A 115343-nucleotide genomic window follows, 5' to 3' on the forward strand; every position below is an offset into this window, starting at 1 on the left:
CAGCGTTCAATCTGAGCCATGATCAAACTCTTCAATTAAAAGTTCGATTTGCTTCAACAAGTGAAGCGGTGCTCAAAAATTAACTTTCGTAGTACTCTTATAGTTGAACAAGTCAACTAAATGAATTACTGCTTGGTCACTCTTTAAGACTTGATATTTTTTGCCACCGAGGTGGCTGATATCGTCTTGTGAGTGCCCACACAGATTGTCTGATAAATTGTTAAAGAGCAGTGAGTTACTCGCTTTCGCTTGCTAACTCGAGGTGGCGTATATTACGCTTTCCTCATTCAGTGTCAACCGTTTATTTCATCCGGTCATCACTGTTTTTAATCTTTCCGACCCGGTCACTTCGTGATGTTGTTCACGTTGCTCCCTGTCGATGGAGCGGCATTATAGGGAGTTCTCAGCAGGCCGCAAGGGCTAATTTCACTTTTCTTACCAAGCGTTCATAAATTCATCAAATGAATTAATAACGAACAAGTAATGCATAAAAAACGGGCTCCGGATGACGCCGGAGCCCGTTTTAGCTTCCTGATGACCTCATTACTGCCTTGCGATGATGTGGTCATTTTCCACATCGACAGTAATCGGCTTACCTGGAATCAGCTTACCTGACAAGATTTGCTGCGCCAGCGGGTTCTCAATCTCCTGCTGGATGGCACGTTTCAACGGACGCGCACCATAAACCGGGTCAAATCCGGTATTCCCCAGCAATTCCAGAGCCGCATCGGTCAGGGTGGCTGTGTAGCCATGTTCTTCCAGACGTTTGTACAAACGTTCCAGCTGGATCTTGGCGATATTTTTAATATGCGCATGACCCAATGGATGGAACACGACCACTTCATCTATACGGTTGATGAATTCCGGACGGAAGCTGTGTGTGACCACTTCCATTACCGATTCTTTCATCTGCGCATAGCTGGCCTCACCAAAGTGCTGCTGGATAATGTCAGAGCCCAGGTTAGAGGTCATGATGACAACCGTGTTACGGAAGTCGACCGTTCTGCCCTGCCCGTCAGTTAAGCGGCCGTCATCCAACACCTGCAATAAGATGTTGAAGACATCCGGATGCGCTTTCTCAACTTCATCTAACAAGATGACAGAGTAAGGACGACGGCGGACAGCTTCTGTCAGATAACCGCCTTCCTCATAACCGACATAACCCGGAGGCGCGCCGACCAGACGCGAAACGGAGTGTTTCTCCATAAACTCGGACATATCGATGCGGACCATTGCGTCATCACTGTTAAACAGGAATGTCGCCAGCGCCTTACACAGCTCTGTTTTACCCACACCGGTCGGACCGAGGAACAGGAATGACCCGATCGGACGGTTTGGATCTGACAACCCTGCGCGACTACGACGGATCGCATTTGATACCGCTTCCACCGCTTCATTCTGGCCTATCACACGGTTATGCAGCTCTTCTTCCATACGCAACAGTTTTTCACGCTCGCTTTCCAGCATCCGGGCAACCGGAATACCGGTCCAGCGCGCCAGCACGTCGGCAATTTCCACATCTGTGACGCGGTTGCGTAACAGCTTCATGGTTTTGCCTTCAGCCTGCGTCGCCGCTGCCAATTGTTTTTCCAGTTCAGGGATTTTCCCGTACTGTAATTCTGACATGCGCCCCAGATCGCCCACACGGCGCGCCTGTTCAAGCGTGATCTTAGCCTGTTCCAGTTCAGCTTTAATATTCTGCGTGCCGGTGAGGGACGCTTTCTCGGCTTTCCACTCTTCTTCCAGCTCAGAATATTCACGCTCTTTCTGGCTCAGCTCAGTTTCCAGCATCTCCAGACGTTTCACACTGGCATCATCAGACTCTTTCTTCAGGGCCTGCTGTTCCAGTTTCAGCTGAATAATACGGCGTTCGAGACGATCCAGAGATTCTGGTTTGGAATCCATCTGCATACGAATGCTCGATGCCGCTTCATCTATAAGGTCGATCGCTTTATCCGGTAACTGACGATCGGAAATATAGCGATGCGACAATGTGGCCGCCGCAACGATTGCCGGGTCAGTAATCTGCACATGGTGATGCAGTTCATAGCGTTCTTTCAGACCACGCAAAATAGCGATGGTGTCTTCAACAGAAGGCTCAGCGACAAACACTTTCTGGAAACGACGTTCTAACGCCGCATCCTTTTCAATAAACTGACGATATTCATTTAATGTCGTCGCGCCCACGCAGTGAAGCTCACCCCGCGCCAGCGCAGGTTTCAGCATGTTTCCTGCGTCCATGGCACCATCGGCTTTACCGGCACCCACCATGGTGTGCAATTCATCGATAAACAGAATGACGCTGCCTTCCTGTTTAGACAAATCACTGAGAACGCCTTTCAGTCGCTCTTCAAATTCCCCACGGTATTTAGCACCGGCCACCAGTGCGCCCATATCTAAAGAAAGCACGCGTTTATTTTTCAGACCTTCCGGTACTTCACCATTAATGATGCGCTGTGCCAGACCTTCTGCAATCGCAGTTTTACCGACGCCTGGTTCACCGATCAGCACCGGGTTATTTTTGGTACGACGTTGCAGAACCTGAATGGTCCGTCGAATTTCTTCATCACGACCGATGACCGGATCCAGTTTGCCCTGCTCGGCACGTTCGGTCAGATCGATAGTGAATTTTTTCAATGCCTGACGCTGGTCTTCGGCATTCTGGTCATCCACTTTCTCACCTCCACGCATTTGATCGATAGCCGCTGTGATTTTCTCGGCCGTTGCACCGCAGGCTTTTAACACATCAGTTAAAGAACCACGGTCTTTCATCACGGCCAGAACAAACAGTTCGGAAGAAATAAAAGTATCAGCACGTTGCTGTGCCAATTTGTCACAAAGATTTAAAACACGTACCAGTTCATGGGATGGTTGAACATCACCGCCGGTACCTTCAACTTGCGGCAAACGCCCCAAAGCCTGATCAACGTCCGTGCGCAGTTTCTGGGTATCAACCCCAGCAGCGGTTAATAACGGGCGCACGGTGCCGCCTTCCTGAGTGAGTAATGCACTCATCAGGTGAACAGGTTCGATAAATTGATTGTCGCGCCCGAGCGCGAGTGACTGGGCATCCGCGAGGGCAAGCTGGAATTTGCTGGTAAGACGATCCAGACGCATAACACCTCCAATACTGAACAAAATTGCTACTGGAGATTAGATGAGGTCAACCCTCACGTTTTCAAGGTTATCTTGGCAGTATATTCGGAGGACTGCTGCTATGCGTAATGGATCGTCTTGATTCGATAGGTTATATCAGCCAAATTAAACTTGCCAGCCGTCCGGTAATTCCGTCGCGCCGGTAAGAGTAAAATTGGGTGCGGTCGGTCACAGTGCAATACTCGCCGCCATAAATAGCGGTGAGACCGGCGGACTGTAAACGCAATCTGGCTAACAGGTAAATGTCCGCCATAAATTTGGTGCCCGCAGGGGTAAAAGCAACGGATGCATTACTGTTCTCAGCCATAAAAGCGTCACGCACTTCTCCGCCGACTTCAAAATGCGCAGGGCCGATTGCCGGTCCCATCCACGCCATGATGTCTGCGGGAGCAGCCTCAAAACAGGCAACCGTATTTTCCAATATTCCCGCACACAAGCCACGCCAGCCCGCATGGGCCGCCGCCACTTCATCGCCGTTTTTACTGCAGAACAACACCGGTAAGCAATCTGCCGTCATTGCCGCACAGACAACGCCGCGCTCGCGGGTATACGCCGCATCGGCAATCAGTAATGAGACAGGGGGCGTTTCGGTCGTTAAACGAATAACATCGGTGCCATGAACTTGCTCCAGCCAGTGTGGCGCAGCAGGCAGACCGCCAAGTTCGATTAAACGCTGGCGGTTCGCAGCGACATCTTCAGGAGAATCCCCGACATGGCTGCCGAGGTTGAGCGACCCGTAAGGAGGCAAACTGACGCCTCCTTCACGGGTTGTTGCACATGACCGCACCGATGCCGGTTGCGGCCACTGAGGCTGGATAAGGGCGCTCATTACCAGTTCATCTGATCCTTGAACTCTTCAGTATCTGCTTTGAGCGCATTAATCAGGTCAACCATATCCTGAGGAATTGGCGCATGCCATTCCATCTGAATCCCGGTGACCGGATGGTAAAGACGCAGCATAGTCGCATGAAGAGCCTGACGATCGAATCCGCGCAACATGTTAATGAACGATTCGGACGCGCCTTTTGGCAGACGCGGACGGCCGCCATACAGCTGATCGCCTAACAGCGGATGGTTAATGTGCGCCATATGCACACGGATCTGGTGCGTACGACCGGATTCCAGACGCAGACGCAGACGGGTATGGGCACGGAAATGCTCCATAATGCGATAGTGCGTGGTCGCCGGTTTACCCGTCGGGTGAACCGCCATGTGCGTACGCTTGGTGGAATGGCGCGCAATCGGCTCATTCACTGTGCCGCCTGCCGTCATTGTACCAATTGCCACCGCTTCATATTCGCGGGTAATTTCGCGGGCCTGAAGTGCGGTCACCAGATGGGTTTGAGCGGGCACCGACTTGGCGACCACCATCAGACCGGTGGTGTCTTTATCCAGACGGTGCACGATGCCGCAACGCGGAACATCAATGATTGCCGGATAATAATGCAGCAACGCATTCAGTACCGTACCGTCGGGATTCCCTGCGCCCGGATGAACAACCAGATCGCGGGGTTTATTGATGACCAAAATATCAGTATCTTCATACACGATATCTAAAGCGATATCTTGTGGCAGCCAACGCGCTTCTTCTTCAATTTGCGCATCGATTGCGATAGCCTCGCCACCCAACACTTTTTCTTTTGGTTTGGTCACTTTTTTGCCATTGACCGTCACCCTGTCTTCAAGGATCCAATCTTTTATGCGAGATCTTGAATAATCAGGGAACAATTCGGCCAAAGCCTGATCTAACCGTTGACCGAGTTGAGATTCGGCCACCGTTGCGGTGAGTTGTACTTGTTGTGCCATATGCAGCTTCTTGGTTAACGTTGGGTTTTCACGGCGATGCCGTTTAAAATAATGTGCTATTGTAGCTGGTCTTTGTCGGGAGCTTAACGGACAGTCTCCCAGAATAACACCTGAGGATAATCAAAACGTCATGACGCGTGTGAAATATCTGGTGGCAGCAGCCACGTTGAGCCTGGCGCTGGTCGGTTGCTCCAGTTCCAAAGAAACGGTTCCCGATAACCCGCCTAACGTCCTTTATGCCACTGCCCAGCAAAAGCTGCAGGACGGTAACTTTAAAGGCGCTATTGCGCAATTAGAAGCGCTGGATAACCGCTATCCGTTTGGGCCTTACTCGCAGCAAGTTCAGTTAGATCTGATTTATGCCTATTACAAGTCTGCTGACTTGCCTATGGCTCAGGCTTCTATTGATCGCTTTATGCGTCTGAACCCAACCCATCCGAATATCGACTACGTCATGTATATGCGTGGTTTAACCGATATGGCGTTGGACGACAGCGCATTGCAAGGATTCTTCGGTGTTGATCGTTCTGACCGTGATCCACAGCATGCCCGTGCGGCATTCCGTGATTTCAGCCAGCTGATCCACACGTATCCAAACAGCCAGTACGCCACTGATGCGACTAAACGTTTGGTATTCCTGAAAGATCGTTTAGCGAAATACGAGCTGTCAGTGGTGCAATACTACACTAAACGCGGTGCTTACGTCGCTGTCGTTAACCGTGTTGAGCAAATGCTGAAAGATTATCCGGATACGAAGGCCACGCATGACGCGCTGCCGTTGATGGAAAATGCCTACCGCGAACTGCAGCTGAATACTCAGGCTGATAAAGTCGCAAAAATTATTGCTGCCAACAGCGCTGCGTAATTTTACATGTCCGTACACAAACGGTAGCTCAGGCTGCCGTTTTTTTTGGGCTTTTGCTGGGGGAAAACGCAGAAACAGAGGAATGAATCACGTACTGATCCCATCAATCATGCCTGCTCGCAGCGTAACTCTCAAGGCCTTTCCGGCCAGAAATTACCCTGAGTCACAGAAACTTCAACGTTGACAAAAAGTGACAAAAAACCACGCGCTTCAGCACGCTTTTCATAAAAAAGGCTGGTATGTTGGATTCATCGGAGACGGAAAGAAGAGAGGTAAGTTATATGACAGTCAACATTACCAGTAAACAAATGGACATCACTGCTGCTATTCGTGAACACATCGAAGGCCGTCTGAAAAAACTGGATAAATGGCAAACTCAGCTCATTAACCCACACATCATCCTGTCGAAAGAACCTCAGGGTTTTGTTGCCGATGCGACCATCAGTACCCCGAACGGAAAATTGGTTGCCAGTGCCACACACGATGACATGTACGCTGCGATTAACGAAATGACCACCAAGCTTGAGCGTCAGCTCAACAAAGCGCAGCACAAGGGTGAAGCGCGCCGTGCAGAATCCGGCGTTAAAGAACTCAATCTGGAACCGGTGCAGGAAGAGGAATAACCGGGTTATCCGATATGCCATTAACGACGCGCTCTGAGGGGCGCGTTTTTTGTGCCTGAAGGAAATGTTATTGACACAGGGAAAACCCAGCGGTTACTTTAAGACTCAACGTAAACATATGGAAACCACGCACACATGAACACCCGTCTGTTTTTCTTCGCATTCTTTTTTACCTTCCCCTGATTGGGAGGCGTTTCGTCGCGAAAGAATGAATGCGAAGACGAACAACAAAGCCTCCTGAAAAGGGGGCTTTTTTTATGCCTGCGTTTTACACATTTTGCTGAAAGAAAGAACATCTAAAAGGGTAATAACATGACCGAGAACTCCTTACTGGCACTGCGCGAACGCATCAGCGCGTTAGACCTGAAACTACTGGCCCTGCTGGCAGAACGACGCACAATGGCGATTGAAGTCGCGCAATCCAAGATGCACTCTCACCGCCCTATCCGCGACAAAGAACGCGAAGCAGAACTGATTAATACGCTGATTCAGGAAGGGAAAAAGCAGGGGCTGGACGGCCATTACATTACCCGCGTGTATCAGCTGATCATTGAGGATTCTGTCCTCACGCAACAGGCGCTTTTGCAACAACATCTGAATAACACCCCTTCAGACTCCGCCCGCATCGCGTTCCTCGGCCCGAAAGGTTCCTATTCACATCTCGCCGCCCGTCAGTTTGCCGCCCGCCATTTCGACCAGTTCATTGAATGTGGCTGCCAGAAATTCCAGGATATCTTCTCGCAGGTAGAAACGGGTCAGGCCGACTATGCCGTGTTGCCGATTGAAAACACCAGTTCCGGCTCAATCAATGATGTTTATGACCTGCTGCAACACACCAGCCTGTCGATTGTTGGCGAGCTGACGAACCCTATCAACCATTGCGTGCTGGTGGCGACGGACACTGATTTGTCGCAGATCCAGACGGTCTACAGCCATCCGCAACCTTTCCAGCAATGCAGCCAGTTCATTAACCGTTTCCCGCACTGGAAAATTGAGTATTGCGAAAGCACGGCCGCAGCGATGGAAAAAGTGGCTGCTGCGAATTCTCCCCATGTCGCGGCGCTGGGCAGCGAAGCCGGTGGCGCGTTGTATAAACTGCAGGTGCTTGAACATAATCTGGCAAACCAGCAGGAAAACATCACCCGCTTCATTATTCTGGCGCGCAAAGCGATTGAAGTGACCGATCAGGTGCCGGCCAAAACCACGCTGATCATGGCCACCGGCCAGCAGGCGGGTGCGCTGGTGAATGCACTTCTGGTGCTGCGCGATCAGGGCATCATCATGACTAAGCTGGAATCACGTCCGATTAACGGCAACCCGTGGGAAGAGATGTTTTATATCGATGTGCAGGCCAATCTGCGGTCAGAAGAGATGAAAAAGGCGCTGAAGGATCTGGCTCCTATTACCCGCTCGCTGAAAGTTCTCGGCTGTTATCCAGGCGAAAACGTCGTTTCCGTAGACCTGTAATTTCAGGCAAAAAAAGGGCGCTGCACACAATGGCAGCGCCCTTTTTCATTACCGGACAACTTACTTACGGTTGTCGTTAGCTTGTCTCAGTAACGCACCGCTTTCTTTCAGGAAACGCGGCGCATAATCGCCGAACCAGTGCTCAACCTGCCTGAACTTATCGATAAACGCCTGTTTATCACCGGTTTCCAGCAGAGCAAGGGCATCGCCGAAACGCTGATAGTAACGTTTGATCAGTGCCAGATTACTTTCTGACGACATAATAATGTCCGCGTAAAGCTGCGGATCCTGTGCAAACAGGCGCCCGACCATCGCCAGTTCGAGGCGATAAATCGGTGAAGAGAGCGCCAGCAACTGCTCGATTTCCACGTTTTCTTCCGACAAATGCATGCCATACGCAAAGGTCGCGAAATGGCGTAATGCCTGAATGAACGCCATATTCTGATCGTGCTCGACGGCGCTGATTTTATGCAACCGTGCGCCCCAGACCTGCAACTGCTCCAGCAACCACTGATAAGCCTGTGGTTCCCGGCCATCGCAGTACACCACGACCTGTTTTGCCAGACTGCTGACATCCGGCCCAAACATCGGATGCAAACCCAGCACCGGCCCTTCATGCACTGCCAGCATCGCCTGTAACGGACGGTTTTTCACCGACGCCAGATCCACCAGAATACAGTCATCAGGCAGTTTCGGCAGGCGGGCAATCACGTCTTCTGTCAGGTGGATAGGCACACTGACGATCACCATACCGGCATCCGTCAGCAATGTTTCTGCCTGCGGCCAGTCTTCCTGCTCCAGCACTTTCACCTGATAACCGGAAAGCTCCAGCAAACGGGTGAACAAACGCCCCATCTGACCGTTCCCGCCAATAATCACTACCGGACGCAGTGCCGGATGCAGCGTTTTGAAGCCTTTATCGTTTTCGCTTGAGTAAGACTCACGCATCACGCGGCGCAAAACATCTTCAATCAGATCCGGCGGAACACCGAGGTTCTGCGCTTCCTGACGGCGTGAAGCCAGCATGGCGGCTTCCCGTTCAGGCACATAAATCGGCAAACCATAACGGCTTTTGACTTCCCCGACTTCTGCAACCAGCGCCAGACGCCGTGATAAGAGATCCAACAACGCTTTATCGACGTCGTCGATCTGATCGCGCAATGCGTTAAGTTCTGCCACCATAAAAACTTACTCTCCTGCGATTCGTGCCGCCAGCGCATCGCCCAGTTCCTGATGCATCTTACGCAACAGGTCTTCAGTCGTTTCCCAGTTAATGCAGGCATCCGTAACAGACACACCGTATTTCATGTCTGAACGCGGTTGTTCAGAAGACTGGCTGCCTTCGTTCAGATGACTTTCCAGCATCAGCCCGGTGATAGAGCGGTTACCGGCTTTAATCTGATCGATGACGGACTGAGCCACAACAGGCTGGCGACGATAGTCTTTGTTTGAGTTACCGTGACTGCAATCTATCATCAAGGAAGGACGGAGTCCCGCGCCGGTCATCTGTTTTTCACAGGCCTGAACATCCTGCTCGCTGTAGTTTGGCGTTTTGCCGCCGCGCAAAATCACATGCCCGTCCGGGTTGCCCTGAGTCTGTAACAGACACACCTGACCGGCCTGATTGATCCCAACAAAACGGTGCGCCATCTCCGCCGCACGCATGGCGTTGATTGCCGTGCCCAGGCTGCCGTCAGTGCCGTTCTTAAAGCCCACCGGCATGGAAAGGCCAGACGCCATTTCGCGGTGAGTCTGAGATTCAGTAGTACGCGCACCGATTGCTGACCAGCTGAACAGATCGCCTAAGTATTGCGGGCTGTTAGGATCCAGTGCTTCTGTCGCCAGCGGTAAGCCCATACCGACCAGTTGCAGCAGCAAATCACGAGCAATGTGCAGCCCCGCTTCCACATCAAACGTGCCGTCCATGTGCGGATCGTTAATTAACCCTTTCCAGCCCACAGTCGTCCGCGGTTTTTCAAAGTAAACCCGCATCACGATGTACAAACGATCGCTCAGTTCGGCGGCCAGCGTTTTCAGGTGACGCGCGTAATCCAGCGCCGCATCAACGTCATGAATGGAACAAGGACCACACACCACCAGAAGACGAGGATCGCGACCATGTACGATATCGGCGATGGTTTTACGTGCGTCGGAAATGCTGTTTTCGTCGCTGACACTTAAAGGAAAACGGTTTTTCAGCTCTTCAGGAGTAATCAGGATTTGTTCAGCAGTGATATGAACATTATTCAGGGCGTCTTTTTGCATGGTCGTGTTCCGCTATAAGGAAAATGGGCTGCCACGGAGGCATCTGCGGACAACATTAACACAGCACGTAAACTTAGCAAGCCTTAGTTGTAAACTTAACATTACCAATTTAACCTTTAAACCCAATAACTGGAAAATTAACTTTACACTAAGACACTTTAAGTCAAAAGGTATGTACCGTAAATATTACATACGGTTTATCAGCATCGAAAAGGGAGTTTCAGGACAGGGCGGAGGGGCACAACGTCAGAAATGCCCTCAGCAACAGGACGCTGCTGAGGAAACGAAATTAAAGGTTACGATCGAGGGTAATAAACACCTGTCCTGACGCTGTCACTTCATCGACACCACATTCGAAATGACTTTCCTGACGCGTCACGCTCAGGCGGTTGCCGGGAATACGGGCCACATCGTAAACATCCAGATCACCGTCGATATCCAGCAGCCAGCGGCCATTGCCCGGATGCGTGCTGCCCAGATCGACAATCCATGAATGATTGCCTTTCACGACATACGCAGGCAGGGTCAGCGAGTCATCCAGCAGTGAAGAGTCGACCGCCCAGACGCCTTCTTCTTCCAGTGCTCCGCCGCGCAATCTCAATTTTTTAAGCTGGCGGACATCTCCTGGCACGGCGGACGCAGAAGGGTTCGCATCCTGCATTGAGCCTTTGCCTGTTGCCAGCCAGCGCAAGGAAACGCCGGTATCCAGCGCACAGGCCACCACTACGTCACCGGGAAAATAATTTCTTCTTACCCAGGTACTTATCGTGCCAGATGACAACCCGTACAGATCCCCCAGTTCTTTCTGCATGCTAAAGCCGTAAGCCTGAAGCATACGCGTCAGGACGGCTTTTCCACCTTCAAGTTCATCTAATTGCATCTGGCGAAAACCCCTGGATCTGTAAATATCATCTTGACAACTTGCAAATGCAAGTTTAGATTGATTATGTAATGTACCGTCAGATGACCATGATACCAAATTTACGGTGCCGTGGAGAAATAAGGAGACGCGATGTTTTTAGGAACAGAGCAACAGCGCCAGACGGGGCTGCGTCAGATAGCCCATCTGAAAGAAATCTATTTCACTGAGCATAAAAATCCGGCTGAGCTTATTTTCGATCAGGCCACTGAAAAATGGAAATTCACGTTATGTTTTCATGCTGGCCTTAAACGCCGTCATACCCTGTTGCCTTATTCCCGGTTAACACCTGAGGAGCAATTAAAAATTGTTCAGGCACTTTTATCCCTGCGCCATTTCACGGCGTTTTTTAAAGGAAAATTTTACTGATGGCAGACTGGATAGATGAATCACAGGAATATCAGTTAAAGATACTTGAGGCGCAGATTTTACGGGCAACCCGCGCACAGCCTGTTGCCTCCGCCTTTTACTGTACGGATTGCGATGCCGCGATCCCTGAGCAACGCCGGAAAATCATTCCCGGCGTACAACGGTGTATTGAATGTCAGGAAATAGATGAGATAAAAAGAAAGAATTATCGCCCGGTATAACACTTTCTCATTTTAATCAATAAAGTCGCCTTTTTACTGGAAATAACGTTATTTCCGGAAGGTATTCTCTTTGTCGGAAATAACCTTAATGCCAGATAATAACAGAGGCAGGATTGCCCCTTCGCCGCCCCCGCCTTTTAACCGTACAGGCCGGAAACCTTTTGATGGCGTCTGGTGGTGGAACGCCCCCCTTCCGGCGCTCAGTTCCCCGCTGGACAAGCCGCTGACCCGCGATATCTGCCAGCGTCAGCAAACCGCCCTTTCTCAGCTGGCGACACTGCCCCGCTGTCTGCGTACTCCTTTGCATCAGCGCTATACCTGGCTGCTGGACACGCAGGGTGTCCGCGCGGCGGTGCATTTTCTGATGACGGTTTTTACACAGCGTTTATGGCCACGTATTCAGCAGGTGAATGCGCGTCACAGAGTCAATCGTCAGATCTCGCAAAAGCTACTCACCGAAGAAGACCTGTTTAACCGCCTGCCCGACCTTAATGACGATGCCCTGAAACGTCTGGCAAACAGGCTGGCGGTAAACATGCTGGATGCTTACGAATATCACTGCGAACGTTGGCTGGAAAACCGCCCTGACCAATCCGATATTTTGCTGCAGGACGCGACACAACATGAGATTTACGGGCATGTTGCGACGATGGCCCGCGCCTGCGGCATCCAGCCTCTCTTCTGGCGCGCCTGGCAAAAAGGCCGGATGTGTGCAGAGTCTGCGGTCGCAGCGGTGTCACGTCTGGTCAGCGGTGACTGGTGGGAGAAACAACTGCGTACAAAACAGCGGCTCTGGCGGGAAGCGCTGATGATCGCCTGCGGCTATGTGAGCCGCGCAACGTCGCCGTATGCCAGCAAAAATGCCATTCGCGATGTGGTATCGCGCCGCTTATCCGCCATCAATTACCTGAAGCAATGCCAGCTGGAAAATGTTGAATCCGGGGAAACGCTGAGTTTGCTGGACACCGTATTGGCCAGCGTCTCCAACCCCAAACTTCGCCGCATGGAACTGATGACGCTGATTGCCGGGGTGGAAGATGTGGCGGATCAGCAGCGGGACTGCGGGCTGTTTATCACCCTGACCACCCCCTCAAAATATCACCCGCTGAAAATGAACTGCGGGGGTTCAGCGCCCCTGTTTAACCGGAAATGGGATCAGCACGCCTTTACGCCCAAGGATGCACAACGTTATCTGGTGGCCGTCTGGGCCAAAATCCGCACCACCTTTAAAGACCGCAACCTGAAAGTGTATGGCGTACGTGTCGTCGAACCGCATCACGACGGCACGCCGCACTGGCATATGATGTTGTTCACACCGCCCGAGCAGCAACAAAAAGTGGCAGAAGTCATGCGCCGTTACGCGCTGGAAGACGATCCGGATGAACCCGGCGCGGCGGAGTCACGTTTCAATTGCAAGCCGCTGAACCGGGGCGGCGCGGCGGGATATATCGCCAAATACGTGGCCAAGAATATTGATGGTTACGCGCTCGATGGCGAAACCGATTTTGACTCCGGACGCCTGCTGACCGATGTAGCCACCGCCGTCACCGCCTGGGCATCGACATGGCGCATCCCGCAGTTTCACGCCATTGGCATTCCTTCCGTCGGCGCATGGCGCGAATGCCGCCGCATCAGGCACCAGAGTCTGAGCAGCCGGTTTGACAGCCGGGTGGAAGACGTCCGCGCGGCCGCCGATCAGGGTGATTTTGCGGGTTATATTCAGGCGCAGGGCGGGATCCATATTCCCCGAAAGGAACAAACCGTTCGCGTCGCCCGCCAGCTCAGCGAAGAAAAAAATGCCTATGACGAGCGGCGTCACAAAGTTGTCGGCATTTACGCCCCGCATCTGGGAGCCTCACTCATTTTCCTCACCCATACCGAACAATGGCGGATTATCCGTCATCGCCCCGCTTTGGCGAAAAACCCGCAGATCCGCTCGCCTTGGAGTTCTGTCAATAACTGTGGATCGCCGCCGATATCGGAAAAAGAGATAAACCCTACAAAATCAAAGAGAATGAAAATTAACGTATTAATTCAATGAATTATCTTATTTAAAAAGCGTTATGTGTTGACGTATTAGCTCAATTAAAGAATACTGTATATAAACACAGTATCTGGCGAGGGGAGAAAATGGAAAACCTGACTAAACAACAGCTAACGTTGTCCAGGATACAACTGATCGCAGACATTTCACAGACAGCGCAATGCAATCCCAAAGAGTTTCTGGTGATGATGTCCCTGATCTCAGAACTGGCCGGCCAGGCGCTGACCGATGAATCACAGGACGCATTGTATGGCAACGGGAGTACTGACGATCCCCATTGATCACCCGATCCTGCGGCGGTAATACTCAACACAACTGGCGCTTGCCCGACCGGTTTCCTCCGGACTAAGCGCCCCGCCAATTCCCCTTACTGCTTGTTGTGCCAGTCGTTTCACATCCCTCTCAGATTGCCGCTTCGCGTCCCCTTCCGCAGACTGATCTCACCTCCTGACGATCTCATCCACATGCGGAGAAAACCCATGAAAGTCTATGTAGAACAGGGTGATACCCTTGATTCATTGTGCTGGCGTTATTACAACCGCACAGCCGTTGTTGTCGAAAAGGTCTATGCCGCCAATAAAGGCATTGCTGATTTAGGACCACTGTTACCGCACGGTACGGCGGTCGAGATGCCTGACATTGCAGAACAACCGGTTCAGGAAACCCTCAAATTATGGGACTGAATACCGAACGCATCAGCTCAGCTTGCGCTTATTTCATTGCCACGTCGCTGACCTGGCTGGCAGGCCTGACCTCGCAGGATGTGGCCTTTCTGGTCGGTTCCGCCGTCGGGATCGGCACCTTCCTGATCAACTGGTATTACCGGCGCAAAAGCTATCAGTTGCTGTCCCGCAGCGGCCTGAGCAAAGAGACCTATGAAAACCTCAACTCTTAAACGTTGCAGCGCCGCCGTGGTTCTCGGGCTGATGGCCGCCCTGCCCGGCTATCTCTCCCTGCAGGTCTCTGAAGAGGGGTTAAAACTGATCACCGATTTTGAAGGCTGTCAGCTGCAACCCTATCAGTGCAGCGCCGGAGTATGGACCAGCGGCATTGGTCATACCGCAGGAGTGAAACCCGCGCAGGCCCTTACCGAACATCAGGCGGCGGAAAACCTGCTGCTGGATATTCAGCGAACAGAACGCCGCATCAAAAAATGTATGCCGGTCAACATGCCGCAACCGGTTTTCGATGCCGTGGTGTCCTTCGCCTTTAACGTCGGCACCGGTGCTGCCTGTCAGTCCACCCTGGCGTTTTTCATTAACCGGCAGCAATGGCGCAACGCCTGCGAGCAACTGTCGCGCTGGGTTTTCGTCAACGGCGAACGCAACCGCGGGCTGGAACGCAGACGAAACGCCGAACGCAGCGTCTGCCTGAAAGGAGCCTGAATGCGCCTGTTACCGGCAGCGATGACGGCAATGGCCCTGCTGATTGCCGTCCTGTTGCTCTCCAACCGCTCGTTACAGTACGACCTCAACAGCGCCCGTCAGCAACAAGACGCCCTGCACAACCAGCTGCAACAACGGCAGCGGCTGATCGCCGAACTGAATCAGCAAATGCGCCTGCGTGAAGAGGCTGAACGGGCATTGCGCGAAGATCTGAACAGTGCCCGCCAGGTGATGCAATCGCGGGAACAGCAAAGAGAGAGGAGCCTTCACCATGATCCGCAAACCCGTCTGTGGGCTGACAGCCAGCTGCCTGCTGATATTAGCAGGCTGCACGAGCGACCGGCCTTCGGCTCCGCCAGCGATTATTTACGTTGGTTGTCCGGCAGTCAGCTCCTGCCCGGTACCGGCCAGTCATCCGGCCACTAACGAAGCGTTGAGTGCCGACATTCTGCAACTGGAGTCGGCGCTGCTGAACTGCGGTTTACAGATTGAAACCATCAAAAAGTGTCAGGAGGCACAACATGCAAAAACCGATGCAATTGCAACAACGGCTGATTGAACAGGTGCCGCTGCTGGCGGCCTCACCCGGGCAACTGGTGATCGCCACAGGCGCGGGACAGGTGGTGGCGACATCCGCCGCTTCGCTTTCTTTTGAATATCGCTACCCGCTGACCCTGACCGTCAGCGGCGACACGACAGTCAGCGAAGCTCTGGTCGATCAGATGGTGGTCGTCATCCTCGACTGGCTGCAGGTCAATCAGCCGGAAATCCTGGGAAATGCCAGCCACCGTCTGAGTGATTTCACCTTCACCCAGCAGGAGAAAAACCTGGTGCTGACCCTGCAGCTTACCGAGCGCGTTCAGGTGTCTGATCAGGAAAACATACGCACCATCACCCATCTGCCTGAACCGCCCTTACCCGCCAATGTGGCGCTTCCCCGTGAGGTCTACCTCAATGGGGTATTGATCAGCAGCTGGACGGTATAACCCGCTGACGTTTGTTGTGCCATCCGCTGGCGAACGGCCACCGGTTGTCGCCTAACCCTGTGAAACGGCATCCTTTATCCCATGAATACGACACTTCAACTTAACGACATGATGCGGCTGGTCAACAACCTGGTGCGCATCGGCAAAGTCTCAGAACTGGATCTGGCCAATGCGCGCTGTCGCGTCAGTAGCGGCGACAATGTGACCGCGTGGCTGCCGTGGATAACCCACCGTGCTGGCCGTACGCGAAGCTGGTGGGCCCCGTCTGTCGGTGAACAGGTTTTGCTGCTCTCGATGGGCGGCGAACTGAATACGGCATTCGTTTTACCGGCCGTATTTTCCGATACCTCACCTGCGCCTTCTGCTTCGGCGGATGCCATTCATCTGGCCTTCCCGGACGGCGCCATTTTTGAATACGAACCGAAGACCAGCGCGCTGAACGTCACCGGCATTAAAACCGCGGTGATCAACGCCTCACAAAAAGTGGACGTGACGGCGCCTGAAGTCCGCTGCACGGCCAGCACCCGCATCACGCTGGATACGCCGGAAGTGGTGTGTACCAGCAAGCTCACCACCGGTTCCCTTGAAGTCAAACAGGGCGGCACGCTCACCGGGAATATCACCCACAGCGGCGGCAGCCTGATCTCTAACGGCATCATTGTGCATCTCCATCGTCACAGCGGTGTGCAATCTGGTAACGGTCAGACCGGAGGCCCGCAATGAGCAATGCAAAGTACGCAGGCATGGACAGAAACAGCGGGATGGCCATCGAAGATCTCGACCATATCCGCCAGTCCGTCAGCGACATTCTGAACACGCCGGTCGGCTCCAGAGTGATGCGCCGCGATTACGGTTCATTACTGTCTGAGCTGATCGACCAGCCGCAGAACGGAGCGCTGCGGCTGCAGATGATGGCTGTCTGCTACACCGCCCTGTTGCAGTGGGAGCCACGCGTCTCACTGACCGCAATCACTTTCAGCACGGATTACACCGGCAAGATGGTGGTTGAACTGACCGGAAACCGTAGCGATACGGCGACGGATTTTTCCCTGAATATTCCTGTGAGCTGACACTATGGCAACGATCGATTTGAGCCAGTTACCGGCCCCCGATGTGGTCGAAGAACTGGATTATGAAAGTCTGTTTGAAGAACGTAAGACGACGCTGATTTCCCTCTATCCCGCCGACCAGCGGGAAGCCATCAGCCGCACACTGACGTTTGAATCCGAACCCCTGGTCAAACTGTTACAGGAGAATGCCTACCGCGAACTGATCCTGCGCCAGCGGGTGAACGAAGCGGCGCGCGCGGTGATGGTTGCCTATGCCACGGGCAGCGATCTGGATCAGCTGGCGGCGAATTTCAATGTTGAGCGTCTGGTATTGCATGCGGCGGACAGCACCACCATCCCGCCAATGGCGGCCGTTCTGGAGTCTGATACGGATCTGCGCATGCGTATTCCGCAGGCGTTCGAAGGCTTGAGCGTCGCGGGTCCGACCGGCGCGTATGAATATCATGCGCGTTCAGCTGACGGGCGGCTCGCCGATGTCTCGGTGACCAGCCCTTCACCGGCGAATGTTCTGGTGACGTTGCTTTCTCACGATAACGACGGGATTGCCAGCGCCGACCTTATCGCCAACATTCTGGCCGCGCTGAATGACGAAGAAGTCCGCCCTGTGGCTGACCGCGTGGTCGTGCAATCCGCCAGCATTGTCCCCTACGAAATCGACGCGGCCCTGTTCCTTTACCCGGGACCGGAGTCCGAGCCTATCCAGCAGGCGGCAGAAGCGCAGCTGCAAACCTACATTTCCGATCAGCATCGTCTGGGGCGCGACATTCGTCTCTCCGCGATTTACGCCGCGTTACATGTCGAAGGCGTTCAGCGTGTGGAACTGACGAAGCCCGCCGCCGATCTGGTGTTAGATAAAACGCAGGCATCGCTGTGCACGCGTTATTCCATCGTCATCGGAGGTTCTGATGAGTGACCGGCTGCTGCCTTCAGGCTCGACAGATCTGGAAGTCGCTGCCGCGCAAGCCTGTGCGTTACTTGAGCGCGTCCCGGTTCCGCTGCGCACGTTATGGAATCCCCTTACCTGCCCGGCCGTTTTTCTGCCCTATCTGGCCTGGGCATTTTCGGTCGACAGCTGGGACAGCGAATGGCCCGTTGCGACGAAAAGAAACGTGATTCAAACCGCCTGGTTCATCCATCAGCATAAAGGCACCATCAGCGCGATCCGTCGTGTGGTTGAGCCGCTGGGTTACGTCATCAACGTGAACGAGTGGTGGGAAACCGGCGATGTGCCCGGCACGTTCCGTCTGGACATCGGCGTGCTGGAGACGGGAATTGACGAGGCGATGTACAACGAAATGGAGCGTTTAATCAACGATGCCAAACCCGCCAGCCGGCACCTGACCGGGCTGACGATTACCCAGACTATTCCCGGAAGAGTCTTCCTTGGTGCAGCGGCTTATGACGCCGACACCCTCACTATTTATCCTGGCTGATAAGGAACACCATGAGCACATTCAAATCTGTCGTCACTGACCTGGGACAGGCGCGCATCGCCGCCGCCATCCAGAGCGGTCAGGACATTAACATCACTCAGATGGCCGTCGGTGATGGCGGTGGCAGCGCCACAGTCCCGGTTTCCACCCAGACCAAACTGGTGAAAGAAACCTACCGCATCAAACTGAACTCCCTGAAAACGGACAGCAAACACGCGAACTGGATCATCGCCGAGGCGATCATTCCTGCCAGCGTCGGCGGTTTCTGGATGCGTGAAATGGGGCTTTACGCCGCCGACGGCACGCTGATTGCCGTCAGCAATATGGCCGATACTTATAAACCGACGCTCGAGGAAGGCTCCGGCCGCACCCAGACATTGCGGATGGTGATCGTCGTCACCAACACCGATGCCGTCAGCCTGACCATTGATGATTCCCTGATTGTCGCCACCGAAGAGTACGTCAACGACCTGCTGGCCGATCACGAAGCCTCACGCCGTCACCCGGACGGTACGCTAACCGCCAAAGGTTTTGTGCAACTGAGCAACGCCGTTGACAGCACCAGTGAAGTTCTGGCGGCGACGCCGAAAGCGGTGAAGGTAGCAAATGATTTGGCAAAATCAGCCAATGATAATGCCAACGGACGCCTGCCTTCTGCCGGCACAGCCGTTGCGGCAACCCGGCTGGCGACAGCACGCAAAATTGCGGGTGTGCCGTTTGATGGAACGGCGGATATCAGCATCCCTCCTGCAAATATTGGCGCACTACCAGTAGGCGGTACGGCTGTTGCAGCGTTGAAATTAGCAACTCCGAGGAAAATATCTGGAGTACTTTTCGACGGTACAACAGATATAAACCTCACTCCGGGAAACATTGGGGCTATTCCTCTTGCAGGAAGCAACGATATTAAAGGTGTATTGAGGAACTCGGCGGAATTTCAATCCACTTACGCCAATAGTTATCGAATTGTTCAGGGAAATTATGGATCATTTTGGCGGCAGGATGGCTCTTCGCTGTATCTCATGTTGACTAATGCCGGAAATCAGTATGGAAGTTACAATGATCTGCGCCCAATTCGGATCAATGTTGCTACCGGAGATGTGAGTTTTGGTACAGGTATTTCCGTATATTCTGATGGTGTTTTTAGTTGCGCCGGAACTATCACTCCGGGAAACTATTCGAATTTTGATAACCGTTATTATACCAAGACACAATCAGATTCCGCATACATGGCAAAAAACAACGCTTATTCCAAAGTCGAAACGGACAGTCGATATATATATGACGTCCAAAGAGGTAGTCAGGCCCTTGAAAATGGTGCTCATATTACACAAGTTGTTTGGGAGGCCCCGGCCGGTTGTTTTATGACTGGCTTGAATATTCGTGCAGATTTGGGTGATTGCCGTGCAATGGGTAAGTATTATCGAGCCCTGATGGTAAGAACTGCGAGTGGCCAATGGCGTCAGGTGGGGAACTAAAAAATGATCATATTCAAAAACATCAAAATAACAAAACAAGCTTTTGAAGAAGGATTAACATTACCAATTATATATTTTGAAGATCAAGAGGGGAACGACTGGTACGAATTGAGAGATCGTGAATGGAAAGGTAAAAACCATTTCATAACAGTAGGTAAAGATAAAATCGTGAGGACATGGGCTAAAGACCCTAATTTCCTCACCCTTTCAGAGGGTGTTACAATTATAGAAATAAATAAGGAAATAATCCCAAAAGATATAATAAATCATCAATATATGTTTGTTAATGGTGAATTCTCAAGTCTTGAACCTTCTGTAAATGAATTAGCAGAAAAAGAAAGAAATTTACTATTAGCATCTTCATTGACAATTCTTGCCCCTCTTCAAGATGCATGGGATCTAGGAGTTTCTACAGAAGAAGAAAAGACTCAACTCAAAGCCTGGAAGACTTACCGTGTCGCCTTAAACCGGTTAGATTTGTCCACGGCGCCTGACATTACCTGGCCCGACATTCCGGCCTGATCAAAAGCTCCTTCGGGAGCTTTTTTATTATTCTCTTTCCCCCCGCTGTTGTGCCAACGCCCCCACGCCCCTGATCGAATGCGCTTACTGCTGTGAACCGGCATCCTTGCTTCACCACCCACAACAGAGAGAGTCACCCTGATGGCTGATTATCATCACGGCGTACGTGTCGTTGAAATCAACGATGGCACCCGCGTTATTTCTACCGTTTCCACCGCTATTGTCGGCATGGTTTGTACTGCAGAAGATGCAGATGCGGCCACGTTCCCCCTTAATACACCGGTTCTGATCACCGATGTTCTCGCGGCCAGCGGCAAAGCGGGCACCAGCGGGACTTTACGTGCCGCGCTGCTGGCTATTGCTGATCAGTGCAAACCCGTCACCGTCGTGGTACGTGTTGCCACCGGCGAAGATGAAGATGCGACTACCAGCAATATTATTGGCGGTTCGGATGCCAATGGCCGCTACACCGGCATGAAAGCGCTGCTGTCTGCACAGGCGGAGCTGGGGGTTAAGCCACGCATTCTGGGCGTTCCGGGGCTGGATAATCTGGCAGTCGCCACCGCGCTGGCTGGCGTTTGTCAGCAGTTGCGCGCTTTCGGTTATGTCGGCGTGTATGGCGCAAAAACCATTTCCGATGCGATCGCCTACCGTGAAAACTTCAGCCAGCGCGAACTGATGCTGATCTGGCCGGACTTTGTGAACTGGAATACCGCCACCAGCCAGTCTGATATCGCTTATGCCACCGCCCGTGCGCTGGGCCTGCGCGCCAAAATCGACCAGGAAACCGGCTGGCATAAAACACTGTCAAACGTCGGCGTTAACGGCGTCACCGGCCTTTCTGCCAGCGTTTTCTGGGATCTGCAGGCCACCGGCACCGATGCCGATTTGCTGAATGAAGCCTGCGTGACCACGCTGGTGCGCAAAGACGGTTTCCGTTTCTGGGGTAACCGTACCTGCAGCGATGACACGTTATTCCTGTTTGAGAACTACACCCGTACTGCGCAGGTTCTGGCTGACACCATGGCCGAAGCCCACATGTGGGCCGTCGATAAACCAATGACGCCGTCCCTGGTGCGCGACATGATCGACGGCATCAAAGCCAAAATGCGTGAAATGAAATCAGCGGGTTACATCATTGATGGCGACTGCTGGTACGACGAAAACGCTAACACGGCGGAAACCCTGAAAGCCGGTAAGTTGTATATCGATTATGACTATACCCCGGTTCCTCCACTGGAAGATCTGACCCTGCGCCAGCGTATCACCGACTCCTATCTGGTGAACTTTGCCGCGTCCATTAACAGCTAAGGAGACGAGAACTCATGGCACTTCCTAAGAAATTAAAATATCTGAACCTGTTCAATGACGGGAACAGCTACCTCGGTCTGGTCTCTTCCCTGACTCTGCCAAAACTGACCCGCAAGCTGGAAAACTATCGCGGCGGTGGCATGAGCGGTTCCGTCGCCGTGGATTTCGGTCTGGATGACGACGCGCTGACCCTTGAATGGTCCATCGGCGGCCTGGATGAGCTGGTGTTGCAGCAATGGGGCAGCACATCGGATATTCCGCTGCGCTTTGCCGGTTCCCTGCAACGTGACGACACCGGTGATGTCTCTGCGGTAGAAGTCATGATGCGCGGCCGTCATAAAGAGTTTGATTTCGGTGAGTACAAACAGGGCGAAGACACAGAAACCAAAATCACCACCCAATGTACCTATTTCAAACTCACCATCGATGGCAAAGAGCTGATTGAGATCGACACCGTCAATATGGTCGAAGTGGTCAACGGCGTTGACCGTCTGGCTGAGCATCGTACTGCGCTCGGCCTGTAATTCCCTTCCCTGAGCCGGCAGTGTTTCTGCCGGCTTCATTTCAGATTTAAGCAGGAAAACACATGAGCCAGACTGAAAACAACAACACCGTGATCCTGGATGTGCCGTTAAAACGCGGCGATACGAGCATCGCGGAAATCCTGGTCACCAAACCGACCGCAGGCAGCCTGCGGGGTATCGGTCTTGCCGCGCTGGCAAACGCCGATGTCGATGCACTGATCACCATTTTGCCTCGTATCACCACGCCGAACCTGACCAAAGAAGAGTGCTCACGTCTGGAACTGCCTGACCTGATTGCGCTGGCAGGCAAGGTGATCGGTTTTTTATCGCCGAAACCGGAGGCGTAAACATTGCGCCCCGCCTCACTGTCGATGATCTGATGGCAGATATCGCGGTGATCTTTCACTGGCCGCCGTCCGAGATGGACGGCATGTCACTTACCGATCTGTTGAACTGGCGTCATAAGGCACTGCAACGCAGCGGAGTAAAAACAGATGAGTAATCTCGAACAGTTACCCACCACGCTTGAGAAAATGAACCAACAGCTGGGGCCGCTGCGTAAGGCGACGGCCAATATCTGGCAACAATTTACGACAGTACCCAAAAAGAATGTTTTCACCGGGATGTCGGAAGACATGACTGACGCCTCGTCACGGCTGCGCGGGTCTCTTTTTACCCCGGCTGAAAAACAGGCTTATGACGAGATGACAGAAACAATCAGGACGTCCTATTCGGAAAGCATTCAGCCATCGCGCCCGCAGGTTCTGGAACAAAAAGGACGGGAAGCAGGACAACGATACCAGCAGCGTAGAGAGAAAATTGACCGGCTGAAAAATACCAGCTCTTCACTTGTCGCCTTCGCACAACCGAAATTAGAGCTGGCGAAAAACTTCCTCAAACCGGCGTCTGATCTCGAAGCCGGGCTTTCTGAAGTTCAGGCGACGCTCAGGCTGAAAAATGATGATCCACAGCTGGCCGCATTGCGCCAGCAAAGCCTATCGATGGCCGCGTCAGGCCATTCTCCCGCCGACGTTGTCGCCAGACAGCAGGCATTGGCCAATACAGGAATGGATGCCGGTCAGGTGCTGACCCAGACATCTGCGGCACTGAACGGCGCGACACCCGCTGCGCAAATGGCCGTTACCGTCAAAGGCGATAATCTGGATGGCGACATCAGCAAACTGTTTGCGACCTGGGACACCCTGCGCATCAATCTGTTTGCCGGGCAAAGTTCCGCCCTGCGCGAACTCACGCAAACCGCAACAAGCTGGCTGGGTACGCTGAATACCTGGATCACTGATAATCCGCTGCTGGTGAATACACTGCTCGGTCTGGCATTAGGTATCACCGGCATTATCGGCGGGCTGGGCTCTCTCGGCACAGTCATAGTGCCGGTGCTCAGCGGGATCAATATGCTGATGGCTGGCGCCGGTTTGCTGGGCACGCTGTTCACCGGCACCGGCGGCATGATTGCCGCGGCGTTTACCGCCATAGGGTTGCCGCTTCTGCCGGTCATCGCATTGATTGCCGGGATCGGAGTGGCAGTGGTCAAACTTTGGGAGCCGATCAGTGCCTTTGTCGGGGGCGTGATCGAAGGATTTACGTCGGTGATGGGGCCGGTCAGTGAGGCGTTTGCCCCGTTCAGCACGGCGCTGGGCTGGATCACCGACTTATTTGAACCGATTAAATTCAGTCAGGATCAACTGAGCGGTTTCAGCAATATAGGCAAAGAGGTCGGGGAAGCGATCGCAGAGGTTTTTGTCACGCTCAATAAAGCTGTCTCGCAAATCGGAGAACTCTTTATCTGGGCGAAAAAAGGATGGGACTCCATTTTTGGCAATGACAGTTCTGATGCAGGCGCGGATATGACGACACCGCCGGTTGACAGCATTTCCCCCACCGGCGGAGCACTGAACCTGTATCAGCCTGCCAAAACCAGCGTGGCCAATAATCTGACCGATAACCGTGCAACGACGGTCAATGTCAGCTTTACAGCCACACCCGACACCGATAAGCAGCAGATCCAATCATTGGTCAACGATGTCTTCAATGAACGTGAATGGAATGCCACCAATAATTCCTACAACCGGTTTGCTAACGGAGGGATCTACTCATGATGATGTCGCTGGGTTTATTCGTTTTTAAATTAAATACCCTTCCCTATCAGACGCTTGCCAGACAGACGAATTACAGCTGGGGAGATAACCCCCGCTTCGGGCAACGCCCTGTTTCGCAATTTCTCGGGCTGGGAAAAGAAACCATCACATTGTCAGGACAGTTGCTGCCCGAAGTCACCGGGGGAGTCAGCTATCTTCAGACACTTCAGGGGATGGCGGATTCCGGACGGGCATGGCCGCTGATTGAAGGCAACGGAACAATCTACGGCATGTATATTATTGAAAGTATGAACAATACCAACACGGAACTTAACTCCATCGGTCAGGCACGCAGTATCAGTTTTGGCCTGGTGTTAAGACGTGTCGATGAATCTCAGGCGGCGATGTTCGGCGATTTACTCACCCAGGCCGAAGGTTTATATAACAAGGCCAGTTCTGCAATCAGCAACTTCGTTGCGGGAGTCTGACTATGCTGACCGATTTGCAAATACCTGCCGGGGCAAGGATTGCGCCGGTATTTACACTGGCGATTAAAAATAAGGTCCTCGAGGAAAATATCTCCGACCGTATTATTAAATTGTCGGTAACAGATAAAAGCGGTTTTGAGGCGGACATGCTAAGCCTGACATTCGACGACAGTGATGGTCTGTTGCAGATGCCTGTCAGGGGGGCCATCTTGCACCTGCATCTCGGGTGGTCAAAACAAGCTTTATACGATTGCGGCTATTTTACGGTCGATACAGTCGTCTACTCCGGCTCCCCCGATAAAATTGACGTGACCGCCCGCAGCGCAGATTTTCGTGGCTCTTTTGCTACCAGGCGCAGCCAGTCCTATGACGATTACACACTGGGTGCAATTGTGCGGATTATTTCTGGGCGGAATGCCTTATCGTTGCCGGTGATCCCGCAGGAACTCGACAGCATTAAGATACCGCATATCGATCAGACGACTGAAACAGATGCCTATTTCCTGAGCCGTCTGGCGCAAAATTACGGCGCTCAGGTCACGGTGAAAAATGGCTCAATCTTATTTTTTAAAGGGGGAACAGGTCGCACCGCGTCGGGCCAGGCGCTTCCCTGGAAGACCCTGATCCGCAGTGACGGAGATAATTATACCTATAAGCTGACAGATACCCGGGCCTATAGCGGCGTGAAGGCACAATGGCACGATGTTAAAACGGCGACGAGCAGTAATATTGCGCTTAACCGCACCGCTGATAAGAGTTATACCGCCGGAACGGCAGAAAATATCCTGCAGCTCGCCAAAATCTTTCCTGACGAGGAAACGGCAAAACGGGCTGCAGACTCCGTGTTTAGTCAGATACAAACTGATTCGTCGTCCTTCAGCATCAAACTTGCCATGGGACGCGCCGATCTCAGTGCGCAATCGCCGGTAAACGTCCAGGGTTTTAAAGATGAGATCGACAGTCAACGCTGGGTGATTGAGTCCGCAGTGCATAATGTTAATGAGAAAGGCTTTACTACCACGTTGAATCTGAAGATTTACATTGCAGATATCACTTACGAATCCTCAATAACATAATTTAAACTTGCTTTTGCGAGTTATGAGTTTCATAATCACCTTATCGCTTACTTGTCATGCCGGAGGTTTTTATGATGCATTGTCCGCTTTGTGGAAAGGTTGCCCATACACGTTCAAGCCGTTACCTGAGTGAATCCACGAAAGAACGCTATCACCAGTGTCAGAACATCGAGTGCAGCTGTACCTTCGCAACACACGAATCTGTCGCCCGGGTTATCTCAAAACCGGGTGGCCAGCCTGCCGCTGCGTAGTCAATATGTGTTCATTGATGCAAAAAAAAGGGGTTAGCCGATGGCTAACCCCTTGTTCTATATTAACTAGTAGATGTCGCGTTAGCGATACCTTAGCCCAGACGCTCTTTGATACGAGCAGACTTACCAGTACGCTCACGCAGGTAGTACAGTTTAGCTTTACGAACGGCACCACGACGTTTAACAGTAATGCTGTCGATTACTGGGGAGTGAGTCTGGAATACACGCTCAACACCTTCGCCGTTAGAAATTTTGCGAACAGTGAATGCAGAGTGCAGACCGCGGTTACGAATAGCGATAACCACGCCCTCGAATGCCTGCAGACGCTTTTTAGAACCTTCAACGACCCATACCTTAATTTCCAGGGAATCACCTGGACGGAATGCAGGTACGTCTTGCTTCATCTGCTCTTGTTCGATTTGTTTAATGATATTGCTCATAATATGTCTCTTACCCTAGGTAAACTGATATATCGGGACGGCTAAGCGTTACGCTTCGGCGTTCCCTTCATAGTTTTGTTGACTGAGCCGATGTTCCTTTTGGAACTCTCTCAGCAACACCTCTTGCTCGTCAGTCAGAGCTAGGTTTTCCAGAAGTTCAGGTCTTCTAAGCCAGGTTCGACCCAGCGACTGTTTCAGGCGCCAGCGACGTATATCAGCGTGGTTTCCCGACAGTAAAACTGACGGTACCTCCATGCCTTCCAACACTTCAGGGCGGGTATAATGGGGACAATCCAACAATCCGTCAGCAAAAGAATCTTCCTCTGCTGAAGCCTGACGACCCAAAACGCCCGGTATAAAACGGGAGACTGAATCAATCAGAGTCATTGCCGGCAACTCTCCACCGCTAAGAACATAATCGCCAATTGACCATTCTTCATCAATTTCGGTTTTGATTATGCGCTCATCGATCCCTTCATAACGGCCACAAACCAGAATAATTTTCTGATGCGCCGCCAGCTCGCAAACACCGGTTTGATCCAGTTTGCGACCCTGAGGTGAAAGATAAATCACTTTCACACCTTCGCCTGCCGCTGCTTTTGCTGCATGAATCGCTTCCCGTAAAGGTTGCACCATCATCAGCATTCCGGGACCCCCGCCGTAAGGGCGTTCGTCCACGGTACGATGTCGATCGTATGCGAAGTCACGAGGACTCCAGCAATTTACGCTCAACAGGCCATTCTTAACTGCCCGGCCAGTTACCCCGTAATCCGTGATTGCGCGGAACATTTCAGGAAACAGGCTAATTATACCGATCCACATAGCCTACCCCTTCCAAATGTTTGACCGCTCAACCAGACCTTGTTTACATGTTTTATATGAATAAACACTACGGAGGTCAAAAACCAGGATCCCAATCTACTTCAACAGTGCGAGTAGCGAGATCGACTTTCTTGATAACCTGCCCATCGAGGAACGGAATCAACCGCTCCTTGAGTCCGAAGGCATCTTTCAGGTTGGCTTTCACTACCATCACATCGTTAGAACCGGTTTCCATCATATCGATGATTTTGCCCAGTTCGTAACCGGAAGTTGTCACTACCTGGCAACCAAAAAGGTCTTTCCAGTAGTAGTCACCGTCTTCCAGTGGAGGCAGTTGCTTTGAATCGACGACAATTTCGCAATTGGTCAGAAGATTCGCAGCATCCCGATCATCAACGCCTTTGACTTTGATAATCAGATCCTGAGTGTGGCGTTTCCAGCCTTCCAGCTCGACAACTTGCCACTTACCGGCACGCTGGATAAACCAGGGCTGGTAATCGAAGATGCTTTCAGCGTCTTCGGTGGATGAAAACACTCTGAGCCAACCACGAATGCCGTATGTTGAACCCATTTTGCCGAGTACTAACGGCTCAGCGGGTACCACTGGATTGGATTGCTTGCTCATTGCCACCACCGCGACAGATTAAGCTGCTTTCTTAGCGTCTTTGATCAGCGCAGAAACGCGATCAGAAACGGTAGCACCCAGACCAACCCAATGGGCAACACGGTCCAGATCCATACGCAGTGCTTCAGCCTGGCCAGAAGCCAATGGGTTGAAGAAACCTACGCGTTCGATGAAACGACCGTCACGAGCGTTGCGGCTGTCGGTCACTACTACTTGATAAAACGGACGCTTTTTTGCGCCGCCACGTGCTAAACGAATTGTTACCATAACATCCTCTTTAGTTAATAAAACAACCAGACCCCATCGGGGAACGGGGTCTGGTTGCAATATAAAAAGCCCGAAAATTTTACTCATTTTGGCGCAAAAAGCAATCTAAAGCGTAGAAACCTTAGCCACCATTTTGCATGAGCCGCCTATATGGCTGATATATAGGCAGTGACGTCGATTAACGGCCAGGGAAACCCGGTGGCATCATACCTTTCATGCCACGCATCATTTTCGCCATGCCGCCACTCTTCATTTTCTTCATCATGCGCTGCATATCATCGAACTGCTTAAGTAAGCGGTTGACGTCCTGCACCTGCATGCCGGAACCCATCGCGATACGACGCTTACGGGAACCTTTAATAATTTCCGGCTTGGCGCGCTCTTTCAGCGTCATCGAGTTGATGATCGCTTCCATCCGCACCAGCACTTTATCATCCATCTGGGATTTGACGTTATCCGGCAGCTGACCCACACCCGGCAGTTTGCTCATCATACTCGCCATGCCGCCCATATTACGCATCTGCTTGAGCTGCTCGAGGAAGTCGGTCAGGTCAAAGCCGTCGCCTTTCTTGAGTTTGCTCGCCAGCTTTTCAGCCTGTGCGCGGTCAACTTTGCTCTCAATATCTTCGATAAGCGAGAGAACGTCGCCCATACCCAGAATACGGGAGGCAATACGATCCGGATGGAAGGGCTCCAGCGCATCGGTTTTTTCACCCATACCCAGGAATTTAATCGGTTTGCCGGTGATATGACGAATCGACAACGCAGCACCGCCACGGGCATCACCGTCGACTTTAGTCAGGATCACGCCGGTCAGCGGCAACGCTTCATTAAACGCTTTCGCGGTATTCGCGGCATCCTGACCCGTCATGGCATCGACAACAAACAGGGTTTCGACCGGATTAATCGCGGCATGAACCTGTTTGATTTCGTCCATCATCGCTTCGTCGACGTGTAAACGGCCGGCGGTATCGACAATCAGAACGTCGTAGAATTTCAGTTTGGCTTGCTGAAGTGCGCGGCTGACGATATCCACCGGCTTTTCCTGCGCATCGGACGCAAAGAAATCCACTTCAACTTGCTGCGCCAGGGTTTCCAGCTGTTTGATCGCCGCAGGACGATAAACGTCGGCGGACACCACCAGCACTTTTTTCTTTTTCTTTTCTTTCAGGAATTTCGCCAGTTTACCGACGCTGGTCGTTTTACCGGCACCTTGTAAACCTGCCATCAGAACCACAGCCGGAGGCTGCGCCGCTAAGTTAAGCTCGGTGTTAGCCTCGCCCATCGCGGTTTCCAGCTCTTTCTGGACAATTTTGACGAATTCCTGACCCGGGGTGAGGCTCTTATTGACCTCAACGCCAACAGCGCTTTCTTTCACCCGGTTGATGAAGTCACGCACGACCGGCAGCGCAACGTCCGCTTCCAGTAACGCCATACGCACTTCACGTAATGTCTCTTTGATATTTTCTTCGGTCAGCCGCCCGCGGCCGCTGATATTGCGCAGTGTGCGCGACAATCGATCGCTTAAATTCTCAAACATCGTCTCTTGCTCAACGTAATGACAGGCCGCTTTTGCGACGTAATTGCGGGATTATAACACGAAGCGCGGACGATCTCTGCTTTGGCATCTCAGATAGGTTGGAGCGTGACGCGGGTAACGTTATACTGCGGTTCTCATTCACTTTTCGATGCTACCGAAACGCTATGTCAGTTTTTGCTCTCGTCGCCATGTTGGCCTATCTGCTCAGCCTTGCACTGATTATTCCGAGCATCATCCGGAAGAACAGCGCATACCGGCGTTTAGCACTAATTTCCGTGGTGGTGGCCCTGATCTGCCACGCCGTAGCATTGCAACAACGTATTTTCGATGTCAGCACCGGCCAGAACCTCAGTCTGGTGAACATTGGATCGGTCGTCAGTTTAATCATTGGCACGGTGATGACCATCGTCGCCTCGCGCAATCGTGGCTGGTTTGTCCTGCCGATTGTTTACAGTTTCTCGCTGATTAATCTGGCGTTCGTGACCTTTCTTCCGGGCGAGTTCATCACGCATCTTGAAGAAAGCAAAGGCCTGCTGGTTCACATTGGTCTGGCATTATTCTCGTATGCCACACTGATGATCGCCGCACTTTACGCGCTGCAACTGGCGTGGCTCGATTATCAGCTGAAGAATAAGCGCCTGACGTTTACGGCTGACATGCCGCCGCTGATGAGCATCGAGCGCAAACTTTTTCACATCACCCAGATTGGTGTCATTTTACTGACGCTGACGCTGTGCACCGGATTACTGTATCTGAACAACCTGTTCAGCCCGGAGAATATCGACAAGGCCGTCTTATCGATACTGGCATGGTTCGTTTATATCGTCCTGTTATGGGGCCATTATCACGAAGGCTGGCGTGGCCGCCGCGTGGTATGGTTCAGCATGGCGGGCGCCATCCTCCTGACTCTTGCCTATTTTGGCAGTCGCCTGATCCAGCAAATCATGGTTCATTAATTAAAAGGAATACCCGTTGGAGCACGTCTCAACAACAACCCTGATCATCACATTGATCATCATGGTGGTGGTTTCGGCTTATTTTTCAGCCTCCGAAACCGGTATGATGACACTCAACCGTTACCGGTTACGTCACCTGGCCAAACAGGGTAACCGCGCGGCGCGTCGCGTCGAAAAGCTGTTAAAACGCCCGGATCAACTGATCAGTCTGGTGCTTATCGGCAACAACCTGGTCAACATTCTTGCTTCCGCTCTGGCAACGATTGTGGGCATCCGTCTGTATGGCGATGCCGGCGTGGCGATTGCTACCGGTGTGCTGACCTTTGTTGTGCTGCTGTTTGCAGAAGTCCTGCCAAAAACCTTTGCCGCACTGAATCCTGAGCGCATCGCGTTTCCGAGCAGCATTTTGTTGCGTCCGCTGCAAAAAATCATGATGCCATTGGTGTGGATCCTGAACAGTCTCTCGCGCCTGCTGATGAGAATGTTCGGCATCAAGACCACTGCCAGCCTCAGCGATGCCGTCAGCAAAGAAGAACTGCGTACCATCGTGAACGAGTCACGCTCGAATATCTCACGCCGTAATCAGGACATGCTGCTTTCCGTGCTGGATCTGGAAAAAGTGTCAGTTGATGACATCATGGTGCCGCGCAATGAAATCGTCGGCATTGATATCAATGACGACTGGAAGTCGATCATTCGCCAGCTCACCCACTCGCCGCATGGCCGCATTGTGCTTTACCGCGACTCCCTCGATGATGCGATCGGTATGCTGCGCCTGCGTGAAGCTTACCGTCTGATGACCGAGAAAAAAGAGTTCACCAAAGAAAACCTGCTGCGCGCCGCCGACGAGATTTACTACATTCCGGAAGGTACGCCGCTGAATATTCAGCTGGTAAAATTCCAGCGGAATAAAAAGAAAGTGGGCATCGTGGTGGATGAATACGGTGATATTCAGGGGCTGGTAACGGTTGAGGATATCCTTGAAGAAATCGTCGGCGATTTCACGACGTCGATGTCACCGACGCTTGCTGAAGAAGTCACGCCGCAAAGCGACGGGTCCGTGCTGATTGAAGGCAGTGCGAACGTCCGTGAGCTGAACAAAGCGTTTAACTGGCATCTGCCCGCAGAGGAAGCGAGAACCATCAACGGTATGCTGCTGGAAGTGCTGGAGGATATTCCGACCATCGGCACCAGCCTGCGTATTGAAGATTATGAAGTGGAAATTCTCGATGTGCAGGACAACATGATCAAACAGGTGCAGGTTCGCCCCTTACAACCGTTGCAAAGCAGCGTAAACCAGCGCTGAGCCTCTGAATTTCAGACATAAAAAAGACGCGAATTTCGCGTCTTTTTTGTCTTCAGCACCAACCAAAAACGACTAGATGTGCAGTTCGGACAGTTTCTCTTTTGGCAGAGCCAGATCATCGTTACGGTTTACGACAACATCATGATCGATGATGTGTTGCGCGATTTCCTGTGCTTCTTTCAGGGAATGCATTTCGTAAGTACCGCACTGATATTCATTCAGCTCGGGGATCTGACGCTGTTCTTTCACTTTCAGAACGTCCGCCATCGCGGCTTTCCAGGCATCCGCCACGCGTTGCTCTTCCGGCACACCAATCAGGCTCATGTAGAAACCCGTACGGCAGCCCATCGGAGAAATATCGATGATCTCAACACCGCTGCCATTCAGGTGGTTACGCATGAACCCTGCAAACAGGTGCTCAAGGGTATGAATACCACGTTCAGGCATTACTTCAATGTTCGGGCGGCAGAAGCGCAGATCGAACACGGTAATGGTGTCACCGTGCGGGGTATGCATGGTTTTTGCGACGCGAACAGCAGGTGCTGCCATACGGGTATGGTCTACGGTAAAGCTATCCAACAGTGGCATATCGTCACCTCTCCTAAATAAATTAATTTTTTTTACGAACTCAGGAAACCTTTTCCCAGCACGCGGGTCTTAATTAGTGAAAGACGCGCATTTGTTATCATCATCCCTGTAAACAGAGATGTTTATTTGGCCACATTAATTGTGGCCTTTTTCTTTTCTACTCAACGCTACTGCCTGCATTCGCAGCCAGGTATTCTTCAAAGCTTAGCTTATCGCCGGCTTCCAGTGCGCGCTGACGCTGCCAGGAACCGTCCTGCTCAGCCATTAAAGCACTCTCATCCAACACTTCCAGCGGTTCACTCACCAGCATCTGACGGTATTTCTCCGCCAGTTCCAGCCCGAGATTCCCCACGCCTTGCTGTTTCAGATCCCTGAGGATACGGGCCGAATACGTCAGTTCCGGATCATCAAACGCCGCGACCAGCTCTTTGCAAACATCCTGATACTGATTATCGCCGTTTTGTTTATCCATGACCTGGGCAACACGGCTCAGATCGGCAAACAAAGCATTACCGACGCTGGCTAATGGCTGACGTTCATCATGACAGCCGATACCAATCGTCTGCCCCGGTTTACGACCTTCAAGGATCACCCGGTTCCAGTTTTTGCGCGTACAAAGCAGTTCATCACTGCTCATTTCCGGCGCATCCGCTAATGCACACCATACCAAAAACAGATCCAGGAAACGTGCCTGGGTTGCATCAATGCCCACAGGAGAGAACGGATTGACATCCAGCGAGCGGACTTCAATGTATTCGATCCCGCTGCGCATCAGTGCATCAGAAGGCGTTTCACCCGATTTGGTGACACGTTTAGGACGGATTGGCGCATAAAGTTCGTTCTCAATCTGTAACACATTGGTGTTCAGCTGAAGATATTTCCCGTCCTTTTTCACGCCCATTTCCGCATACTCCGCCGATGGTGTGCGGATAGCCTTTTTCACGCCCTTCACATACGTCGTAAGGTCGTTAAAGGTGATGCCCAGATTGCTCTGTGATTTATTGGTATACCCCAAATCACTCAGACGCAACGAGGTGGCATAGGGCAGATAACACAATCCACCTTCGGTATATTCGAATGGCAAATCTGTTTCACGCCCTTTCAGGAATGAAGAACAGATCGCAGGCGACGCCCCGAACAGATACGGGATCACCCAGCCGAAACGGTAATAGTTACGGATGAGTTTGAAATAGCCAGCAGAGATCGCCTCTTTGCCACTTTCAACATCGGTCACACCTAACCGCTCCTGCCAGAAAGTCAGTGGCAAAGAGAAATTATAGTGGATGCCGGAAATGACCTGCATCAGCGCGCCGTAGCGGTTCTTCAGACCTTCGCGGTAAAGCGTTTTGAAACGTCCTGCGTTCGACGAACCATATTGTGCCAGTTCGATATCCTGTCCGGATTCGATAAAGCACGGCATGCTGAACGGCCACATACGCTCGTCGCCAAGCTCACGGGCTACGTGACGGTGAATGTCACGCAGAAACGCCATCAGATGCTCAATATTGTCATCGACGGGCGTAATGAATTCTAATAAGGCTTCAGCAAAATCGGTGGTGATCCAGCGATGCGTCAGTGCCGCACCTAAAGATTCCGGGTGTCCGGTTGTCGCTAATGAACCATCGGGATTAACCCGCAGTGTTTCACGCTCAATACCGCGACGAATACCTTTTAATGCCTGAGGGTGGGCTTCCAGCCAGGAAAGCGCCTGAGATACATCCGGGATCAAATTGACCTCCCGCTCGGTGAAACCATTAATTTGCAAGCATACTGAGTCTGCATAGATGTGACCATAATTGATAGCTGATGCCAATCTAACTGAACCATGAGAGCCCCTCCAGCGTAACAACCGTCAAAAGGACGTAACGCACGGCCTTTCCGATAAACATGAAAAAGACCACAGGCCCCCACGGCATTCGCAGCCAACCTGCTAATACGCACAACACATCGCCTATCACCGGCAACCAGCTCAGCAATAACGCCGCAGGTCCAAAGCGCTTCAGCCAGCCCTGTGCAACGTGTAATCCACGCTGAGGTTTAAGCTGCGGCAGAAAGCGTCCGATGATGACGTTGGTTATGCCACCTAAGGTATTGCCAACAGATGCAGACAAAACCAGTGCCGCTGGCATTGCGCTGCCAGCTGACAATAAAGCCACTAATAAGACTTCTGAATTTCCGGGCAATAATGTGGCGCTTAAAAAACTGCTGCCAAATAAAGAAGCCAGCGCCACGGCGCTACTCACAGCGTACGCACGTCCACAAAATCCATATTGGCGCGTTTCGCCGCCTCAATACCGAAATCTGCATCTTCAAAGACGAGGCATTTTTCAGGAGGCACGCCGATGAGCTCAGCGCAGCGCAAAAAGGTATCCGGCGCAGGCTTGTGGTTCTGCACGTCATTCGCGCCCACAATGGCGTCAAAGCAATCACGCAGCCCTAAATGCCGTAACAGGGCATCCGCCATCCAGTGCTCACTGCCCGTCCCGACTGCCATCGGCCGGCGGCCATGATAGGCTTTGACGACATCCACCAAAGGCAGAGGCCGGACGGTATCGAGCAGCATTTCCTGCACGGCAGCGGTCTTCTCTGCGGCCAGCAGATGGGGATCCATATCGACATTATTGCTGTCGATAACAAACTTGGCGATGCGCCAGGTCGGAGAACCATTCAGAGCAACCATGGATTCGACATCAAACTGCATGCTGTATTTGGTCAATACCTGATGCCATGCCTTACGGTGCGTAGGTTCGGTATCCAATATGGTGCCATCCATATCAAATATTAGCCCTTCGTATCGATCGTACATCGAAAGCTCCATGATCACGAAAAAACAGGAAAACTACTTTAGCGCAAAGTCTTTCGAAAGTCGCATTTTGTCCACACCTACAGCACATCCGAACACGTAGGAAACATCAGGGAAATGAAAAGGAAGAGGTAAAATCAGGAGGCAAAATGCAGAAAGCAAAAAACCCGCCGGAGCGGGTTTTTCTCATGCTGAACGACAAATACATCGTCAACATACACAAATATGTTGCACCCAGGAAGATGACTCGGCGGGACCTCGCCCTGCGGGCCGTTGCTAAAGCAACGTTATCTTCCTTCGTGCTACCTTCATGCCGGAGGACCCTATACGAAAGTCGTCGCTCAAACATGTTCAGAATATGGTGCACCCAGGAAGATTCGAACTTCCGACCGCTCGGTTCGTAGCCGAGTACTCTATCCAGCTGAGCTATGGGTGCATTGGGGTCGTGCTGAGTTTTTCGGGAAATACTAAGAGAAAGAATGGTGCACCCAGGAAGATTACTCGGCTATCGCCTCGCCCTACGGGCCGTTGCTGAAGCAACGTTATCTTCCTTCGTGCTATCTGCATATTGAGTGCAATATAAAATCTTTATCATCGCTTCAACATACACAAAATATGGTGCACCCAGGAAGATTCGAACTTCCGACCGCTCGGTTCGTAGCCGAGTACTCTATCCAGCTGAGCTATGGGTGCATTGGGGTCGTGCTGAGTTTTTCGGGAAATACTAAGAGAAAGAATGGTGCACCCAGGAAGATTACTCGGCTATCGCCTCGCCCTACGGGCCGTTGCTGAAGCAACGTTATCTTCCTTCGTGCTATCTGCATATTGAGTGCAATATAAAATCTTTATCATCGCTTCAACATACACAAAATATGGTGCACCCAGGAAGATTCGAACTTCCGACCGCTCGGTTCGTAGCCGAGTACTCTATCCAGCTGAGCTATGGGTGCATTTTAAATGGCGGTGAGGCGGGGATTCGAACCCCGGATGCAGCTTTTGACCGCATACTCCCTTAGCAGGGGAGCGCCTTCAGCCTCTCGGCCACCTCACCATACGCCTCTTGCGAGTGTGCTGACTAACTTTGTTCAAGCTCATCGGCACTGCGTGGCGCACATATTACTTTCTGGCCCTTATAAGTCAAACCCTTTTTTCCTAACAATCACCCGTTTGGACATTTCACGCGCAACCTGCGCAGTTTGAAGACAAAAACAGGGCGTAAACGCAGAAAAAACGTCTTCATTTTCAGGAATGGCAGATCAGGAACACATCACGGAGGGAAATGAAAAAACGAAAAAAGCAGGAAAACAGGGAAAGGAAAATCAATAACGCGCACAAAAGAGGATCAGCGCCTCGCCATCGACGAGACGCCTCGTAAATCAGTAACTCGTCTGCTGAGACTTTTCAGCCTGGATACGCTGGTAAATCTCTTCACGGTGAACAGAGACCTCTTTTGGCGCATTCACACCAATGCGCACCTGATTACCTTTAACACCTAAAACGGTAACAGTAACCTCATCGCCAATCATGAGGGTTTCACCAACTCGGCGAGTTAGAATAAGCATTCTTTGCTCCTTGAATAATTAAAAGAGTCGGGTCTCTCAGTTTCCCGGCCATTATCGATCATAAGCGGGTAAAACGTAAGCCATGACCCCTACATAAAATGTAAGCAGCCTGCAACTTCAGCCATGAGTACTTTAAGTTTAGCCGATATCATCATTGTCGCGACTTTAATCGCGAAGCCCACCCTGCCATTAAGACTGAAAACGCCATACAGCACAACAGATTATGGCGTTTTCCGGGTGAGCGATTTATTTCTTATGACAGCTTAGATTCAACCCAGGCTTCTACCGTTGCCAGAGCAGCAGGTAATGCCTGCACATCACTACCACCAGCCTGCGCCATATCAGGACGACCACCGCCTTTGCCGCCCACCTGCTGGGCAACGGAGGCAATCAGCTCGCCTGCTTTAACGCGATCGGTCAGATCTTTCGTGACACCGGCAATCAGGCTGACTTTGTCATCCGCAATGGTCGCCAGAACAATAATCACTGAACCTAACTGATTTTTCAGATCATCAACCATCGTACGCAGAATCTTAGGCTCTACGTTATCCAACTGACGAACCAACAGCTTAACGCCTTTCACTTCTTTCGCCTGGCTGGACAGTGATGCACTTTCCTGCGCGGCTTGCTGACCTTTCACTTGCTGAAGTTCTTTTTCCAGCACACGTGAACGTTCAATCAGGGTACGGATTTTATCGGTAATGCTGTTCACATCGCCTTTCACCAGATGTGCCACATCCTGCAGCAAATCGCTTTGCTGATGCAGGGCATTGATGGCATTTTCACCGGTAATCCCTTCAATGCGGCGAACACCTGCTGCGGTACCGGATTCGCTCTGAATGCGGAACAGACCGATATCACCGGTACGGCTGGCGTGCGTGCCACCACAGAGTTCGGTAGAGAAATCACCCATGCTCAGCACACGAACGCTGTCTTCGTATTTCTCACCGAACAGCGCCATGGCGCCTTTCTCTTTCGCTTCTTCCAGATCCATGATGGTGGTCTGAATAGGCAAATTGCGGCGGATCTGGGCATTCACCAGATCTTCGACCTGGCGGATCTCTTCAGGTTTCATGGCTTCAAAATGCGAGAAGTCGAAACGCAGATAGTTGTCGTTAACCAGAGAACCTTTCTGAGCCACATGTTTGCCCAGAACCTGACGCAGCGCGGCGTGCAGCAAGTGGGTCGCAGAGTGATTCAGACGAATACTGTCACGGCGCGCGGCGTCAACTTCCGCCTCGACGCTGTCGCCGATGCTCAGTTTACCGGCGTTCAGGGAACCCTGATGGCCAATCGCTTTGCCGTATTTCTGGGTATCCGAGACGGAGAAAATGCCTGATGCCGTTTTCAGGATGCCTTTATCGCCCACCTGACCACCGGATTCACCGTAGAACGGCGTGTCATCCAGCACGACAATCGCGTTAACGCCAGCCTCAATCTCATTCACTGGCTGACCATCAACAAACAGCGCGATCACTTTGGAATGGCGTTGCAGATGTTCGTAACCGGAGAACTGAGTGACGCCATCCACGCGAACCATGCTGTTGTAATCTGCGCTGAAGCCGCTGGACTCACGAGCACGACGACGCTGAACGTCCATCGCTTTCTCGAAACCGGCTTCGTCAACTTTCAGATTGCGCTCGCGGCAAACATCCGCGGTCAGATCCAGCGGGAAACCAAAGGTGTCGTACAGGCGGAAAGCAATTTCGCCGTCCAGCGTATCGCCTTTCAGAGCGGACAATTCTTCGTCCAGCAACGCCAGGCCGCGTTCCAGAGTACGGGCAAACTGCTCTTCTTCGGTTTTCAGCAGTTGCTCAACCATCGCCTGCTGTTCTTTCAGTTCTGTCGCCGCCGGGCCCATCACCTCAATCAGCGGAGCAACCAGTTTGTAGAAGAACGTGTCTTGCGCACCCAGCATGTTGCCGTGACGGATCGCACGACGAATGATACGACGCAGCACATAACCACGGTTTTCATTGGATGGGATCACGCCATCGGCAATCAGGAACGCACAGGAACGGATATGGTCAGCGATAACGCGCAGGGATTTGCTGGTCAGATCGGTCGCACCGGTAACTTCCGCGACAGCCGCGATCAGTTTCTGGAACAGATCGATGTCGTAGTTTGAGTTCACGTGCTGCATCACCGCGGTGATGCGCTCAAGCCCCATCCCGGTATCAACGGACGGTTTTGGCAGCGGCAGCATGGTACCGTCAGCCTGACGGTTGAACTGCATGAAGACCAGGTTCCAGATCTCGATATAACGGTCGCCATCTTCTTCAGCAGAACCCGGAGGGCCGCCCCAGATGTGATCGCCATGATCGTAGAAAATCTCGGTACAAGGGCCGCAAGGACCGGTATCGCCCATCTGCCAGAAGTTGTCAGAGGCGAAGGCGCCGCCTTTATTATCGCCGATGCGGATAATACGTTCTTTAGGAACGCCGACTTCTTTTTCCCAGATTTCAAAAGCTTCGTCATCGGTCTCGTAGACGGTAACCCACAGCTTCTCTTTCGGCAGATTGAACCAGTTTTCGCCGGTCAGTAATTCCCAGGCGTAGTTGATGGCATCATGCTTGAAGTAATCACCGAAGCTGAAGTTACCCAGCATTTCGAAGAACGTGTGGTGACGTGCGGTATAACCGACGTTTTCGAGGTCATTGTGCTTACCGCCTGCGCGGACACAACGCTGAGACGTGGTAGCGCGGTTGTAATCGCGCTTATCCAGACCGAGGAAAACGTCTTTAAATTGGTTCATCCCGGCATTGGTAAACAACAGTGTCGGATCGTTTGTCGGGACAAGCGAACTGCTTGAAACAATGTTGTGTCCCTTACTATGGAAGAAATCGAGAAACGCTTGACGGATCTCAGCGGTGCTCTTGCTCATAAATATCCCGGAATCATGCTGGAAGAACGGCTCTTGAGCCGGATAACGCTGCATATGGCAGCAATCTGTACAGCTCACGAACGAAAAAGTGCGGATAAGATAAAATTTCTGCGCGGGGAAGTAAAATACCGTATGCGGTCAATCGTCAAAATCGCGATAAATAGACTGTATTTCTTCCTGAAAGAAGCCCCGATAGAGCAAATAACGCAGAACTTTTGATTTTTCTTTCCAGTCAGTCGGCAAATTTTCACCAAATTTTCTGACCGCCAGATCCCTCGCCAGAACACACCAGTCGACTTCCGTATTTTCCAGCGCCACCTGGATGGTTTCTTTATCGACACCTTTTTGCAGTAATTCCGAACGGATGCGCTGCGCCCCGTAACCTTTATGGCTTCGGCCAGAAATATAGCGGCTGGCAAATTTGGCATCATCAAGCCAGTGATGCTGATAACAATAATCGATGACGGCCTGCACATGTTCTTCCGGGATCTCTTCCGGCACCGGCCGCGGCGCCGGTTTAGCGCGCACCGTCTCTTCGTCAGCAAACTCATTGTGTTCCGGTTTTTTACGCGAAGACCAGCTGCTTTTCTTATTTTGAGGTTTGACGAACGGCATTGGCGGAATAAGTAATTTGCGGCGCAATTCGGCTTCGCCGTGGTCACGCTGAGACAGCAAACGCATGGCGCGGTTAATCAGCGTGTTGATTTTCGCGGCATCGCCGTCCTTTTTCTGCGGCTCAAACAGTGTGGACTCGCTGTTTTGCGCCACCTCTTCAAGCAGCCTTTTCAGGTCGATGATTTTTTTATCAGGTAAGTTTTCATCGGACATAAGGTTTTCCCCTTATATGCAAAATGCCAGTCTGGAAACCAGACTGGCATTTTAGCGACGTTTGAAAGTTACGGACAAAGTCCCCTGCCCTTCAAATGTCTTTGTCAGACAACCGCGAAATTAAAACTCTTCGCTGGTTTCCATGTTGTCGTCAGCATCTTCAGCCGTGGTCGCAGCACTCAGTTCACCGGTACCGCTCAACAGCATATCACGCAGTTTTTTATCCAGCTCGGCAGCCACTTTCGGGTTTTCTTTCAGGTAGTTGCAGGAGTTCGCTTTACCCTGACCAATCTTCTCACCGTTGTAGCTATACCATGCACCGGCTTTTTCGATCAGCTTGTGCTTCACGCCGAGGTCAATCAGCTCGCCGTTAATGTTGATGCCTTCGCCGTACATGATCTGGAATTCAGCTTGTTTAAATGGCGCAGCGATTTTGTTCTTCACCACTTTCACACGCGTTTCGCTACCGACAACCACATCGCCTTCTTTGATCGCGCCGATACGGCGGATATCCAGACGCACAGAAGCGTAGAATTTCAGGGCGTTACCGCCGGTGGTGGTTTCCGGGTTACCGAACATCACACCAATTTTCATACGGATCTGGTTGATGAAGATCAGCAAGGTGTTGGCGTTTTTCAGGTTACCGGCCAGCTTACGCATCGCCTGGCTCATCATACGTGCCGCGAGGCCCATGTGAGAGTCACCAATTTCGCCTTCGATTTCCGCTTTCGGTGTCAGTGCGGCGACGGAGTCAACGATGATCACGTCAACAGCGCCTGAACGGGTCAGCGCGTCACAGATTTCCAGAGCCTGTTCGCCAGTATCGGGCTGAGAACACAGCAGGTTATCGATATCCACGCCCAGTTTTTTAGCGTAGATCGGGTCCAGGGCGTGTTCTGCATCGATGAACGCACAGGTTTTGCCTTCACGCTGTGCAGCCGCGATAACTTGCAAGGTCAGCGTTGTTTTACCGGAAGATTCCGGGCCATAGATCTCAACGATACGGCCCATTGGCAAACCGCCGGCACCTAACGCGATATCCAGAGACAAAGAGCCGGTAGAGATCGTTTCAACGTCCATGGAGCGATCTTCACCCAGACGCATGATGGAGCCTTTACCGAATTGCTTTTCAATCTGGCCCAGTGCTGCAGCTAACGCTTTTTGCTTGTTCTCATCAATAGCCATTTTTACTCCTCGTCTGATACAGGGGAACATCCCGCCTGCATCACTGAATATAATTTATGTACAGGTAATTGGCAGTAATTATACTGTATGCTCATACAGTATCAAGCCTAATTTTTAATAAACTCATGCAATGCAGTTTGTAGCGAAAAAACAGCAGCTTGCAAACGCACTGCTTCGCGATCGCCGGAAAACTGCTGTTTTGCCGTCAGAACCCGGCCGTCTTTTCCGGCAAATCCGAACCAGACGATGCCGACAGGTTTTTCTGCTGAACCGCCGTCAGGGCCGGCGATACCGCTGACCGACACCGCAATATCCGCGCCCGCTGCATGCAGGACGCCCTGCGCCATTTCATGCACCACCTGCTCGCTCACCGCGCCATATTGCTCCAGTGTGCTTTCGGAAACACCCAGCAGTTCATGTTTGGCGGCATTGCTGTAGGTGACAAATCCGCGATCAAACCACGCAGAACTGCCCGCAATATCGGTAATGGCTTTGGCAATCAGACCGCCGGTACAGGATTCTGCACAGGTGATCCACTCCCCTTTCGCTTTCAGCGCGGCGCCGATTTCCACACTCAGTTCATGTAAACGTTTTTCGCTCATATCCCCTCCTGACGGGTCATCTGAACCAGACCCGATGTTAGCATTTCTCTTCCGGTCTGTGAGTTCCGGCGAAGCGTTTTGCGCGATGTATTCAGAATTGGCATGAAAAAAAGAAGGGCCACTCGCTGCGGCCCTTCAGACATCAACGCAACCGGGATTAGCGTGCGGCTTTGACTGCCTCGCCCAACTGCCACACGGCCATCGCATAATGCACGCTGTGGTTATAACGGGTGATGGTGTAGAAGTTCGGCAGCCCGTACCAGTACTGGTAATTAGTGCCCATATCAAGGCGCAGCAGGCTGGCTTCCTGATAATTACCCAGCGAACCGAGCGGGCTCAGTCCCGCCGCTTTCAGCGTATACAACGGATATTTGGTTTTGAAGCCATTCTCAAGCAGAGGTGCCTGCCCTGCCGCCGGTACCGCGATTGGTGCGCCTTTCGTCCAGCCGTGCGCCTTAAAATAATTGGCGACGCTGCCGATGGCATCAATCGGATCCCACAGGTTGGCATGACCGTCACCGTTGAAGTCGACGGCATAATCTTTATAAGAGGATGGCATAAACTGACCATACCCCATGGCACCCGCAAAGGAACCGCGCAGGCTCAGCGGATCATCGCCTTCACGCCGCGACATCAGCAGGAAGGTTTCCAGCTCGCCGGAGAAGTACTCCGCCCGGCGCGGATAGGCAAAGGACAGGGTCGCCAGCGCATCGATAATACGGGTTTTGCCCATCACGCGTCCCCAGCGGGTTTCCACGCCGATAATGCCGACAATGATTTCCGGCGGCACGCCGTAAACCTGCTCGGCGCGCTGCAACGCATCCTGATACTGATTCCAGAACACCACACCGTTCTGGACGTTATCTGGCGTAATGAACTTGCTGCGATAGCGGTTCCACGCGCCGTTGGGCACCGTCGATGGCGGACCGGAAGGTGCCTGCTGATCCATCAGTCGTAATACAAATCCCAGACGTTTGGTTTGCGACAACACATCATGCAGCTGCTGACGGTCAAAACCGTGCTCGCGCACCATTTTGTCGACGAACTGATTCATGGCCGGATCATAGGCGAAATCACCGGTCTGAACCGCGCCGGTATGCTCAGGTTGCAGCAGAAAACCGCCGTCAGGAACCGTATTCGCGCTGGCATTTCTTCCATCGGAGAAAGGGTTGCGCGGGCCTTCAGGCTGTGGCGCGGGCTTGTGACTGCTACAGGCAGAAAGTGTAAGAACCAGGGGAAGAATGATTGCCAGGTGGCGCATCGGATATCCGTAACCATGCAATAAAAGAGGTACAGATATGGTAGAGCATTATCAGAGCCGAAAAAACTGAAAATCACCGTCTTTACAAGGAACAATGATTCCGGGGGGCGGGCCCGCTGTACCGGACCCGCCTGCGGTAAAAACGCCGTCAGATTACTTCGTCACTGGCGACTTAGCACGCCACTGGCTGCCTGATTTCAGCGCACTGCTTTCCTCAAATTTCACCGGATTATCACGATAGGCTTTCAGTTTGTTGCTCATCCAGCTGCTGGCATCGCCCACACCGCTGATCACACCGGTCGTCGCACCGCCACCTAAGTGGACATGGAAAATACCGCGTGACGGGAAATCCAGATACTTCGGCGTGGACAGATCCCATGAATGACGTGAGAACAGTTCACGGGTGTCATTACCCATCATTGATGCATAAGCCGCATCGAATTTCAGCGCCAGCAGGCGTTCATGGATCGCATCCACCGAGGTCCCGATTTCAGAATGCCCCATCAGGTAGCTGCCGCCGCTGCCCCAGTTCTGGGTGTTGAAATCGGCATTCACCTCATCAGCAGAAGTCGGCAGATGGCTGGCCGGAACCTGCCATGGCAGAACCGGTTGACGCAGGTGACGACTTAATGAAGCGCAGAAATCAAAAGTGCGTTCCCATTCGTATGGAGAATAACAATAACCATTGGCATACGAACGGATAGTGAAGTCATCGGCTTCGTAACGGTCTGCCGCCATAAAATCAGCGCCCTTCGCCACATCAGGCGAACCGTCTGCACGGATATACTCGATGTCATCAAACACGCCGACCAGCAAGGCATATTGCGCCGTCAGTCTGCCCGCAGTGAACGGATCAACCGTCATTTTTTTATGTTGCAGGTCAGCGGCATCAAACACATCGTCATAGACGAAATCTTTGTAAACCCACTGCGAACCGGCGACGCCCCACAGGTTAACCTGCCAGCCGAGTACAACATCTGGCGCAACCACGCGCGTCAGCCAGTTCACCGCACGGATATACCCTTTCAGGGTATTGGTAATGCCCGCAGGAACCTGCACATTGACGTTGTGATGGGCCAGTGCTTCGGTCAGAGGCTGACGCACCGGAATTTCATACGTCGGCAGGAAACCGTATTTCTGGCATTCGCCAAGATAATCCGGATTGACAATATACCCGGCGGGCACCGGATGTTCGGCATCCTTCTGGGACTGCGACATTTGCAGCGACTGAATAAAGTTGGCGAAGCTGAATTTATGGCGAACCGGATCGGCAATAATATTCGTGACATCGCCCAGTGATAAGTTACAGGTATAAGACACCATCAGCGGCAGCACGGGTTCATTCAGTTTGGCGGAAACGTCCCGCGCCATTTTAATAATTTGCAGCGTCGGTTCTTTAGACGGTGACAGATAATCGCCCGCATCGCCCATGCCGTCATCACCGGAATATTTGAAAATTGAAGAGACGCGCGCCGCGGCAAAATCATCCACGTTAGTCGGTACCATATTGGCGCAGGCACCAAAGGTGAGGAATTCAGGGAAGCCTTTCACATGCAGGTTCGCCCCTTTCACAATCGCCACATTCAGCTGTGCCGGCGCATTCGCGCTGACCAGTAAAGGCTGAGGGCTGACATCCACGTAATGCACCACGCCATTAAGAATAAAGGTGTCGGCAACCACGGTATAAGAACCGGGGGCGACCAGCACCGACTGCACAATGCTGCCATTTTGTGCCGCGATGGCATCGAAACGATACTGGCGGGGTGTGGCGGAATTATCCGTCAGACGCAGGGTCAGGGATTTGCTCACAGCACTTTCGGCTTTCACATTGAGGGTCAGCTTCACGGAGGTTGACTGTGAATCGCCACGCTGGCTCACCTGTGCCTGCGTGTAGTTAATGCTGTGATACTGACCGTCGAACTGACCGTCGTAATCATCAAACAGATAATGAACATTGTTCAGACGCAAATCGGCGAGACGGATTTCGAAGCGGCCGGAGACAGGCAACTGCTCCAGACGATATTGCTGACCGGAGCGCACCGGCAGGCTCAATTTATCTTTACCATTTTCGCTGCAAATCAGCGTCAGTTCTTCATCACGCAAACCAGCAATGCCCGAGAAATTCAGCGCGACATCAATGGTGGTCGTGCGGCTCACTGCGCCGAAAGTGACCGCCAGCGATGTGGTGCGCCCTTTATCAACGGTCACTTCCGTTTTATCGATGTTCACAGGCACGCGGATTGTGCCGTCTTCAGTGCTTAATTCCGCCGCAAAGACCGCGTACGTCCCGGCATTAAGGGAAAATGTTGATGTGTGGCCGAATTCCGGCAGAACGCGCAGGGTGGTATCACCGCGCACCAGACGCAATTCCAGCGTGGCGTGGCTCAGTCCGGCTGGCAGCGGAGGGCAACTGACTGACAGCTCGCCGGTCACACCCGGCTCTTCGTCTGCAGCCAGCGCAAAGGTTTCACGGAAATCGGACCAGGCAGGCGAATCAGCGGAAGAAACGTTCAGCCCCATATGAATTTTTTGAACAGCGTCGCCGACAGGCTGACCATCAGTCGGTTCGACGATCACTTTGACATCGAAAATTCCGCCGCCGACATCGGTGGATTCCACCTTAATACCCAGTGGTTTCCACGGGTTGGTTTCGACATTAATATCACCGGCGGTTATTTTTCCGGGTGCGGAAAATACGATCACTAACTTTTCTTTAATATCGGCGGCACCGCCAGAAGGGCTTTTAATATCGCTCAAATCAAGAGTGGGATACCAGGCGTCATTCGTCATGTTTATTTTGAATTGCAATTGCATAATACGTCTCCGAAAAGATGGATAAATAGAGTGGAAACTCCCGCCGTAATAACGTCATCCGGGAACAGCCATCACCCTAGCAGACGAATAAACCCGCCATCCTCACACTTAATTCATTTTATGCAGTTGTTATTATTCATATTATCCCGTAATGAAAACATAAATATCACAGCCCGTTTTCATTATTATCATTCCTCTTATTATTATTCTCACAAACATAAAAACCCTATTATCTCCCCGTTTTCTGTCCGTTCACCTTCCGCTGGCGTTCAGTGCTGCAAACGGCGGGCGCGTTACATGTTTGGTTTGCGTGATGTTATCCATTTTTAGTTGTGACAGCTTCTTGCCCGCTGGGCTAAGATACGCCACATAAAATACGCAACCGTAAAATCCTTAAACCCATCGCGTTAAAATGGATTAAAAAGATTAAGTCTATGACTACAAATGTAAACCTGGATGCCCACACCCCGATGATGCAGCAGTATCTGCGTCTGAAAGCGGAGAACCCGGAAGTGCTGTTGTTCTACCGCATGGGTGACTTTTACGAACTGTTTTATGACGATGCAAAACGCGCATCGCAGCTGATGGATATCTCCCTGACCAAACGCGGCGCATCTGCCGGTGAGCCGATCCCGATGGCGGGCGTGCCTTATCATGCGGTAGAAGGCTATCTGGCGAAACTGGTGCAACTCGGTGAATCTGTCGCGATTGCGGAACAGATTGGTGATCCGGCGCTGAGCAAGGGGCCGGTTGAGCGTAAGGTTGTGCGTATTGTCACGCCGGGGACGGTCAGTGATGAAGCTCTGCTGAGTGAGCGTCATGACAATTTGCTGGCCGCAATCTGGCAAGATGGCCGTGGTTTTGGTTACGCCACGCTGGATATCAGTTCCGGCCGTTTCCGCGTCGCACAGCCTGACGATCTTGAAACCATGGCAGCGGAATTACAACGCACCAATCCGGCGGAATTGCTCTATCCGGAAAGCTTTGAAGCCATGCCGCTGATTGCCTCCCGCCGTGGCCTGCGTCGTCGCCCGATGTGGGAATTCGAACTGGAAACCGCGAAACAGCAGCTGAACCTGCAATTTGGTACCCGCGATTTAAGCGGCTTTGGGGTTGAACAGGCTGCGCAGGCATTACGCGCTGCCGGTTGCCTGCTGCAATATGTGAAAGATACGCAACGCACCGCCCTGCCGCATATCCGTGGTGTCACCATTGAGCGCCAGCAGGACGGCATTATTATGGATGCAGCCACGCGCCGGAATCTGGAGCTGACGCAAAATCTGGGCGGTGGCGTCGAGAACACACTGGCCGCCGTGCTGGATCAGGCCGTCACCCCGATGGGCAGCCGTATGCTCAAACGCTGGATCCACATGCCCAGCCGCGACATCAAACTGCTGACCCACCGCCAGCAAGCCATCGGCGCATTGCAGGATATCACCGCCGATTTACAGCCGGTGCTGCGTCAGGTCGGCGATCTCGAACGTATTCTTGCACGTCTCGCCCTGCGCAGCGCCCGCCCGCGTGACCTGGCCCGTATGCGCCATGCGATGCAGCAACTGCCGGAAATCCGTGAGATCTTGCAGGGAACCGAAGCCGCACATGTCAAAACGCTGGTTGAGCAAACCGGTGACTTTACCGAACTGGTGGAACTGCTTGAGCGCGCAGTGATCGAAAGCCCACCGGTGCTGGTGCGTGACGGTGGCGTGATCGCCCCGGGCTACAATGCCGAGCTGGATGAATGGCGTGCGCTGGCAGACGGCGCGACGGATTATCTCGATCGTCTGGAGATCCGCGAACGTGAAAAGCTGGGGCTGGATACGCTGAAAGTCGGTTTCAACGGCGTTCACGGTTATTACATTCAGGTCAGCCGGGGTCAGAGCCATCTGGTGCCGATTCATTACGTCCGTCGCCAGACGCTGAAAAATGCCGAGCGCTACATCATTCCTGAGCTGAAAGAATACGAAGACAAAGTACTGACCTCCAAAGGCAAGGCGCTGTCTCTGGAAAAAGCGCTGTATGAAGAGCTGTTCGACCTGCTGATGCCGCATCTGTCTGCGTTGCAGCAAAGTGCCAGCGCGCTGGCCGAACTGGATGTGCTGAGCAATCTGGCGGAACGTGCTTACACGCTCAATTACGCTTGCCCGACCATGAGTGAAAAGCCGGGTATTAATATTACCGGCGGTCGCCATCCGGTGGTTGAGCAGGTGCTGAGCGAACCCTTTATCTCCAACCCGCTGAACATGTCTCCGGCGCGACGCATGCTGATCATCACCGGTCCGAACATGGGCGGTAAAAGTACCTACATGCGTCAGGCGGCACTGATTGTTCTGATGGCGCATATCGGCAGCTATGTACCGGCAGAAGCCGCCGTCATCGGCCCGGTCGATCGTATCTTTACCCGCGTCGGGGCGGCAGACGATCTGGCATCCGGACGTTCGACCTTCATGGTGGAAATGACCGAGACCGCCAATATTCTGCATAACGCCACTGAAAACAGTCTGGTGCTGATGGATGAGATCGGGCGCGGAACCTCCACCTACGATGGTTTATCGCTGGCATGGGCCTGCGCGGAAAATCTCGCCAGCCGTATCAAGGCCATGACGCTGTTTGCCACCCATTACTTCGAACTGACCACGCTGCCGGAGAAAATGGAAGGCACGGTCAACGTGCATCTGGATGCTATCGAACACGGTGACACCATCGCCTTTATGCACAGTGTGCAGGACGGCGCCGCCAGCAAAAGTTACGGTCTGGCCGTGGCCGCACTGGCCGGTGTGCCGCGCGATGTGATTAAGCGTGCGCGTCAGAAACTGAAAGAGCTGGAAACGTTATCGAATAATGCGGCAGCCAGCAAAGTGGACGGTCCGCAGCTGGCCCTGCTGACGGAAGAGGTGTCTCCGGCGGTCGAAGCGCTGGAAGCACTGGATGCCGATTCCCTGTCGCCACGTCAGGCGCTGGAATGGATTTATCGTCTGAAAGACATGGTGTAAGCGTACGCTGGCCTGATCAGCGCGCATAAAAAAACGGTGAGTATTAACTCACCGTTTTTATTTTCGTTCTTACTGATCATGCATGATGCAGCGACTGTTTTACGCGTCAGTTACTCGCGGAACAGCGCTTCAATGCTCAGCCCTTGTCCCTGCAGGATTTCACGCAGGCGACGCAAACCTTCTACCTGAATCTGACGAACACGTTCACGTGTCAGGCCAATTTCGCGGCCCACATCTTCCAGCGTTGCCGCTTCATAGCCCAGCAGGCCGAAACGACGCGCCAGCACTTCACGCTGTTTTGCATTCAACTCGAATAACCACTTCACGATACTCTGTTTCATATCGTCGTCTTGTGTGGTGTCTTCCGGGCCGTTGTCTTTTTCATCCGCCAGAATATCTAACAACGCTTTCTCTGAGTCACCACCCAACGGGGTATCTACAGAAGTGATGCGTTCATTCAGGCGCAACATACGGCTGACGTCATGTACCGGCTTGTCGAGTTGCTCTGCAATCTCTTCCGCGCTCGGTTCATGGTCCAGTTTATGTGCAAGTTCACGTGCGGTACGCAGGTAAACGTTCAGTTCTTTAACGATGTGAATTGGCAGACGAATAGTACGGGTTTGATTCATGATCGCCCGTTCGATTGTCTGACGGATCCACCATGTTGCATAGGTAGAGAAACGGAAACCGCGCTCAGGGTCGAATTTTTCAACCGCACGGATCAGACCCAGGTTACCTTCCTCGATCAAATCCAGCAGTGCCAGACCGCGGTTACTGTAGCGGCGGGCAATCTTAACCACCAAACGCAGGTTACTTTCAATCATACGGCGGCGGGAAGGCACATCTCCCCGCAGCGCGCGTCGTGCGAAATAAACTTCCTCTTCTGCGGTAAGCAGAGGGGAATAACCGATTTCACCGAGATACAGTTGAGTGGCATCCAGCACTCGTTGGCTTACAGCCTGCGACAACAATTCTTCTTCAGCATCGTTGTCGGCAGTCTCTTCGACTATTGCTTTCTCGTCAAAGGCTTCAGCGCTGTTCTCGTCGAAATCTACATCATCATGTAACTCGTTAACTTTCAGCGTATTCTGACTCATAAGCTGCTCCTACCCGTGGTCCCGAGGGCAGAATCAATGCTCTGCCCCGATTTATCGCTGCGGAAGATAACGCAGCGGGTTTACGGATTTCCCCTTGTAACGAATTTCAAAATGCAATCTTACTGAACTGGTTCCGGTGCTACCCATAGTCGCTATTTTTTGTCCCGCCTGCACTTCTTGTTGTTCCCGGACCAGCATTGTATCGTTATGTGCATAGGCGCTCAGGTAATCATCATTGTGTTTGATGATGATAAGATTACCGTAACCGCGCAGAGCATTACCTGCATAAACCACACGCCCCGAGGCAGTGGCTACGACAGATTGTCCACGCGAACCAGCAATATCGATCCCCTTATTTCCCCCTTCAGAAGCTGAGAAATTATCGATAATTTTCCCGTCAGTCGGCCATTTCCAGGAGGAAACCGGACCGCCATTATTTGTTGAAGTGGCGACGGGAGTGCTGGCTACAGCAACAGGTGTTGTGGTGGTAACTGCACCTGATGAAGGCAACATCTTGCCTACATTCTGTTTACCAGAAGAGTCAGAATACGTGGTAGTTGGTTGAGATGCAACCACAGAACCTGTGAGCATTCCCCCGGTTGGTACTTTCGGAACACCGCCATTTGTCGCATCTGTGACGGCCGTCGTGCTGCTCGTACTGGCCGCCGAAGAGACGTTATTTATCTGGACGGTTTGCCCCACTTCCAGGCTGTATGGCGCAGGGATATTATTGCGCGCGGCCAGGTCACGGAAGTCATTGCCGGTGATCCAGGCAATATAGAACAGGGTGTCGCCACGCTTCACCTGATAGGTGCTGCCGCTGTAACTTCCCTTAGGAATAGAGTTGTAGCTGCGGTTGTAGACAATGTGTCCACCAGGCCCCACGGCAGGTGCCATTTGCGGAGCGGAATTCGGAGTATTCTGACTACTATTGCCGCTGCTACCACCGCCATTGACGCTGCTGATAGGTGCGGACGTGGTTGAATTGTTCGTACATCCCGCCATCCAGGCACTGATAAAAGTACACACTGCAATGCGGCTTAGTGTTTTTATTGGGCTTCCCGTGCTCATATTTCCCCCGTTACGGCAATCTCAGAATATCTCTTTAACCTCGCACACCGCGCCAGCTGGCGCTTTACGTGTCATCGGACACGGTGCGGGCAGGCAACACGCTCACTCAGGTCTTCGCCCGAATGCCGCTGTGCCATAAAAAACTGTAGTGGATGCTATCAACATCGCCAGTACAGCACCATATAACAGTTGTATTTAAATTTTAAGGGGTTAGTCCTGCGGGCTGCCGTTCAGGCCAGTTCGCCTTTGACCAGCGGGACAAAACGAACGGCTTCGATAGTCTCTGCGACAAACTCATCACCACGCCGGGTGACCCGTTGCAATGTCTGGTTTTCTTCACCCACGGGCAGGATCAAAACCCCGCCATCATCGAGTTGTTGCAGTAAATCTTGAGGTATTTCAGGGGGTGCGGCGGTGACAATAATGGCATCAAACGGACCGCGTGAAGGCCAGCCCTGCCAGCCGTCGCCATGACGGGTAGAAACGTTATGCAAATCAAGCTGCTTGAGACGTCTTTTCGCCTGCCACTGCAAGCCTTTGATGCGTTCAACCGAGAAAACATGCCCGACCAGATGCGCCAGAATGGCGGTCTGATAGCCTGAACCGGTGCCAATTTCCAGCACGCGGGAAGAAGGCTCAAGGCGCAGCAGTTCGGTCATTCTCGCCACCGTATAAGGCTGGGAAATCGTCTGGCCGGAGCCAATAGGCAACGCGGTGTTTTCGTAAGCTTTGTGCTGAAATGCCTCGTCCACGAAACGCTCACGCGGCACGGATTCAATGGCATGCAACAGTTTTTCATCATGAATACCCTGCTGGCGCAGTTGTTCCAGCAGGTTGTACATCGGCTTATTCACCATTCGCGCTCACCCCGGCCTTTTCCAACCATGAGACCACGACATCCTGAGCCGCATAAGCGGTCAAATCCACCTGCAGTGGCGTCACTGACACGTAACCTTGCGCCACGGCAGCAAAATCGGTATCAGGTGCGACATCAAACTTATCGCCCGGCGGGCCAATCCAGTACAAGTCCTGACCGCGCGGATCCTGCTGACAAAATACCTGCTCGGCCGGATGACGGCTACCACAACGCGTCACTTTGATCCCTTTAATCTGCGAAAGCGGCAGATCCGGGACGTTAATATTCAGAATTTTGCCAGTACGCAAAGGCTCACGCGCCAGCGCCCTGAGAAGGCGACAAGTGATGATCGCCGCCGTGTCGTAATGCTGATGACCGTCCAGCGAAACCGCCAGCGCCGGAAAGCCCAGATGACGGCCTTCCATCGCGGCGGCGACCGTACCGGAGTAAATCACATCGTCGCCCAGGTTCGGTCCGGCATTAATGCCAGACACCACGATATCCGGCTTCGGGCGCATCAGCGTGTTCACGCCGAGATAGACACAATCAGTCGGTGTGCCGTTAATCACGGCGGTATCACCGTTGGGATAGGACTGAATACGCAACGGACCGTCCAGCGTCAGCGCATTCGATGCGCCGCTGCGGTTACGGTCAGGGGCCACCAGCTTCACGTCGGCAAACTCACGCAGCGCGGACGCCAGCGCCTGTATGCCGGGAGCCAGAACGCCGTCGTCGTTACTCAGTAATATCCGCATCAGCTTCATCCAGATTCATCAGTTCACGCACCACGCTGGTGGCATAACTGCCGGCCGGTAACCAGAATTTGAGTTCCAGAGTGACGTCATCCCAGCGCTGCCATTGCATCTGCAAAGGTTGCAGCATGATGGCACGACGTGCCGGTTCGACGCGCTCGCGTTTCAGCAGTGACAGCAAATCCGTCTGGTCGCTGAGACAGGTTTGCTCGAACGCTTCGGCGTCTTCCAGCGTGCCCAGCGGACCGTCACCGGGTAAAGGTGCCGTCACCAGCAGTTCACCGCTTTCAACGCGCGGTTGCAGCGATGCAAACTCTTCGGCTTTCGCCACAAACCAGCTGCCGCGCCCGCTCAGTTGCAGGGCATCACCCAGCATTGGCTGACGCACGGTGCCGTCGGCCAGACGCTGACTGGCGACGATATTGAACATCGCGCTGCGGCTGGCGGAAAGATAGAAACTGCGTTTGGCGCGTTCTTTCGGACGGGCTTCGTTGGTCGCCCAGCGTTTCGCCTGCACCAGATTGTTGCCACCACGACCAAAGCGCTGTGTGCCGAAATAGTTCGGTACGCCCTGTTGGGTAATTTTTTCCAGACGCGCTACGACATCCGCAATATCGCTGACCTGACGCAGCACCAGCGTAAACGCATTACCTTTCAGGGTACCGATACGCATTTTTTTGCGATGGCGTGAGGCACGCACCACTTCGCAGCCTTCAAGGTCAAACTGACTTAAATCCGGATCAGCCTTGCCCGGCAGATGCAGGCAAAACCATTGTTCGGTGACCGCATGGCGGTCTTTGAGACCGGCGTAACTGACGTCACGCGGATGCACTTTGGCAAACCGCGCCAGCTGCTCTGCGACAAACTGCGTGTTACAGCCATTCTTGCGGATCCGCACCAACAGATGTTCACCTTCGCCGTCCGGCTCAAAACCCAGATCCTCTTCGACAATAAAGTCTTCGGGATTGGCTTTCAGCTGGCCGGTGGCAACAGGCTCACCCAGTAACCAGGTGAGTCGGGACATATCTATCATGCGGTAATCTTCCACAACATTATTCCTTAATCAGCAGGGCAACGGCTTCGCAGGCGATACCTTCGCCACGGCCGGTAAAACCCAGCTGTTCGGTGGTGGTGGCTTTTACGTTGACGTCATCCATATGGCATTGCAAATCTTCGGCCAGAAACACACGCATCTGCGGGATGTGCGGCGCCATTTTCGGTGCCTGGGCAATGATCGTGATGTCCAGATTGCCCAGCTTGTAGCCCTTCGCACGGATACGGCGATAAGCTTCGCGCAGCAGTTCACGGCTGTCAGCGCCTTTGAAGGCCGGATCGGTATCCGGGAAAAGCTTGCCGATATCCCCCAGCGCAGCCGCGCCGAGCAGTGCATCCGTGGCCGCGTGCAGCGCCACGTCACCGTCAGAATGCGCCAGTAAACCCTGCGGATAAGGGATACGCACACCACCGATCACCAGCGGGCCTTCGCCGCCAAATTTATGTACATCAAAACCGTGACCGATACGCATTATGCGTTCTCCTCCTGGGATAAGCGGGTTAAATAGAATTCAGCCAGCGCCAGATCTTCTGGTCGGGTGACTTTAATATTATCGGCCCGTGCCGGGATCAGCATAGGATGAAAACCGCAATATTCCATTGCCGAGGCTTCATCTGTGATCACCGCACCTTCATTGAGTGCACGGCGCAGGCAGGTTTTCAGTAATTCGAGCGGGAAAAATTGCGGTGTCAGCGCATGCCAGAGATCCTGACGGTCAACCGTATGGGCAATCGCTGCAATGCCCGGTTCGCCCCGCTTCATGGTGTCACGCACCGGCGCGGCGAGGATGCCGCCCACTTTACTGGTGGCCGCAATCGCCAGCAGATTATTGAGATCATCAGGGTGCAGGCATGGCCGCGCGGCGTCATGCACCAGCACCCAGCCGTGGTCTCCGGCGACGTCCAGTCCGGCCATCACCGACTCAGCGCGTTCCGCACCGCCTGTCACCACGCGGATACGCGGATCACCGGCAATGGGAAGCTGATGGAAGTGCGTGTCATGCGGGCTTAATGCCACGATAACCTGACTGACTTTGCCGCTTTGCAGCAAAGCGAGAATGGAATGTTCTATCAGCGTTTTACCGCCGACAGAAAGGTACTGCTTGGGGCATTCTGCCTGCATACGGCTGCCAATACCGGCAGCCGGTAACACGGCAATGACCTCTGGAAGGGAAACTGCGGTATGACTCATGGCTATTGATTCAGGTTGTTTTGCGAAACGGTGCTGCCCGGCGCACGTTTGTTGTCAGGCACCAGACGATAGAAAGTCTCGCCGGGTTTAATCATGCTCAGTTCGTTGCGCGCGCGTTCTTCGATCGCTTCCTGACCACCATTTAAATCGTCGATTTCTGCGAAAAGTTGATCATTACGTGATTTCAGTTTGCCGTTATTAACTTGTTGCACCTGAACGTCATCATTTACACGTACATAATCGTGAATACCATTCTTACCCAGCCACAGCGAATACTGTAGCCAGCCAAGTAAAATCAGTAATAGCAGTGTTAGTTTGCCCATCCCCGCCCCCTAAAAAAGCTGGACAATCATCCCACAACTTTCCCTCTGACTCCACTATGGCAGGGCAAATGCCGGTGAGAATCAGACTTACGCACGCAATTATGGGTGAGAATGACACAATGGGTTACATCGTGAAGGGAATTTGCAGGGAAAACCGCCAGAAAAAATCACCAGCCAGACAGGAAGGAGAAGACCGTCCAGAACATGCCAATGACGCAGATCGCACTCGCCACTGCGCTTTTAAACCAGCAACCGCGAAAGAACATGCTGAACGCAATACCTATCAGGACGGAAACCGGCATCAGCGCCAGAAAGAACGGCCAGGTGTAAAGCAGGAAAAACAGGGTATTGGAACCGTAAACCAGAAAAGGGATCGCAAAGGCCAGCCAGTAGAAGACGAAACCGATAAACCCGCCCTGCATGGAGTAAGACGGTTCTTCAGTATCCGGATTGTCAGTTGTCTGTGCCAGCACGTGTGTCCGCGGGCTGAGTTCCCCGCGACGATCCACACGGATCCGGCTGACAAGTCTGCTGAGTAATGCCTGCATAGATGATCCCTGTATTTCAGTGTAAACCGGCACGCTCTGTGGCGTTTGGCCGGCAACATTCAGGGATTGATAATAGCGCGCTGGCGCATCACTTCTAATAATTGAGGCACCAATTGTGTTACCAATTGTTCACCATCAAGATGCACATCCGGGGTCTCCGGCGGCTGATATTCGGAGTCAATACCGGTGAAGTTTTTCAGCTCTCCGGCACGGGCTTTCTTGTATAACCCTTTCGGATCCCGCGCCTCGCAGATCGCCAGCGGCGTATCCACAAACACTTCAATAAACTGACCGTCTTCCAGCAAATCACGCACCATGTCACGCTCGGCACGGTGTGGCGAAATGAACGCGGTCAGCACCACCTGTCCGGCATCCACCATCAGTTTTGCCACTTCCCCCACACGGCGGATGTTTTCACGACGGTCATCGTCAGTGAAGCCCAGATCGCGGCAAAGTCCGTGGCGGACATTGTCACCATCCAGCAGATAAGTGCTGACACCCTGAGCATGCAATGCCTGCTCCAGTGCACCGGCGACGGTGGATTTCCCCGAGCCAGAAAGCCCGGTGAACCACAACACCGCGCCGCGATGACCATGTTGCTTTTCGCGATCCGCACGCGTCACCGCGTGCGGATGCCAGACAACGTTCTCATCTTTGCGTAAAGCGCCGTCCGGTGAGGCCATCTTATTTGCCACCCAGTAAATCGCGTGCGCCCCAGTGCGGGAAGTGACGGCGTACCAGACTGTTCAGTTCCAGCTCAAATGCGCTGTATTTATCCGATTCCTGATAAACCTGTTCAACGGCTTCACGCACCAGACCGGCACCGACCGTCACGTTGGTCAGGCGATCAATAAAGATCATGCCACCGGTCACCGCGTTACTCTGGTAGTTATCCAGCACCAGCGGTTCGTCGAAAGTCAGTTCCACCAGGCCGATACCGTTGAGCGGCAGGTTTTCCACCACGCGCTGCGTCAGGGTGTTGATCTCGACCTGATATTCGATATTTTCCACCCGCGCACGGGCTTTTTTTCCGCCGACTTTGATGTCGTAGCTCTGGCCCACGCTCAGTGGCTGTTCAGCCATCCACACCACATCGACTTTGGCATTCTGTACCGGTTTGACGGTTTCTTCTGCGTCCACCAGCGTGTCGCCACGGCTGATGTCACGTTCATCGGCCAGCACCAGCGTAATCGCTTCGCCTGCCCAGGCTTCCTGCAAATCGCCATCGAAAGTCACAATGCGCGCCACGGTGGATTCCACACCGGACGGCAGCACTTTCACTTTCTGACCGACACGCACGGAGCCGGACGCCAGCGTACCGGCATAACCCCGGAAATCGAGGTTCGGACGGTTCACATACTGCACCGGGAAGCGCATCGGCTGCTGTTCACGGATGTTAATGATGTTGACGGTTTCCAGCACGTCGAGCAGCGTCGGGCCGGTGTACCAGCTCATTTTCCCGCTTGGCGTGGCGACGTTATCGCCTTCCAGCGCCGACAGCGGCACAAATTTGATGTCCAGATCGGTCGGCAGTTGTTGAGCGAAATCCAGATAATCCTGTTTAAATTGCTCGTAAACCGCTTCGCTGTAATCCACCAGATCCATTTTGTTGACGGCCACCACCAGATGGCGGATCCCGAGCAAGGTCGCAATGAAGCTGTGACGGCGGGTTTGATCCAGCACGCCTTTACGGGCGTCGATCAGTAAGATCGCCAGATCACAGGTCGATGCACCGGTCGCCATGTTGCGGGTGTACTGTTCGTGCCCCGGCGTGTCAGCGATGATGAACTTACGTTTCTCGGTAGAGAAATAGCGGTAAGCCACGTCAATGGTGATGCCCTGCTCGCGTTCGGCCTGTAAGCCATCCACCAGCAACGCCAGATCCAGTTTCTCGCCCTGGGTACCGTGACGTTTGCTGTCGTTATGCAGTGAAGACAACTGATCTTCGTAGATCTGACGAGTGTCATGCAGCAGACGACCGATCAGGGTACTTTTGCCGTCATCGACGCTGCCGCAGGTCAGGAAGCGCAGCAGGCTTTTGTGTTGCTGAGCGTGCAGGTAAGCTTCGACGCCGCCCTGCTCCGCGATTTGTTGTGCAATTGCGTTATTCATTAGCTGCGGCTCCTCAGAAGTACCCTTGACGCTTTTTCAGTTCCATCGAACCGGCCTGATCACGGTCGATCGCGCGTCCCTGACGTTCACTGGTGGTCGACACCAGCATTTCTTCGATGATCTCCGGCAGCGTTTGCGCCCCGGATTCAACGGCACCGGTCAGCGGCCAGCAACCTAATGTGCGGAAACGCACCATTTTCTTCTCGATCACTTCGCCCGGTTGCAGATCAATACGATCGTCATCGACCATCAGCAGCATCCCGTCGCGCTCCAGAACCGGACGCGGCGCGGCCAGATACAGCGGAACGATCTCGATGTTTTCCAGATAGATGTACTGCCAGATATCCAGCTCAGTCCAGTTGGAGAGCGGGAACACGCGGATGCTTTCGCCTTTGTTAATCTGGCCGTTGTAGTTGTGCCACAGTTCCGGGCGCTGGTTTTTTGGATCCCAGCGGTGGAAGCGGTCACGGAACGAATAAATACGCTCTTTGGCACGGGATTTTTCTTCATCACGGCGTGCGCCACCGAAAGCAGCATCAAAGCCGTATTTATTCAGCGCCTGCTTCAGACCTTCGGTTTTCATGATATCGGTGTGTTTGGCACTGCCATGCACGAACGGGTTGATGCCCATTGCCACGCCTTCCGGGTTTTTATGCACCAGCAGTTCAAAACCGTAGTTCTTCGCCGTGCGGTCGCGGAATTCGTACATTTCGCGGAATTTCCAGCCGGTATCCACATGCAGCAGCGGGAACGGCAAGGTACCCGGGAAGAAGGCTTTACGTGCCAGATGCAGCATCACCGAGGAATCTTTCCCGATGGAGTACATCATCACCGGGTTGGCGAATTCAGCAGCCACTTCACGGATGATATGGATACTCTCCGCCTCCAGTTGCCGCAAATGAGTCAGTCGTTTTTCGTCCATAACAGATCCTTTAAGCCAAATTCACAACCGACGGACGTTGAGTGCCGTCAGTCTCAGGATGATGCCCAAACCAGGCCAGTTGCTGATGAAGTGATACCACTTCACCAATCACCAGTAACGCCGGCGTCGGCGCCTGTTGAGCCAGATGTTCAAGATTATCGAGTGTTCCGGTCAGTACCTGCTGATCAGAACGCGTTCCCCGTCCGATAACCGCGACGGGCGTATTTGCTGCGCGACCATGGGCGATCAGTTGCTGGCTGATGTCAGCGGCCTTGAGCGTACCCATGTAAATCGCCAATGTTTGCTGGCCTTTCGCGAGGGTTTCCCACTGCACGCCGTTATTTTCCGGGCGGCAATGGCCGGTCACGAATATCACACTCTGCGCGTAATCACGGTGCGTCAGCGGGATCCCGGCATACGCCGTCGCGCCCGCCGCTGCCGTCACGCCCGGCACCACCTGGAAAGGAATGCCCGCGGCCTGCACCGCCTGTAATTCTTCGCCGCCTCGACCGAAAATAAACGGGTCACCGCCCTTGAGGCGCACGACTTTTTTCCCCTGCTGCGCCAGTTCGACCAGCAGACGGTTGGTTTCTTCCTGCGCGACAGAATGACTGCCCGCGCGTTTACCGACGCAGATTTTGTCCGCATCGCGGCGAACCAGATCCAGAACATCTTCGCTGACCAGATGATCGTAAAGCACCACATCTGCCTGCTGCATCACCTGCAACCCGCGTAAGGTGAGCAATCCTGCATCACCCGGTCCCGCGCCGACCAGCGTGACATTGCCGTTATGCGAGATGTCTTCCGCACTTTCTAACTGTTGTTGCAGAGCTTGTTCGGCTTCTGCGAGCTTTCCCGAAGAAGCAAGGCTGGCAAAACGCCCGGCAAACAGCTGTTCCCAGAAACGACGGCGCGCACGCATGGAACTGAACTGCGTTTTGACATTGTCGCGCCAGCGTCCGGCGATATCGGCCATTTGTCCCAGACTGGTCGGCAGCAAGGTTTCCAGCTTTTCGCGCAGCATTCTGGCGAGTACCGGTGCTTTGCCGCTGGACGAAATCGCCACCACGATCGGCGAACGGTCGACAATCGAGGGGAAAATGAAAGAGCACTTCGGCTGATCGTCCACGACGTTAGCCAGCAGATGACGGCGGTTCGCCTGCTCAAACACTTCTGCATTCAGCGCAGCGTCATCAGTGGCGGCAATCACCAGAAACACATCATCGAGCTGTTCCGGCAGAAAAGCCTGAGCTGACCAGCTGATTTCAGCGGCCTGTCGGCGTTGTTCCAGTTCGGGAGAAAGTGCCTGTGCGACTATCCGTACTTGCGCACCCGCCCGCAGGAGAAGATCGATTTTGCGAGCAGCGACTTCGCCACCTCCCACAACCAGCACGGGGCGTTGTTTGAGGTCGGCAAATATTGGTAGATAGTCCACAAAAGCCTTAATTGATTATCAGGATTAATAAACAAACTATACGTGCAGGCAATATTTGATCTGAAATGACGAAAAGGAATGAATAGTTACTAAATGGAATATAGCCCGGCAAAAAGAGCGGTTTGGGATAACGGGAAATTGTCTAATGACGCAGACAATCGCATACTGTAGCCCCAGTAAGACCGCCCCACGCGGCCTGTTGTTTGATTGCCTTCCGGTCGTTTTGACCAGCAAATAAGGATTTTTGGCTATGTTTTCTTTTTCACGCATGACGCGGACACTGCTGGCCCTGAGCCTCAGCTGTGCCGGTTTAGGTCATGCGCTGGCGGCGTCCGCCCCGCTTCCGGCGATGGGCATGATCGCCAGTCAGCAGATTCGCCATATCGCCACCTACTTTCCCGGTCGCATGGCCGGCAGTCCCGCAGAACTTATCGCGGCGGATTATCTGAATCAGCAATTCAATAAATTAGGCTATAAGAGCGATTTACGCGGCTTCGATACCCGCTATCTGTACACCAACAACGCAGGCAAAAAGAACTGGCAGAATATTCACGCCACGTCAGTGATTGCCGCCCGCGCCGGTGAGGTGCCGCAGCAAATCATCGTGATGGCGCATTTTGATACCTACGTGCCGCAAAGCGATAACGACACCAACCATAATCTCGGCGGCCTGACCTTGCAGGGCGTGGATGATAACGCCTCAGGCGTCGGTGTGATGCTGGAACTGGCGGAACGGATGCAGGCCATCCCGACGCATTACAGTCTGCGTTTCGTGGCGCTGAGTGCGGAAGAGACCGGCGCAAAAGGGGCGGAAGATTTTGTGAACCGCATGAGCGCCGAAGAGAAGAAAAACACCCTTCTGGTCATCAACCTGAATTCGCTGATCACCGGCGACCGGTTGTATTTCAACAGCGGCGTAAACACCTCCGCCGCGGTGGCGAAACTCACCCGCGTGCGGGCACTGGCCATTGCACGCAGTCTGGGGATCCCGGCGGAAAGCCACGAAGGCGCACATTGCTGCGACGGCATCAGCGCGCTGGATAACGCCCGTCTGCCCCTGCTGAACGTCACCGCAACCAACTTTGCGCTGGGTAAAAAAGACGGCGAACAGCAACGTGCCATCACCCGCCATTTCCCGCTGGGCACCACGCGTTATCAAAGCCAGTTCGACAATCTGCAATATCTGGATAAAGCCCTGCCGGGCCGCATTGAAAAACGCTCACGCGATACGGTGAAAGTGCTTTATCCGCTGCTGAGGGATCTGGCGAAACCGGCGAAACACGCCTGATTAAGAGGACAATTTAAGGGATTCTTATCTGGAATCCCCTAAATAATTCGGATTGCAGGAAGGCGGCAAGTAAACGCATCCCCGGGAGCATAGATTACTATGTGACCGGGGTAAGAGCGCGCAGCCAACGCATCTGCAACCCGAATAGGGGGAGTTGAGACGCTAATAACAGGAATCCCCTAAATAATTCGGGTTGCAGGAAGGCGGCAAGCAAACGCATCCCCGGGAGCATAGATTACTATGTGACCGGGGTAAGAGCGCGCAGCCAACGCATCTGCAACCCGAAGTATGACGGGGATTTATTCGTGCAGCCCGCATTCGCGTTTAAGCCCAAAAAATCGCGTATCTTCTTCTTTCATGCCTTCTTCCCACTTCTTGGTGGTGTGCGTGTCACCGACGGAAAGGTAGCCCTGATCCCACAGCGGGTGATAGCTCAGGCCGTTGTCTTGCAGATAGCGGAAGATCTGACGGTTATCCCAGTCGATGATCGGCAGGATTTTAAACACACCACGTTGCACAGCCAGCACAGGCAGATGCGCACGGCTGCCGGATTGCTCGCGACGCAGACCGGCGAACCAGGTCTGCACGCCGAGCGTCTGAATCGCACGATTCATCGGCTCGACTTTGTTGATGTGATTGTACTTCTCAATGCCTTCGACGCCCTGCTCCCACAGTTTGCCGTAGCGCGCTTCCTGCCACGCCGCAGAATGCTCCGCGCGGAACACCTGCAAATTCAGGTTCAGCTGTTCGGTTAACGTATCGATGAACTGATAGGTTTCCGGGAAAAGATAGCCGGTGTCAGTCAGGATCACCGGAATGTCCGGTTTCTGCTGCGTGACTAAATGCAGACACACCGCCGCCTGAATACCGAAGCTTGAAGACAGCGCGAATTCGCCGGGCATATTTTCCAGCGCCCATTGCACACGCTCCTGCGCGGACAGTTTTTCGAGGCTGACGTTAATTTCCGCCAGCGCCATAGATTGTCCGGACTTCGGCAGTTCATTCAGTTCAGCCAGAGTCAGATTCAGCAAACTCATATTGCCTCCAGTCGGTTAGCGCGCTTAATCATAAAAGTCGCGTGCGGGATCCAGCACCGGCCTGATGATCCCGGCGCGGATCACGAAGTCACCAAAGCCTTCACCGGTTTCGCGCTCTTTTGACCAGCGTCCGACCAGTTCGTCAATGATGCTCAGGATCTCAGCATCAGAAATATTTTCGCGGTACATGCGCGGAATACGTGTTCCGGCGCGGTTACCGCCGAGGTGCAGGTTGTAGCGGTTCATCGCTTTACCCACCAGACCAATTTCGGCCAGCAGCGCACGGCCGCAGCCGTTCGGACAACCGGTCACACGCAGAACGATATGTTCATCGCCCACGCCGTGGCTGTGCATGATGCCTTCCACTTTGGCCACAAACTCAGGCAGGAAACGTTCCGCTTCCGCCATCGCCAGCGGGCAGGTCGGATAAGACACGCAGGCCATCGAGTTTTTACGCTGCTCGGTGACGCCGTCGTCGATCAGGCCGTGATTACGCGCCAGTGTTTCGATCGCGTCTTTGGCTTTTTCTGAGACTCCGGCCACGATCAGGTTCTGGTTAGCAGTAAGCCTGAAATCGCCTTTATGGATCTTAGCAATTTCTGCCAGACCGGTTTTCAGCGGCTTGCCCGGATAATCAAGAATACGGCCATTTTCGATAAACAGCGTCAGGTGCCATTGTTTGTCGATGCCTTTTACCCAGCCGATGCGATCGCCGCGACCGGTGAATTCGTAAGGACGAACATCGCCAAACTGAATGCCTGCGCGTTTTTCAACTTCGGCTTTGAAAACCGGCACGCCGACGCGTTCCAGCGTGTATTTGGTTTTGGCGTTTTTACGGTTGGTGCGGTTACCCCAGTCACGCTGCGTGGTCACCACCGCTTCGGCAACAGCCAGCGTGTTCTCCAGCGGAATAAAGCCCAGTTCGCTGGCAGTACGCGCATACGTAGCTTTATCACCGTGTGCGATAGAAAGCCCGCCGCCGACCAGCACGTTGAAGCCGACCAGTTTGCCGTTATCGGCAATCGCCACGAAGTTCAGGTCGTTGGCGTGCAGGTCCACATCATTCTGCGGCGGGATCACCACGGTGGTTTTGAATTTACGCGGCAGATAGGTCGCGCCCAGAATCGGCTCTTCGTCGGTGGTTTCGACTTTTTCCTGATCCAGCCAGACTTCAGCGTAAGCGCGGGTGCGCGGCAGCAGGTGCTCGGAGATTTTTTTCGCCCACTGATAGGCTTCCTGATGCAGCTCTGATTCCACCGGATTCGAGGTACACAACACGTTACGGTTAACGTCGTTGGCGGTCGCCAGCGCATCCAGACCGAGTTTATTCAGCAACTGATGCACTGGTTTTACGTTCGGTTTCAGAATGCCGTGGAACTGGAATGTCTGACGGTTAGTAATACGGATGCTGCCGTACAGGGTGCTGTCTTCGGCAAATTTGTCGATGCCCAGCCACTGCGCAGGCGTCATCACCCCGCCCGGCAAACGGCAGCGCAGCATCATGGCGTGACGCGGCTCCAGCTTTTGTTCCGCACGTTCAGCACGGATATCACGGTCGTCCTGCTGATACATGCCGTGGAAGCGGATCAACAGGAAGTTGTCACCGTTGAAGCCGCCGGTCAGGCCGTCTTTTAAATCTTCTGTGATGGTGCCGCGCAGGAAATTGCTTTCCTTCTTCAGGCGTTCGGCGTCAGCCAGCGGGGCATCGACGATCAGCGGGCCCGGACCGGGATTGAGTTCACTCCACAACTTATTGCTCATAATTTTTTCACTCATAACTTTATGCCCAAAATCATTCGAGTTGCAGGCAGGCGGCAACTGAAGGAATCCCGATGAGCTGACTCAAGTCAGTGATTCGGGTGACTGAAGGAAGCCAACGCCCCTGCAATTAGAAGGATGCAGGGCATTAGTAGACGTCGCGCTGGTAACGGCGATCAAGACGTAATTCACTGAGATATTCGTCGGCAGTTTCCAGATCCATCACGCCGTATTTGGCGATGATTTCCAGTAACGCCTGCTCTACGTCTTTCGCCATACGGTTGGCATCGCCGCAGACATAGACATGTGCGCCTTCCTGCAACCATTGCCAGACTTCAGCACCCTGCTCGCGCAGTTTGTCCTGTACATACACTTTTTCAGCCTGATCCCGTGACCATGCCAGGGAGATATTCGTCAGCAGGCCGTCTTTCACGTAACGCTGCCATTCGACCTGATACAGGAAATCATCGGTAAAGTGCGGGTTGCCGAAGAACAGCCAGTTTTTGCCGGTGGCGCCGTCGTTATCACGCTGCTGAATAAAGGCGCGGAACGGCGCGATGCCGGTGCCAGGTCCGATCATAATGACCGGCGTTTCCGGACTGGCTGGCAGGCGGAAATTGTCGTTATGCTCGATGAAGACTTTCACCTCGCCGTCTTCTTCCAGACGATCGGCCAGGAAGCCGGAGGCGCCACCGGAACGCGGACGCCCGTCGATGTCGTAACGCACCACGCCGACGGTGATATGCACTTCTGTTTCGGTTTCCGCCTGTGAGGAGGCAATCGAATACAGGCGTGGTGTCAGCGGTCGCAGTAAATCTACCAGTTGCTGGGCATCCAGCTCCGTCGGCGCGCGGCGTACCATGTCAGCGAACGGCACGGTCTGCGCATATTGTTGCAATGCCGGTTTATCTGCCAGCAGGCCGGTCAGGTGTTCGTCGCGGCACAGCGCGGCGTATTTCTCGATGATCGGCGTGGTGTTCTGAGTCAGTTCGATGTGATGTTGCAGGGCTTCTGAAAGCGAGAGTTTTTTATCATTCACTTCGACGATTTCATCGCCTTTGAGCCACAACAGCTCCACGATTTCCTGCACCAGTTGCGGATCGTTTTCGAACCAGATCCCCAGTGCATCGCCCGGCTGGTAACGCAGGCCGGAATCGCCGAGTTCGATTTCCAGATGACGCACGTCTTTGTCAGAATCGCGGCCGGTGATTTTCTGGTTAACAGAAAGTGTCGCGGTCAGCGGCGCTTCTTTACTGTACGGGCTGCTGTCGACCTGATTGACACTGCCCGCCAGCGTCGGCGCAGCCTGCGCACCGGTATCAGCTGGCACGCGCTGTTTCAGCACATCCACGATGCGCTTACGCCAGCTTTCAGCGGCTTCTTTATATTCAACGTCCGCATCCACGCGGTCTAAGAGACGTTCTGCGCCCAGTTCGCCCAGACGGGTATCGAAGTCTTTACCCGCCTGACAGAAGAATTCGTAAGAGGTATCACCCAGCGCAAACACCGCAAAAGCGGTGTCTTTCATGTTCGGCGCTTTTTTGGATTGCAGGAATTTGTGCAATGCGACGGCTTCTTCCGCCTGCTCGCCTTCGCCCTGTGTGGAGGCCACGATCAGCAGCAGCTTTTCCTGACCAATTTGCTTGAATTTGTAGTCACCGGCATTCACCAGATTGACGTTAATTTTCGCGGCGATCAGGTCATCACGCAGTTGCTCGGCGACACGACGGGCGTTACCGGTTTGCGACGCAGAAATCAGGGTCACCGATGCGGCGGCTTGCACCGGCGCGGGGGCAGCGACCTCACCCGGTTGCTGGTTAACCCTTCCCCAGAAATACCCGGACAGCCAGGCCATCTGAGTCGGTGAGTAATCACCAATCGCCGATTGAAGGCGGGCCATTTGCTCGGGGGTCAGCGGGAGCAGTGAAGTTGGAGGAGCCTGAGTCGTCATCGCGGTACGAATTCCCTTATGCAAAAGCAAGTCATCAATCCGGCCTCCGGCGCTTTTTCACAAAGATTCGCGCGCGGGAAAGACCTTTCAGAGGATGTAGGTTAACGAGCCGGATAATAACAATTAAAGAAGTGATGGAAATAATAAATAACCAAAATGACTAAGAGGATTTAGAGGTAAGGTCTATCTGAAAAAGTGGTAAGGGATGATTTTTATCGTACTGAAATCGCTAAAAAATTTCACTCACTGTCAGCAGGCCCTCTGCAAAGTGCCGGATAGATAAAGAAAAACCCCGCCGGAGCGGGGTAATGAATTTTTTTCAGGATTGAGTTTTACGCTGACACTTTCAGAGGTGAAAAGCGTTGTGCTGCTCGAACCAGGCGAATTGTCCGGCGGCAAACACCGACATTTTACTGCCGCTGTGACCGACGTCAGACAGATCCATAAAGTGCCAGTTAAACGGCGTGTTGTTCTGCTCGGCGCGCTGCTGGGACGTGGTGAAATAGCTTTCCGCGCGCTCCAGACGGTTTGTCCCCTGGGCCATCGCCTGTTTGGACTTACGCAGCAAACGGTTTTCCGGATCATCATCCTGCGCGCCGACGGCAATCAGCACCGGTTTGGCGAAGTAATCATTCAGTTGCTGCTGACTGACCGCCACCGGCGCTTCCCGCAATCCGTAGGGCCAGCGTTGGTCGGTATCCGGCAATGTCCACCAGCCCGCCGCCGCACACACCGCAGCTTTGACGTTCGGCTCCGGCAACAACGTCAGCATACGGTGGACAAACTGGCAGCCCGCGCTGTTGCCGAATAAATAGTATTGTTTCTGGCTGGTCACGCCCTGCTTCTGCAAGGTGGTAAACAGGGTGTCGACGATGCTGAATGCCCACTGCGATTTCGGCAGGCGGTGATGGGTTTTGCTGTCCGTCAGGTTGCCGAGGTTATACCCTGCCGCACCGGGGAAATCCTGCTCACTGAAATGCGGGACGATCACCCGCAAATGGTATTGATCGGCGACGGTCATCCAGTCATTACGGTAAGTCATCGCGTTACGGTCAACACCGGTCATTACCATGACCACCGGGGTGGTCGCATCCGCGCCAACGGGTTGATAAGTGAAAACGTCCAGCGGCTTTTTACCCGCTGCCAGCGCGATATGCATTACGCCGGATCCCGCCGGAAAAACCAGTGCAGTTTTGGCGGCTTTCGCCTGAGCGGGCGCAGGTTCTTTCGCGGGAGATGCCGTTTCTGCCTGCGCGGTGGCAGAGAACAACAGCGCCAGAACAGCGCAACGAAGCACAGTAATCATTCACTATCTCAACAGGTTAGTTTCTACCGGCTCACTGTAAGCCAGCAATGCAGGCGGAGTAAAGAGAGGAAAAGTCAGGATTTGGTGAAGAAAAGCGCAGCGAAGTCATGGCACGAAAGCCCGTATTCCGGTACTATGCCGCGTTTTTTCGAGCAACGAGACTGCCTCATGACCACCACATTATTTAAAGATTTTCAGTTCGAAGCCGCCCACCATTTACCGCATGTGCCTGCCGGGCATAAATGCGGCCGGTTGCACGGCCACTCTTTCACCGTCCGCTTAGAAATCACCGGTGAAGTGGATCCGCATACCGGCTGGGTGATGGATTTCGCCGAACTGAAAGCCGCGTTCAATCCGACTTTAGATCGTCTCGACCACTATAATCTGAACGACATTCCGGGCTTAGAAAACCCGACCAGCGAAGTGCTGGCCGCGTGGATCTGGAACGAGATGAAACCTAAGCTGCCACTGCTCAGCGCCGTGCGCGTCAAAGAAACCTGCACAGCGGGTTGCGTGTATAAAGGTTAACGCAAAATACCCAAAATCATTCGTGCTTTATCCAGGCGGCAATTGAATGAATCCCCCGGAGCTGACAATAGTCAGTGACTGGGGTGAATGAAAGCAGCCAACGCAGAGACAGCACGAAGGATGCAGGGTATTATGCAATGTTGAGATACTTATGTGTCTGCATTGAAAGCCGCCAGTTCCTTGCAATGCAGGTCGCAATGCACAGTCTGGTGGCTTCTTCTTTTTGGCTGATGGGCTGCAGGGCGATAATTCGCGCTTTGCTGTCCGTCAGTGTTTCCAGCAGAACATCCAGCGCGTCGATATCACGCTGACGCGCCACCGGATGCTTCACTTCATCAGCACGTTTCAGTGCCTGCGGCAGAATGTCGTATCCGCCACGCATATTCACTTTCGGGGAAACGGTCACCCAGGTATTCACTGAGCAACGCACTTCATGCGTGCCGCTGGTTTCAATCTGGCAACTGAAGCCGTTCTTTTCCAGCAATGACGTCAGTTCGGTCAGATCATAAATGCACGGCTCGCCGCCGGTGATCACCACATGACGGGCGGTGTAACCTTGCTGCGCGATCACCTCGAGCAGTTGTTCTGACGTGGCATTGCCCCAGGCGTCACTTTCTTCGGTTTTGACCAGAATGCGCTGCATATCGACTTCCCGATCGGCAATTTTATCCCAGGTGTGTTTGGTATCGCACCAGCTGCAACCCACAGGACAGCCTTGCAGGCGAATGAAAATCGCCGGCACGCCGGTAAAATAGCCTTCCCCTTGCAGGGTTTCGAACATCTCATTAATCGGGTACTGCATCGGTTTCTCAGTCATCTCTAAAAAAATCAGCGCGCATTATCACAGATATGGCCGTTGAGACCAAACTTGTGCTGTAAATGAGTATGGCAGATTTCTCTGTGAGCAAAATCAGGGCATAAAAAAACCCGCCGGAGCGGGTTTTTAAGAAAGTATGACGGGGCAGTAATTACTGACCTTTCACTTCTTTCAGACCGTTGAACGGTGCTGCATCACCCAGCGCTTCTTCGATACGAATCAGCTGGTTGTATTTAGCAACACGGTCAGAACGGCTCATAGAACCGGTTTTGATCTGGCCTGCAGCAGTACCGACCGCCAGGTCAGCAATGGTAGCATCTTCAGTTTCGCCTGAACGGTGAGAGATAACGGCAGTGTAGCCAGCATCTTTCGCCATTTTGATCGCAGCCAGGGTTTCGGTCAGAGAACCGATCTGGTTGAATTTGATCAGGATGGAGTTAGCGATACCTTTTTCGATACCTTCTTTCAGGATCTTGGTGTTGGTAACGAACAGATCGTCGCCAACCAGCTGGATTTTGTCGCCCAGAACTTTAGTCTGGTACGCGAAACCATCCCAGTCAGATTCGTCCAGACCGTCTTCGATAGAAACGATTGGATACTGTTTGGTCAGGTCTTCCAGGAAGTGAGTGAATTCTTCAGAGGTGAAGGCTTTGTTGCCTTCGCCAGCCAGAACGTATTTACCGTCTTTGTAGAATTCAGAGGCTGCACAGTCCATCGCCAGAGTAATGTCTTTACCCAGCTCGTAACCTGCTTGTTTTACCGCTTCAGCGATAACAGCCAGTGCTTCTGCGTTAGAACCCAGGTTTGGCGCATAGCCACCTTCGTCACCAACAGCAGTACCCATGCCTTTAGATTTCAGCACTTTAGCCAGAGTATGGAACACTTCAGAACCCATACGAATCGCTTCTTTCAGCGTTTTCGCGCCAACAGGCTGGATCATGAATTCCTGGATATCAACGTTGTTATCCGCGTGTTCGCCGCCGTTGATGATGTTCATCATAGGCAGTGGCATAGAGTATTTGCCCGGGGTGCCGTTCAGTTCTGCGATGTGTGCGTACAGTGGCAGACCTTTAGAAGCAGCAGCCGCTTTAGCAGCAGCCAGGGAAACAGCCAGAATCGCGTTAGCACCGAACTTAGATTTGTTCTCAGTACCGTCCAGATCGATCATGATCTTGTCGATGTTAGCCTGATCTTTCGCGTCTTTACCGGTTACAGCCTGAGCGATTGGACCATTAACAGCAGCAACGGCTTTGGTGACGCCTTTGCCCAGGTAACGGGATTTGTCACCGTCACGCAGTTCCAGCGCTTCGCGGGAACCGGTAGAAGCACCCGATGGCGCAGCAGCCAGACCTACAAAACCGCCTTCCAGATGAACTTCAGCTTCTACGGTCGGGTTACCACGGGAGTCGATGATTTCACGACCGATGACTTTAACGATTTTGGACATTAGGATTTCCTCAGTACAAGTTAACTAAAGCTTCGGTTAAACGACGTGTCTGAAACACGTCGTTTCGCCGGTATTTTATTTTACCTGACGCTTCTGATACTCACCGGCAGCCTTCACGAAGCCTGCAAACAACGGATGACCATCACGCGGCGTTGACGTAAATTCTGGATGGAACTGGCAAGCCACAAACCACGGATGGTTAGGCAGCTCGATGATTTCCACCAGTTGCTTATCGCCAGAGCGACCGGCTACGCGTAAACCTGCGGCTTCGATTTGTTTGAGCAGCATGTTGTTCACTTCGTAACGGTGACGATGGCGTTCAACTATTGTTGGCTCGCCGTACATCTCACGAACCAGGCTACCGTCGTTCAGGTGACATTGCTGTCCGCCCACACGCATGGTGCCGCCTAAATCACTGTCTTCGGAACGGACTTCGACGTTACCTTCTTCATCGCGCCATTCGGTGATGAGTGCAACCACCGGGAACTTACAGTCTGGCACAAATTCTGTGGAGTTGGCGTTCTCCATACCCGCCACGTTACGGGCGAATTCAATCAGTGCAACCTGCATACCCAGACAAATGCCCAGATAAGGGATGTTGTTTTCACGTGCATAACGCGCCGTGGCCACTTTGCCTTCCACACCACGGTAGCCGAAGCCGCCTGGGATCAGGATAGCATCCAGACCTTTCAGCACTTCCACGCCACGGGTTTCGACATCCTGTGAATCGATAAGTTTAATGTTCACGGTCAGACGATTTTTCAGGCCGCCGTGTTTGAGCGCTTCAATCACAGATTTATACGCATCTGGCAGCTCAATGTACTTACCGACCATACCGATGGTGACTTCACCGCCCGGATTGGCTTCTTCATACACAACCTGTTCCCATTCGGACAAGTTGGCTTCCGGCGCGTTGATGCTGAAACGTTTACAAATATAATCGTCCAGACCCTGAGATTTCAATAGGGCCGGGATTTTATAAATAGAATCAACGTCTTTAAGGGAGATAACCGCTTTTTCCGGCACGTTACAGAACAAGGCGATTTTCGCACGTTCGTTAGCCGGTACGGCGCGGTCAGAACGGCAGATCAGCACGTCTGGCTGGATACCGATAGACAGCAGTTCTTTCACGGAGTGCTGGGTCGGTTTGGTTTTCACTTCACCGGCAGCCGCCATGTAAGGCACCAGCGTCAGGTGCATATACAGCGTGTGTTCGCGGCCCACTTCAACGGCCATCTGACGAATTGCTTCCAGGAACGGCAGGGATTCGATATCACCGACCGTACCGCCAATTTCCACCAGCACGACATCGTGGCCTTCGCCGCCTTCAATGATGCGTTCTTTGATGTTGTTGGTGATGTGCGGGATAACCTGAATGGTGGCACCGAGATAATCGCCACGGCGCTCTTTGCGCAGCACGTCGGAATAAATACGGCCGGTGGTGAAGTTGTTGCGGCGAGTCATCTTGGTGCGGATGAAACGTTCGTAGTGGCCCAGATCGAGATCGGTTTCAGCGCCATCTTCGGTCACGAAGACTTCGCCGTGTTGAGTCGGGCTCATCGTACCCGGATCCACGTTGATATACGGGTCCAGTTTCATGATGGTCACGTTGAGGCCACGGGCTTCGAGAATAGCCGCCAGAGAGGCTGCGGCAATGCCTTTACCCAGAGAGGATACGACCCCGCCGGTCACAAAAATATAATTAGTTGTCATGCTGAACCTGAGAGGTTAGGTTTAAAGATGATGGAGTAACCAAGACGGGAAAACAGTATACCGGAACCTTGTGTGCGCCACAAATAAACGTTTTGCTGTCCATCATCGTTTTCCTTACCGTCACTTCAGAAGGGTTAACCCTGCCAGCCCTATTCTTTCATTCTTTCAAAAACAACCAGTTAGCATATAAAAAGTGCTGAGTTGTTCGCATGACACTCTAAAACATCTTAGATTTCAATTTGTTGGACTTTACTGCTCTCAGATCAGCCGGTTAAGCACTGAATGACACTGAGCTTAACCGTTTCAGCATCAGCAGATCTTGTTTCCGATCAAAGTCGCATCGCGGATCTCAGCCTTCCTGCTTTTTCACCTGCTGCCAGGCGTCTTCCATTTGCTCAAGTGTAGCATCTTCCATGTTTAGGCCCTTCGCACGGATAATTTCCTCGACCTGCCTGAAACGGCGTTCAAACTTGCGGTTGGCCGCCTGCAACGCATCTTCCGCTTTGTGGCCTAAATGGCGGGACAAATTAACGGTCGCGAACAACAGGTCGCCGATTTCCTCGCCGAGTTTTTCTTCGTCAATGACCGCCTGACGCGCCTCAAACATCACTTCGTCAATTTCTTCGTACACCTTGTCGAGCACCGGTCCGAGCGTCGTCCAGTCGAAGCCGACATTTGAACAACGTTTCTGAATTTTGTGCGCTTTCATCAGCGCAGGCAGTGCGGAGGGAATATCATCCAGCGCCGAGTGCAGGGATTTTTCCGCGCGCTCCTGCGCCTTACGCGCTTCCCATTTGACCAGCACGTCTTTACTGCTGGCGTCTTTCGACCAGGTCGCTTCCTGACCAAAGATTTGCGGATGGCGGCGCTCTAACTTGTCGGAGATGGCATTGCAGATATCGTCAAACTCAAACAGCCCCTGCTCGCTGCCCATCTGGGCGTAAAACACCACCTGAAACAGCAGATCGCCCAGCTCGTCGCGTACATCGTCGTAATCTTTACGGGCGATGGCATCCAGCACTTCGTAGGTTTCTTCCAGCGTGTATGGAGCGATGGTCTCGAAAGTTTGCTCTTTATCCCACGGGCAACCGGCTTCGGGATCGCGCAGGGTTTTCATGATGGTGAGCAGGCGTTGCAAAGAAGAATCGGTCATAGGATCTGTCCGTTTTAAAATAGAGGAGTCAAAAACATAAAAGAAAAGGCCCGACTGGCGGGCCTTATAAGCGTGTGATCAACTGCCGTGAAGTCGCTTGGCTTCAATCACATCCGGCAACTGATTCAGTTTGGCAATCACGCGCCCCAGCACCTGCGGGTTGTAGATTTCGATATCCATGTCGATGGTTGCCAGTTGCTGCCTTGTGTCGCTGCGGCTGGCGACGCCGAGCACGTTCACTTTTTCGTTGGCAAGGATGGTGGTGATATCACGCAGCAGGCCGCTGCGGTCGTTGGCCACCACACGCACCACCAGTGAATACCCGCTGGAATAGCTTTCGCCCCACACGGCATCGACCACACGTTCCGGCGCATTCGAGCGTAAATCCTCCAGCTGATCACAGTCGGCACGGTGGATGGAGATCCCGCGCCCCTGAGTGATGTAACCGACGATTTCGTCGCCCGGGATCGGCTGGCAGCAACGCGCAATGTGGTGCATCAGATTACCGACGCCTTCGACGACGACGCGGCCATTGTCTTTGGTGCGGGTCGGTGGCGGCGTGGTTTTCTGCGTCAGCTGGCGCAGCGCTTCTTTATCCAGCTCTTCCGCACTCGGCTTTTTCAGCTGCGATTGCAGGAAGTTCACCATCTGATTCAGACGGATATCGCCGTTACCGATGGCGGCGAGCACTTCATCCAGCGAGTTGACGTTATAGCGTGGCAGCAGCAGTTTTTCGGCATCTTTGATGCTGATATCCAGTCTGTCCAGCTCGTCATCGAGGATTTGCTTACCGGCAATAATGTTCTTATCGCGATCCTGTTTACGGAACCAGTTTTGAATTTTCGAGCGGCCACGGCTGGTTGTGACGTAACCGAGGCTTGGGTTCAGCCAGTCGCGGCTTGGGTTCGCATGCTTCTGGGTGATGATTTCAATCTGATCGCCCATTTGCAGCTGATAGGTAAACGGCACGATGCGCCCGCCGATTTTCGCGCCGATACAGCGGTGACCGACATCGCTGTGGATGTGGTACGCAAAGTCGAGCGGCGTGGAGCCCATCGGCAGGTCGATCACATCGCCTTTTGGCGTAAACACGTAGACGCGATCGTCGAAGACCTGGCTGCGCACTTCGTCGAGCATTTCGCCCGAATCGGCCATCTCTTCCTGCCACGCGATAAGTTTACGCAGCCAGGCGATACGCCCTTCGTAGCCACCGCTGCGGCCACCGACCACTGCCGTGCCTTCTTTGTATTTCCAGTGCGCGGCCACGCCCAGCTCGGCATCTTCGTGCATCTGGCGGGTACGGATCTGCACTTCCAGCGTTTTTCCGCGCGGCCCTAACACCACGGTGTGAATCGACTGATAACCGTTCGGTTTCGGGTTGGCGACGTAATCGTCGAATTCGTCCGGCAGATGGCGGAAATGGGTGTGTACAATCCCTAACGCGGCGTAGCAATCCTGTAAACGCTCCACCACGATACGCACGGCGCGCACGTCGAAGAGTTCGTCAAAGGACAGGGATTTTTTCTGCATCTTGCGCCAGATGCTGTAGATATGTTTGGGACGGCCGTAAACATCGACTTTGATGCCCTCTTCGGCCATCGCATTTTTTACGGTCGACACAAAATCATCGATGTACTGCTCACGGTCGATACGACGCTCATGCAGCAGTTTGGCAATACGCTTGTATTCGTCAGGATGCAGATAACGGAAGCAGAAATCTTCCAGCTCCCATTTCAGCTGACCGATACCCAGACGGTTAGCCAGCGGCGCATAAATATTGGTACATTCTTTCGCCGCCAGAACGCGCTCTTCTTCCGGCGCGTCTTTCACTTCGCGCAGGTGAGCGATACGTTCGGCCAGTTTCAGCACCACGCAGCGGAAATCTTCCACCATCGCCAGCAGCATACGGCGGACGTTGTCCACCTGCTCGGAAGCCATGGAATCGTTTTGCGTGGCTTTCAGCTGGCGGATGGCATCCATATCACGCACGCCATGCACCAGATCGGTAATGCCTTTACCGAACTGCTGCGTCAGCGTGTCTTCGTCGATAATGCCGTCATCAACCAGCGGGAACAGCAGCGCGGCGCGCATACTGTCGTTATCCATGCTGAGGGTCGAGAGGATTTCAACCATCTCCAGACCGCGCCACAGAAGCAGCGAGGCGTCAGGATGGCCCTGCGTTTGTTGCTCGCAGTAGCGCCAGGTTTCGGCTAAACGCTCACATGATTGCTGGCTGGACAGTCCTAAGCTGTTGATCCAGTCGTCGAGCGCGAACTCGCCAGCCGTGTTCAGATGTGCACTTCTTACCGCAACCATACCCTCTCCCTACGTTTCTGACACAACGCCTGTGTCAGACGGGTTGATAAACAGAGCCATCGATTCAAGGTGCCCGGTGTGCGGGAACATATCCAGCATACGTACCTGAGCCAAACGATAACCCGCCTCCAACAAAATTTTACTGTCCCGCGCTAAGGTTGTGGGGTTGCATGAGACATACACCACACGCGCCGGGGCAAGTTTAACGATATGCGCCATCACGCCAGCAGCGCCGCCCCGGGCCGGATCCAGCAAGATTTTATTGAAACCTTGCGCCGCCCAGGGTTGTTTACTGACGTCGTCCTCCAGATTCTCATGGTAGAAGGACACATTATCTAATCCATTATTGCGGGCATTATCTTGCCCATTCGCCACCAGTGTAGCAACACCTTCGACGCCGACAACCTGCTTAGCTCTTTTTGCCAGCGGCAGGGTGAAATTCCCCATTCCGCAGAACAGATCCAGCACGCGATCTTCCGGCGTCAGTTCCAGCCATTCCAGCGCCTGCGCCACCATTTGCTGGTTAACGGCGTCGTTGACCTGAATAAAGTCGCGCGGACCAAATTTCAGATTCAGTCCCTCTATCTGATAATAAGGGGTTTCGCCGCACAAAGGCTCCAGCGTCTCGCTGTCAGGGGCCAGGTAAATCGTTAACTGATGTTGCGCCGCAAACGCCGTCAGACGCGCCCGGTCGGCCTCGCTGAGCGGATCCAGATGGCGCAGCACCAGCAGCGGACCGTTATCCGCCAGCACCAGTTCCAGATGCCCGAGGCGCTTCACCGCAGACAGGGAGGACAGGCATTCCTGCACAGGCACCAGCAGTTGCTCCAGCTCAGGTCGCAGTACCGGACAGCGGGTAATCGCCACCAGATCGTTCGAGCCTTCCTGACGGAATCCCATCACCAGCGGACCGTTCGCCGTCCCGGTTTTACGCCCCGGTTTAACGCCCGCGATTTGCAGCCCCAGACGCGCGCGACGGCGATAGCCATATTGCGGCCCGGCAATCACCGGCTGAGGATCCGCCTGCACGCCGGTTTCGCGCGAAATCAGTCGTAATAATGCCGCCGATTTACTGCGCTGTTGCAGAGCCTCGCTGGCGTGTTGCTGCTGACATCCGCCGCAGGTGGAATAATGCGGACACGCCGGTTTAACGCGATCGTCGCTGGTGGTCAGCAAACGTTTCAGACGTCCTTTGGCGTACTTGCTTTTATCTTCTGTTAAAGTGACGTCTGCCTGTTCGCCGGGCAGTAAGCCACTGACAAATACGGCTTTGCCGTTATGGCGCGCCACGCCCTGCCCGAAAGCATCCAGGTCGGTGGCGGTCACAGTTATCGTTTGCCGGGTCGTCACGCGGCGGTTCGGAGAGTAGAATTGAGCCATTATTGTCGATTACACGCTGGTTTATTAAGCTTAGCTGGAGCTAATTCTCCCACATTGGAACCCCATGACCAAATATAGCCTTCGCGCACGGATGATGATCCTGATTCTGGCACCGACATTAATGATCGGTTTGCTGCTCAGCACCTTCTTTGTGGTGCACCGCTACAACGAGTTGCAGAATCAGCTGACAGAAGCCGGAGCCAGTATTATCGAGCCTCTGGCGGTCGCGAGCGAATATGGCATGACGTTCCGTGAACGCGAACCGGTGAAACGGCTGATCAGCCGCCTGCACCGCAATCACTCTGACATTGTGCGCAGCATCAGCGTCTTTGATGGCGACAATAAACTGTTCGCCAGTTCCACCAGCCAGCATGACGGCAGTCCGTTGCAGGTCAAACGTGTCGAAGACATTCCCCGTGAGCTGACTAAAATCCGTTCCGGTGATGTATTAATCCTGCGCACGCCGATCCAGGCCGAAAACCATACAGAAGCGGATGATGAAACGTTCAGTGCATCGCCGGACAACAGGCTGGGGTATATCGCCATCGAGCTGGATTTACGCTCGGTCAAACTGGCGCAATATCAGGAAGCCTTTGTTTCCACCATGCTGTTGTTGCTGTGTCTGGGGATTGCCACCTTGTTCGCTTACCGCCTGATGCGCGACGTGACGGGGCCAATCCGCAATATGGTCAATACTGTTGACCGCATCCGTCGCGGGCAGCTCGACAGCCGTGTGGAAGGCAATATGCCGGGCGAACTGAGCATGTTGAAAAACGGCATCAACTCAATGGCGATGTCGCTGACGGCCTATCACGAAGAAGTGCAGCAGAATATCGATCAGGCCACCTCAGACCTGCGCGAAACGCTGGAGCAGATGGAAATCCAGAACGTTGAACTGGATCTGGCGAAAAAGCGCGCGCAGGAAGCAGCACGTATCAAGTCTGAATTCCTGGCGAACATGTCCCACGAGCTGCGTACGCCGCTCAATGGCGTGATTGGCTTTACCCGCCAGACGCTGAAAACCCCGCTGTCGCCGACGCAGGCCGACTATCTGCAAACCATTGAACGTTCCGCCAATCATCTGCTGACCATCATTAACGACGTGCTGGACTTCTCCAAGCTGGAAGCGGGCAAACTGGTGCTGGAACATATTCCGTTCTCGCTGCGTGAAATGCTCGATGAAGTGGTGATCCTGCTGGCGCATACCGCGCATGACAAGGGTCTGGAACTGACGCTGAACGTCCACAACAACGTGCCGGAAAACGTGTTAGGCGATCCGATGCGTATGCAGCAAGTTGTCACTAACTTGCTGGGAAATGCGATTAAGTTCACCGAAGCGGGCAATATCGATATCAATGTCGAACTGCGTTCGCAGAACAACTTGCAGGTCGAACTGGAAGTGCAGATCCACGATACCGGCATCGGTATTTCTGAGCGCCAGCAGTCGCAGTTGTTCCAGGCGTTCCGTCAGGCAGACGCCAGCATTTCACGCCGTCATGGCGGCACCGGTCTGGGACTGGTGATCACCCAGCGTCTGGTGAAGGAAATGGGCGGCGACATCAGCTTCTACAGCCAGATTAACCGCGGCTCCACCTTCTGGTTCCACGTCACGCTGGAGCTGAATGAAAACCGCCACGTCACGCCGGTGTCCATGAGCCATCTGGAAGGCAAGCGACTGGCGTATGTCGAAGCGAACCCGGCGGCGGCGAAAGCCACGATGGAAATCCTGCAGGCCACCCCGCTGGATGTCACTCACCGCACCACGCTGGCCGCGCTGCCAGACCCGTGGTACGACATCATGCTGTGCAGCATTCCGGTAAAACCGGATCAGATCCTCTCCGAGTACGACGGTAAATTGCAGAAAGTGCTGGGCATGACGCGGCACCTGCTGCTGGCGCTGCCGAGTCAGTTCCAGGTGGATGCCGAAGAGCTGAAAAAACGCGGCGTGCAGGCCTGTCTGATTAAACCGATGTCGAGCATCCGTCTGCTGCCGTTGTTATTACAGGAACAACAGGCGTCCGTCCGGGTGATCGGCAATAACGACGACAAAACCTCGCGCCTGCCGCTGACCGCCATGGCGGTGGATGACAACCCGGCGAACCTCAAACTGATCGGCGCCTTGCTGGAAGAGCTGGTGGAAACCACCGTGCTGTGTCACAGCGGCGAGGAAGCCATCGAGGTCGCCCGCCATACCGATCTCGACATTATCCTGATGGATATTCAGATGCCGGATATCGACGGCATCCGCGCCAGCGAAATCATTCATCAGATGGCGCGTCATGCCAAAACGCCGGTGGTGGCGGTCACCGCCCACTCACTGAGCGGCGAGCGCGAACAGTTACTGAAACTGGGCATGGATGATTATCTGTCAAAACCGATTGATGAAAGCATGCTGAAAAATGTGCTGTCACGACATCATCAGCACCAGACGCAACTGGATTCGCCGTTACAGGGCAGCGAGGCGCTCGCGCCAATCAGTACGCTCGACTGGCAACTGGCGCTGAGTCAGTCGGCCAATAAAGTCGCACTGGCGCAGGATTTACTGCAAATGCTGGTGGAATTCCTGCCACAGGTGGCGGAGCGGGTGGAAGCGGTCACGCGCGGCGAGCCGGATGACGATATTCTGGCGCTGATCCACAAACTTCATGGCAGTTGCAGCTACAGTGGCGTGCCGCGCCTGAAACAGCTGTGTTTCTACATCGAGCAGCAGTTGCGTCAGGGTGTCAACGCCGACACGCTGGAACCTGAATGGTTTGAGTTACTCGATGAAATCGACAACGTGAAACGGGCGGCGGTGGCTTATTTACCAAGGTGATCCCTGACGGGGGTCATACCAAAAGAGTAACGCCCGGTATCCGCCGGGCGTTTTTTTCTGTCAGAACCAGGTCGTCACTGCACCGGTCACATCCCACTGTTCATTCACCAGCAACAACTGCCGCCATTTGTCGAACGTCAGGCACGGATGGCAAATATCAAACACCAGCATGTCGCCGACTTGCAGATCCGCCTCTTCCGGAATCGACATAAACGCATGCTGATCCATCATCGAGAACACTTTCCAGTCTTCCGGCGCGGGCACCACGGTGGTGTAGCCCGCCTGTGTCGCACTGCGCGGACGAAAATGTCCGGCGGCTTTCGGGTATCCGGCGTCATAACCGGCATCGCGTTTGCCGAAGGCAATGATCGCCCTGCCCGGCTCCGGCAACGACTGCACCGCCGCCCACACCTGCAACGCCGGCTGTAAGCTGCTGTTCATTTCCCGTGCCACCGGATTGCAGGTTTGCATCCGCTCCAGCGCCGCCTGATACGCACCCACGTCATGCGTGACGTAACACCCTGAGCGCAAAATGATATCCAGCACGTAGCGTTTTTCCGGGTCGAGATGGGTTTCTTCCCGCGCCAGTTCCTCGGCCACCACATCAAACCAGGCGGAACCGGCACCGGTTAATATCACCCGTGGCTCGGCAAACTCCCGTGCCTGCGCCAGCGCTTCGGTGCGCGCCATCACATGACGCAGGAAACGGCGGATCACCGCTTCATCGTTACTCACGCCTTCATACAGCTCGACGCCGACCAGCGCCAGTGACTGCGGCCAGCGTTTCACTGCGGCCAGCACATCGGCTTCCTGCTGGTCCGTACGAATGCCGGTACGCCCGCCCGCCATGCCATACTCAAACATCACGCGCAGTTTCAGTTGCTGGCAGGCAAAGTAATGGCCGAGCGCATCGGCGTTCTCAGCGGAATCCACGATACAGGTGAAATCAAACGTCGGGTCTTCGCGCAGCAGCCCGGCAATGATCGCCATATTGCCTTTGCCGATCAGCTGATTCGCCATGATCACTTTACGCACGCCATGCGCAAACGCGGCATTGACCTGCGGCGCGGTAGCCAGCGTAATGCCCCATGCGCCGAATTCCAGCTGCATCTGATACAGCTCGGGGCTCATGGTGGTTTTGCCGTGCGGGGCCAGTTTCAGCTGATACCGCTGGATAAACTCACGCATCCAGGAAAGATTGTGTTCGATTCGCTCTTCGAGCAACACGGCAACCGGCAGGCTCACGTCTTCACGCAGAATATTCCAGCCCTGTTCACGGATATCGCCCATGCGCGCACCGGCGCTCAGCGGCCCCAGCCCTTTGGTGTGTGTGTTAACCGGTTGCTGTGAAAAATCTGTCTCTGACATACGGGGATTCTCATTGGCGAAGGTCTTTAAAACCTAACGTAAAACCGCCACAAATAAAATACAAAAACCGGCGCAGGCTGGGCCTGAACACCGGTTTTTTTATCCTGACTGCTGTGGTTAAAGTTTTTGCGATAACTTAATGGTCGCGGCAATATTGCGTGCTGATTTACGCAGGTTGTCAGCGGCGTTTTTCAGGGCATCGTCCAGCGTACAAATGCTGTAAAGCACACTGAAAACGGCGTCCAGACCGTGGTCGTAAACGACATCAACATCTTTTGTCAGACTGCCTGCAATGCCAATCACCGGCTTGTTGTAACGCTTGGCCACCCGCGCCACACCAATCGGCACTTTGCCGTTGATGCTCTGGCTGTCAATCCGCCCTTCACCGGTGATCACCAGCGTCGCATCTTTCACCAGTGCATCCAGCCCCAGCGCGTCGGTGACAATCTCAATCCCCTGACGCAGTTCGGCATGGCAGAAGCCGTAAAGCGCCGCGCCCATGCCACCGGCCGCACCGGCACCGGGAACATTCTCCACGTCAATGCCCAGATCCTGTTTGATCACCCGGGCGTAATGATGCAGATACCCGTCGAGCTGTTCGATCATCTCCGGCGTTGCGCCTTTTTGCGGGCCGAAGATGGCAGACGCGCCGTCCTTGCCGGTCAGCGGATTTGTCACGTCACAGGCCACTTCAAAACGGCATTTTTTGATCCTCGGATCCAGCCCGCTGATATCAATGTGATGCAGTTTTTCCAGTTCGCCGCCGCCCTGACCAATCGACTCGCCTTGTTTGGTCAGCAGTTTCGCGCCCAGTGCCTGCATCATGCCTGCGCCGCCATCGTTGGTGGCGCTGCCGCCAATCCCGATGATGCAGTGTTTCACGCCATGATCGAGGGCCGAATGGATCAGCTCACCCGTGCCGTAGGACGTGGTTTTCAGCGGATTACGTTGCGCCACCGGGACGCTTTCCAGTCCGCTGGCCGCCGCCATCTCGATGAACGCGATTTTCTCATCGCCGGAAAGCCCGAAGAAAGCCTCCAGCGGCGTGCCCAGCGGGCCGGTGACGTTCACCTTCACCACCCGTCCGCCGGTCGCCGCCACCATCGCTTCGACCGTGCCTTCGCCGCCATCGGCAACCGGCAGCTTGACGTACTCCGCCTCGGGGAAAATCTCACGGAAACCACTTTCGATGGCTTTTGCCACATCCAAAGCAGACAAACTTTCTTTGTATGAATCCGGTGCGATCACTATTTTCATAAAGTCATTACCTTCATAAACTGCACGCGCCGATGTGGAAAAGCGTCCTGTCAGTTTTGCATCCTGCCTGAAGGGCAACGCGAAACGAGTCTCAACTCAGGGCCACGTTGCCGCCGCAGACTAACGGGTAACTTCAACCTTCGCTAAGGTTTCATAATAGCGTGCAATGGCGCTATGGTCAGATTGCCCGTGACCATCCGCTTTCAGAGCCTGCATCATTTCCATGACCAGCGAGGTCAGAGGCAGTTGTGCACCGACGCCGTGTGAGGTGTCCAGCGCGTTCGCTAAATCTTTGATGTGCAAATCAATACGGAAGCCCGGTTTGAAATTGCGATCCATCACCATTGGCGCTTTCGCTTCCAGTACGGTGCTGCCCGCCAGACCGCCGCGAATAGCCTGGAAAACTAAATCAGGATCGACGCCTGCTTTGGTCGCCAGCACCAGCGCTTCTGACATCGCGGCAATGTTCAGCGCCACAATGACCTGATTCGCCAGTTTGGTGACGTTGCCTGCGCCGATATCACCGGTATGCACCACCGAACCCGCCATGGACTTCATGATTTCATAGCATTTATCGAACACCGCTTTATCGCCGCCGACCATCACTGACATGGTGCCGTCGATGGCTTTCGGTTCGCCGCCGGAAACCGGCGCATCGAGCATGGCGATTTGTTTAGCGGCCAGCGCTTCGCTGATTTCACGGCTTGCCAGCGGGGCAATGGAACTCATGTCGATGAAAATGGTGCCCGGACGCGCACCTTCGATCAGGCCGTTTTCGCCCAGCGCCACCTCTTTCACCTGCGGCGAGTTCGGCAACATAGTGATGATCACGTCAGAGACGGCGGCTACCGCTTTTGGCGTGTCTGCGGCGGTCGCGCCGAGTTTTACAATTTCGCCCACGGTATCCAGATTGCGGTCCATCACCACCAGCTCGTAACCTGCTTTCAGCAGATTTTTGCTCATAGGCTTGCCCATGATGCCTAAACCAATAAAGCCAATTTTCATTCGGGTATCCTCTTTATATTGATGTTTGAGAGCAGATCACTGGGTGAAGCGATCGCACAGCGCCTGAGTCCCGGCGCGGAAAACGCCTAAATCACTGCCGACCGCCACGAAGGTCGCGCCCCATTCCAGATAACGGCGCGCATCGGCTTCCACCGGTGCCAGAATGCCGCTGGCTTTGCCGTGTGCTTTTGCACGCGCGAAGATGTGACGGATAGCGGCCTGCACGTCAGGGTGCCCGGCGTTGCCGAGATGCCCCATGCCCGCAGCCAGATCGCTCGGGCCAACAAAAATGCCGTCGATGCCGTCAACGGCAGCAATCGCATCCAGATTATCGACGCCCTGCTGGCTTTCGATTTGCACCATCACCGCGATGTTGTCGTTAATGCTGTTGAAGTAATCCGGCACGGTGCCGAACATGTTGCTGCGATGCGAAACGGAGACACCACGGATGCCTGCTGGCGGATAGCGGGTTGACGCCACAGCCAGTTCGGCCTGTTGCTGCGTTTCGACAAACGGGATCAGGAAATTGTAGAAACCGATATCCAGCAGACGCTTAATCACCACCGGATCATTGAACTGCGGACGAACGACCGGCGCGCTGCGGCTGCCTTTCAGCGCCATCAGTTGCGGCACAAACGTCGTGACATCATTCGGCGCATGTTCGCCATCGAGCAGCAGCCAGTCAAAACCCGCCACGCCCAGCACTTCAGTGGTAATCGGGCTGCACAATGCTGACCAGCAACCAATCAGGGTTTTCCCTTGCAACAAATCCTGGCGAAAACGGTTGGGAATCATTTGATTACTCATATCTGATATCTGACCTCATCAAAGGGGGCAGAGCCGGAAGCCCGGAATGCCCCGCATCACAATTTACTGTTTCTTAAGTTCCAGACGTTTGATATCGCCGACCACCAGCAGATAGCAAAGCATCGCCATCAGTGCTGAACAGCCCACAAAAATTAATGCCATGTTGAATGAATGCAGGCCTTTCACCATGTAGCCGATCACCAGTGGCGTGACGATAGAAGCCACGTTGCCGAACACGTTGAAAATGCCGCCGCACAGGCCGATGACTTCTTTCGGCGCGGTATCGGCAATCACCGGCCAGCCCAGCGCCCCGAAGCCTTTACCGAAGAACGCCAGCGCCATCAGGGTCACCACCAGGGCGTTGTTGTCGGTGTAGTTACACAAGATGATGCTGGTGGCTAACAACATGCCCAGCACGATAGGAATTTTACGTGCCACGGTCAGCGAGTAACCGCGTCGGATCAGGTAATCTGAGAACACGCCGCCCAGTACGCCACCGGCAAAACCACACAGTGCCGGGATAGCCGCAATCATCCCGACTTTAAGAATAGACATGCCCTTTTCCTGAACCAGATAAATCGGGAACCAGGTCAGGAAGAACCACGTAATACTGTTGATGAAATACTGCCCGAAGAAGATCCCCAGCATCATGCGGCTGCTCAACATCTGGCGAACGTAACTCCATTTCGGGCCACTTTTCGCCGTGTCCGTTTTCTTGTGGTCGATATCAACCACCGCGCCGCCGTCTTTCAGGAATTCCAGTTCGCTTTTGGAGATATTCGGATGCTCCGGCGGGTTATGGATGAATTTGATCCACACCAGCGTCAGCACAAAGCCAATCACGCCCATGACGATAAAGACATGTTCCCAGCCCCAGGCGTAGGTCAGCCAGCCGAGCAACGGTGAGAACAGCGCCAGCGAGAAATACTGCGCGGAGTTAAATATTGCCGAAGCCGTGCCGCGCTCCGTGGTCGGAAACCAGGCCGCCACGATACGGGCGTTGGCAGGGAAAGAAGGCGCTTCAGAGAAGCCGAGCATAAAGCGCAGCATAAACAGCGTCAAAGCGCCGTATGCCAGCGGGAACCAGCCGACAAAGCCCTGTAACAGGGTGAACAGCGACCAGAAGAACAGACTGTAGGTGTACACTTTTTTGGAACCAAACCGGTCCAGTAACCAGCCGCCGGGCAGCTGCATAATCAGATAAGCCCAGCCGAACGCGGCAAAAATTTGTCCCATGTCGGCAGCATCCAGGCCCAGCTCACGCGCGACCTCGGTACCAGCGATAGAAAGCGTTGCACGGTCGGCGTAATTCACCGCCGTGATGAGAAAGATAATCAGCAAAATATAGTAACGGATATGGGTCCGCACCTTACTTTGCGCGATTGCCCGTGACTCGGATTGAATGTTCATGGTGACCCTCATTGTCATAATACGAAACTTTTTCAGGGAACTTACCGCTGGCGGAATAACGTTGCTTTATTCACCTGTGGTTATTCACCGTTCAGTTCCTTTATACGAAGCAGGCAATTAACACTCTGTTTATGATTGCCTGAAATTTACCTGTATTACTTTTAACGTCACCTTCAGAGGGCCAATACAGTATAAAAAAGAGGTCCCGAAATAACACTGTGCATTCGCCCAAGAATCGTCCCACAGATGATGACTATTCTTTTGCATCCACACATCGCTGTGGGAGGAGAATCACAGATTGTGCGGTGGCGATAACCGCGCAAATCAAAGGGTGATTTGCATCACATTTATTCTGTCACCTGCCACACAGAATGACGTTCATCAGGCAAAAAGCTGGTCAGTTGCACAATGAGGTTCCCGGAAGACTGCCTTATAATGGACGCCATACCCTGTATCACCAGAGCATGTTTGACAAGAGCATTATTGAGCGTCAACTTCAGAGAATTAACCGGAATTTTTTCCGGGATGTTTAATAAACGCGGAGACAGTTATGTCACGTAATAAAGATAAAGAACACGCCACCGAAGCTCTTTTTATTAAAGTGCATGAAAGCGATAACGTGGCCATTATTGTGAATGACAACGGCTTAAAAGCCGGCACCCGATTTGCCAATGGTCTGGAATTAATTGAGCATATTCCGCAAGGCCATAAAGTCGCTTTAGATCCAATTGCCAAAGGCGGCGATATTATTCGTTATGGTGAAGTGATTGGTTATGCCGTAAGGGATATCGCGCAGGGCGGCTGGATTGACGAATCGCTGGTGGAATTACCGGTTGCGCCTGAGCTGAACAGCCTGCCGCTGGCGACCCGCGTACCGCCAGAATTACCCCCGCTGGAAGGTTATACCTTCGAAGGTTACCGCAATGCCGACGGCAGCGTCGGCACTAAAAATCTGCTGGGGATCACCACCAGCGTGCACTGTGTGGCGGGCGTGGTGGATTACGTGGTGAAAATCATTGAACGTGATTTACTGCCCAAATTCCCCAATGTCGATGGCGTCGTGGCGCTGAATCACCTGTACGGCTGCGGTGTGGCGATTAACGCCCCGGCGGCGATCGTGCCGATCCGCACCATCCACAATCTGGCGCTGAACCCGAACTTTGGCGGCGAGGTGATGGTGGTCGGCCTGGGTTGTGAGAAATTACAACCGGAGCGCCTGCTGGAAGGCACGCCGGATGTGCAGGCGATTTCGCTCGATGACACGCACATTGTGCGTTTGCAGGATGAGCAACATGTCGGCTTCCAGTCGATGGTGGACGATATCCTGACCGTCGCACAATTCCATCTTGAGCGCCTGAACCGTCGCCAGCGCGAAACCTGCCCGGCTTCCGATCTGGTGGTCGGTACGCAGTGTGGCGGCAGCGATGCCTTCTCCGGCGTCACGGCCAATCCGGCAGTCGGTTACGCCTCTGATTTGCTGGTGCGCTGCGGTGCCACCGTGATGTTCTCGGAAGTGACGGAAGTCCGCGATGCCATCCATCTGCTGACCCCGCGCGCCGCGGATGTCGAAGTGGGTAAACGCCTGCTGGAAGAAATGGCCTGGTACGATGATTATCTGTCGATGGGACAAACCGACCGCAGCGCCAATCCGTCGCCGGGCAACAAAAAAGGCGGTCTGGCTAACGTGGTTGAAAAGGCACTGGGTTCGATTGCCAAATCCGGCACCAGCGCGATTTCCGAAGTGTTGTCTCCGGGCCAGCGCCCGACGAAAAAAGGGCTGATTTACGCCGCCACGCCTGCCAGCGATTTTGTCTGCGGAACCCAGCAACTGGCTTCCGGGATCACCGTACAGGTATTCACCACCGGTCGCGGCACGCCGTACGGCCTGCTGGCAGTACCGGTGATTAAAATGGCGACCCGCACCACGCTGGCAAACCGCTGGCACGATCTGATGGACATCAACGCCGGGACGATTGCAACCGGGGATGCGACCATCGAGGATGTGGGCTGGGAGTTGTTCCACTTCATTCTGGACATCGCCAGCGGCCGCAAGAAAACCTGGTCAGACACCTGGGGCATCCACAATGCGCTGGCGGTATTTAACCCGGCACCGGTGACCTGAGTGACCGTTTTACCGATAAACGAAAGGCCAGCATTGCTGGCCTTTTTGGTATTTCGGATCTGAGGGAGAACTTACTGCGCCGCAGCGGCACCGGTTTGTTCTGCACCAACCAGCCCGACTTTCAGGTAACCGGCTTTCCGCAGGTTATCCATCACGCTCATCAGCGTTTCGTAATCGACACTCTTATCCGCGCGGAAGAAAATCGTACTCTGTTTATTGCCCTGAGTACGCTGATCCAGCATGGCGGTCAGGTTGCTGCTGTTGACCGGCGTATCGCCGAGGAACAGTTGCTTGTCCGCTTTCACTGACAGGAAGATCGGTTTCTCCGGACGCGGCTGCTGTTTCGCCGTCGAAGCCGGTAAATCCACCCGCACATCCACGGTAGCCAGCGGTGCCGCCACCATGAAGATGATCAGCAACACCAGCATGACGTCGATAAAAGGCGTGACGTTGATGTCATGCATTTCACCGCTTTCGTCGATATCGTCGTTTAACCGAATAGCCATAATCTGTTCTTACCCTACGCGTAACTGACCTGTCTGACCGCGTGGCGCATCGCCTTCGCTGGCAGCCAGATCCAAATCACGGCCCTGTAACAGGATAATCTGCGCCGCCACATCGCCTACCTGATGACGGTAAGAAGTAATGGTACGGGCGAAAATGTTGTAGATCACCACCGCAGGGATGGCTGCCACCAGACCTACTGCCGTCGCCAGCAAGGCTTCGGCGATACCCGGTGCCACAACCGCCAGGTTAGTGGTTTGTGTCTGGGCGATACCGATGAAGCTGTTCATGATGCCCCACACCGTACCGAACAGACCGACGAATGGCGAGATGGCCCCGATGGTCGCCAGAATACCGTTGCCACGTCCCATGTAACGGCCTGCGGCGCTGACGCGACGCTCAAGGCGGAAACCGGTACGTTCTTTAATGCCGTTGTTGTCGGTCGAACCGGCAGACAATTCAAGTTCGTTCTGCGCATCGCGGATCATCTGGGCGCTGATGCTGCTGGCGGCGAAGCTTTCAGCCTGCTCAGCGGCTTCGTCCAGCGTGCGGACGGAAGACAGCGCATCAAACTCGCGGCGCATGCGGCGTTTGCCGGTGAACACTTCTGCACCTTTACTGAACAACAATGCCCAGGTGACGACAGAGGCCAGCAGCAAACCGATCATCACCGTTTTCACCACCACATCAGCGTGATGGTACATGCCCAACACAGACAAATCGGTAGGGATCACTGGGGTCGCTTCCGTCGGAGCAGGTTGCATCACCGGGGCTGGGGTGGCATCGGCTGTCGCCGGAGCCGGAGTCTCTGCCGCCGGGGCCGGTTGCGTTGCCGCAGACGTGACCGCTTGTGCTGCCGGCGTCGCAGGTGCCGCCATCGCGTTGCCGCTTAAGCCAGCAACCAACATTAACGACATCAGTAATGAGGTCGCCTCTTTCATCTTATTGCGAGCCGTTTTCACGCGTCGCCTCCAGCCAGAATCAGTGTGTAGAAGGAATGAATAACGCCGAATGATATCAAAGAAAAAGCCCTAATTGATAGTCGTTCTCATTATTATTTACATTGTGCAACCTGAATGCCGGTGTGTCGTTGACGGATGACAAGGTTTTTCCTGATTGAACACGGCGTGAACAATTTAATCCCCGTCACACTTTTCTAAAAAATATGGCGGTAAATCAATCAGCTAATCCCAATTACTAAAGTTAAAACAACATTTTAAATAAAAAGTAACACCATTTTACATCTGTTATAAGTTTGTGATAATGCTCAAATACCGCGCAGATATAAATAGGATAAAGTGCAGTTCACAGGCGGAGACCCTACAAAGGCATGTCTGTTATCCATTTCATTTAAAAGGTTAATTCGCCCGATATAACTACATGCACCCGATGCCCTGCGCATCAGCACGGTTCATTTTTTGGTGTCATTTTTCCGTTCCCTTACCGAGTACCCTGGAGACAAACTGATGAAAATGCAAAAAGCACTTCTCAGCCTTTGCCTGAGTTCCGCGACCCTTTTATTCACCCATGGCCTGTCGGCGCAGACACTGAAAGCCGCGGATGTCCATCCGCAAGGTTATCCGAATGTGGTCGCCGTTCAGCACATGGGCGAAAAACTGCAAAAACAAACTGACGGAAGACTGGAAATCAAAACATTCCCCGGCGGCGTGCTGGGTGATGAAAAACAGGAAATTGAACAGGCGCAGCTCGGTGCGCTGGACATCATCCGTGTCTCGATGACGCCAGTGGCGTCGATTTTGCCGGAAATTAACGTCTTCACCCTGCCCTATATTTTCCGCGATGAAGACCACATGCACAAAGTGTTGGACGGTCAGATCGGTAAAGAAATCGGCGACAAAATTACTAACAACCCGAATTCCCGTCTGGTGTTCCTCGGCTGGATGGATGGCGGCACGCGTAACCTGATCACCAAACAGCCGGTGGTGAAACCGGAAGATCTGCACGGCATGAAAATCCGTGTGCAGGGCAGCCCGATCGCCCTGGCGACGCTGAAAGCCATGGGCGCAAACCCGGTGGCGATGGGCGTCAGTGAAGTGTTCAGCGGCATGCAGACCGGGGTTATCGACGGCACCGAAAACAATCCGCCAACCTTCGTCGCCCATAACTATCTGCCGGTGGTGAAAAACTACACCTACAGCCGTCACTTCATCATTCCTGAGCTGTTCCTGTACTCAAAAGTGAAATGGGACAAGCTGAAACCGGAAGACCAGCAACTGATCCTCAAACTGGCAAAAGAAGCGCAGGACGAGCAGCGCGAACTGTGGAAAGCCTATAACGAGAAAGCCCTCGCCACCATGAAAGCGGGCGGCGTGAAATTCTATGAAATCGACCCGGCGACTTACGTCAAAGCCACGCAATCCGTGCGCGATGAATTCGGCAAAGACCATCAGGAACTGATGCAGCAAATCGCTGACGTCAAATAACGCCTGATACCGGCAGCCTGCGGGCTGCCTCTTTTTGATCTTTCGCCGGGGGATTTATGGTTTCGAGTTATCACACCCTGATGGACATTCTTTACCGCTGCGCGATGTGGCTGGCCGGGATCGCTCTGCTGCTGATGGTGGCGGTGATCCCGATCGGCATTTTTGCCCGCTACGTCATGAACAGCGCCCTGTCGTGGCCGGAACCGATCGCGATCATGTGTATGGTGACGTTCACCTTTATCGGCGCTGCCGTCAGTTACCGCGCCGGGTCGCACATCGTCGTCGCCATGGTTACCGACCGTCTGCCACCTGCGCTGAAAAAATTCTCCGCCCTGCTGGCTGACCTGATGATGCTGGCGATCAGCGTGTTTATTTTCTGGTACAGCCTGCAATTGTGCAGCGAGCTCTGGCAACAGCCGGTGGCGGAATTCCCGCTGCTGACCGCCGGACAAACCTATCTGCCGCTGCCTGTAGGTTCTGCGCTAACGCTGTTATTCATCATCGAGCAGATCATTGCCGGCCCGCAACATCAGCGGCCTGTGGTGATACTGGGCAATTCTGACGCCTGACCGGAGCCTGTTATGGATGCATTAATCTTGTTGTTAACACTGGCGGTGATGCTGGCGATTGGCGTGCCGGTCGCCTATGCCGTCGGGCTGAGTGCGCTGGCAGGAGCCTGGTGGATTGATTTGCCGTTTGAAGCGCTGATGATCCAGCTGACCAACGGCGTGAACAAATTTTCACTGCTGGCGATCCCGTTCTTTATTCTGGCGGGTGCCATCATGGCCGAAGGAGGGATCGCCCGCCGGCTGGTCAGTTTTGCCTACATCTTTGTCGGGTTTATCCGCGGCGGCCTGTCGCTGGTGAATATCGTGGCCTCCACCTTTTTTGGCGCGATTTCCGGATCCTCGGTGGCCGACACGGCGTCGATCGGTTCGGTGATGATCCCGGAAATGGAGAAAAAAGGTTACCCGCGAGACTTTGCTGCGGCAGTCACCGCCAGCGGCTCGGTACAGGCGATCCTCACACCGCCCAGCCATAACTCGGTCATTTATTCGCTGGCAACCGGCGGCACGGTGTCGATCGCCGCGCTGTTCATCGCCGGTATTCTGCCCGGCCTGCTGCTCAGCCTGACGCTGATGGTGATGTGTGTGATGTTCGCGCACAAACGCGGATACCCGAAAGGTGAACGCGTGCCGTTCCGCCAGGCGCTGAAGATTTTCATCGACACGCTGTGGGGGCTGATGACCGTCGTCATCATCATGGGCGGTATTCTCAGCGGGATATTTACCGCCACGGAATCGGCGGCGATTGCCTGTCTGTGGTCATTCTTCGTCACCATGTTTATCTATCGCGATTACAAATGGAGCGAGCTGCCGAAACTGATGTACCGCACGGTGAAAACCGTCAGTATCGTGATGATTCTGATCGGCTTTGCCGCCAGCTTTGGCGCGGTGATGACCTACATGCAGTTGCCGATGCGCATCACGGAATTCTTCACCTCAATCTCGGACAACAAGTACGTGATCCTCATGTGGATCAACATCATGTTGCTGATGATCGGCACGCTGATGGACATGGCGCCGATCATTCTGATCCTGACGCCGGTGCTGCTGCCGGTGGTGTTGTCGCTGGGCATCGATCCGGTGCATTTCGGCATGATCATGCTGGTGAATCTGGGGATCGGCCTGATCACGCCGCCGGTCGGCTCGGTGCTGTTTGTCGCCAGTGCGGTGAGTAAACAGAGCATCGAAAACGTCGTCAAATCCATGATGCCGTTTTACTGCGTGCTGTTCGTGGTGCTGATGCTGGTGACGTATATCCCGACGATTTCGCTGTTCCTGCCCAAACTGTTCGGCGTCTACACCGGCTGACGCCGGAAAAGCATTTCTCCCTTGCCCGTCGTCATGACGGGCTTTTTTTTGGCCGGGCTGCTGAAATTTTCTCATCCACCGGCCAAAAGCCTGATCCCTGAAATTCATCATGTTAAGTTAATGACATATCAGCGGATGCCAGAGCGTGCCGCGCCACATAACAGGATGAAATACGGATTATGTCGTCGAAGAAAATTGAGACCGCGCTGGTCAGCGCCGGGCGGAATAAGAAATTCACCCAGGGTTCAGTGAATGCCGTGATCCAGCGCGCCTCATCGCTGGTGTTTGAAACCGTGGCAGATAAAAAACACGCCACCGCCAACCGCGCCAACGGCGAGTTATTTTACGGACGTCGCGGCACGTTGACGCACTTCTCTTTGCAGGAAGCGATGGTCGAGCTGGAAGGCGGCGCGGGTTGCGCGCTGTACCCTTGCGGCGCGGCGGCGGTCAGTAATGCGGTGCTGTCGTTTGTCAGCAGCGGCGATCATATTCTGGTGGCCGGTTCAGCCTACGAACCGACGCAGGATTTCTGCGAAAAAGTGCTGAAAAAACTCGGTGTATCCACCACCTATTTCCCGGCCCACCTCGGCGCGGAACTGGGTGCGCTGATGCAGCCCAATACCAAAGTGGTGTTCCTCGAATCACCGGGTTCCATCACCATGGAAGTCCCGGATATTCCGGCGATGGTGAGCGCCGTGCGTGCGGTCAATCCTGATGTCGTTATCATGATCGACAACACCTGGGCGGCGGGCATTTTGTTCAAAGCGCTGGAATTCGATATCGATATTTCGATTCAGGCGGGCACCAAATATATCGTCGGCCATTCGGACGCCATGATTGGCACCGCCGTCTCTAACGCCCGTTGCTGGCCGCAACTGCGGGAACACTCGTATCTGATGGGGCAAATGGTCGACGCCGACACCGCTTACGTGGCAAGCCGGGGATTACGCACCATGGGCGTACGGCTGAAACAGCATGCAGAAAGCAGTATCCGCATCGCACAGTGGCTGGCAGAGCGCCCGGAAGTCGCAGTGGTCAATCATCCGGCATTACCCGGCAGCAAGGGCCATGAATTCTGGAAACGCGATTTCACCGGCAGCTGCGGTCTGTTCTCTTTCGTGCTGAAACAGCGTCTGAACAAACAACAGCTTTCCGACTACCTCGACCATTTTGAACATTTCAGCATGGCCTATTCCTGGGGCGGCTTTGAATCACTGGTTCTGGCCAATCAGCCGGAAGAGATCCAGGCTATACGCCCGGCAGAAACCGTCGATTTCACCGGCACGCTGGTGCGGTTACACATCGGGCTGGAAAACTGTGACGACCTGATTGCCGATCTTTCAACGGCATTTGAACGGATCGCCGCCTCCTGACCGCTGAGATTGCGACACGCCGCGCAGATCGGTAAGGTATCTGTCGGATTTTCATCCGCAGAATGAGAATAATCTGTAAGCTATCTATAGCTCCGGTGATTGTTGCCGGGGCACTCTGTCTTTTTCGCAGTAGCCTCAGATCAACGTCTTCAGACGCAAATCGCGGTACACTGCTCAGTGACAGTTTTTCATGAACAGAAACAGGACAGAATATGGCAGTTATTTGCGACATTTTTCATGCGCTCTGGCAGCATGATTTCAGTATGCTCGCCGACCCGAAACTTCTCTGGGTGATTTACGCCGTCCTGTTTGCCACGCTGTTTCTCGAAAACGGGTTGCTTCCCGCCTCTTTCCTGCCCGGTGACAGCCTGCTGCTGCTGACCGGCGCGCTTATCGCCAAAGGCGTGATGAGCTTCGTCCCGACCCTGATTATTCTGGTTACCGCCGCCAGCCTCGGCTGCTGGCTGAGTTATATTCAGGGGCGATGGCTCGGACATACCCGTCTGGTCAAAGGCTGGCTGTTACAGCTACCGGCGCATTATCATCAGCGGGCGCATCATATGTTTACCCAACACGGACTGATGGCGCTGCTGGTTGGTCGTTTTCTGGCCTTTATCCGCACCCTGTTGCCGACCATGGCAGGCATCTCCGGGCTGAACAATGCCCGCTTCCAGTTCTTTAACTGGCTGAGCGCCATCCTGTGGGTTGGCGTGGTGATCACCATCGGTTTCGCGCTGAGCCACATTCCGCTGGTCAAACGCCATGAAGATCAGGTCATGGCGGGGCTGATGATTTTACCGGTTCTGCTGCTGGTCATCGGTCTGGCTGGCGGGCTGGTGGTGATCTGGAAGAAACGCAAATGCCGCTTCTGAGCCGCGGACTCAGGCTTTAAACGCCACATCCGCCAGCGCCAGCACACCGGAACTCCCTTCGCGCAGGCGCGCCATCTCATCACTCGGCGTCACGCCAAAATAACGTTTAAATTCACGGCTGAATTGTGACGCGCTTTCGTAGCCGACCTGTAATGCCGCCACGCTGGCTTTCACGCCGTCAAAAATCATCAGCGTCCGCGCCCGGTGCAGACGGTAAGTTTTCAGGTACTGCAACGGCGAGGTGCTGGTCACTGCTTTGAAGTTATGGTGAAACGCCGAAATGCTCATGTTCACTTCGCTGGCCAGCGCTTCCACGCTGAGGTTGTCGGCGTACTGCGCCTCAATGCGGCGCAGGGATTTGGCAATCTGGCTGAAATGGGTATGACGGTTTACCAGCGCCTGCAACGCCCCGCCGTTCTCACTGGTGAGAATAAAGAACAGGATCTCGCGGATAATTTTCGGCCCCAGAATGCGGGCATGCAGCGGCTTATCCATCACATCCAGCAGGCGCTCGGTGGCACACAGAATATCGCCGTCCAGCACGCCGGAGTTGATGCCGGTTGACGGCTCTTTCTGGCGCACCACACTTTCGTCCCCCATATCCATCAGCAGATCCTGCAACATCAGGTTATCAATGCTGATCTGGATACCGGCCAGCGGCTCTTCCGGGCTGCTGAACGTCTCACATTCAAACGGCAGCGGCACGGTCAGCATCAGATAATTATGCGGATCATAGGAGAAGGTTTTCTTGCCCAGATAACCCACTTTGCGCCCCTGAAAGAGGATGACCACGCCGGGATTGTACAAAACCGGCTGACGCGGATGATAGCGCGTGGTGTACATCAGCGTGACCTGCGGCACCGCCGACGGCGTGAGGTTTTTATCTCCGCTGAGTTGCGCGACCCGGTTTGCCATGCGGGCGCACAGGCTGTTCACGTTTTCCATCATTCCGCTCCACACATTCAATAAACTGGCACTGATTCTGCCATAACCCCGTACTTTCCTACAGAGACAAGCAGAATCAGGCAAGACTCAGGCAGAATTGTGCATCATCCTGCTGTCCGTTTTCTCTTACAGTGGTGTTGCCTTCCGCAGGGGGACACACCTGCATAAATGCGATGAACTGCTAGTCTGTATGAACGCACTTTCATTCGCAGATCCTGACCGTGCTTCGGTCAACGATTCAATTTCCCGATAACGCCTTATTTCAATTCATGTTTCGCCTCACATCCCAATCTGGAGGATTGTATGTCCGCACCCGTTGCTGCTGAAAATACGTTTAATGCCTGGGCCGCTGCCGGCCCGAAACAGCCGCTGGAAGCTTTCCCGTTTGATGCCGGTCCGATCGGTGATGAAGAAATCGAAGTGGCCATTGATTACTGCGGCGTCTGCCATTCGGATCTGTCGATGCTCAATAACGACTGGGGCATCACGCAATATCCGTTTGTACCGGGCCATGAAGTGGTCGGTAAAATCGTCAAAATCGGTCATCACGCGCAAAACAAAGGGCTGAAGGTCGGCCAGATTGTCGGCGTGGGCTGGAACCGTGGCAGTTGTATGCACTGTCACCCTTGTATGTCCGGCGATCAGCATCTGTGCCACGATGTGGAAGCCACCATTATCGGTCATCACGGCGGTTTCGCTGACCGCATCCGCAGCCACTGGGCGTGGGCGATCCCGCTGCCGGAAGGCGTGGATATCACCAGCGCCGGTCCGCTGTTCTGTGGCGGCATCACCGTCTTCAACCCGCTGCTGCAATTCGGCGTACTGCCCACGCACCGCGTCGGCGTGGTCGGTATCGGCGGTTTAGGCCACATGGCGCTGCGCTTTCTGAATGCGTGGGGCTGCGAGGTCACCGCGTTTACCTCCTCACTGGCGAAACGTGATGAAGCCTTGTCACTGGGCGCGCACCGCGTGGTCGCCACCCGTGACAGTGAGGCGCTGAAGGACATTGCTGGTGAGCTGGATTTCATCATGGTCACCGCCAATGCATCGCTGGACTGGGACGCCTTCATCGCCACGCTGGCACCGAAAGGCCGCCTGCACTTTGTCGGCGTGGTGCCGGAAGCCGTGCCGCTGCATGTGATGGCGCTGATCAGCAAACAGGCTCAGGTGTCCGGTTCACCTACCGGTTCCCCTTCACGTCTGGCCGACATGCTGGCGTTCTGCGCCCGTCATCAGATTGCGCCGCAGGTGGAGCACTTCCCGCTGAGCAAAATCAACGAGGCGGTAGAACACCTGCACGACGGCAAAGCGCGCTATCGCGTGATACTCGATATGAACGCATAAGGATCTTCCGGGTCTATAAATACGTAGCCTGCTCAGCAAGATGCCGTTTCGTTAACTAGACTTAACGTCAATCCCAACATAGCGCCCGTGCATTCCGGCGGGCACTCTGCCCTGAAAGGAGAAACTCATGGCAACGCAACCCATCATTAAACTTCACGATGGCAATCTGATGCCTCAGTTAGGACTTGGCGTATGGAAAGCCAGTAATCAGGAAGCCACCAGCGCGGTGAAAACGGCGATTGAAACCGGTTATCGCCATATTGATACCGCCGCCATCTACAAAAATGAGGAAGGCGTCGGCGAAGCCATTGCCGCTAACCTCGTGCCACGCGAAGAGCTGTTTATCACCACCAAACTGTGGAATGACGATCAGCTGAATGCCCCACAGGCGCTGGAAACCAGCCTGAAAAAGCTGCGGACCGATTATGTCGATCTGTACCTGATCCACTGGCCGCAACCGGCGCAGGGCCATTATGTCGAGGCCTGGAAAGCCCTGCTGAAGCTGAAAGAGCAAGGTCTGGCGAAGAGTGTCGGCGTGTGTAATTTCCCGCTGCAGCATTTGCAGAAGCTGAAAGATGAGACCGGCATTTTCCCTGTCGTGAATCAGATTGAGTTACACCCGCTGATGCAGCAGCGCCAGCTTCATGCCTGGAATGCCACGCACACCATCGCCACCGAATCCTGGAGCCCGCTGGCACAGGGTGGCGAAGGCGTATTTGATCAGCCGCTGATCCAGAAGCTGGCGGAGAAATACGACAAAACGCCTGCACAGATTGTCATCCGCTGGCATTTAGATAACGGGCTGATCGTGATCCCGAAATCGGTGACGCCAAAACGCATCCGTGAAAACTTCGACGTGTTTGATTTTAAACTGGAGAAGGAAGAACTGGCGGAAGTCACCAAACTGGACAAAGAACACCGTCTGGGGCCGGATCCGGAAAAAGGCCTGTAGGCTTTTACGCACGGTAAGCCATAAAACAAAAACCCGCCGGAGCGGGTTTTTGTTTTATGGGGACTTTGGGCTTACATCGACGGCTGAACCAGCATGTTCGCCGCAGAACCGCGGTCAGCCAGTTCCAGCGCGCCGCTGCGATAGACAAACGGGAAATGGTCGTACGACGGCTGATTGAAATACACCAGCAGTTCGACATCACCATCGACCCAGACCGTGTCTTTGAATCCGGCATCTTCCACCAGTGGCGCGGCGCCGTTGACGCTTTTCACCAGGAAGGACACGCCTTCGGCATGGAAGGTCTGCGGCATATCCGCGTGGATCGTCCAGCGTTCCCAGGTGCCTTGCTGCGCAGTCAGGTCAATGCGGTTGATGTCCCACAGCGCGCCGTTAATCCCCGGATCACTGTCGCCTAAACGGATGTCACGGGTGCGGACAACATTGCCGGAGAGGATCTGATCGGCCAGCAAACGCATCGGCAGATTGTCGGTCACCAGCGGCAACAGGCCGGTCGGTTTCAGGGTCAGCACAATGGTCGACACCAGAATACTCGACGGCTCAAACAGGCCGCGCAGTCTGTCCATCACGCCTGCGGCTTCACCGGCAGTAATCGACACTTCTTCGCCCTGCGACATATCCACCAGCACTTCACGGCGTTCACCCGGCCCGAGCGACAGACGTTTTACCGTCATTGGCGCAGGCAGGAAACCGAGATCAGAGGCCACGACGTGGAACGCGCGGTTGTCGGTCATGCTCAGTTCGTAACGACGGGCATTCGACGCATTCAGTAAACGCAGGCGCACCCAGCCGCGTGAAACCTCGACGAACGGGCTTTGTACGCCGTTGACCAGCATGGTGTCGCCAAAGAAACCGCCGGACGCGGGCGTGTCATATTGCGGTACACCGAAACCGTCCAGACGCTTGTCCTGAATGATGATCGGGAAGTCATCCACGCCGTAGTGATTCGGTAACGGCAGATTCTTGCTGACTTCATCCTCCACGATCCACATGCCCGCCAGCCCGTTATAGACGTGCGGTGCCATACGGTTCGGCGTATTCGCGTGGTACCAGCAGGTGGCGGCAGCCTGACGGATAGGTAATACCGGCGACCAGTCGACACCCGGCTGCATCATGCGCGCGCCGCCGCCGGTCAGGGTGCCAGGCTCGAGCAAACCACTGACGGTCATGGAAACCGGTTCAGCCAGACGGTTGCTGTAGATCAGTTTTACGTCATCACCGCTGTGTACTTTGACGGTCGGGCCGAGGTACATGCCGTTGATGCCCCAGACCGGTGCTTTCGCGCCGCCGAGGAATGACCAGTGCGCGGCCTGCAACGTCAGAAACAGCGGTTGCCCGCGACGGGATTCCAGCAGCGGGGGAACAGGTAATGCCGGTTGCGAACCACTCGCTTCTGCTTTTAAAGGCAGAGCACCTGCGGCAAGAGCCACGCCGGAGGCTTGCAGGAACGAGCGACGACTGAGTGACATATCTTCTCCATGAAAACAAAAGTGATGACCCGTCGCCATCAATGGCAACGGGCATTAAATGACGTGTGATAACTTTTATTTTTTTGCGGCAGCTTCGCGTTGTGCGACTTCGGCATCCAGCTCAGCGATTTTATCCGCCATGATCTGACGACAATGCTCCGACAATTCGCGCAGGCGCTCTTTGGTGTATCCGCTGGTGTCGATCGGGGGCAGCATTTCGACAATCACCAGCCCGTTTGACCAGCGGTTCAGCTTCACCTTATTGCTGGTGTTCGACACGCAAATCGGCACGATCGGCACGCCGGCGGCAATCGCCGCATGGAACGCCCCGGTTTTGAACGGCATCAGACCGCGGCCACGGCTGCGGGTGCCTTCCGGGAACATCCAGATCGACAGATTCTTTTTCTTAATCTGGCTGACCACCTGCGCGATAGTACCGTGCGCTTTGGCGCGGTTATCACGGTCAATCAGCAGGTTACCGGTTAACCAGTACAGCTGACCAAAAAACGGGATCCAGGCCAGACTTTTTTTGCCCACCGTCACTGTTCCGGGCATAACGACGGAAGAGGCCGTCACCATGTCGTAATTGTTCTGATGGTTGGCAATATAAATACAGTTGCCGTTATTCACGGCTTCTGCCGGAATACGTTTTTCGACGCGAAGGCCAAATACCGGTGCCAGACGACCAAACAGCTTACCGAAAGTCGACACATGTTTCGGGTTGCGCGGACTGAAAAGACAATAGATGCAACCAAAAACACTGACCAGAATCGAGTAAACCACCACGATAATCAGACGCAAAATAAATAACATAACATCCTCTTAAAACTACAGCCGAAGCCGGTAAGAAACCTGTGCAGTTTCGCTCCCTGTGCGGTGAACTATTCTCAAGCCTCATTCAACACGGCACAACGGTTTTATTGCTACAAATGTAAAATCTTTGCACTGCACAACAGTCTCAGGCCACTGAATTCCCTGAAAAGAGTTCAGGGCACAAATGTGCCCTGACTTTTACCGGTCAACAGCGGTCTTATTCTTCGCTGTCACCGCCACCGGTGCGGACAGGCGCATCGACTTCAACACGATCGATACGTTGCAGACCGCGTGGCAGAAGGGTTCCTTTACGGCCACGTTCGGCGCGGAATTTCTGCAGGTCTTCCGGACGGAGAACCAGTTTACGTTTACCGACATGCAAGGTGATCGACGTTTGCGGTGGCAGCACCAGCAGCCATTGCAGTTTATCTTCGCCGCTGGCTGCCTGTGCAGACGGAATTGAAACAATTTTATTACCTTTGCCTTTCGACAACTGCGGCAGATCGGCGACCGGGAACATCAGCATACGGCCTGCGGCAGTGATCGACAGCAGCATGTCATCATCGCCATGCAGCTCCATTGGCGGGAAGGCTTTCGCATTCTCCGGCAAGGTGATCATCGCTTTACCGGCACGGTTACGCGCCACTAAATCATTGAACGTACAGACAAAGCCATAACCCGCATCGGACGCCATCAGCAGTTTCTGGTCGTCCGCCGCCATCAGCACATGTTCAATGGTCGCGCCCGGCGGCGGTGTCAGTTTACCGGTCAGCGGTTCACCCTGACCGCGCGCCGACGGCAACGTGGTCGGATCAAGCGCATAGCTGCGGCCGGTGGAGTCCATAAACACCACAGGCTGATTGCTCTTGCCTTTCGCCGCCGCACGGAAGCTGTCGCCCGCTTTGTAGCTCAGGCCGGAGGCATCAATGTCGTGGCCTTTGGCGCTGCGCACCCAGCCGGATTCTGACAGCACAATCGTGACCGGCTCGGACGGAATAAAATCGTGCTCGCTCATCGCTTTGGCTTCTTCGCGCTCAGTGATCGGCGAACGACGATCGTCACCAAAGGCTTCCGCGTCAGCCTGAATTTCTTTGCGGATCAGCGTGCCCAGTTTGCGTTCTGACGCCAGCAGCGCCTGCAACTGATCGCGCTCTTTTGCCAGTTCATCCTGCTCACCGCGGATTTTGGTTTCTTCGAGTTTCGCCAAATGACGTAATTTCAACTCGAGGATCGCTTCCGCCTGCGTGTCCGACAGTTCGAAACGCTGCATCAGCACCGGCTTCGGCTCATCTTCGGTACGGATGATGTGGATCACTTCGTCGATATTGAGGAACGCGGTCAGCAAACCTTCGAGGATATGCAGGCGTTTCAGGACTTTATCGAGACGGTAGTTCAGACGGCGGCGTACCGTTTCGCGACGGTAAGCCAGCCATTCCGTAAGAATCTCCAGCAGCCCCTTAACCTGCGGACGGTGATCGAGCCCGATCATGTTCATGTTGATGCGGTAGCTGCGTTCCAGATCGGTGGTCGCGAACAGGTGGTTCATCACCTGATCCAGATCGATACGGTTAGATCGCGGCACCACCACCAGACGGGTCGGGTTTTCGTGATCGGATTCGTCGCGCAGGTCTTCCACCATCGGCAGCTTTTTGGCACGCATCTGGCTGGCGATTTGCTCCAGCACTTTCGCGCCGGACACCTGATGCGGTAAGGCGGTGATCACCGCACTGCCGTCTTCTTTATGCCACACCGCACGCATGCGCACCGAGCCTTTGCCCGATTCGTACATTTTGCGGATTTCGTGGCGCGGCGTGATGATCTCGGCTTCCGTCGGGAAATCCGGCCCCTGAACGAATTCCAGCAAATCTTCGAGCGAGCTGTTTGGCTTCTCCAGCAAGGCGACCGCAGCAGCAGCCACTTCGCGGACGTTATGCGGCGGAATATCCGTCGCCATACCGACGGCGATACCGGTGGTGCCGTTGAGCAGAATATTCGGCAGACGCGCAGGCAGCATTTTCGGCTCCTGCATGGTGCCGTCAAAGTTCGGCACGTAATCCACCGTTCCCTGACCTAATTCGCGTAACAGCACTTCGGCATATTTTGACAGACGCGATTCGGTATAACGCATCGCGGCGAAGGATTTCGGATCATCCGGCGCACCCCAGTTCCCCTGCCCGTCAACCAGCGGATAACGGTATGAGAAGGGCTGTGCCATCAGCACCATGGCTTCGTAGCAGGCGCTGTCGCCGTGCGGATGGTATTTACCCAGCACGTCACCGACGGTACGCGCGGATTTTTTGAATTTGGCGTTATTACTCAGGCCCAGCTCGGACATCGCATAAATAATACGGCGCTGCACCGGTTTGAGCCCGTCACCGATAAACGGCAGCGCGCGGTCCATGATGACGTACATGGAATAGTTGAGATAGGCGTTCTCAGTAAACGTGTGCAGAGCTAAACGCTCTGTTCCGTCATGAGTCATTTCGCTCATTGATGTTTAATCCTCAGACCCGTGGCGTTATCGTTTTGGAAATTTAGGAAGCTTGCACCCGCTGGCGCATTAAGGCGGCTTACACGAGGCAATGATGTTCGCGATAGTACATCATCTGCCGTATGACTGTCACAGTTGCTGTGTTTCTGCCTTATTTTTAAACAGTTATTCATCGTCTGAATGGTTAATTTGCCGCTCTGTTTCTGCAATTATTGCATCTGAGTCAATAGTCTTGTGCGCAAACTCACATTTTTCTGTGCAGCAGAGTTGAGTACACTACGTGATAACAGCCTGACCCCCAGAATTTAAGAATTCCCGATAAGGAAAAAAACCATGAGTAACATCCTGATTATCAATGCCGGTAAGACCTTTGCCCATTCCAAAGGCGCGCTGAATAACAGCCTGACCGAGGTCGCGACCAGTTTCCTGCGCGACAAAGGCCACGACGTGCGCGTGACCGTGCTGGAAGACGGTTATGACGTGCAGACCGAGATCGAAAGCTATCTGTGGGCCGATGCCATCATTTATCAGCAACCGGGCTGGTGGATGGGTATGCCATGGACGCTGAAAAAATACATCGATGAAGTGTTCACCGAAGGCCACGGCAAACTGTACGCCAGCGATGGCCGTACCCGTTCCGATGACACGAAAAAATACGGTTCCGGCGGCCTGTTGCAGGGTAAATGCTACATGTTGTCCGTCACCTGGAACGCGCCTTTAGAAGCGTTCGAAGATAAAGAACAGTTCTTCCACGGCGTCGGCGTCGACGGCGTTTATATGGCACAGCACAAAGCCAACCAGTTTATCGGCCTTGATACGCTGCCAACCTTTATGTGTAACGACGTGATCAAACAGCCTGATGTGGAAGGGGATTTCGCCCGCTACCGCGCTCACCTTGAAAATGTATTCGGTCAGGCCTAAGGTTGAAGGTCACCCGGGAAAGAGGTTTTTATGATCACTGTTATTGCTGAAATCAAAGTAAAACCAGGCCGTCGCGATTCGGTCATGGAAAAAATTACAGCACTGCTGCCGAGCGTTCTCGCTGAGAAAGGCTGTCACCGTTATGAGCCATACGTGGATTTCAACGGTCAGATCCCGTGGCGCAAAACGGTGCCTGATTCCATTTTCATGCTGGAAGACTGGGAAAGCCTCGCGCATCTCGAAGCGCATCAGCAGGCGGAACATATGGATAAGCACCGCGAAAACATCAAAGCCGACGTGCTGGATGTGGTGATCCATATTATTGAGAAAGCGTAACCGTAAGGTCTGCGCGGTTCAGAAAACAAAAATGCCGGCGCAGCGAAGCGTCCGGCATTTTTTATGGCGACGGCGAAAGGATCAGACGTCCAGTTCGGCGGTGTCGCCTTTTTCCTGCAACCAGTTACGGCGATCTTCAGAACGTTTCTTCGCCAGCAACATATCCATCATACGCAACGTCTGATCGATATCGTCTTCGTCGATGGTCAGCTGCACCAGACGACGGGTATTCGGATCCAGCGTGGTTTCGCGCAGTTGCAGCGGGTTCATTTCACCCAGCCCTTTAAAGCGCTGTACGTTCGGTTTGCCTTTCTTGCGTTTCAGTTGCTCCAGCACGCCTTCTTTTTCCTGCTCGTCCAGCGCATAGAACACTTCCTTGCCCAGGTCGATACGGTATAACGGCGGCATCGCCACATACACATGACCGCCCCGCACCAGCGACCGGAAATGACGGACAAACAACGCGCACAACAGCGTGGCAATGTGTAAGCCGTCGGAGTCCGCATCCGCGAGGATACAGATTTTGCCGTAACGCAGCTGGGTCAGATCTTCGCTGTCCGGATCGATACCGATCGCCACGGAAATGTCATGCACTTCCTGCGAGGCCAGCACTTCGTCGGAAGAGACTTCCCAAGTGTTGAGGATCTTACCTTTGAGCGGCATGATCGCCTGATATTCACGATCGCGCGCCTGTTTGGCAGAACCGCCTGCGGAATCCCCTTCCACCAGGAACAGTTCCGTCATGTTCAGATCCTGAGACGTACAATCCGCCAGTTTGCCCGGCAGCGCAGGGCCGCTGGTCAGTTTCTTACGGACGACTTTTTTGGCCGCACGCAGACGACGCTGGGCGCTGGAAATGCACAGTTCAGCCAGCTGTTCTGCCGCCTGAACGTTCTGGTTCAGCCACAGGCTGAAGGCATCTTTCACCACGCCGGAAACAAATGCCGCGCACTGACGCGAAGACAGACGTTCTTTCGTCTGACCGGCGAATTGCGGATCCTGCATTTTCACTGACAGCACATAGGCGCAGCGTTCCCAGATATCTTCCGCAGACAGCTTCACGCCGCGCGGCAGGATATTGCGGAATTCACAGAACTCACGCATGGCATCGAGCAGACCCTGACGCAGGCCGTTAACGTGCGTACCGCCCTGCATGGTCGGGATCAGGTTGACGTAGCTTTCAGTCAGCAGTTCGCCACCTTCCGGCAGCCACAACAGCGCCCAGTCTACCGCTTCGGTATCCCCGGCAAAGGCACCGACAAAGGCTTTCTCCGGCAAGGTGATCAGGCCGTTAACCGCTTCCATCAGGTAATCGGTCAGGCCGTCTTCATAACACCAGCGTTGCTCGGTGTTATTCACTTTATCTTTGAACAGGATTTCCACGCCCGGACAGAGTACCGCTTTGGCTTTCAGCAAATGGCTGAGGCGGCTGACTGAAAAACGCGGGCTGTCGAAGAAGCTGCCATCGGGCCAGAAATGCACGCTGGTCCCGGTGTTGCGTTTGCCGCACGTTCCGGTCACGTGCAAATCCTGCACTTTATCGCCGTTTTCAAACGCCATTTCATACACTTCGCCGCCGCGTTTTACCGCCACTTCGACACGTTTGGACAAGGCGTTCACTACCGAAATCCCCACGCCGTGCAGGCCGCCGGAGAACTGGTAGTTTTTGTTGGAGAATTTACCGCCCGCATGCAGACGGCAAAAGATCAGTTCAACTGCCGGAACGCCTTCTTCCGCGTGGATATCCACCGGCATGCCGCGACCGTCATCGATGACTTCGAGGGACTGGTCTTCGTGCAGGATCACTTCGATACGTTTGGCGTGACCGGCTAATGCCTCATCCACGCTGTTATCGATGACTTCCTGACCGAGATGGTTTGGACGGGTGGTATCGGTGTACATGCCCGGACGGCGGCGCACCGGTTCGAGTCCGCTGAGGACCTCTATGGAATCCGCGTTATAAGTTGATTGGCTCATCGTTGATTATTCGTGGCTCATAGGTTTGTGGGCTAACGATACAGTATGTGGGCGGGTGGAAGCACTGGCAGCAAGCAGACGTTATAAATCCGGGGGAAAACGTCACCCTGACGATGTTAGTCTGCGGCCAGTTCCAGGAAATCGACAATCGGCGAAAAATAGCGTTCAAAGCCGACAAATGCGTGATTTCCCTCGGGTTCGACCGTCTGGCGACAGGTGGTGTAATACGCCACAGCCTGACGGTAATCGAGAATTTCATCGCCCGTTTGCTGCAGTAACCAGAGTAAATCCGGCGACTCCAGCGGTTCGACCTGCATGACTTTCAGATCGTAAACGTGGCGTGACTCTAACACATATTGCTGGCCGGTGTAGGGGTTCTCGTTTTGCCCGAGGAAGTCAATCAGCAGCTCGTAAGGCTTCACGGCGGGGTTCACCACCACAGCCGGGACCGAGAAACATTGCGACAGCCAGGTGGCGTAATAGCCGCCGAGAGAGGATCCGACAATGCCCAGTTTTTTACCTGCATGACTGATCACCAGACTTTCGAGTTCTTCCGCCGCATCGGCCGGGTAAGGTGGCAACTGGGGGACAACCATATCAATATGCGGATGATTCACGGCCAGCCAGTTTTTTAACAAGGTGGCTTTTGCTGAATTCGGCGAACTGTTGAATCCATGCAGGTAAAGTAAGGTGTTCATTCGTAGCCGTCCGACTCCGTGTCAGGATGAAACTCGCTGGTTTCCAGACGGAAGACTTCCGTCTCCACGCGGCCATCCGGATACAAATCGAGGTAGCGCCAGCCCGGCGCAACGGTATCAATGGTGAAATTGGTGCAATGGGGTTTGAACTGCACGCAGGTCGATGGCGTGGCGTAAAGACGACGGCCATACCAGTCGAGATCCAGTTCCTGATGAATATGCCCGCACAACAGCGTGTTCACTTTCGGGTAATTCACCAAGGTGTTCGCCAGCATATGGGCGTTGCGCAGGCTGTGCTGATCGAGCCAGGTACAACCGGAAGGCAGCGGATGGTGATGCAGCATCAGCAAGGTGAAATGATCGGGGTACGCATTCAGGCAGCGTTCCATCCATTCCAGCTGATACTCGCTCAGTTCACCGTGCGGCACGCCAAACACCTGCGTATCCAGCAGAATAATCTGCCAGTGATCACCGAGAAGAACGTGCTTGGAAGGGCTGATACCCGCGTCCTGCAAGGCATTGACCATCGCAGGCTGGAAATCATGATTACCGGGCAGCCAGACACAAGGCGCAGTCAGTTCGCCGATGCCGCGGGCAAACTGGTGGTAGGCTTCCACCGACTGATCCTGAGCCAGATCACCTGTTGCCGCGATAATATCGACGTCGCGCTGCTGCGCTTTTATGGCGTCCAGCACTGCGCGATAGCTGCTAAACGTATTTACGCCTAACAACGTTTCATCTTCACCGGCAAAAAGATGGGTATCAGTTATCTGTAGAATCCTGACTTTGGCCCCATTCACCAAAGGCAGTGTAAACAGGCTTTCCAAATCGTTTCCTTTGTTGTTGAAGTCTGTCTAACAAACCGGAATTGCCATCGCTCCGTGCGCAAGGCAATAACGCAGCCAATCCGCAAGGAACTGGTTAATTTGATGCTTTTCATCACGCTGATGCAACTTTTTATTCGGGTAATCATAGCGTGCTTTGAAACGAAAGATCTGCTGACTCGCACACACTTCAGCCACCATCGCGTCGTGATACAGGCGGACGGTGAGTGAAGGCAGACTCCAGTAACTCACGGCCGGTGCGGTCTGTTTGATTTCTACCAGGGAGGTATAACGCGTTGATTCGAGAATTGTCAGGCAATACGTCGCGCTACTCACCTGATATGTCACGGTTTCACCAGGCTCATCGGTGCGTGGCATCAAACGGCGCAATTGGGCGAAATTGGTTTCGCACAATCTCATCATTTCGGGGAAATCAGGGGTATAGCGCTTAATCATTAGTTAGCCCACTCTTTTCTCAGGGATTCATGGTGCAGCTGCAGCCATTGCAAGGCAATCACTGACGCCGCATTGTCTATCGCTCCTTCTTCCACCCAGCGGTAAGCCTGTTCGCGGCTGACCACATGTACCCGGATGTCTTCATTCTCTGCTTCCAGACCGTGAATTCCTTCTGCCGTCGTGGCATCGACTTCACCGACCATAATAGAAAGACGCTCGCTGGTGCCACCCGGACTGGCCAGATAATTCACCACCGGTTTGCAGCGTTTCACCACAATGTTCGCTTCTTCGAGTGCTTCGCGGCGGGCGACCTCTTCGACCGTTTCGCCCTCTTCAATGATACCGGCGACCATCTCCAGAAGCCAAGGGGTATCACTGGAATCCAATGCCGGGATGCGGATCTGTTCAATCAGCACCACTTCATCCCGTAACGGATCATAAGGTAGCAGGACGGCAGCATGGCCGCGCTCAAAAACCTCACGCACCACTTCTGCGCTCATTTCTCCATTAAACAGCCGATGGCGAAACCGATATGCAATAATAGAAAAAAAACCTTTATATCGTGTCTCACGTGCAATAATTTCTACATCATCTTTGCCGAAAGTAACCGGTGACCGTTTAAATGAAGACATGGAATGTTTCCTTATCCCTCATAAAGGTAATTTATCGCCCTTTGAGGTCAATTTGATGAAAATGCGTTAATAATAATCAAGGTTGTTTGTGATAGATTTAGGCTCATTCCATCGGTAAGGCACGTTAAGCCAACCGCCCCGTTAGCCTGACTCTGCTAGAATCCGCGTCTATTGGTTAATTTGACTGCGCCACCATACATAACAACATTGCTGCACAACAAGGAATGCAAATGAAGAAACTGCTCCCCCTTCTCATCGGACTCAGCCTGGGCGGCTTTAGTACGATAAGCCAGGCCGAAAACCTGATGCAGGTCTATCAGCAAGCCAGGACAAGTAACCCGGACCTGCGCAAATCTGCTGCTGACCGGGATGCCGCATTCGAAAAAATCAACGAAAGCCGCAGTCCTTTATTACCGCAACTCGGATTGGGTGCGGACTACAATTATACCAATGGCTACCGTGATGCGAACGGCGTTAACAGCGATGTTGGCAGCGCCAGCCTGCAATTAACGCAGACCATCTTTGATATGTCAAAATGGCGCGCCCTGACACTGCAGGAAAAAACTGCCGGTATTCAGGATGTGTCTTATCAGACCGATCAGCAGGCGTTAATCCTGAATTCCGCGACGGCTTATTTCAACGTTTTGAGTGCGATCGATTCACTCTCTTATACCGAAGCGCAAAAACAGGCGATTTACCGTCAGTTAGATCAAACCACTCAGCGTTTTAATGTCGGTCTGGTTGCCATTACCGATGTGCAGAACGCCCGTTCACAATACGACACCGTATTGGCTAACGAAGTGACTGCCCGTAACAATCTGGATAACGCGCTGGAATCCCTGCGTCAGGTGACCGGTGTTTATTATCCGCAGCTCTCTTCCCTGAACGTTGATAACTTCAACACCACGCGTCCGCAGCCTGTGGCGACCTTGCTGAAAGAAGCTGAAAGCCGCAACCTGAGCTTGCTGTCTGCCCGCCTGTCACAGGATCTGGCTCGTGAGCAAATCCGTTATGCGGAAACCGGCCATATGCCAACCGTGGATCTGACCGCCTCTACCGGCATCAGCAACACCAAATACCACGGCGACAAAACCGGCGGTGCGTCAAGCTATCAGGATGCTGACGCCGGTCAGAATAAAGTGGGGCTGAGCTTCTCACTGCCACTGTACAGCGGCGGTTCTGTCACCTCACAGGTGAAACAGGCGCAGTACAACTTTGTCGGTTCCAGCGAACAGCTTGAAAGTGCGCACCGCAGCGTCGTGCAAACCGTGCGTTCCTCCTTCAATAACATCTCTGCCTCTATCAGCAGCATCAACGCTTACAAACAAGCCGTTGTTTCTGCTCAGAGTTCTTTAGATGCCATGGAAGCCGGTTATCAGGTGGGTACCCGTACCATCGTTGATGTGCTGGATGCGACCACCACGCTGTATAACGCCAAACAACAGCTTTCCAGCGCACGTTACACCTACCTGATTAACCAGCTGAACATCAAATCAGCGCTGGGGACACTGAACGAAAGTGATCTGCTGGCTCTGAACGGTGCACTGGGTAAACCTGTGCCAACCGCACCGGATCAGGTCGCGCCAGAAACGCCGGATCAGGATGCAGCAGCAGACGGTTACGGCAACAAAACGGCAGCAGCGCCGGCACCACGCGCGCAACAAGCCAGTGCAACGACCACAACCCCCCGGAAAAACGGCAATCCTTTCCAGAACTGATCCTGAAAAGTCCCCGTATTTCCTAGAAGGCAGCCTGCAAAGGCTGCTTTTTTTTGCCTCCGTCACGCCCCACTGTAAAGTCTCGTAACAATTGCCCGTCGCTGCTTTAACAATCACCCACTTTCCCCTATTCTTAGGCCCTACTGGGAAAGGGCAAAAAAGCCCTACACATGGGATAAGAACGATGAAACGGACACAACACGTTAACTTAGCTACCTTCCGTAAATCATGGCGTAGCTCTCGAATTACTCCTGTCGCTCTGGCCGTCAGCGCCGTCTTTATGCTGGCGGGCTGCGAGAAAACCGACGAAACCGTTTCTCTGTATCAAAATGCGGATGATTGCTCAAAAGCCAATCCTTCCGGCAGCGCACAATGTGTCGCCGCCTATGATGCAGCGAAACAGGAAGCGGCGAAAACCGCGCCTAAATATGCCAGCCGCGAAGACTGTGTCGCAGAATTCGGCGAAGGTCAGTGTACGCAGGCTCCTGCTCAGTCAGGCGTTGCGACGGCTGAAAACCAGAGCAGCGGTGGCAGCATGTGGATGCCGCTGATGGCAGGTTACATGATGGGCCGTATGATGAGCGGCGGTGCTTACGCGCAACAGCCGTTGTTCAGCTCAAAAAATCCAGCCAGCCCGGCGAACGGTAAATTTGTCGATGCGACCGGTAAAAACTACGGTCCGGCAACCGCGGGCGGCCGCACCATGAACGTGCCGAAAACCGCGATGGCCCCGAAACCGGCTGTGACCAACACCATCACCCGTGGCGGCTTTGGCGACAGCGTGGCAAAACAAACCTCAATGCAACGCACCTCGTCAGCGGCTACCCGCAGCCCTGGCCGCAGCATGGGTGGCTAAGAGACACCGATGAAACGTTTAGCCATTAATGAGCGCCCGGACTGGCGCGAAAAAGCCACGGAGTTTGGCTTCAATTTTCACACCATGTATGGCGAACCTTACTGGTGTGAAGATGCGCATTACCAGTTCACGCTGGCGCAGATTGAAGAGATTGAAGACGCGACAGCGGATATTCATCAGATGTGCCTGAAGGTCGTGGAACGTGTGGTGAATGACGACAAACTGATGGCGAAATTCCAGATCCCGAAACACGTCTGGGAATTTGTCCGCAGTTCATGGCGCACGCAACAGCCTTCCCTGTATTCGCGTCTGGATCTGGCCTATGACGGGGTGAACCCGCCTAAGTTGCTGGAAAATAACGCCGATACGCCGACGTCCTTGTACGAAGCCGCTTTCTTCCAGTGGCTGTGGCTGGAAGATCAAATCGCGGCGGGCAATTTGCCTCAGGATGCGGATCAGTACAACAGTCTGCAGGAAAAACTGATCGAGCGTTTTGCTGAACTGAAAAATCAGCACGGTTTCTCGTTACTGCATATCGCCTGCTGTCAGGACACCGAAGAAGACCGCGGTACCGTGCAATATTTGCAGGACTGCGCCCTGGAAGCGGAACTGGCCAGCGAGTTCCTGTTTATCGAGGAAATCGGACTGGGCGAGCGCGGACAATTCACCGATACGCAGGATCAGGTGATTTCGAATCTGTTCAAACTCTATCCGTGGGAATTCATGTTCCGCGAAGTGTTCGCCACCAAGCTGGAAGATGCCGGTGTTCGCTGGCTGGAACCAGCCTGGAAAGCCATTCTGTCGAACAAAGCCTTGCTGCCGCTGTTGTGGGAAATGTTCCCGGATCATCCGAATCTGTTACCGGCATATTTCGCCGAAGATCCGCATCCGGAGCTGGATCACTACGTCGTGAAACCGCTGTTCTCACGCGAAGGCGCGAACATTAAGGTCATCGAAAAAGGTCAGGAAGTGGCCCGTGTGGATGGCCCGTATGGCGCGGAAGGCATGATCGTGCAGCAGTTCCAACCGCTGCCGGTGTTTGAAGGCAGTTACACCCTGATCGGCAGCTGGCTGGTCAACGATCAGCCTTGCGGCATCGGCATCCGTGAAGATAAGGCGCTGATCACGCAGGATCTGTCACGTTTCTATCCGCATACTATTGTCGGATAAAAAAACTAAAAAAGGATAATGAGAGCTTTCATTATCCTTTTTATTTCCGGATTACCCTATCTGAACCGACAGCATCGACAGCGATCCCATCACGATCCCGTCCGTTGGCTGTGTGACCGGCTCGGCACCATCCCACGCACCTAAAACATACAACAAGGGCAGATAGTGATCCGGCGACGGATTCGATAACGCGCCGCCGTCATGTTCCATAAATTTCACCAGCGGATGGTCTTTCGCCTCACCCTTCCAGGTCAGATTCTCTTTCACAAACGTCTCGAAAGATGTCGCCCACGGATAAGCATCCGCGTCGCCGCCCCATTTCACCATGCGCAGGTTATGCACCACGTTACCGCTGGCGACAATCATCACGCCTTCGTCACGCAGGGCCGCGAGTTTCCGGCCTAATTCATAGTGGTATTCCGCCGGCTGTGTGCCATCAATACTCAGCTGGATCACCGGAATATCGGCATCCGGATACATCTTGATCAACACACCCCAGGTCCCGTGATCAAAACCCCACTCGCTGGTGTCAGCCATCACATTCACCGGGCTGAGCAATTCCTGAACCCGTTTGGCCAGAGCCGGGGAACCCGGTGCCGGATAACGTTTATCAAACAGCGCCTGCGGGAAGCCACCAAAGTCATGAATGGTGCGCGGATTTTCCATTGCTGTGACCGCCGTACCGCGGGTAAACCAGTGCGCGGATACTGCCAGAATCGCTTTTGGCCGTGGCAATGTTTCGCCCAGCGTATGCCAGGCACGGGTGTAAATATTGTCTTCCAGCACGTTCATCGGGCTGCCGTGGCCTAAGAAAAGTGCGGGCATACGTTGAGTCGTCATCATGAATTCCTTACCGCAAAATAAAAGTGAGCGTGCCGGTTAACCACCTGCCGCGTGATGTGATTACGGTACTCTTTTTGACGGGCGGTGACAGCCGGATAACCGTGAAGGAGATGTTCAGTAAATTTGATGAAGCAAATCAATGAAGGCGGGAGAGGTTTTTTTTGCAAAGACAAATTCCGGCAATAACAGGCGATAAAAAGCAAAAAGGCCGCATCAGCGACCTTTCTGTTATGCCCAACCGGTCATTCAGCTAGCCTGACGGGTTTGCGCCTGACGGTATGCCACCAGATCGGCGATGGTCACGACCGGCATCTTATGCTCACGGGCAAAAACGACCACTTCCGGCGCATGTGCCATGGTGCCATCGTCATTGGTCAGTTCGCACAGCACACCGAAAGGCCGCAGGCCCGCCAGTGTTGCCAGATCGACGGAAGCTTCTGTGTGACCGCCACGGGTCAGCACGCCACCGGCCTGCGCACGCAGCGGGAAAATATGCCCCGGACGGTTCAGATCGGAAGGTTTTGCACCCTCTTTGATTGCCGCGCGGATGGTGGTGATACGATCAGCGGCAGACACGCCGGTGGTCACGCCTTCTACCGCTTCAATGGTCACGGTGAATGGTGTCTGGAACGGGCTGGAGTTGTTCTCTACCATCATCGGCAGGTCCAGCTGTTTACGGCTGTCTTCGTTCATGGTCAGGCACACAATGCCGCTGCCGTGACGAATGGTCAGCGCCATTTGCTCAACGGTCATGTTTTCTGCGGCAAAGATTAAATCGCCTTCGTTTTCACGATCTTCGTCATCCAGCACCAACACACCCACGCCGTTACGCATGGCGTCAAGCGCACGCTCAACACGTTCAGCAGATGTACCGAATTCGGAAAGTAGGGTCTGATTCATGGTAAAAATAACCTCATGTTCTGTATGTGGATTACCAGAATCAGGGCGTCTTGAGGAGGCTAGCTGCGGCAGCCAGACGGCGTGCTACAGTTATAAAAAATAACGCAGCGGGCAATCTATGCCCGACTTGAATCGTTACTCTCTCCCATCCGGACTTTAACCGTCGGCCCCGGAATTACACCGGATCTGCTGACCTCTAACCCCGAAGGATTGAGCGCTCGCGGGCTTCCACATAGAAGGGATTGT

Annotated in this window: 109 protein-coding genes, 4 tRNA genes, 1 pseudogene, 1 riboswitch and 1 other annotated feature (1 of these 116 running past the window's edge); of the genes and pseudogenes, 47 read left to right on the forward strand and 67 right to left on the reverse strand. The window is 53.8% G+C overall.

Annotated features, from left to right (window positions below):
• Positions 1-543 precede the first annotated feature (543 nt).
• The 3 genes from clpB to rluD form a co-directional block, all read right to left on the reverse strand.
• Entirely contained in the window at positions 544-3117 is a 2574-nt protein-coding gene (gene clpB / locus EYY67_RS07490) for an ATP-dependent chaperone ClpB (protein ID WP_095923443.1), read from the reverse strand.
• A 130-nt stretch (positions 3118-3247) separates the two neighbouring features.
• Complete coding sequence (gene yfiH, locus EYY67_RS07495; protein WP_131693239.1) at positions 3248-3985, reverse strand: purine nucleoside phosphorylase YfiH; 738 nt, start codon at positions 3983-3985, stop codon at positions 3248-3250.
• A complete protein-coding gene (rluD, locus tag EYY67_RS07500) occupies positions 3985-4962 on the reverse strand; it encodes a 23S rRNA pseudouridine(1911/1915/1917) synthase RluD (protein WP_047612788.1) in 978 nt (325 codons plus the stop codon). Before rluD ends, yfiH begins: the two co-directional genes overlap by 1 nt.
• A 130-nt stretch (positions 4963-5092) precedes the next feature.
• Between rluD and bamD the strand changes: the two genes are divergently transcribed.
• The 4 genes from bamD to pheA all read left to right on the forward strand — a co-directional run bounded on the left by bamD (position 5093) and on the right by pheA (position 7917).
• Positions 5093-5827, forward strand: a complete 735-nt coding sequence (gene bamD, locus EYY67_RS07510) for an outer membrane protein assembly factor BamD (protein ID WP_013574066.1) — start codon at positions 5093-5095, stop codon at positions 5825-5827.
• Between the two features lie 281 nt (positions 5828-6108).
• Positions 6109-6450 (forward strand): ribosome-associated translation inhibitor RaiA, encoded by a 342-nt coding sequence (gene raiA, locus EYY67_RS07515; protein WP_095923447.1) that lies wholly within the window; start codon positions 6109-6111, stop codon positions 6448-6450.
• A gap of 134 nt (positions 6451-6584) precedes the next feature.
• Positions 6585-6709: a sequence feature (Phe leader region), on the forward strand.
• Entirely contained in the window at positions 6586-6633 is a 48-nt protein-coding gene (locus EYY67_RS24920; RefSeq protein ID WP_369794779.1) for a hypothetical protein, read from the forward strand. Its footprint overlaps the feature before it by 48 nt.
• A gap of 53 nt (positions 6710-6762) precedes the next feature.
• Positions 6763-7917: a bifunctional chorismate mutase/prephenate dehydratase gene (pheA, locus tag EYY67_RS07520; protein WP_095923450.1), complete on the forward strand. Its 1155-nt coding sequence runs from the start codon at positions 6763-6765 to the stop codon at positions 7915-7917.
• A 60-nt stretch (positions 7918-7977) separates the two neighbouring features.
• Here the strand turns inward: pheA and tyrA are convergent, their stop codons facing one another.
• The 3 genes from tyrA to EYY67_RS07535 form a co-directional block, all read right to left on the reverse strand.
• Positions 7978-9099: a bifunctional chorismate mutase/prephenate dehydrogenase gene (tyrA, locus tag EYY67_RS07525; protein ID WP_131693240.1), complete on the reverse strand. Its 1122-nt coding sequence runs from the start codon at positions 9097-9099 to the stop codon at positions 7978-7980.
• Between the two features lie 6 nt (positions 9100-9105).
• A complete protein-coding gene (locus tag EYY67_RS07530; protein ID WP_095923454.1) occupies positions 9106-10182 on the reverse strand; it encodes a 3-deoxy-7-phosphoheptulonate synthase in 1077 nt (358 codons plus the stop codon).
• Between the two features lie 289 nt (positions 10183-10471).
• On the reverse strand, positions 10472-11062 hold the full coding sequence (locus EYY67_RS07535; protein ID WP_131693241.1) for a phage repressor protein CI: 591 nt from the start codon (positions 11060-11062) through the stop codon (positions 10472-10474).
• A gap of 132 nt (positions 11063-11194) precedes the next feature.
• On the opposite strand from EYY67_RS07535, the gene EYY67_RS07540 reads away from it, so the two are divergent.
• From EYY67_RS07540 to EYY67_RS07650, 24 genes are all read left to right on the forward strand, one after another.
• Positions 11195-11470, forward strand: a complete 276-nt coding sequence (locus tag EYY67_RS07540) for a hypothetical protein (RefSeq protein WP_095923459.1) — start codon at positions 11195-11197, stop codon at positions 11468-11470.
• Positions 11470-11691 (forward strand): TraR/DksA C4-type zinc finger protein, encoded by a 222-nt coding sequence (locus EYY67_RS07545; protein WP_131693242.1) that lies wholly within the window; start codon positions 11470-11472, stop codon positions 11689-11691. Before EYY67_RS07540 ends, EYY67_RS07545 begins: the two co-directional genes overlap by 1 nt.
• An 88-nt stretch (positions 11692-11779) precedes the next feature.
• A complete protein-coding gene (locus EYY67_RS07550) occupies positions 11780-13732 on the forward strand; it encodes a replication endonuclease (protein WP_119823219.1) in 1953 nt (650 codons plus the stop codon).
• A gap of 89 nt (positions 13733-13821) precedes the next feature.
• Positions 13822-14016: a hypothetical protein gene (locus tag EYY67_RS07555; protein ID WP_095923465.1), complete on the forward strand. Its 195-nt coding sequence runs from the start codon at positions 13822-13824 to the stop codon at positions 14014-14016.
• Positions 14017-14214: 198 nt separating this feature from the next.
• A complete protein-coding gene (locus EYY67_RS07560) occupies positions 14215-14418 on the forward strand; it encodes a tail protein X (protein WP_131693243.1) in 204 nt (67 codons plus the stop codon).
• On the forward strand, positions 14409-14630 hold the full coding sequence (locus EYY67_RS07565; protein ID WP_095923470.1) for an HP1 family phage holin: 222 nt from the start codon (positions 14409-14411) through the stop codon (positions 14628-14630). Before EYY67_RS07560 ends, EYY67_RS07565 begins: the two co-directional genes overlap by 10 nt.
• Entirely contained in the window at positions 14611-15120 is a 510-nt protein-coding gene (locus EYY67_RS07570; RefSeq protein ID WP_095923471.1) for a lysozyme, read from the forward strand. Before EYY67_RS07565 ends, EYY67_RS07570 begins: the two co-directional genes overlap by 20 nt.
• Entirely contained in the window at positions 15121-15546 is a 426-nt protein-coding gene (locus EYY67_RS07575; protein ID WP_131693244.1) for a transcriptional regulator, read from the forward strand.
• Positions 15437-15679, forward strand: a complete 243-nt coding sequence (gene lysC / locus EYY67_RS24695) for an Rz1-like lysis system protein LysC (protein ID WP_233432920.1) — start codon at positions 15437-15439, stop codon at positions 15677-15679. The genes EYY67_RS07575 and lysC overlap by 110 nt, the downstream gene beginning before the upstream one ends.
• On the forward strand, positions 15642-16106 hold the full coding sequence (locus EYY67_RS07580; RefSeq protein WP_095923475.1) for a phage tail protein: 465 nt from the start codon (positions 15642-15644) through the stop codon (positions 16104-16106). The genes lysC and EYY67_RS07580 overlap by 38 nt, the downstream gene beginning before the upstream one ends.
• A gap of 81 nt (positions 16107-16187) precedes the next feature.
• Positions 16188-16829 carry a phage baseplate assembly protein V gene (locus tag EYY67_RS07585; RefSeq protein ID WP_119823224.1) on the forward strand — a complete coding sequence of 214 codons (642 nt, stop codon included), beginning with the start codon at positions 16188-16190 and terminating at the stop codon, positions 16827-16829.
• Positions 16826-17176 carry a GPW/gp25 family protein gene (locus EYY67_RS07590; protein WP_095923479.1) on the forward strand — a complete coding sequence of 117 codons (351 nt, stop codon included), beginning with the start codon at positions 16826-16828 and terminating at the stop codon, positions 17174-17176. Before EYY67_RS07585 ends, EYY67_RS07590 begins: the two co-directional genes overlap by 4 nt.
• A gap of 4 nt (positions 17177-17180) precedes the next feature.
• Entirely contained in the window at positions 17181-18089 is a 909-nt protein-coding gene (locus tag EYY67_RS07595; RefSeq protein ID WP_119823226.1) for a baseplate assembly protein, read from the forward strand.
• The gene (locus EYY67_RS07600) at positions 18082-18609 is read left to right on the forward strand and encodes a phage tail protein I (RefSeq protein ID WP_119823228.1); all 528 of its coding nucleotides are present in this window, start codon (positions 18082-18084) and stop codon (positions 18607-18609) included. The genes EYY67_RS07595 and EYY67_RS07600 overlap by 8 nt, the downstream gene beginning before the upstream one ends.
• Positions 18610-18620: 11 nt before the next feature.
• Complete coding sequence (locus EYY67_RS24925) at positions 18621-20087, forward strand: phage tail protein (protein WP_131693245.1); 1467 nt, start codon at positions 18621-18623, stop codon at positions 20085-20087.
• A 3-nt stretch (positions 20088-20090) separates the two neighbouring features.
• Positions 20091-20609: a tail fiber assembly protein gene (locus EYY67_RS07610; RefSeq protein ID WP_131693246.1), complete on the forward strand. Its 519-nt coding sequence runs from the start codon at positions 20091-20093 to the stop codon at positions 20607-20609.
• A gap of 141 nt (positions 20610-20750) precedes the next feature.
• Positions 20751-21920 (forward strand): phage tail sheath protein, encoded by a 1170-nt coding sequence (locus tag EYY67_RS07615; protein WP_119823233.1) that lies wholly within the window; start codon positions 20751-20753, stop codon positions 21918-21920.
• Between the two features lie 14 nt (positions 21921-21934).
• Entirely contained in the window at positions 21935-22444 is a 510-nt protein-coding gene (locus EYY67_RS07620; RefSeq protein WP_131693247.1) for a phage major tail tube protein, read from the forward strand.
• 62 nt (positions 22445-22506) lie between these two features.
• Positions 22507-22791, forward strand: coding sequence for a phage tail assembly protein (locus tag EYY67_RS07625; RefSeq protein WP_095923495.1), 285 nt, complete (start codon positions 22507-22509; stop codon positions 22789-22791).
• A 32-nt stretch (positions 22792-22823) separates the two neighbouring features.
• Positions 22824-22946 carry a GpE family phage tail protein gene (locus tag EYY67_RS07630; protein WP_015689400.1) on the forward strand — a complete coding sequence of 41 codons (123 nt, stop codon included), beginning with the start codon at positions 22824-22826 and terminating at the stop codon, positions 22944-22946.
• Positions 22939-24561 carry a phage tail tape measure protein gene (locus tag EYY67_RS07635; RefSeq protein ID WP_131693248.1) on the forward strand — a complete coding sequence of 541 codons (1623 nt, stop codon included), beginning with the start codon at positions 22939-22941 and terminating at the stop codon, positions 24559-24561. The genes EYY67_RS07630 and EYY67_RS07635 overlap by 8 nt, the downstream gene beginning before the upstream one ends.
• The gene (locus EYY67_RS07640; RefSeq protein ID WP_095923497.1) at positions 24558-25028 is read left to right on the forward strand and encodes a phage tail protein; all 471 of its coding nucleotides are present in this window, start codon (positions 24558-24560) and stop codon (positions 25026-25028) included. Before EYY67_RS07635 ends, EYY67_RS07640 begins: the two co-directional genes overlap by 4 nt.
• A 2-nt stretch (positions 25029-25030) precedes the next feature.
• The gene (locus EYY67_RS07645) at positions 25031-26104 is read left to right on the forward strand and encodes a contractile injection system protein, VgrG/Pvc8 family (RefSeq protein WP_131693249.1); all 1074 of its coding nucleotides are present in this window, start codon (positions 25031-25033) and stop codon (positions 26102-26104) included.
• A 71-nt stretch (positions 26105-26175) separates the two neighbouring features.
• On the forward strand, positions 26176-26355 hold the full coding sequence (locus EYY67_RS07650) for an ogr/Delta-like zinc finger family protein (protein ID WP_015695930.1): 180 nt from the start codon (positions 26176-26178) through the stop codon (positions 26353-26355).
• Between the two features lie 92 nt (positions 26356-26447).
• On the opposite strand, the gene rplS is transcribed toward EYY67_RS07650, so the two are convergent.
• The 5 genes from rplS to ffh form a co-directional block, all read right to left on the reverse strand.
• A complete protein-coding gene (gene rplS, locus EYY67_RS07655) occupies positions 26448-26795 on the reverse strand; it encodes a 50S ribosomal protein L19 (RefSeq protein WP_095923499.1) in 348 nt (115 codons plus the stop codon).
• A gap of 48 nt (positions 26796-26843) precedes the next feature.
• Positions 26844-27617 carry a tRNA (guanosine(37)-N1)-methyltransferase TrmD gene (gene trmD / locus EYY67_RS07660; protein ID WP_131693250.1) on the reverse strand — a complete coding sequence of 258 codons (774 nt, stop codon included), beginning with the start codon at positions 27615-27617 and terminating at the stop codon, positions 26844-26846.
• A 76-nt stretch (positions 27618-27693) separates the two neighbouring features.
• Positions 27694-28242 carry a ribosome maturation factor RimM gene (gene rimM / locus EYY67_RS07665; protein ID WP_013574036.1) on the reverse strand — a complete coding sequence of 183 codons (549 nt, stop codon included), beginning with the start codon at positions 28240-28242 and terminating at the stop codon, positions 27694-27696.
• 18 nt (positions 28243-28260) lie between these two features.
• Positions 28261-28509, reverse strand: a complete 249-nt coding sequence (gene rpsP, locus EYY67_RS07670; RefSeq protein ID WP_015689395.1) for a 30S ribosomal protein S16 — start codon at positions 28507-28509, stop codon at positions 28261-28263.
• Between the two features lie 178 nt (positions 28510-28687).
• Positions 28688-30049, reverse strand: coding sequence for a signal recognition particle protein (ffh, locus tag EYY67_RS07675; RefSeq protein ID WP_095923500.1), 1362 nt, complete (start codon positions 30047-30049; stop codon positions 28688-28690).
• 164 nt (positions 30050-30213) lie between these two features.
• On the opposite strand from ffh, the gene EYY67_RS07680 reads away from it, so the two are divergent.
• Together EYY67_RS07680 and EYY67_RS07685 are read left to right on the forward strand one after the other, a co-directional pair.
• A complete protein-coding gene (locus EYY67_RS07680) occupies positions 30214-31005 on the forward strand; it encodes a cytochrome C assembly family protein (RefSeq protein ID WP_095923501.1) in 792 nt (263 codons plus the stop codon).
• Positions 31006-31021: 16 nt separating this feature from the next.
• The gene (locus EYY67_RS07685) at positions 31022-32311 is read left to right on the forward strand and encodes an HlyC/CorC family transporter (RefSeq protein ID WP_095923502.1); all 1290 of its coding nucleotides are present in this window, start codon (positions 31022-31024) and stop codon (positions 32309-32311) included.
• A 72-nt stretch (positions 32312-32383) separates the two neighbouring features.
• Here EYY67_RS07685 and luxS read toward each other — a convergent pair whose 3' ends face one another.
• From luxS to EYY67_RS07765, 15 genes are all read right to left on the reverse strand, one after another.
• On the reverse strand, positions 32384-32899 hold the full coding sequence (gene luxS, locus EYY67_RS07690) for an S-ribosylhomocysteine lyase (protein ID WP_095923503.1): 516 nt from the start codon (positions 32897-32899) through the stop codon (positions 32384-32386).
• A 157-nt stretch (positions 32900-33056) separates the two neighbouring features.
• Positions 33057-34628, reverse strand: a complete 1572-nt coding sequence (gshA, locus tag EYY67_RS07695; RefSeq protein ID WP_119823239.1) for a glutamate--cysteine ligase — start codon at positions 34626-34628, stop codon at positions 33057-33059.
• Positions 34629-34713: 85 nt separating this feature from the next.
• Positions 34714-35142, reverse strand: a complete 429-nt coding sequence (locus EYY67_RS07700) for a YqaA family protein (RefSeq protein ID WP_095923504.1) — start codon at positions 35140-35142, stop codon at positions 34714-34716.
• Positions 35139-35705 carry a fructose-1-phosphate/6-phosphogluconate phosphatase gene (yqaB, locus tag EYY67_RS07705; RefSeq protein ID WP_131693251.1) on the reverse strand — a complete coding sequence of 189 codons (567 nt, stop codon included), beginning with the start codon at positions 35703-35705 and terminating at the stop codon, positions 35139-35141. Before yqaB ends, EYY67_RS07700 begins: the two co-directional genes overlap by 4 nt.
• A 356-nt stretch (positions 35706-36061) precedes the next feature.
• A tRNA-Arg gene (locus tag EYY67_RS07710) sits at positions 36062-36138 on the reverse strand.
• 180 nt (positions 36139-36318) lie between these two features.
• Positions 36319-36395, reverse strand: a tRNA-Arg gene (locus EYY67_RS07715).
• Positions 36396-36575: 180 nt separating this feature from the next.
• Positions 36576-36652: transfer RNA gene (locus EYY67_RS07720), tRNA-Arg, on the reverse strand.
• 8 nt (positions 36653-36660) lie between these two features.
• Positions 36661-36753 (reverse strand) — tRNA-Ser (locus EYY67_RS07725).
• A 325-nt stretch (positions 36754-37078) separates the two neighbouring features.
• The gene (gene csrA / locus EYY67_RS07730; RefSeq protein WP_013574027.1) at positions 37079-37264 is read right to left on the reverse strand and encodes a carbon storage regulator CsrA; all 186 of its coding nucleotides are present in this window, start codon (positions 37262-37264) and stop codon (positions 37079-37081) included.
• Between the two features lie 253 nt (positions 37265-37517).
• Positions 37518-40148 (reverse strand): alanine--tRNA ligase, encoded by a 2631-nt coding sequence (gene alaS, locus EYY67_RS07735; RefSeq protein ID WP_131693252.1) that lies wholly within the window; start codon positions 40146-40148, stop codon positions 37518-37520.
• A 138-nt stretch (positions 40149-40286) separates the two neighbouring features.
• Complete coding sequence (gene recX, locus EYY67_RS07745; RefSeq protein ID WP_229921255.1) at positions 40287-40829, reverse strand: recombination regulator RecX; 543 nt, start codon at positions 40827-40829, stop codon at positions 40287-40289.
• A 267-nt stretch (positions 40830-41096) separates the two neighbouring features.
• Positions 41097-42161, reverse strand: coding sequence for a recombinase RecA (gene recA / locus EYY67_RS07750; RefSeq protein WP_095923507.1), 1065 nt, complete (start codon positions 42159-42161; stop codon positions 41097-41099).
• A gap of 107 nt (positions 42162-42268) precedes the next feature.
• A complete protein-coding gene (gene pncC, locus EYY67_RS07755) occupies positions 42269-42763 on the reverse strand; it encodes a nicotinamide-nucleotide amidase (RefSeq protein ID WP_131693254.1) in 495 nt (164 codons plus the stop codon).
• Positions 42764-42920: 157 nt separating this feature from the next.
• The gene (mltB, locus tag EYY67_RS07760; protein WP_131693255.1) at positions 42921-44024 is read right to left on the reverse strand and encodes a lytic murein transglycosylase B; all 1104 of its coding nucleotides are present in this window, start codon (positions 44022-44024) and stop codon (positions 42921-42923) included.
• A 153-nt stretch (positions 44025-44177) separates the two neighbouring features.
• Complete coding sequence (locus EYY67_RS07765; protein ID WP_131693256.1) at positions 44178-46838, reverse strand: hypothetical protein; 2661 nt, start codon at positions 46836-46838, stop codon at positions 44178-44180.
• 434 nt (positions 46839-47272) lie between these two features.
• On the opposite strand from EYY67_RS07765, the gene mutS reads away from it, so the two are divergent.
• A complete protein-coding gene (mutS, locus tag EYY67_RS07770; RefSeq protein ID WP_131693257.1) occupies positions 47273-49828 on the forward strand; it encodes a DNA mismatch repair protein MutS in 2556 nt (851 codons plus the stop codon).
• 110 nt (positions 49829-49938) lie between these two features.
• Here the strand turns inward: mutS and rpoS are convergent, their stop codons facing one another.
• The 13 genes from rpoS to cysG all read right to left on the reverse strand — a co-directional run bounded on the left by rpoS (position 49939) and on the right by cysG (position 61189).
• Positions 49939-50925, reverse strand: a complete 987-nt coding sequence (rpoS, locus tag EYY67_RS07775; protein WP_095923512.1) for an RNA polymerase sigma factor RpoS — start codon at positions 50923-50925, stop codon at positions 49939-49941.
• Between the two features lie 51 nt (positions 50926-50976).
• Positions 50977-51996 carry a murein hydrolase activator NlpD gene (nlpD, locus tag EYY67_RS07780; protein WP_095923513.1) on the reverse strand — a complete coding sequence of 340 codons (1020 nt, stop codon included), beginning with the start codon at positions 51994-51996 and terminating at the stop codon, positions 50977-50979.
• 230 nt (positions 51997-52226) lie between these two features.
• Positions 52227-52853, reverse strand: a complete 627-nt coding sequence (locus EYY67_RS07785; protein WP_095923514.1) for a protein-L-isoaspartate(D-aspartate) O-methyltransferase — start codon at positions 52851-52853, stop codon at positions 52227-52229.
• A complete protein-coding gene (gene surE / locus EYY67_RS07790) occupies positions 52843-53607 on the reverse strand; it encodes a 5'/3'-nucleotidase SurE (protein WP_162928582.1) in 765 nt (254 codons plus the stop codon). Before surE ends, EYY67_RS07785 begins: the two co-directional genes overlap by 11 nt.
• A complete protein-coding gene (gene truD, locus EYY67_RS07795) occupies positions 53588-54634 on the reverse strand; it encodes a tRNA pseudouridine(13) synthase TruD (RefSeq protein ID WP_162928589.1) in 1047 nt (348 codons plus the stop codon). The genes surE and truD overlap by 20 nt, the downstream gene beginning before the upstream one ends.
• A 22-nt stretch (positions 54635-54656) precedes the next feature.
• Complete coding sequence (ispF, locus tag EYY67_RS07800) at positions 54657-55130, reverse strand: 2-C-methyl-D-erythritol 2,4-cyclodiphosphate synthase (protein ID WP_015695903.1); 474 nt, start codon at positions 55128-55130, stop codon at positions 54657-54659.
• Complete coding sequence (gene ispD / locus EYY67_RS07805) at positions 55130-55849, reverse strand: 2-C-methyl-D-erythritol 4-phosphate cytidylyltransferase (protein WP_095923515.1); 720 nt, start codon at positions 55847-55849, stop codon at positions 55130-55132. The genes ispF and ispD overlap by 1 nt, the downstream gene beginning before the upstream one ends.
• Positions 55850-55851: 2 nt before the next feature.
• Positions 55852-56172, reverse strand: coding sequence for a cell division protein FtsB (gene ftsB, locus EYY67_RS07810; protein WP_095923516.1), 321 nt, complete (start codon positions 56170-56172; stop codon positions 55852-55854).
• Positions 56173-56339: 167 nt separating this feature from the next.
• Entirely contained in the window at positions 56340-56720 is a 381-nt protein-coding gene (locus EYY67_RS07815) for a DUF3561 family protein (protein ID WP_095923517.1), read from the reverse strand.
• Positions 56721-56779: 59 nt separating this feature from the next.
• Positions 56780-57403, reverse strand: a complete 624-nt coding sequence (gene cysC, locus EYY67_RS07820) for an adenylyl-sulfate kinase (RefSeq protein WP_095923518.1) — start codon at positions 57401-57403, stop codon at positions 56780-56782.
• Between the two features lies 1 nt (position 57404).
• Entirely contained in the window at positions 57405-58832 is a 1428-nt protein-coding gene (gene cysN, locus EYY67_RS07825; protein ID WP_131693258.1) for a sulfate adenylyltransferase subunit CysN, read from the reverse strand.
• A 13-nt stretch (positions 58833-58845) separates the two neighbouring features.
• A complete protein-coding gene (cysD, locus tag EYY67_RS07830; RefSeq protein ID WP_047609197.1) occupies positions 58846-59754 on the reverse strand; it encodes a sulfate adenylyltransferase subunit CysD in 909 nt (302 codons plus the stop codon).
• Between the two features lie 10 nt (positions 59755-59764).
• The gene (gene cysG / locus EYY67_RS07835) at positions 59765-61189 is read right to left on the reverse strand and encodes a siroheme synthase CysG (protein WP_131693259.1); all 1425 of its coding nucleotides are present in this window, start codon (positions 61187-61189) and stop codon (positions 59765-59767) included.
• Between the two features lie 250 nt (positions 61190-61439).
• Here cysG and EYY67_RS07840 point away from each other — a divergent pair, with 250 nt between their 5' ends.
• Complete coding sequence (locus tag EYY67_RS07840; protein WP_131693260.1) at positions 61440-62477, forward strand: aminopeptidase; 1038 nt, start codon at positions 61440-61442, stop codon at positions 62475-62477.
• 299 nt (positions 62478-62776) lie between these two features.
• Here the strand turns inward: EYY67_RS07840 and EYY67_RS07845 are convergent, their stop codons facing one another.
• The 4 genes from EYY67_RS07845 to EYY67_RS07860 form a co-directional block, all read right to left on the reverse strand.
• Positions 62777-63514, reverse strand: coding sequence for a phosphoadenylyl-sulfate reductase (locus tag EYY67_RS07845; RefSeq protein WP_013574005.1), 738 nt, complete (start codon positions 63512-63514; stop codon positions 62777-62779).
• Positions 63515-63538: 24 nt separating this feature from the next.
• On the reverse strand, positions 63539-65275 hold the full coding sequence (cysI, locus tag EYY67_RS07850) for an assimilatory sulfite reductase (NADPH) hemoprotein subunit (protein ID WP_131693261.1): 1737 nt from the start codon (positions 65273-65275) through the stop codon (positions 63539-63541).
• A gap of 145 nt (positions 65276-65420) precedes the next feature.
• Entirely contained in the window at positions 65421-67223 is a 1803-nt protein-coding gene (cysJ, locus tag EYY67_RS07855) for an NADPH-dependent assimilatory sulfite reductase flavoprotein subunit (protein ID WP_095923522.1), read from the reverse strand.
• Between the two features lie 346 nt (positions 67224-67569).
• Positions 67570-68529 (reverse strand): alpha/beta hydrolase-fold protein, encoded by a 960-nt coding sequence (locus EYY67_RS07860; protein WP_131693262.1) that lies wholly within the window; start codon positions 68527-68529, stop codon positions 67570-67572.
• A gap of 168 nt (positions 68530-68697) precedes the next feature.
• Between EYY67_RS07860 and queD the strand changes: the two genes are divergently transcribed.
• Entirely contained in the window at positions 68698-69057 is a 360-nt protein-coding gene (gene queD / locus EYY67_RS07865) for a 6-carboxytetrahydropterin synthase QueD (RefSeq protein ID WP_013574001.1), read from the forward strand.
• A 130-nt stretch (positions 69058-69187) separates the two neighbouring features.
• Here the strand turns inward: queD and queE are convergent, their stop codons facing one another.
• The 6 genes from queE to rlmD all read right to left on the reverse strand — a co-directional run bounded on the left by queE (position 69188) and on the right by rlmD (position 77883).
• Positions 69188-69859, reverse strand: coding sequence for a 7-carboxy-7-deazaguanine synthase QueE (gene queE / locus EYY67_RS07870; RefSeq protein WP_131693263.1), 672 nt, complete (start codon positions 69857-69859; stop codon positions 69188-69190).
• Between the two features lie 166 nt (positions 69860-70025).
• Positions 70026-71321 (reverse strand): phosphopyruvate hydratase, encoded by a 1296-nt coding sequence (gene eno, locus EYY67_RS07875; protein ID WP_095923525.1) that lies wholly within the window; start codon positions 71319-71321, stop codon positions 70026-70028.
• Between the two features lie 75 nt (positions 71322-71396).
• Complete coding sequence (gene pyrG / locus EYY67_RS07880) at positions 71397-73034, reverse strand: glutamine hydrolyzing CTP synthase (RefSeq protein WP_013573994.1); 1638 nt, start codon at positions 73032-73034, stop codon at positions 71397-71399.
• Between the two features lie 349 nt (positions 73035-73383).
• Positions 73384-74187 (reverse strand): nucleoside triphosphate pyrophosphohydrolase, encoded by an 804-nt coding sequence (gene mazG / locus EYY67_RS07885; protein ID WP_131693264.1) that lies wholly within the window; start codon positions 74185-74187, stop codon positions 73384-73386.
• A 78-nt stretch (positions 74188-74265) separates the two neighbouring features.
• Positions 74266-76503: a GTP diphosphokinase gene (gene relA, locus EYY67_RS07890; protein WP_015695888.1), complete on the reverse strand. Its 2238-nt coding sequence runs from the start codon at positions 76501-76503 to the stop codon at positions 74266-74268.
• Positions 76504-76512: 9 nt separating this feature from the next.
• A complete protein-coding gene (gene rlmD / locus EYY67_RS07895; protein ID WP_095923527.1) occupies positions 76513-77883 on the reverse strand; it encodes a 23S rRNA (uracil(1939)-C(5))-methyltransferase RlmD in 1371 nt (456 codons plus the stop codon).
• A gap of 64 nt (positions 77884-77947) precedes the next feature.
• Between rlmD and barA the strand changes: the two genes are divergently transcribed.
• Complete coding sequence (gene barA, locus EYY67_RS07900) at positions 77948-80698, forward strand: two-component sensor histidine kinase BarA (protein ID WP_119823270.1); 2751 nt, start codon at positions 77948-77950, stop codon at positions 80696-80698.
• Between the two features lie 60 nt (positions 80699-80758).
• Here barA and EYY67_RS07905 read toward each other — a convergent pair whose 3' ends face one another.
• The 5 genes and pseudogenes from EYY67_RS07905 to EYY67_RS07925 all read right to left on the reverse strand — a co-directional run bounded on the left by EYY67_RS07905 (position 80759) and on the right by EYY67_RS07925 (position 86545).
• Entirely contained in the window at positions 80759-82066 is a 1308-nt protein-coding gene (locus EYY67_RS07905; protein ID WP_131693265.1) for an amino acid deaminase, read from the reverse strand.
• A gap of 117 nt (positions 82067-82183) precedes the next feature.
• Positions 82184-83323: a glycerate kinase gene (locus EYY67_RS07910; RefSeq protein WP_095923529.1), complete on the reverse strand. Its 1140-nt coding sequence runs from the start codon at positions 83321-83323 to the stop codon at positions 82184-82186.
• A 120-nt stretch (positions 83324-83443) separates the two neighbouring features.
• A pseudogene (gene garR / locus EYY67_RS07915) lies at positions 83444-84337 on the reverse strand (2-hydroxy-3-oxopropionate reductase); the annotation flags it as partial.
• Between the two features lie 27 nt (positions 84338-84364).
• A complete protein-coding gene (gene garL, locus EYY67_RS07920) occupies positions 84365-85135 on the reverse strand; it encodes a 2-dehydro-3-deoxyglucarate aldolase (protein WP_095923531.1) in 771 nt (256 codons plus the stop codon).
• Between the two features lie 63 nt (positions 85136-85198).
• Positions 85199-86545, reverse strand: coding sequence for an MFS transporter (locus tag EYY67_RS07925; RefSeq protein WP_095923532.1), 1347 nt, complete (start codon positions 86543-86545; stop codon positions 85199-85201).
• Between the two features lie 550 nt (positions 86546-87095).
• Here EYY67_RS07925 and garD point away from each other — a divergent pair.
• On the forward strand, positions 87096-88667 hold the full coding sequence (garD, locus tag EYY67_RS07930) for a galactarate dehydratase (protein WP_095923533.1): 1572 nt from the start codon (positions 87096-87098) through the stop codon (positions 88665-88667).
• Between the two features lie 71 nt (positions 88668-88738).
• Here the strand turns inward: garD and exbD are convergent, their stop codons facing one another.
• Together exbD and exbB are read right to left on the reverse strand one after the other, a co-directional pair.
• On the reverse strand, positions 88739-89173 hold the full coding sequence (gene exbD, locus EYY67_RS07935; protein WP_095923534.1) for a TonB system transport protein ExbD: 435 nt from the start codon (positions 89171-89173) through the stop codon (positions 88739-88741).
• Positions 89174-89182: 9 nt separating this feature from the next.
• Positions 89183-90112, reverse strand: coding sequence for a tol-pal system-associated acyl-CoA thioesterase (gene exbB, locus EYY67_RS07940; RefSeq protein WP_229921253.1), 930 nt, complete (start codon positions 90110-90112; stop codon positions 89183-89185).
• 525 nt (positions 90113-90637) lie between these two features.
• Between exbB and EYY67_RS07945 the strand changes: the two genes are divergently transcribed.
• The 5 genes from EYY67_RS07945 (at position 90638) to EYY67_RS07965 (ending at position 95734) form a co-directional block, all read left to right on the forward strand.
• Positions 90638-91615, forward strand: a complete 978-nt coding sequence (locus tag EYY67_RS07945; RefSeq protein WP_095923536.1) for a TRAP transporter substrate-binding protein — start codon at positions 90638-90640, stop codon at positions 91613-91615.
• 56 nt (positions 91616-91671) lie between these two features.
• The gene (locus EYY67_RS07950; RefSeq protein WP_095923537.1) at positions 91672-92184 is read left to right on the forward strand and encodes a TRAP transporter small permease; all 513 of its coding nucleotides are present in this window, start codon (positions 91672-91674) and stop codon (positions 92182-92184) included.
• Between the two features lie 12 nt (positions 92185-92196).
• The gene (locus tag EYY67_RS07955) at positions 92197-93489 is read left to right on the forward strand and encodes a TRAP transporter large permease (RefSeq protein ID WP_131693266.1); all 1293 of its coding nucleotides are present in this window, start codon (positions 92197-92199) and stop codon (positions 93487-93489) included.
• 179 nt (positions 93490-93668) lie between these two features.
• Positions 93669-94862: a cystathionine beta-lyase gene (gene metC / locus EYY67_RS07960; protein ID WP_119823272.1), complete on the forward strand. Its 1194-nt coding sequence runs from the start codon at positions 93669-93671 to the stop codon at positions 94860-94862.
• A 212-nt stretch (positions 94863-95074) separates the two neighbouring features.
• On the forward strand, positions 95075-95734 hold the full coding sequence (locus tag EYY67_RS07965) for a DedA family protein (RefSeq protein ID WP_095923540.1): 660 nt from the start codon (positions 95075-95077) through the stop codon (positions 95732-95734).
• A 9-nt stretch (positions 95735-95743) separates the two neighbouring features.
• Here the strand turns inward: EYY67_RS07965 and EYY67_RS07970 are convergent, their stop codons facing one another.
• Positions 95744-96679: an AraC family transcriptional regulator gene (locus tag EYY67_RS07970; protein ID WP_095923541.1), complete on the reverse strand. Its 936-nt coding sequence runs from the start codon at positions 96677-96679 to the stop codon at positions 95744-95746.
• A 303-nt stretch (positions 96680-96982) separates the two neighbouring features.
• Here EYY67_RS07970 and ahr point away from each other — a divergent pair, with 303 nt between their 5' ends.
• Positions 96983-98023, forward strand: coding sequence for an NADPH-dependent aldehyde reductase Ahr (gene ahr, locus EYY67_RS07975; RefSeq protein WP_131693267.1), 1041 nt, complete (start codon positions 96983-96985; stop codon positions 98021-98023).
• Positions 98024-98150: 127 nt separating this feature from the next.
• Entirely contained in the window at positions 98151-98975 is an 825-nt protein-coding gene (gene dkgA, locus EYY67_RS07980; RefSeq protein WP_131693268.1) for a 2,5-didehydrogluconate reductase DkgA, read from the forward strand.
• Between the two features lie 71 nt (positions 98976-99046).
• On the opposite strand, the gene ftsP is transcribed toward dkgA, so the two are convergent.
• From ftsP to parC, 3 genes are all read right to left on the reverse strand, one after another.
• Positions 99047-100462 carry a cell division protein FtsP gene (gene ftsP, locus EYY67_RS07985; protein WP_095923544.1) on the reverse strand — a complete coding sequence of 472 codons (1416 nt, stop codon included), beginning with the start codon at positions 100460-100462 and terminating at the stop codon, positions 99047-99049.
• A 75-nt stretch (positions 100463-100537) separates the two neighbouring features.
• On the reverse strand, positions 100538-101275 hold the full coding sequence (locus EYY67_RS07990; protein ID WP_095923545.1) for a 1-acylglycerol-3-phosphate O-acyltransferase: 738 nt from the start codon (positions 101273-101275) through the stop codon (positions 100538-100540).
• A 217-nt stretch (positions 101276-101492) separates the two neighbouring features.
• Positions 101493-103766, reverse strand: a complete 2274-nt coding sequence (gene parC, locus EYY67_RS07995) for a DNA topoisomerase IV subunit A (protein WP_131693269.1) — start codon at positions 103764-103766, stop codon at positions 101493-101495.
• A 333-nt stretch (positions 103767-104099) separates the two neighbouring features.
• Here parC and EYY67_RS08000 point away from each other — a divergent pair, with 333 nt between their 5' ends.
• On the forward strand, positions 104100-104687 hold the full coding sequence (locus EYY67_RS08000) for an NAD(P)H-dependent oxidoreductase (RefSeq protein WP_095923547.1): 588 nt from the start codon (positions 104100-104102) through the stop codon (positions 104685-104687).
• Between the two features lie 30 nt (positions 104688-104717).
• A complete protein-coding gene (locus tag EYY67_RS08005) occupies positions 104718-105023 on the forward strand; it encodes a putative quinol monooxygenase (protein WP_095923548.1) in 306 nt (101 codons plus the stop codon).
• Between the two features lie 81 nt (positions 105024-105104).
• Here EYY67_RS08005 and parE read toward each other — a convergent pair whose 3' ends face one another.
• The 5 genes from parE to nudF all read right to left on the reverse strand — a co-directional run bounded on the left by parE (position 105105) and on the right by nudF (position 109610).
• Positions 105105-107000 carry a DNA topoisomerase IV subunit B gene (parE, locus tag EYY67_RS08010; RefSeq protein ID WP_095923549.1) on the reverse strand — a complete coding sequence of 632 codons (1896 nt, stop codon included), beginning with the start codon at positions 106998-107000 and terminating at the stop codon, positions 105105-105107.
• A gap of 116 nt (positions 107001-107116) precedes the next feature.
• Complete coding sequence (yqiA, locus tag EYY67_RS08015; RefSeq protein ID WP_095923550.1) at positions 107117-107698, reverse strand: esterase YqiA; 582 nt, start codon at positions 107696-107698, stop codon at positions 107117-107119.
• A complete protein-coding gene (gene cpdA, locus EYY67_RS08020) occupies positions 107695-108525 on the reverse strand; it encodes a 3',5'-cyclic-AMP phosphodiesterase (RefSeq protein WP_131693270.1) in 831 nt (276 codons plus the stop codon). The genes yqiA and cpdA overlap by 4 nt, the downstream gene beginning before the upstream one ends.
• Positions 108526-108552: 27 nt before the next feature.
• The gene (locus EYY67_RS08025) at positions 108553-108978 is read right to left on the reverse strand and encodes a DUF1249 family protein (RefSeq protein WP_095923552.1); all 426 of its coding nucleotides are present in this window, start codon (positions 108976-108978) and stop codon (positions 108553-108555) included.
• On the reverse strand, positions 108978-109610 hold the full coding sequence (nudF, locus tag EYY67_RS08030) for an ADP-ribose diphosphatase (protein WP_095923553.1): 633 nt from the start codon (positions 109608-109610) through the stop codon (positions 108978-108980). The genes EYY67_RS08025 and nudF overlap by 1 nt, the downstream gene beginning before the upstream one ends.
• Positions 109611-109840: 230 nt before the next feature.
• Between nudF and tolC the strand changes: the two genes are divergently transcribed.
• From tolC to EYY67_RS08045, 3 genes are all read left to right on the forward strand, one after another.
• Positions 109841-111328 (forward strand): outer membrane channel protein TolC, encoded by a 1488-nt coding sequence (gene tolC, locus EYY67_RS08035; protein WP_131693271.1) that lies wholly within the window; start codon positions 109841-109843, stop codon positions 111326-111328.
• 184 nt (positions 111329-111512) lie between these two features.
• Positions 111513-112184 carry a DUF1190 family protein gene (locus tag EYY67_RS08040; protein WP_095923555.1) on the forward strand — a complete coding sequence of 224 codons (672 nt, stop codon included), beginning with the start codon at positions 111513-111515 and terminating at the stop codon, positions 112182-112184.
• Between the two features lie 9 nt (positions 112185-112193).
• Positions 112194-113354 (forward strand): glutathionylspermidine synthase family protein, encoded by a 1161-nt coding sequence (locus EYY67_RS08045; protein WP_131693272.1) that lies wholly within the window; start codon positions 112194-112196, stop codon positions 113352-113354.
• Between the two features lie 51 nt (positions 113355-113405).
• On the opposite strand, the gene ygiD is transcribed toward EYY67_RS08045, so the two are convergent.
• Both ygiD and ribB read right to left on the reverse strand, forming a co-directional pair.
• The gene (gene ygiD / locus EYY67_RS08050; protein ID WP_131693273.1) at positions 113406-114194 is read right to left on the reverse strand and encodes a 4,5-DOPA-extradiol-dioxygenase; all 789 of its coding nucleotides are present in this window, start codon (positions 114192-114194) and stop codon (positions 113406-113408) included.
• 249 nt (positions 114195-114443) lie between these two features.
• Complete coding sequence (gene ribB / locus EYY67_RS08060; RefSeq protein ID WP_119823286.1) at positions 114444-115097, reverse strand: 3,4-dihydroxy-2-butanone-4-phosphate synthase; 654 nt, start codon at positions 115095-115097, stop codon at positions 114444-114446.
• Between the two features lie 133 nt (positions 115098-115230).
• Positions 115231-115343, reverse strand: a riboswitch (FMN riboswitch); it runs 63 nt beyond the window's last position.

Origin of the sequence: Rahnella victoriana (assembly GCF_004330295.1) — a bacterium.
In the GTDB taxonomy this organism is placed as follows: Bacteria; Pseudomonadota; Gammaproteobacteria; order Enterobacterales; family Enterobacteriaceae; genus Rahnella; species Rahnella victoriana.

What these genes read in the sequence shown, in the direction of transcription:
- EYY67_RS08045 (WP_131693272.1), top strand. Translation starts at nt 112,194, where the DNA reads ATGAAACGTTTAGCCATTAATGAGCGCCCGGACTGGCGCGAAAAAGCC.
- surE (WP_162928582.1), bottom strand. Translation starts at nt 53,607, where the DNA reads ATGCGGATATTACTGAGTAACGACGACGGCGTTCTGGCTCCCGGCATA.
- ygiD (WP_131693273.1), bottom strand. Translation starts at nt 114,194, where the DNA reads ATGACGACTCAACGTATGCCCGCACTTTTCTTAGGCCACGGCAGCCCG.
- dkgA (WP_131693268.1), top strand. Translation starts at nt 98,151, where the DNA reads ATGGCAACGCAACCCATCATTAAACTTCACGATGGCAATCTGATGCCT.
- EYY67_RS07575 (WP_131693244.1), top strand. Translation starts at nt 15,121, where the DNA reads ATGCGCCTGTTACCGGCAGCGATGACGGCAATGGCCCTGCTGATTGCC.
- tyrA (WP_131693240.1), bottom strand. Translation starts at nt 9,099, where the DNA reads ATGGTGGCAGAACTTAACGCATTGCGCGATCAGATCGACGACGTCGAT.
- EYY67_RS07530 (WP_095923454.1), bottom strand. Translation starts at nt 10,182, where the DNA reads ATGCAAAAAGACGCCCTGAATAATGTTCATATCACTGCTGAACAAATC.
- EYY67_RS07990 (WP_095923545.1), bottom strand. Translation starts at nt 101,275, where the DNA reads ATGTTATTTATTTTGCGTCTGATTATCGTGGTGGTTTACTCGATTCTG.
- exbD (WP_095923534.1), bottom strand. Translation starts at nt 89,173, where the DNA reads ATGGCTATTCGGTTAAACGACGATATCGACGAAAGCGGTGAAATGCAT.
- EYY67_RS07625 (WP_095923495.1), top strand. Translation starts at nt 22,507, where the DNA reads ATGAGCCAGACTGAAAACAACAACACCGTGATCCTGGATGTGCCGTTA.
- EYY67_RS07970 (WP_095923541.1), bottom strand. Translation starts at nt 96,679, where the DNA reads ATGGAAAACGTGAACAGCCTGTGCGCCCGCATGGCAAACCGGGTCGCG.
- EYY67_RS07540 (WP_095923459.1), top strand. Translation starts at nt 11,195, where the DNA reads ATGTTTTTAGGAACAGAGCAACAGCGCCAGACGGGGCTGCGTCAGATA.
- EYY67_RS07765 (WP_131693256.1), bottom strand. Translation starts at nt 46,838, where the DNA reads ATGCAATTGCAATTCAAAATAAACATGACGAATGACGCCTGGTATCCC.
- garL (WP_095923531.1), bottom strand. Translation starts at nt 85,135, where the DNA reads ATGAGTAATCAAATGATTCCCAACCGTTTTCGCCAGGATTTGTTGCAA.
- EYY67_RS07600 (WP_119823228.1), top strand. Translation starts at nt 18,082, where the DNA reads ATGAGTGACCGGCTGCTGCCTTCAGGCTCGACAGATCTGGAAGTCGCT.
- EYY67_RS07590 (WP_095923479.1), top strand. Translation starts at nt 16,826, where the DNA reads ATGAGCAATGCAAAGTACGCAGGCATGGACAGAAACAGCGGGATGGCC.
- EYY67_RS07680 (WP_095923501.1), top strand. Translation starts at nt 30,214, where the DNA reads ATGTCAGTTTTTGCTCTCGTCGCCATGTTGGCCTATCTGCTCAGCCTT.
- EYY67_RS07910 (WP_095923529.1), bottom strand. Translation starts at nt 83,323, where the DNA reads ATGAAAATAGTGATCGCACCGGATTCATACAAAGAAAGTTTGTCTGCT.
- EYY67_RS07785 (WP_095923514.1), bottom strand. Translation starts at nt 52,853, where the DNA reads ATGGTGAATAAGCCGATGTACAACCTGCTGGAACAACTGCGCCAGCAG.
- nudF (WP_095923553.1), bottom strand. Translation starts at nt 109,610, where the DNA reads ATGTCTTCATTTAAACGGTCACCGGTTACTTTCGGCAAAGATGATGTA.
- EYY67_RS07615 (WP_119823233.1), top strand. Translation starts at nt 20,751, where the DNA reads ATGGCTGATTATCATCACGGCGTACGTGTCGTTGAAATCAACGATGGC.
- EYY67_RS07555 (WP_095923465.1), top strand. Translation starts at nt 13,822, where the DNA reads ATGGAAAACCTGACTAAACAACAGCTAACGTTGTCCAGGATACAACTG.
- EYY67_RS07845 (WP_013574005.1), bottom strand. Translation starts at nt 63,514, where the DNA reads ATGAGTTTGCTGAATCTGACTCTGGCTGAACTGAATGAACTGCCGAAG.
- tolC (WP_131693271.1), top strand. Translation starts at nt 109,841, where the DNA reads ATGAAGAAACTGCTCCCCCTTCTCATCGGACTCAGCCTGGGCGGCTTT.
- EYY67_RS07965 (WP_095923540.1), top strand. Translation starts at nt 95,075, where the DNA reads ATGGCAGTTATTTGCGACATTTTTCATGCGCTCTGGCAGCATGATTTC.
- EYY67_RS24925 (WP_131693245.1), top strand. Translation starts at nt 18,621, where the DNA reads ATGAGCACATTCAAATCTGTCGTCACTGACCTGGGACAGGCGCGCATC.
- recA (WP_095923507.1), bottom strand. Translation starts at nt 42,161, where the DNA reads ATGGCTATTGATGAGAACAAGCAAAAAGCGTTAGCTGCAGCACTGGGC.
- EYY67_RS07635 (WP_131693248.1), top strand. Translation starts at nt 22,939, where the DNA reads ATGAGTAATCTCGAACAGTTACCCACCACGCTTGAGAAAATGAACCAA.
- cysJ (WP_095923522.1), bottom strand. Translation starts at nt 67,223, where the DNA reads ATGACGACTCAGGCTCCTCCAACTTCACTGCTCCCGCTGACCCCCGAG.
- ahr (WP_131693267.1), top strand. Translation starts at nt 96,983, where the DNA reads ATGTCCGCACCCGTTGCTGCTGAAAATACGTTTAATGCCTGGGCCGCT.
- cysC (WP_095923518.1), bottom strand. Translation starts at nt 57,403, where the DNA reads ATGGCCTCACCGGACGGCGCTTTACGCAAAGATGAGAACGTTGTCTGG.
- queE (WP_131693263.1), bottom strand. Translation starts at nt 69,859, where the DNA reads ATGCAGTACCCGATTAATGAGATGTTCGAAACCCTGCAAGGGGAAGGC.
- parC (WP_131693269.1), bottom strand. Translation starts at nt 103,766, where the DNA reads ATGAGCGAAATGACTCATGACGGAACAGAGCGTTTAGCTCTGCACACG.
- rpsP (WP_015689395.1), bottom strand. Translation starts at nt 28,509, where the DNA reads ATGGTAACAATTCGTTTAGCACGTGGCGGCGCAAAAAAGCGTCCGTTT.
- EYY67_RS07585 (WP_119823224.1), top strand. Translation starts at nt 16,188, where the DNA reads ATGAATACGACACTTCAACTTAACGACATGATGCGGCTGGTCAACAAC.
- pyrG (WP_013573994.1), bottom strand. Translation starts at nt 73,034, where the DNA reads ATGACAACTAATTATATTTTTGTGACCGGCGGGGTCGTATCCTCTCTG.
- mazG (WP_131693264.1), bottom strand. Translation starts at nt 74,187, where the DNA reads ATGACCGATTCTTCTTTGCAACGCCTGCTCACCATCATGAAAACCCTG.
- eno (WP_095923525.1), bottom strand. Translation starts at nt 71,321, where the DNA reads ATGTCCAAAATCGTTAAAGTCATCGGTCGTGAAATCATCGACTCCCGT.
- EYY67_RS08000 (WP_095923547.1), top strand. Translation starts at nt 104,100, where the DNA reads ATGAGTAACATCCTGATTATCAATGCCGGTAAGACCTTTGCCCATTCC.
- EYY67_RS08005 (WP_095923548.1), top strand. Translation starts at nt 104,718, where the DNA reads ATGATCACTGTTATTGCTGAAATCAAAGTAAAACCAGGCCGTCGCGAT.
- EYY67_RS07550 (WP_119823219.1), top strand. Translation starts at nt 11,780, where the DNA reads ATGCCAGATAATAACAGAGGCAGGATTGCCCCTTCGCCGCCCCCGCCT.
- EYY67_RS07950 (WP_095923537.1), top strand. Translation starts at nt 91,672, where the DNA reads ATGGTTTCGAGTTATCACACCCTGATGGACATTCTTTACCGCTGCGCG.
- relA (WP_015695888.1), bottom strand. Translation starts at nt 76,503, where the DNA reads ATGGTTGCGGTAAGAAGTGCACATCTGAACACGGCTGGCGAGTTCGCG.
- ffh (WP_095923500.1), bottom strand. Translation starts at nt 30,049, where the DNA reads ATGTTTGAGAATTTAAGCGATCGATTGTCGCGCACACTGCGCAATATC.
- trmD (WP_131693250.1), bottom strand. Translation starts at nt 27,617, where the DNA reads ATGTGGATCGGTATAATTAGCCTGTTTCCTGAAATGTTCCGCGCAATC.
- mltB (WP_131693255.1), bottom strand. Translation starts at nt 44,024, where the DNA reads ATGCGCCACCTGGCAATCATTCTTCCCCTGGTTCTTACACTTTCTGCC.
- EYY67_RS07640 (WP_095923497.1), top strand. Translation starts at nt 24,558, where the DNA reads ATGATGATGTCGCTGGGTTTATTCGTTTTTAAATTAAATACCCTTCCC.
- EYY67_RS07570 (WP_095923471.1), top strand. Translation starts at nt 14,611, where the DNA reads ATGAAAACCTCAACTCTTAAACGTTGCAGCGCCGCCGTGGTTCTCGGG.
- EYY67_RS07560 (WP_131693243.1), top strand. Translation starts at nt 14,215, where the DNA reads ATGAAAGTCTATGTAGAACAGGGTGATACCCTTGATTCATTGTGCTGG.
- EYY67_RS07595 (WP_119823226.1), top strand. Translation starts at nt 17,181, where the DNA reads ATGGCAACGATCGATTTGAGCCAGTTACCGGCCCCCGATGTGGTCGAA.
- luxS (WP_095923503.1), bottom strand. Translation starts at nt 32,899, where the DNA reads ATGCCACTGTTGGATAGCTTTACCGTAGACCATACCCGTATGGCAGCA.
- nlpD (WP_095923513.1), bottom strand. Translation starts at nt 51,996, where the DNA reads ATGAGCACGGGAAGCCCAATAAAAACACTAAGCCGCATTGCAGTGTGT.
- ribB (WP_119823286.1), bottom strand. Translation starts at nt 115,097, where the DNA reads ATGAATCAGACCCTACTTTCCGAATTCGGTACATCTGCTGAACGTGTT.
- rpoS (WP_095923512.1), bottom strand. Translation starts at nt 50,925, where the DNA reads ATGAGTCAGAATACGCTGAAAGTTAACGAGTTACATGATGATGTAGAT.
- EYY67_RS07545 (WP_131693242.1), top strand. Translation starts at nt 11,470, where the DNA reads ATGGCAGACTGGATAGATGAATCACAGGAATATCAGTTAAAGATACTT.
- pheA (WP_095923450.1), top strand. Translation starts at nt 6,763, where the DNA reads ATGACCGAGAACTCCTTACTGGCACTGCGCGAACGCATCAGCGCGTTA.
- EYY67_RS07925 (WP_095923532.1), bottom strand. Translation starts at nt 86,545, where the DNA reads ATGAACATTCAATCCGAGTCACGGGCAATCGCGCAAAGTAAGGTGCGG.
- rlmD (WP_095923527.1), bottom strand. Translation starts at nt 77,883, where the DNA reads ATGGCTCAATTCTACTCTCCGAACCGCCGCGTGACGACCCGGCAAACG.
- cysI (WP_131693261.1), bottom strand. Translation starts at nt 65,275, where the DNA reads ATGAGCAATAAGTTGTGGAGTGAACTCAATCCCGGTCCGGGCCCGCTG.
- EYY67_RS08025 (WP_095923552.1), bottom strand. Translation starts at nt 108,978, where the DNA reads ATGATTAAGCGCTATACCCCTGATTTCCCCGAAATGATGAGATTGTGC.
- barA (WP_119823270.1), top strand. Translation starts at nt 77,948, where the DNA reads ATGACCAAATATAGCCTTCGCGCACGGATGATGATCCTGATTCTGGCA.
- ispF (WP_015695903.1), bottom strand. Translation starts at nt 55,130, where the DNA reads ATGCGTATCGGTCACGGTTTTGATGTACATAAATTTGGCGGCGAAGGC.
- EYY67_RS07535 (WP_131693241.1), bottom strand. Translation starts at nt 11,062, where the DNA reads ATGCAATTAGATGAACTTGAAGGTGGAAAAGCCGTCCTGACGCGTATG.
- cysN (WP_131693258.1), bottom strand. Translation starts at nt 58,832, where the DNA reads ATGAATAACGCAATTGCACAACAAATCGCGGAGCAGGGCGGCGTCGAA.
- rluD (WP_047612788.1), bottom strand. Translation starts at nt 4,962, where the DNA reads ATGGCACAACAAGTACAACTCACCGCAACGGTGGCCGAATCTCAACTC.
- clpB (WP_095923443.1), bottom strand. Translation starts at nt 3,117, where the DNA reads ATGCGTCTGGATCGTCTTACCAGCAAATTCCAGCTTGCCCTCGCGGAT.
- queD (WP_013574001.1), top strand. Translation starts at nt 68,698, where the DNA reads ATGACCACCACATTATTTAAAGATTTTCAGTTCGAAGCCGCCCACCAT.
- EYY67_RS07650 (WP_015695930.1), top strand. Translation starts at nt 26,176, where the DNA reads ATGATGCATTGTCCGCTTTGTGGAAAGGTTGCCCATACACGTTCAAGC.
- EYY67_RS07620 (WP_131693247.1), top strand. Translation starts at nt 21,935, where the DNA reads ATGGCACTTCCTAAGAAATTAAAATATCTGAACCTGTTCAATGACGGG.
- EYY67_RS07945 (WP_095923536.1), top strand. Translation starts at nt 90,638, where the DNA reads ATGAAAATGCAAAAAGCACTTCTCAGCCTTTGCCTGAGTTCCGCGACC.
- EYY67_RS07565 (WP_095923470.1), top strand. Translation starts at nt 14,409, where the DNA reads ATGGGACTGAATACCGAACGCATCAGCTCAGCTTGCGCTTATTTCATT.
- yqaB (WP_131693251.1), bottom strand. Translation starts at nt 35,705, where the DNA reads ATGTACGATCGATACGAAGGGCTAATATTTGATATGGATGGCACCATA.
- yfiH (WP_131693239.1), bottom strand. Translation starts at nt 3,985, where the DNA reads ATGAGCGCCCTTATCCAGCCTCAGTGGCCGCAACCGGCATCGGTGCGG.
- ftsP (WP_095923544.1), bottom strand. Translation starts at nt 100,462, where the DNA reads ATGTCACTCAGTCGTCGCTCGTTCCTGCAAGCCTCCGGCGTGGCTCTT.
- yqiA (WP_095923550.1), bottom strand. Translation starts at nt 107,698, where the DNA reads ATGAACACCTTACTTTACCTGCATGGATTCAACAGTTCGCCGAATTCA.
- csrA (WP_013574027.1), bottom strand. Translation starts at nt 37,264, where the DNA reads ATGCTTATTCTAACTCGCCGAGTTGGTGAAACCCTCATGATTGGCGAT.
- alaS (WP_131693252.1), bottom strand. Translation starts at nt 40,148, where the DNA reads ATGAGCAAGAGCACCGCTGAGATCCGTCAAGCGTTTCTCGATTTCTTC.
- EYY67_RS08040 (WP_095923555.1), top strand. Translation starts at nt 111,513, where the DNA reads ATGAAACGGACACAACACGTTAACTTAGCTACCTTCCGTAAATCATGG.
- EYY67_RS07840 (WP_131693260.1), top strand. Translation starts at nt 61,440, where the DNA reads ATGTTTTCTTTTTCACGCATGACGCGGACACTGCTGGCCCTGAGCCTC.
- ispD (WP_095923515.1), bottom strand. Translation starts at nt 55,849, where the DNA reads ATGAGTCATACCGCAGTTTCCCTTCCAGAGGTCATTGCCGTGTTACCG.
- EYY67_RS07610 (WP_131693246.1), top strand. Translation starts at nt 20,091, where the DNA reads ATGATCATATTCAAAAACATCAAAATAACAAAACAAGCTTTTGAAGAA.
- EYY67_RS07815 (WP_095923517.1), bottom strand. Translation starts at nt 56,720, where the DNA reads ATGCAGGCATTACTCAGCAGACTTGTCAGCCGGATCCGTGTGGATCGT.
- cysD (WP_047609197.1), bottom strand. Translation starts at nt 59,754, where the DNA reads ATGGACGAAAAACGACTGACTCATTTGCGGCAACTGGAGGCGGAGAGT.
- rplS (WP_095923499.1), bottom strand. Translation starts at nt 26,795, where the DNA reads ATGAGCAATATCATTAAACAAATCGAACAAGAGCAGATGAAGCAAGAC.
- parE (WP_095923549.1), bottom strand. Translation starts at nt 107,000, where the DNA reads ATGAGCCAATCAACTTATAACGCGGATTCCATAGAGGTCCTCAGCGGA.
- metC (WP_119823272.1), top strand. Translation starts at nt 93,669, where the DNA reads ATGTCGTCGAAGAAAATTGAGACCGCGCTGGTCAGCGCCGGGCGGAAT.
- bamD (WP_013574066.1), top strand. Translation starts at nt 5,093, where the DNA reads ATGACGCGTGTGAAATATCTGGTGGCAGCAGCCACGTTGAGCCTGGCG.
- EYY67_RS07630 (WP_015689400.1), top strand. Translation starts at nt 22,824, where the DNA reads ATGGCAGATATCGCGGTGATCTTTCACTGGCCGCCGTCCGAGATGGAC.
- pncC (WP_131693254.1), bottom strand. Translation starts at nt 42,763, where the DNA reads ATGAGCGAAAAACGTTTACATGAACTGAGTGTGGAAATCGGCGCCGCG.
- EYY67_RS07955 (WP_131693266.1), top strand. Translation starts at nt 92,197, where the DNA reads ATGGATGCATTAATCTTGTTGTTAACACTGGCGGTGATGCTGGCGATT.
- recX (WP_229921255.1), bottom strand. Translation starts at nt 40,829, where the DNA reads ATGCGTTTGCTGTCTCAGCGTGACCACGGCGAAGCCGAATTGCGCCGC.
- EYY67_RS07580 (WP_095923475.1), top strand. Translation starts at nt 15,642, where the DNA reads ATGCAAAAACCGATGCAATTGCAACAACGGCTGATTGAACAGGTGCCG.
- exbB (WP_229921253.1), bottom strand. Translation starts at nt 90,112, where the DNA reads ATGAAAGAGGCGACCTCATTACTGATGTCGTTAATGTTGGTTGCTGGC.
- EYY67_RS07905 (WP_131693265.1), bottom strand. Translation starts at nt 82,066, where the DNA reads ATGTCAGAGACAGATTTTTCACAGCAACCGGTTAACACACACACCAAA.
- EYY67_RS07645 (WP_131693249.1), top strand. Translation starts at nt 25,031, where the DNA reads ATGCTGACCGATTTGCAAATACCTGCCGGGGCAAGGATTGCGCCGGTA.
- garD (WP_095923533.1), top strand. Translation starts at nt 87,096, where the DNA reads ATGTCACGTAATAAAGATAAAGAACACGCCACCGAAGCTCTTTTTATT.
- ftsB (WP_095923516.1), bottom strand. Translation starts at nt 56,172, where the DNA reads ATGGGCAAACTAACACTGCTATTACTGATTTTACTTGGCTGGCTACAG.
- rimM (WP_013574036.1), bottom strand. Translation starts at nt 28,242, where the DNA reads ATGAGCAAGCAATCCAATCCAGTGGTACCCGCTGAGCCGTTAGTACTC.
- raiA (WP_095923447.1), top strand. Translation starts at nt 6,109, where the DNA reads ATGACAGTCAACATTACCAGTAAACAAATGGACATCACTGCTGCTATT.
- mutS (WP_131693257.1), top strand. Translation starts at nt 47,273, where the DNA reads ATGACTACAAATGTAAACCTGGATGCCCACACCCCGATGATGCAGCAG.
- EYY67_RS07860 (WP_131693262.1), bottom strand. Translation starts at nt 68,529, where the DNA reads ATGATTACTGTGCTTCGTTGCGCTGTTCTGGCGCTGTTGTTCTCTGCC.